Source organism: Streptomyces sp. NPDC060049, from assembly GCF_042736715.1.
Lineage (GTDB): Bacteria > Actinomycetota > Actinomycetes > Streptomycetales > Streptomycetaceae > Streptomyces.
The window spans coordinates 227866-337276 of the sequence record NZ_JBHWVV010000001.1 but is presented as its reverse complement, the minus strand read 5'-3'; the positions used below and the strand labels follow the sequence as shown (position 1 = coordinate 337276).

The window sequence follows — 109411 nt, the reverse complement described above, 5'->3', positions numbered from 1 at the left end:
TGCTGCCCCGCGCCGGCGGCGTGGACGAACCAGTCGCGGAACAGGGCCACCGGCTCGTCCGGCGCGGTGGCCGGGTCGAAGACGGGCAGCGGGCCGTCCCATACACGCAGCGAGTGCAGGGTGGCGTGGAAGTCGTCGGGCCGGCCGGCGGGGCCGGTGGGGCCGTCTTGGCTGCTGGTCATGCGGCTATGGAACACCACGGTGGGGTCGTGGGCCGGGGTGGGTGGGGGCGGGTCCGGCCCCCACCGGCCCGAGATCCCCCTCAACCCCGGCCCGAGATCCCCCTCAACCCCGGCCCAGGATCACCGTTCCCGACGAGCAGAACCAGCCGCCCGTGCCCGACGCCAGGGCCACCCGGGGGAGGGAGCCGTCGCGTTTGCGGACCTGGCCTTCGCCCGCCTCGCCGCGCAGCTGGCGTACTGCCTCGACCAGCAGGAAGAGGCCGCGCATGCCGGGGTGGCAGGCCGAGAGGCCGCCGCCGTCGGTGTTGACCGGGAGTTCGCCGTCCCGGAGGAGGCGGCCCTTCTCCACGAAGGGGCCGCCTTCGCCCTTCGCGCAGAAGCCGAGGTCCTCGAGCGTCACCAGGGTCATGTACGTGAAGGCGTCGTAGATCTCGGCCAGGTCCACGTCGGCCGGGGTCAGCCCGGCGCGGGCGAAGGCCTGGCGGCCCGATACGGCCGCCGGGGAGACCGTGAAGTCCTCCCACTCCGACATCGTGGTGTGCGACACCGAGGTGCCCGAGCCGAGGATCCAGACCGGCTCCTTCGCGGTGTCCGGTACGTAGTCCTCCGCCGCCAGCAGGACCGCGCAGCCGCCGTCCGAGCGGATGCAGCAGTTCAGCTTCGTGAAGGGGTCCGCGATCATGCCGGAGTCCAGGACGTCCTCGACGGTGATCGGGTCGCGGAACATGGCGTCGGGGTTGGTGGCGGCGTTCGCCCGCGCCTGGACGGCGACCTCGGCGAGCTGTTCCAGCGTCGTGCCGTACTCGTGCATGTGGCGGCGGGCCGCCATCGCGTACTTGGAGACCAGCGTGTGCCCGTACGGGACCTCGAACTGCAGGGGTCCGCGCGCGCCGAAGGAGAGGTTCGAGGTCCGGCGGCGGGCCTTGATGTCGGCGCGCGCGGTGGATCCGTAGACGAGGAGGACCGCGTTGGCGTGGCCCGCGGCGATGGCGTCGGCTGCGTGGGCGGCCATGACTTCCCAGGTGGAGCCGCCGACCGAGGTGGAGTCGACCCAGGTGGGCCGCAGGCCCAGGTACTCGGCCACTTCGACGGGCGCGAGGATGCCGAGGCCGGCCGAGGCGAAGCCGTCGATGACCGAGCGGTCCAGACCGGAGTCGGCCAGGGCGCGGCGGGCGGCCTGCGCGTGCAGGGCGTACGGGGTCGGGCCGTCGACCCGGCCGCAGTCCGAGAGGGCGACGCCGACGACGGCGACCCGGCGGGGCCGGGCCTGACGGCCGGCGGGGACGGAGACCGCGGGGGCGGAGGTCGCGGAGGTGATCACGGAGGAGGGAGATCCAGGCATGGGGTGACGGTACAGCTGACGATTCGTCAGATGCTAGGCCGCGAGCCGCGAGCCGCGAGCCGCGAGCCGCGAGCCGCGAGCCGCGGGCCGGAGTCCCGGGCCGGAGTCCCGGGCCGGAGTCCCGGGCCGGAGTCCCGGGCCCACCTCACCCCGACCCGGGCCCTGAGCTCCGGGTCAGAACCCCGCCCGCTTTCGGGGGCTCCGCACCCTGTGCGCCCTGAGCTCCGGGTCAGAACCCCGCCCGCTTTCGGGGGCTCCGCCCCCTGTGCATCTGGGGCCGCCCGCCCTAACATGACGGCCCGTCAGATACGGGGAGGAGCCCGACGATGGATGCCGCCTTCACCGCGGAGCAGGACGAGATGCGCCGCACCCTGCGCGAGATCCTGGGCAAGCGCTGCGGACCGGACGAGGTCAAGGCCGCCGTCCGCACCGCCGCCGGACACGACCGCGAGCTGTGGCAGCAGCTCGCCCAGCAGCTCGGACTGCCCGGCATCGCCGTGGCCGAGGAGTACGGAGGTGTCGGCTGCACCCCCGCCGACCTGGCCCTGGCCTGCGAGGAGACCGGGCGGGTACTGCTGCCCTCGCCGCTGCTCGCCACCGCCGTGCTCGTCACGCCGCTGGTCACCGCCCTGGGCACCGCGGCCCAGCGCTCCGCCCTGCTCCCGCCGCTCGCGGCCGGCGGGCGGACCGCCGCCCTCGCCGTGCCCGGCCCGGCCCTGGCCACCGCCCTCGCGCTCACCGGGGACGACGCCCGCGGCGAGTGGGCGGGCGGCGGCCGCGCCGGAGGGGTGCAGGCCCGCGCCGTGGACGGCGGCTGGCGGCTGTACGGGGAGGTCGCCCAGGTGCTCGACGGGCACAGTGCCGACCTGCTGCTCGTCGCCGCGCACGCGGGAGGCTTCGCCCGCAGTCGCACGCTGCTCTTCCTCGTACGGGAGGGCGCGCCCGGCCTCGTACGGGCACGGCAGGCCACGCTCGACGAGACCCGCCCGCAGGGTCGCATCCAACTCCGTGATGTCGAGGCGGAATTGCTCGGCGAAGGCGGGGCGGACGCCGGCGCGGACCTGCTCGCGGCCCTTGCCGCGGCCGGCCGCGGAGCCGCCGCCGTCCTGGCCGCCGAGGCGGTCGGCGCGGCCGGGCAGGCGCTCGCCCGCACCGTGGAGTACGTGAGCCGGCGCGAGCAGTTCGGCCGGGCCGTCGGCTCGTTCCAGGCGGTCAAGCACCGGCTCGCCGACCTCTACGTCCAGGTCCAGGCGGCCCGCTCCGCCGCCTACTACGCCGCCTGGGACCCACGGCAGGGCGGCCTCGCCCTCGCCCAGGCCCTGGAAGCCCTGCGGACCACCGCGGGCGAGGCGATCCAGCTGCACGGCGGCATCGGCTTCACCTGGGAGCACGACGCCCACCTCTACTTCAAGCGGGCGGCCGCCGACGAACTGCTGTTCGGTCCCGTCCATCGGCTGCGCGCCCACGCCGCGGACGCCGCCGGCCTGTTCACCCCCGCCCCCCGGAACGACATGAAGAAGGTGGCCGTCTGATGGCTGTGGCTCCCGGCGTCGGCGTCAAGCTGATGCAGAAGGTCTCCTCGACCATGCTGTTCGCCAAGATCGCGCCGCACTTCATCCCCGCCCTGGACAAGGCGGTGCACAAACTCACGCGGGGCAAGGTCATCCTCAGCGCGCAGATGCTCCCCGGCGTGATCCTCACCGCCAAGGGCGCCAAGACCGGCGAGCCGCGCACCACCCCGCTCGCGTGCATGCCGGAGGACGGGGGCGTGAGCTGGCTGCTGATCGGCTCGAACTTCGGCCGCCCAGGACACCCGGCGTGGACCGGGAACCTGCTCAAACACCCTGACGCACAGGTGAGCTGGAAGGGCCAGGACATCGCCGTACGCGCCCGCCTTCTGGCGGGCGGGGAACGTGTGGCCGCCTGGCAGGCGGTGCTGAAGTTCTGGCCGCCGTACGCGACGTACCAGGCGCGCATCGAGCGCGAGATCCGGTTGTTCCGCCTGGAGCGTCGCTGATCCTGGGCGGAAGCCGGAGCGGCCACGGCCGCGAAAGGCGCGACCACGGCCACGAGAGCGCGGCTAAGGCCGCGAAAGCGCGACCACGGCCACGAGAGCGCGGCTAAGGCCATGAAAGCGGCTGCGGCCGCCGAAGGGGCGGCGGACCCGGTGGGGGTCCGCCGCTCACCTCGTGGGCTTCTTGCCCGTGATGCCCAGGTGGACGAGGAGCGCGAGGTTCGGCTTCAGTTCGGCCTGCTTGACGCCCCAGGTCTGGAAGCCCTTCTGGTGCGAGGAGACCGCGGCCAGCATCGCGACCAGCGAACCGGCGATCGCGGCGGGGCTGACGTCCTTGTCGACCTTGCCCTTGGCCTGGAGCTCCTTCATCGACTCCGTGAGGGAGTTGGTGACGGAGTTGAGGATCTTCATGCGGATCTTGTAGAACCGCTTGTCGCCCTCGGCCGCACCGAGGTCGACGACCCGCAGGATGGCGTCGTTGCGCCGCCAGAAGTCCAGGAACCCCTCGACCAGTTCCTCGGCCGCGGCCCATCCGGCCTTGCCGACCCAGGCGCGCCCCTCGACCAACGAGGTCAGTTGCGCGCCCTCGTTGGCCATGCGCTCCGCGATCTCCAGGACGGCGCCCTCGACGTCCGGGAAGTACTGGTAGAAGGTCGCGGGGGAGGTACCGGCCTTGCGGGCGACGTCGATCACTTTGACGTCGCGGTACGGCGAGGAGCTGAGCATCTCGCTGAGGCAGTCGAGCAGCTTCTGCCTCGTCGCCTGACCGCGCCGGCCGGCAACGCGGCCATCGACGGTGCGTACTTGTCCTGTCATGCCGTCAGCTTACCGAGGGGTGGTGGGGGCGCGATTCGGCCGCCTGCAAATGGGGTGACGAGGTGCCTGGCCTGGGCGTACACGTGTCCAGGCCGGGACAAAGGGCCTCTTTCGGCCGAGGGGGCGTTCCGGGCGCGCCATCCGGCTTGCGGCCCTATCCCCCGATTAGTCTTATCAACAGGCTGTGGACAAGTTTTCGGGCACATCATGATCCGGAGGTGCATGGCTGGGCGAGTACGGCGGAGGGTACACACCTCCGCACAACGGAAGGAACCGGGCTCATGGCCGCATTCGCGGAAGGTGCTCCCTGCTGGGTCGACGCCTCCCTGCCGGACGTCGAGGCGGGCAAGCGCTTCTACGGTGAGCTCTTCGGGTGGACCTTCGCCGGGGGCGCCGGACCCGAGTACGGGCACTACACCCAGGCCTACAGCCGGGGCCGCAACGTCGCCGCCCTCGCCCCCAAACCCGACGGGCGCATGCCGACCGTCTGGGGGGTCTACCTCTACACGACCGACGCCTACGCCTGCGCCCAGCGCATCCGCGCCGCCGGCGGCCAGCTGGTGATGGACCCGATGCCCGTCGGCCCGTACGGGACCGCCGCGATGGCCGCCGACCCCGGCGGGGCCGTCTTCGGGCTGTGGCAGCCCGGCACCCACCACGGCTTCGACGCCCAGCAGGAGCCGTACACGTACTGCTGGACGGAGGTCTACACCCGCGCCCGCGACGCCGTGGACGTCTTCTACGCCAAGGTCTTCGGCTACGTCCCCCAGGACCAGGACGACTCCGGCGGAGTCGAGTACCGCGTCTGGTCCCCGCCCGGCAGCGCACCCGGCCCCGGCACCGCCGTCATGGGCCGCAGCCTCATCACCGACGCCTTCCCGGACATCATGCCCGCGCACTTCCTCGTGTACTTCGCCGTCCCGGACTGCGACCAGTCCGTCGCCATGGTGCAGCGCCTGGGCGGACGGGTGACCGCGGACCCCTTCGACACCCCTTACGGGCGGATCGCGGTCGTCGCGGACAACCAGGGGGCGGTCTTCGGGCTGCTCTCGGAACCCCGCACCAAACAGGGCCCCTGGCCGGGCGCGTAGGCCGTCCCGTTCGGACGGTGCCGGGCCCCGCGACCGGTCCGCTCGGGAACCCGGCCGCGTACCCGGGGCCGGACCAGGCCCGGGCCTGACAGAATCGGGGTTGCGCGACCGAGGGCGGCGACCCGCGGTGAGACGCCGCACGGGCCGACCGCCGCGTGCCGGCGCGCGCTGGTGGAAGCGGGCCCGAGAGGGAGCCCGTACGGGGATGGGTGTGGAGGCCAGTGGTGGAGCAGCTGACGCAGCACGACCCGAGACGGATCGGCCCCTTCGAGGTGCTGGGACGGCTCGGCGCCGGCGGCATGGGGCTGGTCTATCTCGCCCGGTCGGCGTCCGGCCGGCGGGTCGCGATCAAGACGGTGCGCACCGAGCTCGCCGAGGACCAGCTGTTCCGCGTGCGCTTCACCCGCGAGGTGGAGGCGGCCCGCGCCGTGTCCGGCTTCTACACCGCGGCCGTCGTCGACGCCGACCCGCGCGCGGCCGTGCCGTGGCTGGCCACCGCCTACGTACCGGCGCCCTCCCTCGAGGAGATCGTCAACGAGTGCGGGCCCATGCCCGCCCAGGCCGTACGGTGGCTCGCCGCCGGCATCGCCGAAGCCCTGCAGTCCATCCACGGGGCGGGCCTGGTCCACCGCGACCTGAAGCCGTCCAACGTGCTCGTCGTCGAGGACGGCCCGCGCGTGATCGACTTCGGCATCGCGAGCGGCGTCTCCAACACCCGCCTGACCATGACGAACGTCGCCGTCGGCACCCCCGCCTACATGTCGCCCGAGCAGGCCAAGGACTCGCGCAGCGTCAAGGGCGCCAGCGACGTCTTCTCACTCGGCTCGACGCTGGTCTTCGCCGCCACCGGGCACCCGCCGTACCACGGTGCGAACCCGGTGGAGACGGTCTTCATGCTGCTGCGCGAGGGCCCCAACCTGGAGGGGCTCCCCGCCGAGCTGCGCCCGCTCATCGAGTCCTGCATGCAGATGGACGCCACGCTGCGGCCCACCCCGGCCGACCTGCAGGCGCAGCTCGCCCCGCACCTCTTCGAGGGCGGCGACGAGAGCGGCACCGCCTCGGCGTGGCTGCCCACCCGGGCCGTCGCGATGATCGAGGCCCGCCGGGCCGGCCACCGCAACGCCGCGGCGGCGACCGCGGCTGCCGCTGCCGCCGCCTCGGCTGCCGCCGCCTCCGCCGCGGCCTCCGTACCGGCGCCCGGCGCCCACGCCCCCGGCCCCGGCGCCGGTCTCGGCGCCGGGCCCGCCACGCACCGCCGGGCACGCGGCGGAGCCGACCCGTGGGTCGACCCGAGGACCGGCCAGGCCGTCCCGCAGCGCCCCGAGCACCCGCCGGTGGCCCCCTCCGGCGAGCCCGTCCGCATCGGAGGCTCCCCGGTCCCCATCGGCCCCGGCCCGCAGGCCTCCGCCGCGGCACCGGCCGGCCACGCCCACGCGGCCGCCGCGGACTCGGCGACCGGCTGGATCCGCCCGCCCGGCGGCGGCTCGGTGGCGGGTCCCGCGCCCGTGCCCTCCGTACCGGCACCCGGACCGGCCCCCGACAGCGGGCGCTGGCGGCCCTGGCGCTTCCGCATGTCGAACGAGGTCTGGGGCACCCCGACCGTCGCCGGCGACCTGCTCTACGTCACCTCCTTCGAGGTCCACGCCCTGGACGTGGCCAGCGGCCGCCGCCAGTTCAAGACCCGCGACGTCGCCTGGTCCATGGCCGTCGCCGACGGCCGGATCCACGCCTCCGACGGCCCCTCCCTCTACGCCCTCGACTCCGGCGACGGCTCCGAGCGGTGGCGCTTGTCCACCGACGCCTGGGTGTACGCCCTGCGCGCCGACCGGGGCACCGTGATCACCGCCACGCGCGGTGGCGGCGTGCAGGCCTGGGAAGCGTCCAGCGGACACAAGCTGTGGGAGCTGACGGGCGCGCAGAGCGTCTTCGAGACCGTCGAGGCGGCGCCCGTCCTCGACGACGGCACCGTCTACGTGTGGAAGGACGCGCGGCTGCGCGCCCTGGACGCCCGCTCCGGCCGCGAATCCTGGTCGTACCCGGTCGGCGACGCCGCCTCCTGCGGAAACGTGCCGGTGCGCGTCACCCCGGCGCCCGACGGCAACGTCTACGTCTGCGCGGGCACCCGGGTGATCTCCATCGACCGGGCCTCCGGCCGGGTCCGCTGGCACTTCGAGGCACCCGCGGTGTTCCTGGCGCCCCCGGCCTTCGCGCCCGGCGCGGCCGTCACCGGCGGCGGCGTCTACCTCGCCGACTACCTGGGCACCGTCTACGCCCTGGACGCGGTCACCGGCAAGGACCGCTGGCGCATCGCCACCGAGCCCCGGCCGTCGGCGGACCCGGTCCTGGTCGCCGCCGGCAACGTCCACCTGGGCGCGGGCAGCGCCGTGTACACGCTCGACGCGGTCACCGGCACCCCGAAGTGGCGGTTCGCGGCGGGCGGCGAGATCACCGGCTCGCCGGCGGTCGCGGACGGCCGGGTCCACTTCGGGTCGGCCGACCACTGCCTGTACACGCTCGACGCGGCGGGCGGCCAGCTCCGCTGGAAGCTGGCCACCGGCGGGGAGATCACCGGAGCCCCGGTGGCCGAGGCGGGCGTGGTCTACGCGTGCAGCAAGGACCGCTGCGTCTACGCCCTCGACGCCGCCAAGGGCACGGGCACCCGTACGGGCGGCTGAGCGCGGCTGAGCTACGGCTGAGCTGCGGTGAAGCCGGCGCGGAGCCCGTCGCGGAGCCGGACGGGGGACGCGACCGGGCCGTACGGGGGCCGCGTCGTGGCCCCCTCCGGGTCGCGCACGGTACCGGGAGTGACAGGATGGACCCCATGAGCAACGTATTCTTCGACATCAACATCGACGGCCAGCCCGCCGGCCGCATCGTCTTCAACCTCTTCGACGAGGTCGTCCCGAAGACCGCCCAGAACTTCCGCGAGCTCGCCACCGGCCAGCACGGCTTCGGCTACGCGGGCTCCCCGTTCCACCGCGTCATCCCGCAGTTCATGCTGCAGGGCGGTGACTTCACCAACCAGAACGGCACGGGCGGCAAGAGCATCTTCGGCGAGAAGTTCGCCGACGAGAACTTCGAGCTGAAGCACACCCGCCCGTACCTGCTGTCGATGGCGAACGCCGGCCGCAACACCAACGGCTCGCAGTTCTTCATCACCACGGTCGTCACGCCGTGGCTCGACGGCAAGCACGTCGTCTTCGGCGAGGTCGTCGAGGGCACGGACATCGTCGACCGGATCGAGAAGCTCGGCACCCCCTCGGGCTCCACGCGCGGCAAGATCGAGATCGCGGCCTCCGGCGTCGTCGAGGCCTGATCCGCACCCCCGCCCGCAACGGCTGGCCGGCCCCGCCCCCTCCGGGGGGACGGGGCCGCCGTCGTGTGCGGGCGCCGACGCGGAGGATCACAAGCCCTGACTCCCCTGGTAGCGTGCCGCCGTTGCTTCGAGGGGGAGGACTGGCCATGGCGGTCATAGGACGGCGTGTCCGGTTCACGGCGGTACTGGTGGGTGTGGTGCTCGCGCTGACGGGGTTCTCGTCGACGGGCGGCAGCGGCAGCGGCAGTAGCGGCGGTAGCGGCAAGAGCAAGAGCAGTGGCGGGAGCGGCTGCTCCAGCTCCAAGAGCAAACCGAAGAAGAAGAAGAGCATCGGCAGCGGCGGGAACGGCGGCAGCCCGACGGCGTCGCCCACGCCCACCTCGACCGCGCTGCCCGCGCACGTCGAGCTGGTCGCCTGCGCCGGCCCGGGCCGTCCCACGGCCACCCTCAAGGTCATCTCGGACTCGGCCGTCGAGCGCACCGTCCGGACGACGCTCACCTTCGTATGGGATGCCGGCGACGAGCAGCACGTCGTCGAGGTGCTGCTCAAGGCGGGCGAGAGCCGGACCATGGACATCGCGATGACGAAGACGGACAAGGCCGGGGACGTCCTGCGATGCGCCCTCGGGCCGATCGAGACCGTCGCGACCGCGTCCGCGACCCCCAGCCCGACGTCGGACTCCGGGACTTCCGGTTCGAAGACGACGAAGCCGAAGCCGAAGCCCGGCTCCACCGGGAAGACCCGCTAGTGCTGTGACCGGGCGTTCCGGCCCGGCCGCCCGCTCGCCCGTCAGCGGACCCGCGGCTCCCCGCCCGACCCGCGCCGCCCCGCGAACAGCTCCCCCTGCCGCTCCGGCGACAGGTTGCCCAGCGCCACCAGCCCCGGTGCCTGCGCCAGGGCCTGCTGGAGCGCGGCCTGTTTCGCCGCCCACAGCGACCGTACGGTTCCCTGTACGGCCTCCGTCGGGAAACCGGCCAGGGTCTGCGCCGCCCGCAGCGCCGCCGGGAGCAGCTCGGCGGGCCCGGCCAGTTCGGAGACCAGCCCGATCTCGTACGCCCGCCGCGCGGAGAGGCGTTCCGCCGTGCCCATCAGGGACATCCGGGCGGCCTCGCCGAAGGGCATGCGCTGCGCCATGTAGATCGCCTCGTAGGCGCTGACCATGCCGTAGCTCGTGTGCGGGTCGAAGTACGTGGCCGACGAGGAGGAGACGATGAACTCGCTCTCGCCGAGCAGGTAGAACGCCCCGCCGCAGGCCATGCCGTTGACGGCGGCGACCACCGGCTTCCACAGGTCGTTCGCCTTCGGGCCGATGGCGACGAGCGGGTCGTCCACCGAGTAGGGCGAGGACGGCTGCGGCACCTGTGCGCCGCGGTCGATGCCCGTGCAGAAGGCCGCCTGCCCGGCGCCCGTCAGCACGACCGCACGCACGTCGTCCTCGTAGCGCAACCGCCGCCACACCGCGGCCAGTTCGGCGGCCGTCGCCAGGTCGATGGCGTTGTGCTTGTGCTCCCGGTCCAGGGTGATGACGGCGACCCCGGTCGCCTTGTCCCGCTCGACCCGCAGCCCGGGTGCCGTCATGACTTCTCCAGCACCCAGCGCGGCACGGCCATGCCGCCGGTCTCGGTGAAGACGACCTGGACGCGGGCGCCGATGCGCAGCCGCGCCGGGTCCACCGAGTTCAGCGGGGCGTCGGCGGAGGTGACCAGGTTCCCGGCGAGGCGGATGTGGGGGGCGTCGACCAGCTCCACGAGGATCACGTTGTACGGGGCCTGCGCGGCGTAGGCGGGCAGCAGCGGCGGGTGCGGCCGCACGTACGACCAGATCCGGCCCCGCCCGCTCGTCGGCCGCCACTCGGACTCGAAGGACCGGCAGTGCGGGCAGCAGGGCCGGGGCGGGAAGCGGAGCTTGCCGCAGTCGGGCTCGGCGCAGGCCTGGACGCGGAGCTCGCCCTGGGCGGCGTACTCCCAGAAGGGCGCTCCGTCCTCGTCGGGGACGGGCAGGAGGAGTTCGTCCGAAGCGGCGGTGGTCGCGGTGGTCGCGGTGGTCATGGTCTCCAGCTCCTCAGGCTCGCAGCAGGACGGCGGACGTCGGGACACCCTCGCCCGCCGTCACCAGGCAGGTCGCGGCATCCGGCACCTGGGCGGTGGAGATGCCGCGCAGCTGCTTGACGCCCTCGTTGATCAGGTTGAAGCCGTGGACGTAGGCCTCGGAGAGGCCGCCGCCACCGGTGTTGATGGGAAGCCGGCCGCCGATCTCCAGGGCCCCGCCCTCGGTGAAGGAGGCGCCCTCGCCGCGCCCGCAGAAGCCGTAGCCCTCCAGGGAGAGCGGGATGAGCGGGGTGAAGGCGTCGTAGATCTGCGCGACGTCCACGTCCTGCGGCCCGAAGTCGGCCTGCTTCCAGAGGTGTCGGGCGGCGGTCCAGGCGGGCCCGGACAGCGGGTCGTCGTTCCAGTAGTTGACCATGCCGTGGTGCTGCGCGGGCAGGCCCTGGGCCACGGAGTGGACGTACACCGGCTTCTGCCGGCAGTCGCGGGCGCGCTCGGCGCTGACGATGACGCAGGCCAGCGCCCCGTCCGTTTCGAGGCAGTTGTCGAAGAGGCAGAGGGGGTCGCTGATCATGCGGGAGGTCATGTACATCTCGCGGGTCAGCGGGCGCTCGTACATCATCGCGGCCGGGTTCTCGTTGGCCCGGTTGCGGCAGGCCATCGCGACGTTGAAGAGGTGGTCGCGGGTGGCCCCGTACTCGTGCATGTAGCGGCGGGCCAGCATGCCGATCTCGTCCGCCGGGCGCAGCAGCCCGAAGGGGCGCGTCCACTGGCCGGGGGTGGGGAGCTGGACCGCGGTGTTCTTCCACGGGCGGGGGCCGGAACCGCGTTTGCGCGAGCGCCAGGCGACGCCGACGCTCGCCTGGCCGGTGGCGACGGCGGCGGCGAGGTGGCCGACGGTGGCGCAGGAACCGCCGCCGCCGTAGCCGATCTTGGAGAAGAAGGTGACGTCGCCGGCGCCGATGGCCTTGGCGACCTCGACCTCGTCGGTCTCCTCCATCGTGTAGGAGGAGAAGGCGTCGACCTCGGAGGGGTCTATGCCGGCGTCGGCGAGTGCCGCCAAGATGGCCCGGCAGGCCAGTTCCTTCTCGGACTGCGGCAGTTGTTTGGCAAAGGCGGTCTGCCCGATGCCGACTATCGCCGTAGCGTCCTTGAGCGTTGCCGCCATCGCCACCTCCGGGGTGCGCACCAGTACTGACAGCCGCGAAGGCTACAGCTAATCTGACGGATAGTCAGCTACTGGGTATCGCAGGGAGGGGCGGACGATGGACGAGGACGAGGGCGGACGCGGGGTCGCGGCCGCGACGCAGAACGGGGACGGGCGCGGGCCCGAGGCCGAGCAGGGCCCCGCATCCGCCGCCGGGCGATCCGCCGGGACCGGATCCGCGCACGCCCCCGGGACCGGATCCGCGCACGCACCCGGGTCCGGATCCGCGCACGCACCCGGGTCCGGATCCGCGCACGTCCCCGGGGCCAGCCCCGGCCCGCGTCCCGGCGGGGGGGCCGCGCCGGCGGACCAGAGCATCGGCGCGCTCGTGCGGCGCGCCGCCGCCCGGTACGCCGGCCGCGAGGCCGTCGTCGACGGCCGCGTCCGCATCGACTACGCCCAGCTCGGCGAACGCGTCGAGCGGGCCACCGCCGCCTGCATCGCCGCCGGCGTCGAACCGGGGGACCGGGTCGCCGTCTGGGCGCCCAACACGCTCGAATGGATCGTCTCCGCACTCGGCGCCGTCTCCGCCGGAGCCGTACTCGTCCCCCTCAACACCCGTTTCAAAGGCTCCGAGGCCGCCTACGTCCTCCAGCGCAGCCGCACCCGGCTCCTCTTCGTCACGGGCACCTTCCTCGGCACCTCCTACGTCGCCTCGCTGCGCCGCGCCGCCGCCGAGGGCGCCGGCTCCGGGCCGCTGCCCGGCCTGCCCCACCTGGAGCAGGTCGTCGTCCTGGCCGAGGACGCCCCCGACTCCTTCCGCACCTGGAAGGACTTCCTGGCCGGCGGGGACTCCGTACCCGCCGACGTGGTCACCGCCCGTACCGAATCGATCGGCGCCGACTCCCCGTCCGACATCATCTTCACCTCGGGCACCACCGGCAGCCCCAAGGGCGCCGTCATCACCCACGCCCAGTCCTTGCGCTGCTACGAGGTGTGGAGCGACCTCGCCGGACTGCGCGAGGGCGACCGCTACCTGATCGTGAACCCCTTCTTCCACACCTTCGGCTACAAGGCCGGCATCATCGCCTGCCTGCTGCGCGGGGCCACGATGGTCCCCCAGCCCGTCTTCAACGTCGACACCGTCCTCGCCAACGTCGCCGCCGAGCGGATCTCCGTACTCCCCGGCCCGCCCACCCTCCACCAGTCGATCCTCGACCACCCCCAGCGCGACCAGCACGACCTCTCCGCCCTGCGCCTGGTCGTCACCGGCGCCGCGGTCGTCCCGCTCCAGCTCGTCGAGCGCCTCCGCGGCGAGCTGCGCATAGCAGTCGTCCTGACCGCCTACGGACTCTCCGAGGCCAGCGGGATCGTCACCATGTGCCGGCGCGGCGACCCGGCGCAGACCATCGCGGCCACCTCGGGGCGGGCCATCCCCGGCACGGAACTGCGCATCGCGGGCGCCGACGGGCAGGCGCTGCCCGCGGGGGAGGCCGGCGAGGTGTGGGTGCGCGGGCACAACGTCATGCAGGGCTACTTCGAGGACGCCGCCGAGACCGCCGAGGCCATCACCCCCGACGGCTGGCTGCGCACCGGCGACGTGGGGGTCCTCGACGCCGCGGGCAACCTGCGCATCACCGACCGGATCAAGGACATGTTCATCGTCGGCGGCTTCAACGCCTACCCGGCCGAGATCGAGCAACTCCTCGGCCTGCACCAGGACATCGCCGACGTCGCCGTGGTCGGCATCCCCGACCCGCGCCTGGGCGAGGTCGGCAAGGCGTACGTGGTCCGCCGCCCGGGCGCGCTCCTCACCTCCGACGACCTGATCGCGTGGTCGCGCCGTGAGATGGCCAACTACAAGGTCCCGCGCGAGGTGGAGTTCGTAGCCGAACTCCCGCGCAACGCGAGCGGCAAGATCCTCAAACGCGAACTCCGGTCCCGCTGAGCCGCGCCCTAGGGGCCGGAGCCGAGGTCGGAGGCTTGGCCGCCACGCCCGGCCGTCCGCTCCGCCGCCGGGGGGCCGCAGCCCTTGCAGGTCCCGGCCACGGGACTGCGGAAGGCGCGGTCGCACTTCGGGCAGTTCTGGAGGGGGTCCGGCGGTACGAAGGCGGGGGCGCGGGCGATCGGCGCCAGAGGCGGTGGCAGCTGGGCCGTGAGCCGGTGGGCGACGAGCCCGGCCGGGTTGTGGAGCGGCACCGGGAGCTTCGCCGTCAGGACGGCGACCAGCGCGTGCACGTCGGCCCCGCGCTCCAGCCAGGCCTCGACACCGCCCGCGAGGTACCGGATGTCGCGCTCGCCGAGCAGCAGCCGGGGGTCGCAGCGGCGGAGCTCCGCCAGGACCTCGCACGCGATGCGGTGGCGTGCGGGGTTGTCGCTGCCCCGGGGTGCGGGAAGGCCTCCCGCGGAGGGCGCGGTCGCGGGGGCGGGCGCGGGCCTGTCCTCCACCAGGGGCTCCGGACCCGGCTCCGGCTCCGCCGGGCGCGGCGGCGCGGCGGGAGGGTCCACCGGGGGAGGCGGCGGCTCGGCGGGAGGGTCCGTAGGAGGTGCGGGCGGCCCCGGCGGAGGCAGCGGCGGCTCGGGGGGCCGGGGGAGGGCGGTGGCCGCGCGCGGGTGGTTGTAGGACACCGTTCGGGTGACGATCCGCCCGCCCGGCAGGCTCTCCAGGGACCGCTCCAAGTACCCGAACGCCACCAGCTCCCGCAGGCCGTTGGTGATCGAGGTCTCCCCGAGCGGCAGCTGCTTGACCAGGTCCCTGATGCCGATGGGGGTTCCGGCGGGCAGCGACTGGATGTAGATCCCCAGGATCCGCGCCACCGCCGACATCTCGGGATGCTGGATCAGGTCGTTGCTCACGACGGTGAACCGGCCGGTGAGACGGACGTTGGCGTGCCGAACGCCGTATGTCGCGCGCGTGGGCGCGGTAAAGTGCACCGAAGCCATCAGGAAGGGACTACTTCCTCGTTGGTCAGGCCCTCGATCGGGATTCGCAGTCCCGGCGGGGGCCGTCTCATGTCTGGGTTGTCGGGGCGAGCATATGCCAGACAACCACCTCGAAATCCAGCCCAGTGGGACGATTCACCCGTGCGAGTGAGTCGCTCCGTCGCGGGAGGCTGGTGGGGTCTGGAATGAGTTCTTTCTCTTGGTACTTCGCATCAAAAGAAGCGTCGTGCGCCACCGGGTCGCGGTCCGCCGCGACCCGGTAAGGCCCCTCCTCCGCAGGTGAGTTCGCATCCGACGGCGGCTCGTCAGCCCTGCCCGTCCCCGCTCCACGCGCGGAGCTTCTCCGGGTTGCGGACCGCCCAGATGCGGGTGATGCGGCCGTCGTCGAGGCCGAACGCCGCCACGGTCACGGTGACGCCGCCGTGCTGGGCGACCAGGCCGGGCAGGCCGTTGACCGTCCGCTCCAGGAGCGTCAGCCCAGGGGCCTTGTCGGCGATGTGGATCAGGTACTGGGCGATGCGCTCGCTGCCCTCGACCGGGCGCAGGACCGTGCCGACGAGGCCGCCGCCGTCGGCGGTCATCGTGGCGTCGGGGTCGAGGAGGCCGACGAGGGCCCGGATGTCCTTGGCCTCCCACGCCACCTTGAAATCCCGTACCAGACCGGCCTGACCGGCCGTCGGAGCCGCCGGGGCCCGTTCGGCACGCGTACGTCGACGGGCCGATGACGCCAACTGCCGGCAGGCGGCGGGTGACCGGCCGAGGATCTCGGCGACTTCGGCGAAGCGGTAGCGGAAGACGTCGTGCAGGATGAACGCCACGCGTTCGGCCGGCGTCATCGACTCCAGCACGACGAGGAAGGCCATGTTCACCGACTCGTCCAGGGTGACCCGGTCGGCGGGGTCTGCCGGCTCCGCCCTCCCGCCGTCCGCCGGCCCGCCGGCCCACTCCGTACGGTCGGGCAGCGGCTCGGGTATCCACGCGCCGACGTAGCGCTCGCGCCGGACCCGCGCCGAGCCGAGCACGTCCAGGCAGATGCGGCTGGCCACAGTGGTCAGCCAGGCGCCCGGCGACTCGACGGCTTCCTGCTGCTGCCGCGACATCGCGTACCAGCGCGTGTACGTCTCCTGCACGGCGTCCTCGGCCTCGGCCAGTGAACCGAGCAGCCGGTACGCGAGGTTGATCAGGTTGCGCCGCTCGCTGACGATCGAGCCCAGGCTCGGCTCTGCCGGGTCGTGTCCCTGCTCGGACGAGACGCTCATGATCGCGATCGCTCCCCGTTTCTCCGCGGCGCCTCACATTTCGCGGGCCTGTGTCGTCGGACTACCGAGACAGTACAGATCCACCGCCGCGAGGCAGATGAGGGGACCACGTCATGGCCGTACAGGCGACGCCAGTTCAGGACAGGTTCACGTTCGCGCACGTAGCGATAGCCCTGCAGACCTTGACCCTCCTCTTCCAGGCCGTCAGCGCGGGACTGCTGCTGTCCACCACTTACGGCGAGACGCTGCACGGCGTCGGAGCGCGCGTGATGTACGGCGCGTCGATGCTGTACGTGCTCGCCGCGGTCCTCGCGTGGAAGCCGGGCGGCGGTTCGCCCCGCCCCATCCTGTACGCGTCCGGCTTCCTCGTACTCGCTTCGGTGCAGGTGCTGCTGGGCATCGCGCACAAGCCGACGCTCCACGTCCCCCTGGGCGTCCTGATGTTCGGCCTGAGCGTGCTGGACCTCGGCCGCGCGCTGTCCACCCGCTCCCCGAACCCTTTCGCCGAACGCCCCTAGCCACGGTGTGGAAGGGGTCCGGTCCCGCCGAGCGACGAATCCGGCCTGGGGTCTCGTCCCCGCTGTCGCTGTCGCTGTCGCTGTCGCTGTCGCTGAGGCGGGCCGGCCCTGGCCGGCCCGCCTCAGGGGATCGGGGCGATGCCCGGGCGCTCGATCAGAAGTGCGGGTCGAGCAGCGAGCCGAAGGTGTAAGTGCCCGCCGCCCAGTGGTACTGCTTCGGGTCGTTGAGGTATGCCGTCTGCGAGCCGGGCTTGGACAGGCTGGACGTCTGCTCGTAGTAGCCGTCATGGGGGACGATGCAGTCTGTCCACGTGTAGGTGCCCGTGGCCAGGTACATGTCGCGGCTCGGGGTGCGGTTGCCCTCGAAGACCTGCGTCCACGTGTAGGTACCGTCGGTCAGGTACATGCTCCTGGTGGTGCACGCGTTGGTGTCTTCCCACACCGGTATGCCGTCCAGCCACACGCTCCGCGTGTTGTACGCCGTGTCGGCCGCGCTCGCCGGGCTCCCCGCGAGCGTCACGAGCGCCGTCGCCGCGGCCGCCGCGGCCGCGAACTTGCCGATCTTTCCAGCCATGCGATGTCTCCCTTGAAGAATCGTTGCCCGTCGGCACTCACACCATGAGTAGCCGTCGATCACCCTGCTCGGGCCGGGCGCGATCGGCTTCTCGATTCACGCTGTGGCGCCGTCTCCAACGGAGAATGTAGGACCGGGCAGCGCGCGGTGGTGTGCGTGGCGTGCCGGGTTTCTGTTCTCTGCATGCCGTGGGGCGACCAGAGAGAGCGCACGATGTTCGGTAGGGCTGATCCCATAGGCGTCGCGAAATGCCCGGCTGAACCCGGTGGCACTGGAGAAGCCCCAGCGGGCCGCGATCGCTTGAACGGGCTGACCGCTCAGTTCCCCGCATGCGAGGTCGGTGTAAGCGCGCTCCAGCCGGCTTTGGCGGACACGCGCCGCGATGGTCAGGGGCTGGTCACCGAACAGGCGGTGGAGACCCCGCAGGGACATGTTGTGCCGATCGGCGATCACCTCGGGAGTCAGGCCCGGGTCGCCGAGATTGTTCTCGATGAAGCGGTGGATCCGCTGCAGCGTCTCCTGCGCACGAGCCTCGGCAGGTGCCTCGCCAGGGTCACCGAGCTGCCGCGCGAGGAACGCGGTGGCCAAGTCGAGGGTGATGGACCCCATCCCGCGCAGCTCGTCCGGGCGACATCGCGGGCCGCGTGTGAGCAGCGTCTTCAGGAAGTCGGCGAGGATCGCCCCTGACCCCAGGTCTGCGGCCAAGCTCTGTGCGAGGAGGCTGTCCACCCGGTCTGAGCTCAGTGCCAGGGCCTGACGGGGAATCTGTATGACGACCGCCTCGACTTGGCCGCCTGTGCATGCTCCCTCACTCGGTCGTGAGGTGTCGGTGAGCACGAGTCCCCCCGCGACCACCGATTCGTTGCCCCGCTGGGAGATCCTGAAAGTACCTCGCGTGAGGAGCGCCAGCTGCACGTGCTCAGGATCGCCACGGCGGACATGAGTCGAGGTGCGGCGCGAGAGCACCGGTGAGCAGGCTAAGCCGGTCAGCCGCACCACGCCGAGGTCCAGATCCGTGATGCTCGCCCGGAAGCCGGCCGCATGACGGGTGCTGATCGATACCGGCATCACATCGCTGGACACCGTCTCGCAGAACCAATCAAACCTGTCCCCACCCGCCCCGACGGCATTCGGCGCAATCGGCAATCCCATGCGATCCCCCACACATCGACGTGACCCTGACACTGGCGACCTGGTCTCCACCAGGCAGGCGAATCAGTTTTGCCGATCGTGCGGCGAAACGAAGCGGCGCCACTGCCGCTCTCCGGATGAGCCGCCCGCCGGCCTACGCCGCCCGCCGGCCTACGCCGCCCGGCGGGCCAGGATGAGGCGCCAGTGCGGGGTGCCGTCCTCGCGGTGGCCGAAGTGGGTCAGGGGGACCGTCTCGACCGTGAAGCCGGCCGCGCGGAGGTCCCTGCGGACGGGGCCGAAGGGGAACGTGCGGTAGTACATGACGAACGGCGGGCGCCAGACGGCGTTGCGCAGCCGCATCGCCGCGTCGAAGCCGGCCGTGGCCCACCAGGCCGGGCGGGTCGGCGGGAGCGGTGCGCCGATCGGGAAGGCGAAGACTCCGCCGGGGCGCAGGGCCGTGTGGACGCCGGAGAAGACGGCGGGCCGCTCGGCGGGGAGGAAGTGCCCGAAGGCCCCGAAGCTGACCGCGAGGTCGTAGGAGTCCGCGAGCGCGGCCGGCAGGGCCCGCGCGTCGGCGCGCAGGAGGTCCACGCGCTCGTCGGGGTGTGCGAGTGCGGCCTCGGCCAGCATTCCCACGCTCAGGTCCACCCCGGTCACCCGGCCCCGGCACAGCCGCTGCAGCATCCCGAGGCCTGCGCCCGTTCCGCAGCACACGTCGAGTCCGGTGCCGAAGGAGCCCTCGCGGGCCGCGAGGGTCTCCTCGACGGCGTCGAGCATGCGGTCGGGGGTGCGGAAAGGGGTCCGGTCGAACTTGGGCGCCAGCAGGTCGTAGCCCCGCTCGACGGAGGACAGCGCCTGTACGGCCAGTTCGCTCAGAGTCGGGCCCTGTGAGGTAAACACACGGCCAGCCTAGTGCGGTGGACCTTCCCGGCCACAGCACTAGTGACCGGGTGCCTCCGCAGGGCGTGTCCCCGTCGTCCCGAGGAGTGTCGCGACCGGTCCGTCGAGCCGGCCGCGGCCCGGAAACGGGCATACGGCGGCCGCGGTGGTCCCCCTCCTGGCCACCGCGGCCGCCGTTCCCCCGTGCACCCCGTTGGTCCCCTGTCGATCCCCCGTGACCCCCGGTCCCCCCGTGGTACTTCCGTGCCGTACGACCCGGTCCCCCGTGTCCCCCCGTGTCCCCCGACACCCGGGCCGTACGCGTTCTGGCGGACTTGCAGACCCCCGGTCTTACAGACCCGGACCCGACGCGTGGTTGTCGAGCGTCACGATGTCCTCGTCCGAGGCGTGGTTGTCGAGCGGCTTGATCTCCACGCCCGACGCGTGATTGTCCAGCGGCTTGATTTCGACGCCGGAGGCGTGGTTGTCGAGCGGCTTGATGTCACCGTCGATCGGCAGGATGTTCTCGTTCGTCGTCATCGGATCTCCTGATGGATGGGTCGGGCCCGTTCGGCGATTCCCCCGCGGACCGCCGAACGGGTGGTCCTCCAGCCGACTCGGTGCCCCCCCGACACGTCGAGTCGATGAACACCATCGTGGCGGGCGGCGATAAACGAACGATGAACGCCGCGTTCAGCCGTCGCTCAGGCTGCGATCTCGGCCGCCAACAACGCACGCACCTCGGCGAGTTCGGGCGATTTGAGCTGCGTGAACACCAACTCGGCGTCGCGCCAGCACACCCGCGCCCGGTCCCGCTGCCCCAACTGCCTCAGCGCCCGGCCCAGTACGGTCAGGACGGTGGCCCGGCGCCATTCGCCGCCGATGCCCCGCAGCGCGATGGCCTGCTCGGCGTGCGAGGCGGCGAGCGTCGGCCGGTGCGCGGCCAGGTGGACCTTGGCGAGCCGGAAGTGCGTGACGCCCTCCCACAGCGGCTGCCGGTTCTCGTGGAACAGGGTGAGCGCCTCGCTGAGCTGGGAGTGCGCCTCGGCGAGCCGCTCGGCCTGGGTGAGCGCGATGCCGAGCGCGTAGCGGCCGTTGGCCAGGCGCAGGGTGAGTCCCATGCGGTCGTAGATGGAGATGCCCTGCTGGGCGAGGTCGATGGCGCTGGTGAGCCGCCCCAGCTCCACGTGGATGCGGGAGAGGTTGCACAGGGCGCTCGCCTCGCCCACGTAGTTGGCGTCGGCCCGGAAGTTCGCGATGGCCTCCAGGAGGTACCGCTCGCCGTCCGCGTAGCGGCCCTCGTAGAGGGCGATGATGCCGCGGTCGTTGGGCGCCCAGCAGCTGGGCAGCGGGTCGCCGGCGGTGCGGGCGAGCAGGGTGGCCTGGCGGGCCTCGTCGTCGGCTTCGGCGAAGCGGCCGGCGACCAGGTGGGTGTTGGTCAGGGTGGTCCGGGCGCGCCCCTCGGCGTACGGGTCGCCGGCGGCGTGGGCGGCGTCGCGCAGTGATGTGGCGGCCGACTCGTACTGCTTGGAGTTGGCGCCCGACTCGGCGAGGTCCTTGGCCGCCCACAGCAGGTCCACGGCCCGGCGCAGCAGGTCCGCCCGACCGGTCGTGCGCACGGCGGTCTGCCGGACGCACGCGAGCAGCGGGTCGGCCTCGGCGTACAGCCAGTCCTGGGCGGAGCGCGGCTCGGTGAAGGCCAGTCCGGGGTGGCGGGTGGCCGACAGGTGGGCGACGAGGCGGTCGCCGGGCCGCTCCAGGCCGTACACGCCGGCGGCGGTGGCCAGGTAGAAGTCGAGCAGCCGGTCCAGGGCCGCGTCGCGCTCGCTGGGGGGCTGTTCGTCGCGTTCGGCGCACGCACGCGCGTAGAGCCGTACGAGATCGTGGAAGCGGTAGCGGCCGGGCGCGGCCGATTCGAGCAGGGAGCAGTCGACTAAAGCCTCGAGGAGGTCTTCGGTGGTGTGCTCCGGGTGGTCGAGCACGGCGGCTGCCGCCGAAAGGGAGATGTCGGGCCCGTCGGCGAGGCCGAGCAGCCGGAAGGCGCGCTGCTGGGCGGGTTCGAGCTGGCCGTAGCCAAGCTCGAAGGTGGCCTTGACGGCGAGGTCGCCGGCCTGCAGCTCGTCCAGGCGGCGGCGCTCGTCGGCGAGTTTCGCGGCGAGGACGGAGACGGTCCAGGTGCGGCGGGCGGCGAGCCGGGACGCGGCGATGCGGATGGCGAGCGGCAGGAACCCGCAGGCGCCGACCACGTCGAGGGCGGCTTGGCGTTCGGCGCGGACGCGTTCCTCGCCGACGATGCGGGTGAACAGTTGCAGCGCTTCCTCGGGGCTCATCACGTCGAGGTCGACGAGGTGTGCCCCGGCGAGCCCGGCCATTCGGACCCGGCTGGTGACGAGGGCGGCGCAGCCCGCGGTGCCCGGGAGCAGCGGCCGGACCTGGGCGGCGTCGCGGGCGTTGTCCAGGAGGACGAGCACGCGGCGGCCGTCGAGGGTCGAGCGGTAGAGCGCGGCCCGTTCGGCGGGGGAGTCGGGGATGGAGGCGTCGGGGGTTCCCAGCGCGCGCAGGAAGGAGCCGAGGACGGCCTCGGGCTCGGCGGGGCGGGACTCGGTGCCCTGGAGGTCGACGTAGAGCTGCCCGTCGGGGAAGTGCGGTCGGGCGGCGTGCGCGACGTGCACGGCGAGGGTCGTCTTGCCGACACCGCCGATGCCGGCGAGCGCGGAGACGGCCATGACCTGGCCCTCGGCGCCGGCGAGGATGTCGCCGAGTTCGCCGACGAAGCTGGCGCGACCGGTGAAGTCGGAGACGGTGGCGGGCAATTGGGCGGGCCTCACGTGGACGGGCGCTGCGGCCGGCACCGGGTTTTCGGCGCGGGCGAGTTCGGCGTCGGCGCGCAGGATGCGCTGCTGGAGTTCGGCGAGTTCGGGGCAGGGGTCGACGCCGAGTTCGTCGGCGAGGAGCCGGCGGGTGTCGGCGTAGACGGCGAGGGCCTCGGCCTGTCGGCCGCTGCGGTAGAGCGCGAGCATCAACAGCTCGCGCAGCCGCTCCCGCAGGGGGTGGGCGGCGGTCAGGGCGGTGAGCTCGGAGACGGCTTCGGCGTGGTGGCCGAGCTCCAGGTCCAGGTCGAGGCGGGTCTCCAGCAGCTGGAGGCGCCATTCGTCGAGACGGGTGCGCTCGGTGTCGGCGTGCGGCCCGGGTACGCCGGCCAGCGGTTCGCCGTCCCACAGGTTCAGGGCGCGGGCCAGCAGCGTACGGGCGAGCGCGCGGTCGCCCTTCTCCGTGCGCGCGGCCTCGGCGTCGGCGGCGAGCGCGCGCGCGATGCCGAGGTCGAGGGCCTCGGGCCGGGGCAGGCGGATGGCGTAGCCGCCGGACTCGCTGACGAGGAGGCCGGGGTCGAGGATCTTGCGCAGGCGGGAGGCGTACGTACGGATCGTCGCGAGGGCCTGCTGCGGCGGGTCCTCGCCCCAGATGGCGTCGATGAGCTCGGGCGCGGTGGCGGTGCGGCCGTCGCGGAGCAGGAGCGCGGCGAGCAGGGCGCGCTGCTGCGGGGTCCCGGAGGGCAGCGACTCCGGGCCCCGCCAGGCGCGGATGGGGCCGAGGACGGCGAAGCGGTTGCCGCAGGGGGCGGGGGTTGCGGGGTCTGACGGGGCGGGAGCGGGCTCAGGGGCCACGGGGGCCGCGGCGGCGCCGGGCTCCGTCCGCGTCCCGGCGCCGGACGCGTTCACGGACGCGTTCACGGACGCGTTCACGGACCCGCTTCCGGATCCGACTCTCGATCCTCCGGATCCGACTCCGGACTCGATTCCGGTCCCGGCTCCGGCACCGGCTTCCGCGGTGGCGGCTTCGAATCCGGTTCCCGCGGCAGCGTCACCGGACTCGGGGTGGTTCCGCTGGTGCGGGATGGCCGGTGTGCCGTCCATCTGGTGTCCCCCCTGCCTTCCGTAGGTGTAAGGGCCAGTCTGCCCTGTGTTGCGCGTACACGTCAGCCCGTGGCGGACCCAGTCGTACCGGATCGCGGACCCGTTCGTACCGGATCGCGGACCTGGCCCGTCCCAACTAGCTGACGGTTCGTCAGATTGACGCTACCGTGAGGACATGGAGACCTTCCCGAAGATCATCTCGGTGGACGACCACACGGTTGAGCCCCCTCACGTCTGGCGGGACCGGCTCCCGTCCAAGTACCACGACGTCGGCCCCCGCGTCGTCCGCGCCCCCCTGAAGGAAATGACCTTCCTCGGAGGCAAGTTCGCCCCCGTCATGGGGGCCAAGGGCGACGACGGCCCGATAGGCGACTGGTGGGTGTACGAGGACCTGCACCGACCCCTCACCCGCCTCGACACGGCCGTCGGCTACGACCGCGACGAGATCAAGCTCGAAGTCATCACGTACGAGCAGATGCGCCCGGGCTCCTTCTCGGTTCCCGAGCGCCTCGCCGACATGGACGTCAACCACGTCCAGTCGGCCCTCTGCTTCCCGACCTTCCCGCGCTTTTGCGGCCAGACCTTCACCGAGGCCAAGGACCGCGAGCTCGGCCTGCTCGGCGTGCGCGCGTACAACGACTGGATGGTGGAGGAGTGGTGCGGCCCCGACGCCGCCGGCCGCCTCATCCCGCTCACCCTGATCCCGCTCTGGGATGCCCGCCTCGCCGCCGCCGAAGTGCGCCGCAACGCTGCGCGCGGGGTCCGCGCGGTCGCCTTCTCGGAGATCCCGCCCCACCTCGGGCTCCCCTCCATCCACACGGACGAGTGGGACCCCTTCCTGGAGGCGTGCAACGAGACCGGCACGGTCATCGCCATGCACATCGGCTCCTCGTCGCGCATGCCGTCCACCTCGGCGGACGCACCGCCGGCCGTCGGCTCCACCATCACCTTCGCCAACTGCTGCTTCTCGATGGTGGACTGGCTGATGAGCGGCAAGTTCGAGCGCTTCCCGAACCTCAAGATCATGTATGCGGAGGGCCAGATCGGCTGGATCCCCTACATCCTGGAACGCGCGAACGTGGTGTGGGAGGAGAACCGCGGCTGGGGCGGCGTCGCCGAGAAGGTGCTGCGCCCGCCGTCCGAACTCTTCGCCGAGCACGTCTTCGGCTGCTTCTTCGACGATGCCTTCGGCCTGAAGAACCTGGACTCGATCGGCGTCGCCAACGTCCTCTACGAGACCGACTACCCCCACTCGGACTCCACTTGGCCCAAGTCCCGAGAGGTCGGCGAGGCCCAGATGGGCCACCTCGCCCCGGACGTCGTGGACCGCATCGTGCGCGGCAACGCGATCGACCTCCTGGGCCTGACCCCGCAAGGCCTCTGGCCCGGGGCGTAGGCCCAGAGGGTGCGGGCCGGGGTCCGCGCGGGGGGTGCGAGCAGGGGGTTCGAGTGAGGGGGCGCAGCCCGGATGCCACCGCCCGCCCGCCCTCCGTGCCGCACGACAGCCCCGGCCGGGGCGCGCGCTCCGGCCGGGGCACACTGCGGTCGGGGCCCTGCCGATCGGGCATCTCCGACGGGCTCCGCCGTGCGCACATCGGCGCGGATGCCCCTTGCGGTGTCCGCCGGACGCAAGGCATGCTTCGCCACAGCAAAGTGGGGGAGGAGTGTCTGTGGTGGACAAGCGGACCGTGGTGACCGCGGTGTTGTGCGCGGTGGCGGCGCTGGGTGCGTCCGCGGCCATGACGAAGGTGGTGCCGGCCGCGGACGGCGCGGCCTCCGTGCAGGCGAAGGCGACCTCCCCGACGGCCTCCTCTACCGGCCGCCCGTCACAGTCGCAATCACCGAAACAGCCTCAGCTGACCACCAGCCCGAGCCCCGGACCGTCCACCTCGCCTGCCCGGCCGGGCGGGCCCGCGGCCATCGCCGGAGCCCTGTTCGAAGGCGATGTGACCGGGGATCACTTCTGCACGGCGACCGTCGTGCACAGCCCCGGACGGAACCTGATCGTCACCGCGGGCCACTGCCTGCTCGCGGGCCGGGCCGGCGAAGGCGGGGCGGTCTTCGCACCCGCGTACGCGGACGGGCGAGCCCCGTACGGCACCTGGAAGATCGCGGAGGTGTTCGAGGACCCCCACTGGGCCGACGACACGGACGACGATTACGACCTCGCCTTCGCCCGCCTCGCCCCCGACGCCTCGGGCCGCAACATCGAGGACGTCACCGGCGCCGCCGTCCTGGACACCACGGGCCGCACGGGCGAAGAGGTCACCGTGACGGGCTACCCGGCGGACCGCAAGGTCGCGCGCACCTGCACGTCCCGCGCCGTGCGGACCAGCGCCACCGAACAGCGCTTCGACTGCGCGGACTTCCCCGGCGGTACGAGCGGCAGCGCGTGGATCGCCGCCGACGGCAAGGTCATCGGCATCCTGACGGGCGGGGACACGGACGACGTCTCGACCAGCACGATCCTGTCCGGCTACGCGGCGGCGCTCTACGCACGGGCCACGGGCGCTACGGACTCTACGGCTGCCACGGGTGCGCCCGCTGCGGCGGGAACGGTGGGCGGGACCGCCCGGTGAGCCCCCCACGGGTCCTCCGGCCACGCGGTCATCCGAGCCCTCCCGGAGGCTTCATCGCCACCGTTCTCGTACTGGCGGAGCGGACGGGCCCACACGTGTCCGACCCCTCCACCCCTCGCGGCTCCTACGCGTCCTCACGCGCGGCCGAGCTGCGCGCGGCCGCCCGGGCGATGTCCGGGGCCATGCCCCGCTGAGCGGGCGGATCAGGCGAGCAGCCCCAGGTGCACGGGCTCGGCGGGAGCTTCGTCGAGCAACTCGGCGAGCCGCGGCGGCCACAGCGGCTCCCCGAGCGTGGCGAGGTTCTGCCGCGACAGCCAGCGCCAGTGGGCCTCCGGGTACTCCGGGACGGGGTCGCGGTGGGGGCCCGCGGTGACGTAGATGTGCTCGTGCTGGCGCACGGGAATGCCCTGGTGCGTGAAGTCGTGCTCCCAGGTGCAGAGCAGCCGCTGCGGCTCCAGGTCCGTCCACCCGGTCTCTTCCCGCAGCTCCCGCCGCACACATTCCTCGGGCGTCTCGCCGGGATCGATCCCACCGCCGGGCGGCAACCAGTGGATGCCGACTTCCACGTTGTTCTCCCGGAACAGAAACACGGACCCGGCGGGGTTGAGGACGACGATTCGTGCTGCCTCTCGTGGAGTTCGCATCAGACCAGCGTACGACGGGGGGTGCGGGGGCGGCAGTGGTCGGCGGGGTCGGGGGTGGGCGGGCGACAGGCCCCCGCCGCGGCCCGGGCGCCCCGCGGCCCCGCCGACCTCACGTGCAGGACGCCCCGGGGGGCCCGGGCGCGGCGGGGTCAGCTTGCGGTCCGCGTTCCGGTTCGCCCTCCGGTTCGCCCTCCGGTCCGCCTTCCGCTTCGCCTCCGGGGCACGGGACGTCGTACGGGACCCCGCGCCGCTGACCGTCACGGGCGACCGGACGCTCCTGGCCACCGGGTGCGGCACCTGCCGTCCAATGCGGTACGTCACAACCGTGCGGGCGGCCGCCTGGAGGTGGCGACCTCCGCCGACGGGGTGCTGACGGTGTCCAACACCGGCCCGGTGATGGAGCCGCAGGACGTTCCACGGCTGCTGGAGCCGTTCCGGCGGCGGGCTGAGCGGCAGCATACGGCGGGCGAGGGGGCGGGGTTGGGGCTCTCGATCGTCGCGTCGATCGCGCGGGCGCACGGCGCGGACCTGACGGCGCGGGCCGATCCGGGGCCCGGGGGCGGGCTGACGGTCCGGGTCTGGTTCCCGGTGGAGCCACCGCAGGAAACGCCCGGGAGTTTGACCGGTCAACCATTTTGAAGATCGGCTGTGTACGGTCGGGTCAATGAGCAAGCACGCCCGAGCCGGCTCCCGAACGTCCCGTCCGCCCCGACGCTCCCGCGCCGGCGGCGCACGGCGCGCAGCCCGCGACTCCCGCAGCCCGCGCCCGCTCGCGGCGGTGGCCGCCCTCGGCCTCCTCGGCTTCGGCGCCGGCTGGGTGTACCTCGCGCACGATCCGCCGGCCAACGCCGCCGCGCAGGCGGTGGCCGACGCCCGCCCGCCGGCCTCCGACCGCGCCGCGCGCGGAGCCGAACGGGGCGGCCTCCAGGGGCTGCCGGAGATCAGCGAGCAGACGCGCGCGAAGATCCCCGCGGACTCCCGCCAGCTGATCCTCGTCACCGGCAAGGCGGCGGACTCCTCCGAGTCCACGGCGTCCCTGTACACGCGCCCGGCGGCCGGGGCGGACTGGGCGAAGAACGACAGCTGGCCCGCGCGCAACGGCGCCAAGGGCTGGTCCACCGAGCGGACGTACGGCGACCTGACCTCCCCCGAGGGCGTGTTCGCGCTGACCGACGCGGGCGGCCTGCTGCCGAAACCGCCCGGCACGAAGTTCCCGTACGACCAGGACCGCTCGTTCGTGGCCACGGGGCGCGGCGTGAACGGCGAGTCCCTGCGGGGCTCCTTCGACTATGTCGTCGCCATCGACTTCAACCGCCGGACCGGGGTGAGCCCGCTCGACCCGACGAAGCCGGAGGGCGAGCGCAAGGGCGGCAACATCTGGCTCCACGTGGACCACGACGGGCCCTCGCAGGGCTGCGTGGGGATTCCGAAAGAAGCGATGAAGAAGATCCTGGCGACCCTCGACCCGGCGGCGAAGCCGGTCATCGTGATGGGCCCCCACGGCTTCTGAGCACGGCCCGCAGGCTAGGGACTGCCGCCTACGGGCCCGCCGCCTACGGGCTCACCGGCTCCGGGACTGCCGCCTACGGGCCCGCCGCTCCGGGTCATCCGGCCGCGGGAGCCGACCCGGCGACCGTCCCTGCGCCGCCCGCCGGTCCTCCGCCGCCGAGCACGGGCCCGCCGCCCGCCGGGTCCCTGGCCAGCAGGGCGACGTACACGAGGTCGAAGACCGCGCACAGCAGGCCCAGGCCGAGGATGAACGGCGCGTCCTCGACGACCCCGAAGAGGAACGTCGGCGCGAGCGTGCCGATCCATTTGGCGACGGCGATGACGAGCGACTGCCCGTGCCGGCCGCGCCGGCTCGCGTAGAAGGCGATGAACAGTCCGGACATCAACAGGTTCTGCAGGAAGGCCGAGTACCGGCTCGCGTCGTGCGAGCCGAAGTGGGCGAGGAAGAGCCACTGCACGGCGAACGCGGTCGCGAAGACGAGCACGCTCCAGAGGGCGAACAGGGGCCGCGTCACGAAGCCGGGCAGTTCGGCCCGCCCGTAGCGCAGGTACGTGTACAGGATGACGACGTCGGCGACGGCCCAGACCACGTTGACGACGCCCTGGGCGGACACGCCGGTGCGGAAGTCGTTGACGGCGTAGGTCGATTCCCACGCGAAGTTCAGCGCGAGGGCGGCGACGGGCATCGCGTACGTCCGGTCGCGCAGCCCCACCCGGATCGCCTCGACGTACACGACGGTCCACGCCAGCCCGCTGACCAGGGTCAGAAGAAGATCCACGCGCGGCACCCTAGCGGGAGTTTCGAACGCGCACACCCCCCGGGCGCCGATCGATAGCGGCCGCACCCTTGCCTGACGGTCCGTCAGCTACGACGATGGCCCCCGACGTCGGTATGACGAATCGGCAGACGAGGACGAGGCGGGTACGGCCCATGGCGCGCGTGTTTCCGGAAGGTCGGCTGGTCTACGGGATGCAGCTCCCGATCCAGTCGCAGAGCACCATCTACGCCGAGCCCTGGGAGGCGACCGCCGGCGCGGCCGATCTCGCCGCGGTGGCGCGGGCGGCCGACCGGGCCGGATTCGGCTACGTCGCCACCTGCGACCACGTCGCCATCCCGCGCCGCATGGCCGGCCCCATGAGCACCGTCTGGTACGACCCGGTGGCCACCCTCTCCTTCCTGGCCGGGATCACCGAGAACGTGCGGCTGCTGAGCCACGTGGCGATCCTCGGCCTGCGCCACCCGCTGCTCAGCGCCAAGCAGTACGCCACCGTGGACCACCTCTCCGGAGGGCGGCTGATCCTCGGCGTCGGCGCCGGGCACGTGCAGGAGGAGTTCGAGGCCCTCGGCGTGGACTTCGCACGCCGGGGAGCCGTCCTCGACGAGACCCTCGACGCCCTGCGCGCGGCCCTCGGGCCGCAGGAGTACCCGGAGTTCGAGGGCGAGCTGTTCTCCTTCAAGGACCTCGGACAGCTGCCCCGCCCCACCCAGGCCCGGATCCCCGTCTGGGTCGGCGGCTCCTCGCCCGCCGCCGTCCGCCGGGCCGCCGTGCGCGGCGACGGCTGGCTCCCGCAGGGCGACCCGCGCGACAAGCTCCCGGCGCAGATCGCCCGGATCAAGGAGCTCCGCGAAGCGGCCGGGGTCGCCGGCCCCGTGGAGTTCGGCGCCATCACCGAGGCGCTCTACGTCGGCGAGCCCGGCTGGGACACCGGCAGGCGGACCCTCACCGGCAAGGCGGAGGCGCTCGCCGAGTCGCTGCGCGCGTACAAGGCGCTGGGCGTCGACCAGATCCAGGTCCGCTTCCGCAATCGCGACCGGGCCGAACTCATCGACCAGATCACCGCTTTCGGGTCCGAAGTGGGCCCGCTCCTCAACGACTAGCCACTTAGGGGCAACACATGGGCAAGCTGGACGGGCGCGTCGTCGTCATCACCGGTGCGGCACGCGGCCAGGGCGAGCAGGAGGCCCGCCTCTTCGCCTCCGAGGGCGCCAAGGTGCTCCTCGGTGACGTACTGGACGAGCAGGGTGCGGCGGTCGCGAAGGACATCGGGGAGGACCGGGCCCGGTACGTACGGATGGACGTGAGCCGGGAGGAGGACTGGGCGTCCGCCGTCGCGGCGGCGAAGGAGGCCTTCGGCCCGGTCGACGGGCTCGTCAACAACGCCGGCATCCTGCGCTTCAACGAGCTGACCTCGACCCCGCTGGAGGAGTTCCAGCAGGTGGTCCAGGTCAACCAGGTCGGCGCCTTCCTCGGCATCAAGACGGTGGCCCCCGAGATCGAGGCGGCAGGCGGCGGAACCATCGTCAACACCTCCTCGTACACGGGCCTGACGGGCATGGCGTACGTCGGCACGTACGCGGCGACGAAGGCGGCGATCCTCGGCCTGACCCGGGTGGCGGCCCTGGAGCTGGCGTCCAGGAACATCAGGGTCAACGCGATGTGCCCGGGCGCCGTGGACACCCCGATGGCCAACCCCGGGCTGCTGGACCCGGACAACATGACCGACGAGGCGCGCGACGCCATGGCCGAGCTGTACCAGCGCGTGGTGCCGATGGGCCGGGTGGGCCGGCCCGAGGAGATAGCGAAGCTGGCGCTGTTCCTGACCAGCGAGGACTCCTCGTACATCACCGGTCAGCCGTTCGTGATCGACGGTGGCTGGATGGCGGGCGTCAGCGTCCTGTGAACCACCCTCGGCGGTATCTGATGGAGCGTCAGCTATTGACGCTCCCGCCCCGGCGGTGGAACAGTCGTGACATCGAATCTGACGCCACGTCAGAAACAAAAGGACGGTGAATCCCCTTGGAATTCGGGCTCTTTGTGCAGGGATACGTGCCTGAGGCGCGGTCCAAGGTCGACCCCGAGGCAGAGCACAAGGCGCTGATCGAGGAGACCGAGTACGTCATCCAGGCGGACAAGTCCGGCTTCAAGTACGCCTGGGCCTCCGAGCACCACTTCCTGGAGGAGTACTCGCACCTTTCGGCGAACGAGGTGTTCCTCGGGTACCTCGCCCACGCCACCGAGCGCATCCACCTCGGCTCCGGCATCTTCAACCCCCTCGCCCCGGTCAACCACCCCGTCAAGGTGGCCGAGAAGGTCGCCATGCTCGACCACCTCTCCAAGGGGCGCTTCGAGTTCGGCACCGGCCGGGGCGCCGGCAGCCACGAGATCCTCGGCTTCCTTCCCGGCATCGAGGACATGAACGGCACCAAGGAGATCTGGGAGGAGACCATCGCCGAGTTCCCCAAGATGTTCCTCCAGGAGGAGTACGAGGGGTTCCAGGGCAAGCACTGGTCGCTCCCGCCGCGCAAGATCTTCCCCAAGCCGTACGGCAAGGCCCACCCGGCCATGTGGTACGCCGCCGGCTCCCCCTCCTCGTACGCCATGGCGGCCAAGAAGGGCCTCGGAGTCCTCGGCTTCAGCGTCCAGAAGGTCTCCGACATGGCCTGGGTGCTGGAGCAGTACAAGACCGCGATCCAGGAGGCGAAGGCCATCGGCGCCTTCGTCAACGACAACGTCATGGTCACCTCGACCGCGATCTGCGCCGAGACCCACGACAAGGCCGTCGAGATCGCCGTCAACGCCAACATGAACCGCTTCCAGTCGCTGGTCTTCCGCTACCACGACACCTTCCCGCGGCCCGAGGCGATCCCCCAGTGGCCCGAGACGCTCCCCGAGTACAACGCGGAGATCATCGAGCTGCTCATCGCCGAGGAACTGCTGATCTGCGGCGACCCGTCCGAGGTCCGCGCGCAGTGCAAGCGCTGGGAGGAGGCCGGCGCCGACCAGCTCTCCTTCGGCCTGCCGACCGGCGTCTCGCCCGAGGACACGATGACCACCATCAAGCTCATCGGCGAGCACGTCATCCCGCACATCGACACCGACCCGGTGCACCGCACCACGCGCTTCCGCGAAGGCGCGTAGCCCGCGGGGGAACGGGGGCGGCGTCTTCCCGGACCGCCGCCCCGCACCCGGCCCTGGCCGGAGTCATGCCGTGGCCGCGGCCGGCCCGGCGGGCTCCGACCAGGGCCTTCGGCAGCGGCCCGCACGGGCGGCGCCGTGTCGGGGGCCGGCCCCCGGACCCCCGCGCCTCAACCGCCGGCGGGGCTGGATCTGCCCGGCCGCAGAAGGGACGTCATGCTCGACCACCTGATCAAGGGCGCCACCGTCGTGGACGGAACGGGAGCCCCGGCCCGCGTCGCCGACGTCGGCCTGAGGGACGGCCGGATCGCCGTCATCGCCCCGCCGGGAACCGTCACCGAAGAGGCCCGCGGCAGCGAGGACGCTACCGGCCTCGTCCTCGCCCCCGGCTTCGTCGACCCCCACACGCACTACGACGCCCAGCTGTTCTGGGACCCGTACGCGACCCCCTCCATGAACCACGGAGTGACCACCGTCGCGGGCGGCAACTGCGGATTCACCCTGGCCCCCCTCAACCCGGCCCGCCCCGAGGACGCCGACTACACCCGCCGCATGATGAGCAAGGTCGAGGGCATGGCCCTCAAGGCCCTCGAAGAAGGCGTCGACTGGACCTGGTCCACCTTCGGCGAGTACCTCGACGCGCTCGACGGCCGGATCGCCGTCAACGCCGGCTTCATGGTCGGCCACTGCGCCCTGCGCCGGTACGTGATGGGCGAGGACGCCGTCGGCGGCCGGCCGACCGAAGAGCAGATGCAGGCGATGCTCGACCTGTTCCACGACGCCATGAACGCCGGCGCCTGGGGCCTGTCGACCACCCAGTCCTCCACCCACTCCGACGGCTCGGGCGCCCCCGTGGCCTCCCGGCACGCCGAGCCGGCCGAACTCCTCGCCCTCTCCAAGGCGGTCTCCGAGCACGAGGGCACCCAGCTGGAGGCCATCGTCGCGGGCTGCCTCGACCAGTTCGCCGACGAGGAGATCGACCTCTTCGTCGAGATGAGCGCGGCCGCCGGCCGGCCGCTGAACTGGAACGTGCTGACCATCGACGCCTCCGTACCCGAGCGCGTGCCGCGCCAGCTCGTCCCGAGCGAGCGCGCCCGCAAGGCGGGCGGCCGCATCGTCGCGCTGACCATGCCGATCCTGACGCCCATGAACATGTCGCTCGGCACGTTCTGCGCCCTCAACCTCATCCCCGGCTGGGGCGAGGTACTGGCCCTGCCCGTCCCGGAGCGCATCGCCAGGCTGCGCGACGCCGACGTACGGGCCGAGATGCTGCGCCGCGCCGACAGCAAGGAGGCCGGCGTCTTCCGGCGCCTGGCCAACTTCGGGCGCTACGTCATCGGCGACACCTACAGCGAGGCCAACGAAGGCCTGTCGGGCCGGGTCGTCAACGACATCGCGGCCGAACGCGGCCAGGACGCCTTCCAGTGCCTGGTGGAGATCTGCGCCAACGACGACCTGCGCACGGTCCTGTGGCCCATGCCCACCGACAACGACCCGGCGAGCTGGACGCTGCGCGCCGAGACCTGGCAGCACGAGGACGTCATGCTCGGCGGGTCCGACGCGGGCGCGCACCTGGACCGCATGTGCGGGGCCCCGTACACGACCCGCTTCCTCGGGGACTGCCTGCGCGGTCGCAAGCTGGTGCCGCTGGAGCAGGCGGTACGGATGCTCACCGACGACCCGGCCCAGCTGTTCGGGCTGCGCGAGCGCGGGCGGATCACCGAGGGCTTCCACGCGGACCTGGTGCTCTTCGACCCGGAGCGGATCGATGCCGCGCCGGCGACGCTCGTGCACGACCTGCCCGGGGACAGCCCGCGGCTGGACGCACGGGCGATCGGAATCGTGTCGGTGCGCGTCAACGGCGTGGAGACCGTCCGCGACGACGAGATCACGGGGGCGATCCCCGGGATCGTGCTCCGTTCCGGCCGGGACACGAGGACGGTGAGCACGCGATGACCGCCCGACGCGAACCGCTGGGACCGCAGAAGCTCTACATCGGCGGCGAGTGGGTCGAGCCGGCCGGCGGCCACTACGAGGTGGTCAACCCGGCGGACGAGTCCGTCGTGGGCCTGGCCCCCGAGGCCTCGCGCGGTCAGGTCGAGGACGCGGCGCGCGCCGCCGCCGCGGCCTTCGCGAGCTGGTCCCGTACGAGGCCGGAGGAGCGGGCCGCGATCCTGGACCGGGCCGCCGACATCATCCAGCGCGAGTACGAGCCCTGGTCCGCCCTCGCGCAGGCCGAGACGGGCGCCCCGACGGGGATCGCCCGCGGCATGCAGGTCGGCGTCGGGGTGACGCGCTTTCGCCGGTACGCCAGGGGCGCGCTGGAGCCGGTGGAGCGCGGGCTGCCGCCGCAGGTCACCGACGCGGGGCCGATGGGGGCGGCGAGCGTCCTCGGCGCGCTGGAGGTGCGCCAGCCGGTCGGGGTCGTCACCTGCATCACCTCGTACAACAACCCGTGGGCCAACCCGGCGGGCAAGGTGGCCCCGGCGCTGGCCATGGGCAACACGGTGGTGGTGAAGCCGGCCCCGCAGGACCCGCTGTCGGTGTTCCGCATGGCGGACGCGCTGCACGAGGCCGGGGTCCCGGCGGGCGTGGTGAACGTCGTCGGCGGCACCTCCGTGGAGGTCGGCGAGGCGGCCGTGGACTCCCCGGACGTGGACATGGTGTCCTTCACCGGATCCACGGGCGTCGGTCAGGCCATCGCAGAGGTCTGCGGACGCACGATGAAGCGGCAGCTGATGGAGCTGGGCGGCAAGGGCGCGGCGGTCGTCCTCGCGGACGCCGACCTGGACGCGGCGGTGATGGGGATCGGCACCACCTTCTCCTTCTACTCCGGGCAGATCTGCACGGCTCCGACCCGGGTGATCGTGCACCGGTCGGTGTACGAGCAGCTCGTGGAGAAGCTGACGGGCTACCTGGCCCACATGAAGGTCGGCGACCCGACGGTGCGCGGCACGGTGGTGGGCCCCGTCATCTCGGCGGCGCACCGGGACCGCGTGGAGTCGTACATCGAGCTGGGGAAGAAGGAGGGCGCGCGGATCGCTTTCGGCGGCGGGCGTCCGGTCGTCGGGGAGGGCGCCCGCGCGGGCAAGGGCTTCTACGTGGCCCCGACCCTGCTGGTCGACTGCACCAACGACATGCGCGTGGTCCGGGAGGAGATCTTCGGCCCGGTCGTCGTGGTCGTCCCGTTCGACGGAGCCGCCGGAGACGACGACGAGGCGGTGGCCCTGGCCAACGACAGCGACTTCGGGCTGCTGAGCTACGTGTGGTCCGGGGACGCGGCGCGCGCCTTCCGGCTGGCGCGGCGGCTGCGGGCGGGCGGGGTCGGCGTGAACACGATCGGGCGGAACATGGAGGCGCCGTTCGGCGGCTTCAAGCGTTCGGGTGTGGGACGGGACGTGGGCTCGTACGCCCTGCACGCCTACAGCGAGATCCAGTCGATCGTCTGGGCGGGCTGACGGGCTGACGGGCTGATGGGGCCGGGGGCCGGGGGCCGGGCCGAGGGGGTTCCCCGGCCCGGTCGGCTCAGTTGTCGTTGAAGTAGTCGGTGAGGACGCAGCCCTTCACGAGGCCCTCCGCCTTCACGTAGCCGCTGGGCGCGGTGAACTTCGGGTGGCAGTTCAGGATGAGGAGCCCGCCGGGCTTGGTCATCGAGGCGATCGCGGAATCGCTCTCGGCCAGGACGGCGAAGTCCTGGCCGAGGAGGAACCCGCCGCTGAGGCCCGTGTTCGGGCTCTCCTTCAGCTGCTTGTCGAGGTGGTTCTTGTAGGAGGCCTGGAAGGTCTTGGCGTCCTTGAACAGGAAGATGCGGGTGCCGCGGCCGCAGTAGCCGTGCTCGGTGACGGACCACGTGGCGTCGTACGCCTTGTCCTCCTTGTCGGGGGACTCGTCGTCCGTGGGCTCCGTGCCGACGGTGGGGCACTTCGTGAACCCGTTGACGTACCGGGCGGCGGCGGCCATGGTGCCCGCCTTGGGGAGCTTCTGGAAGGGCGTCCCGTCCTTGGGGGCGTTGCCGCTGACCCCGCCGTTCTTGGTGGGGTTCTCCAGGGTCCCTTCCATGTCGCCGCCGTCGCCGCTGCCGTCACCGCCGCTGACGCCGCCGATCGCACCGAGGCCCTTCGCGGCCGCGCCGTCGCCGTCCCCGTCGCCGCTGCCGCAGGCGGTGAGCACGAGCAGGGCCGTGACGGTGGTGACGGTGGTGAGCAGTGCTCTGACGCGCATGAGTCGGTGTCTCCCCTGTAAATGACCTTGAACGGCGGCGACTTTAGAGGATCGGCATGTTCACGGCAAAAATGGCGGGGAAGTGAACCGCGGGCGGGTCGGCGAAAGTCACACGGGAAAGCTTGGAAACGTACAAAACGGACATGGCTGCGGTTTCCGCATATCGGAAAGCCGTGTCCGGTTCCTGTCGAATGGGGTACGGCGAGGTGAATGCACCTTGCATTGTGAGCTCGACACGCGCGTACGGGTTGGTGATCAAAGGTCATCCGGGCCGCAGGTATGCGGACTTATGTACTCCAGATGTGGAAAACGCAGCGTCTAACGTCCTGACCCATGACACAGCTGGACGTCCGGCCCCCGGCCGGAGACACGGGAAGCGGCACCACCCGCGAGGGCGGCGCCGACGGTGACGTCCGCGGCAAGGGCCTGGGCAAGGGTTCCGTCGGCCTCGTGGGAAGCGCCGTCATCGGCATCTCCACCGTCGCCCCCGTCTACTGCCTGACCTCGACCCTCGGCTCCACCGCCGGCGAGGTCGGCGTCCAGATGCCGGCCGTCTTCCTGGCCGGCTTCCTCCCGATGCTGCTGGTCGCCTTCGCGTACCGCGAGCTCAACAAGTCCATGCCGGACTGCGGCACCTCCTTCACCTGGACCGTGAAGGCCTTCGGCCCACGGATCGGCTGGATGTGCGGCTGGGGCCTGGTGATCGCCACGATCATCGTGCTCTCCAACCTGGCCGGCGTCGCCACCTCCTACTTCTGGCTGCTGGCCGGCGAAGCCACCGGAAACCCGGCGATCTCCGCCCTGGACGACAACAAACTCGTCCACATCACCACCTGCCTCACCCTCATCGCCGTCGCGACCGCCATCAGCTACCGCGGCATGACGGCCACCAAGGGCGTCCAGTACGCGCTGGTCGGCCTCCAGCTCGCCGTCCTCGCCGTCTTCGTCGTCATGGCCTTCCAGAAGGCCTCGGCCGGCACCTTCGACACCGGCCTGGACTTCTCCTGGCAGTGGATGAACCCCTTCGCGGTCGAGTCCATGGCGGCCTTCACCGCCGGACTCTCGCTCTCGATCTTCATGTACTGGGGCTGGGACGCCTGCCTGGCCACCAACGAGGAGACCACCGGCTCCGCCAAGACCCCCGGCCGTGCGTCGCTCATCGCGATGGTCGTCCTGGTCGGCTCCTACCTGGCCACCGGCGTCGCCGCGCAGATGGCCGTCGGCTCCGGCACCGCCGGCTTCGGCCTCGGCAACCCGGAGACCTCCGGAAACGTCTTCGCCGCCCTCGCCGGCCCCGTGATGGGCCCGATGCTCGGCATCCTGCTCTTCGTCGCCGTCCTGGCCTCCGCGACCGCCTCCCTCCAGACCACCTTCATCCCGGTGGCCCGCACGGTCCTGGCCATGTCCACGTACGAGGCCCTGCCCGCCTCCTACGCCAAGGTCCACCCGCGGTTCAAGACCCCCGGCCGCGCCACCGTCACGGCGGGCATCGCGACCGGCGGCTTCTACACCGTGATGACCCTGGTCAGCGAGAACGTCCTCACCGACACGATCTTCGCGCTCGGCCTGATGATCTGCTTCTACTACTCCCTGACGGCCTTCGCCTGCGCCTGGTACTTCCGCGGCGAGCTGCGCCGCTCCGCCCGCGACCTGTTCTTCAAGGGCTTCTTCCCGGTCCTCGGCGGCCTGCTGCTCGCCGCGGTCTTCTTCAAGACCCTCTACGACGCCTGGGACCCGTCCTACGGCTCCGGCTCCACCATCCCCGGCCTCGGCGTCGGCAGCGTCTTCGTCATCGGTGTCGGCCTCCTGGCCCTCGGCCTGGTCGTCATGTTCGCCACCGAACGCCGCAGCCCGGCCTTCTTCCGCGGCGAGGTCCTGACGAAGTCCACCCCGGCCCTGGTGGTCGAGGACTGACCCGCTCCCTTCCCCGCCCCACCGTGTCGTCCCCGTGGCCCCGGCCCGCCTCCTGGCGGGTCGGGGCCACGGGCGTTGCCGTGGCCGGACGTGCGGGTTGCAGTTATTTCAGTTAGCCGAGGAGGCTTCAGGATGACGCGTACGAGCGTGCTCGCGAACGCAATCACGGTGGAGCCGGGGCGAGAGCTTCAGGACGCCCTGGCCGCTACCGGGCCCCTGGTGCCCGAGGGAGTCGACGTCATACTGCGCGCGGCAGACGGGAGCGAGCAGGTCCTGCCCGAGGCGCTGGTCCGGATCCTGACCGCGTCCGCCCACGAACTCGCGAACGGTCACGCCGTAACCGTCCTCGCCGCCGAGGTCCAACTCAGCCCGGCGGAGACGGCGAGCCTGTTGGGGCTCTCCCGGCCTTTCGTCGTCCGGCTGCTGGATTCGGGTGACATTCCGTCGGACCACCTGCCCGGCAGCCGCCACCGGCGGGTGCGCCTCGCGGACGCCCTGGCCTTCCAGGCCCGCCGCCAACGCCGCCAAGAGGGTCGCCGGAAGATCACTGAAGCCATGGACGAAACGGGACTGCCGTACTGAGCCCGAGACCGGGCTGCGGCGCGGAGGGGGAGTCGTACCTGTGCGGGTATTCGTGGACACGAACGTGCTGGTCCCGTTCTCCGTCATGGACCTCATGCCGGCGCTCACGGAGGATGCGGTCCATGAAGTGCGGGCGCGCTCGTCACGTGGAACCTCGCGGACTTTCCGGCTGGGGCCATGGCGCGGCTCGGCGTCCGCGTGCTCGATCCCGATACGTACTTGTGCGAGATCCAAGCGGAGTTTCCCAGTGAGATCAGGGCCACCGTGCGCAAGATGGCCGAGGGGAAGAGGAATCCGCCCATGACCGTCCAGGAGCTGCTGGACCGATTGCAGAAGGCGGGCGTCGGCCGGTTCGTGGAACGGGTGCGGCCGGGCGGGTGACCCGGGCGGGGGCGGGTCGTTCTGGTCGGTATGAACGCCATCAAGCGCAGCCTCGCCGCCCTCCTCGTGTCCGGGGGAGCGGCCCTCGTCCTCAGCCCCGCCGCCGCGCACGCCGCCGACGGGCCCGCCGTCCAGGGCCCCCCGATCACCCAGCGCGTCGGCGAGATCGTCGACCACCCCGGCGGCGCGGTCAAGGACGCGAAGACGGCGGTGGAGGCCACGGCCTCGGCCACCGACTCCTCGCTCGCCGGAGCGGGGTCGGCCCTCACCGCCGGACTGCCGAAGACCCCGAAGGTGGGCTGACCTCAGCCGACGCCGTGACCCCGCTCGGCAGGGGGCTGCTCGGCCCGCTGGACGCGGCCTGCGAGGGACCCGCGAGCTCTGGGACGAGCTGCTGGACGCCCAGGAGGCGGGCACGCCCGGCGCCGCGGGCACGGAGGCGCCACCGACGGCCCGCCGGTCGGCCCCAGGGGCGGGAGCAGAGGACGAGACGACCTTCCGCACCCCCGGACGGGGGTGCGGAAGGCAGGCGCGTCACAGGACGGCGGAGAGGTCGAAGGCGCCCAGCCGTTCGGGGTCGGCGATCACGTCGATGGCGGCGATCCGGCCGTCCGTCACCGTGAACGCCATCACCGAGATCAGGCGGCCCTCCACGACGCACACCACGCCCGCCGCGCCGTTGACGAGCGCGGGGCGGACGAACGGCGCGAGGCTGCGGTAGCCGGACGCCTGGGAGGCCACGGTCTCGGCGCCGGTCAGGACCACCGTGTGGCGGGCGCGCGCGACGCCGCCGTCGGAGCGCAGGACGACGTCCGGGTGGAGCAGGGCGACGAGCGCGTCGAAGTCCCCGTCGCGGGTGGCCGAGAAGAACGCGCTGACCGCCTCGCGCTGGCGCGACAGATCCGGATCCGGCACCGGCGCCCGGCCCTGCACGCGCCGGCGGGCCCGGCTCGCCAGCTGCCGCGTCGTCGCCGGGGTCTTGTCGAGCATCACGGCGATCTCGTCGAAGGGCACGGCGAACATGTCGTGCAGGACGAACGCCAGCCGCTCGGCGGGTGCGAGGGATTCCATGACCACCAGCAGCGCCAGGCCGACCGAGTCGGCCAGCAGCACCTCGTCCTCGGGGTCGACGGCCCCCTCCCGGCTGAGGACCGGATCGGGCATCCGGGTTTCCAGGGAGTCCTCGCGGCGCGTCTCCCGCGCACGCAGCCCGTTCAGGCAGAGCCGGGCCACGACCGTGGTCAGCCAGCCGCCGAGGTTCTCCACGCCGCTGACGTCACTGCGGCTCAGCCGCAGCCAGCACTCCTGCACGGCGTCCTCGGCCTCGCCGATCGAGCCGAGCATCCGGTAGGCGACGGCGCGCAGGTGCGACCGGTGCTCCTCGAACCGGACGGCCAGCAGGTCCTGTTCGCCCACTTTCACAACGCCGGTCACGCCGCCTACTTCCAGGGGTCTTCGGTGGATACGCAGCCCAGTGCGCGCAGTTGCGCATCGGTGCTCCTGAGGGATTCGATGCCGTCGGCGATCCACGTCCAGCCGTCGCCGGGCACCCCCTCCATCTCGTCGTACTCACTCGACGGCACGCCCATGTTCGATATGGCCAGCACCCTGCGCAGCCCGGAGCCGATCTGCGTGCGGGCCTTCGTCCACGTTTCGTGGGTCTTCGGGTCGGGGATCATCGCGTACCCCCGGGCGTCCTCCAGGCTGCGGGACAGGGGGCCCATGTCGATGTACATCCTGTCGGCCTCGTGACTGCCGTGGGCGATCCGCGCGGAGGCGATCAGCTTGTTGAGCCGTTCGCGGCCTCCGTCCTGGTACCACTGGATGACGCCCGCGCCGCTCTTCGCCGGATCGGACGCCGTGGTGCTGGGCACGGGCTTGAAGCTCACGTTCGTCTTGATCGGAGGGCTCTCGGGTTCCCCCGCGCAGCCGGTGAGCAGGACGGCGCCGACGGCGACCGGTACGAGGAGTAAGCGGACACGCATGGATCCCCCTGGGGCAGTCTTCGGGTCGGGCTTGGGGCCGGGCTCGGGCCTGGCTTCGAGTCAGTCCTTGCGTCCGGTCGCGGCGACGGTCACACCGAGGCCGATCATCGCGAGGCCGCCGGCCCCGCCGATCGCGGACAAGCGCCGTGGTGAGCGCGAGAACCAGCTGCGGGCGGTCGCGGCGACCATCCCCCACGCGCTGTCGCAGACCACGGCGATGAGGTTGAACACCAGGCCGAGGAGCAGCATCTGGGCCGCCACGTTCCCCTGGTCGCGGTCCACGAACTGCGGCAGGACGGCGGCGAAGAACACGATGGTCTTCGGGTTGGCCACCCCGACGGCGAACCCTTCCCACAGGGACCGCCACGCCCCGTACGAGGCGTCGTCCGCGGCGGGTTCCCCCGCCCGCAGGGAGTGGCGCTGCCGGAAGGCCTTGACGCCGAGGTAGACGAGGTAGGCCGCGCCCGCGAACTTGAGCGCGGTGAACACCAGTACCGACCGCTCCACCACGGAGCCCACGCCGAACGCCACCGCGACGACGAGCACGTAGGCACCCAGCGTGTTCCCGGCGACCGTCGTCAGCACGGCCCGCCGTCCCTGGGACAGGGCGCGCCCGATGACGAAGAGCACGCTCGGCCCGGGAACGACGATCAGCAGCAGCGACATCGCCGCGAAGGCGAGCAGTCGGTCGGTGGACACCATGCGGCTCATCGTTCCGGACGGGTGGCGGGAGGGGAACCCATTTGTGTTTCCTAGGATCTCTAGGTTAAACCTAGGGGTCCTAGGACGTGATCGCGGGGAGGATCCATGGTGCGGGCCGGGCTGACGACGGAGCGGGTGACGGTCGCGGGCGCCGAACTGGCGGACGAGGTGGGGCTCGACCAGGTGACCATGTCGCAGGTCGCGCGGCGGCTCGGCGTGAAGGACGCGAGCCTCTACACGCACGTACGCGGCCTGGAGGATCTGCGCGGACGGATCGCGCTGCTGGCAGCGGACGAGAAGACCATCCGCATCGCGGAGGCGACCTCCGGGCGGGCGGGCAAGGACGCGCTGGTCGCGTTCGCCGACGCCTGGCGGGAGTACGCCCGCAGGCATCCGGGCCGCTACACGGCGACGCAGACGCCCATCCGGATCGACCCCGAACTGGCGGCGAAGGCGCCCGGACCGCGGCGGGCGGTCGAACTGACCTACGGCATGCTGCGCGGCTACGGCCTGGCCGAGCCCGACCTGACCGACGCCGTCCGGCTGCTGCGCAGCACCTTCCACGGCTTCGTCGCCCTTGAGGCCGCGGGCGGGTTCGCACACGAGCGCTCGCCGCAGGACTCCTGGGTCCGCGCCCTCGACGCCCTCCACGTCCTCCTGGAGCACTGGCCCCCGTCCCGGGAAGGAGACTCCGCATGAGCGCCCCGACCACCGGCAGCCTGCGCGTGAACGGCGCGACCCTGCACTACGAAGTGCGCGGCCGCGGCCCGCTCCTGCTGCTCATCCCCGGAGGGGCGGGCGGCGCGGCCGCCTTCGACGGCATCGCCGACGAACTGGCCGCCGCATACACCGTCGCGACCTACGACCCGCGCGGCATGTCCGCCAGCACCCTGGACGACCCCGAGGCCGAGCAGCGAGTGGCCGAGCACGCCGACGACGCCTTCCGCGTGCTGGAACTGCTCTCGCCCGGTGAGCCGGCCCGCGTCTTCGGCTCCAGTTCGGGTGCGATCGCCGCCCTCCACCTGCTCACCGCGCACCCCGAACGCGTCGAACGCCTCGTAGCGCACGAGCCGCCGGTGGTGGAGGTCCTGCCGGACGCCCCCGCGCACCGCGCGTTCCTCGCGCGCGTGCAGGAGGTCCTCCGCACCGAGGGGCTCGTGCCGGCGATGGCCGCGTTCGCCGACGGCCTGAACAAGGACGGCAGCACCCCCGAGCCGAAGCCCGAGATCAAGCTGCCACCCCAGGCAGCGGCTCGGGCCGAGCGGACGATGGCGAACCTGCCGTACTTCGTCGGACGCATCGTTCCCGGCTTCATGTCCTACACCCCGGACATCGACCGCTTGGCGGCGCTCTCGGCCGGCCTCGTCCTTGCCTGCGGCCGGGACTCGCGCGGCGAACTGCCCTACCGCCCGGCCGCTTTCCTGGCCGAGCGCCTCGGCACGGAACTCCTGCACTTCCCCGGCGGGCACACCGGCACGACCACGCACCCCGCCGAGTTCGCCGGGCTCCTGCACAAGACCTTCCGGGCCTGATCCCGCATCGAAGGGCCGCCACGGCCGCTCGGCGCGGCTCAGGCCTCGGTGACCCCGCCCAGGAACGCGGCCCAGGAGCCGGGCGTCACGGCCAGCTCGGGGCCGGCGTCCACCTTCGAGTCCCGGACGTGGACGGAGTCGGTGCAGGCGGCGACCTCTACGCAGTTGTCGCCGTCGCCGCTGCTGTACGTCGACTTGTGCCAGGGGAGGGCGACCTCGACGCAGCTGTCGCCCTCGCTGCCGCTGTAGCTGCTCTTGAACCACCGGAGCCGGGAGCTGTTCACAGGGATCCTCGCAATCGCATCAACAGGCCCGCGCTGTCCGCGGGATTGAGGGCCTGGATGCGAAGTTTGGCATACCGCTGGTGGAGCACGCTGACGGCTTTCGGGTCGGCGATGACATGGCCTGTCTTCTGCCCCTCGCTGTACCCCAGCCACTCGTTCTCCTCGGTTTCGAGGAGTTGGAAGGGGCCATCCGCTCCAGCGTGCACCGGGCTGACCGTCGGCATGATCTGAAGGTCGACGTTCGGTAACCCCCCGCACTCCAGCAGGTGGTCGATCAGCTCGCGCGTCACCTCCGGCCCGCCCGTCTGACGCGCGATCACCGCCTGCTCGATGATGAAGCTGAACGCGATGAACGGCGTCCTGCGCAGCAAGCCCTGGCGGGCCAGTCGGAGGGTGACGCGCGCCTCCGCGTCCTCCGGGGTCGGGAGTGGCGGTACGTCCCTGATCTGCGCCCGCGCGTACGCCTCCGTCTGCAGCAGCCCCGGGACCGAGCGGCACTCGTACGTGTTGAGGGCGATCGCGCGCTCCTCCAGCTCCGCCCAGCGCCGGAACCACTTCGCGAGACCTCGTCGCCGCGTCAGCCGGTCCGCCGCGATCCGAATGACGCCGAAGGCGTCCAGCTTCTCCTCCACCCGGTCCACGAACTTCGTCGACGGGTGGCGGCGGCCCTGCTCGACCGAGCCGATGTACTGGACGGAGTAGCGGATCTGGGGGGCCAACTGCTCCTGGGTCAGGCCGGCCCGTTTGCGGAAGGCCCTGATCGTCTCTCCGAAGTTCCGCAGGTCGGCGTCCGGCTCGACCTCGCTGTCACCGCTCTCGTCCACGCTCGCCACGGCGGTCACCTCCCCGGCACATCCTCACGTTCGGTGACCGCGCCTGTCCAGAGAGTGGACTCGTACAGTTGAAAAGTAGCGGTTGCCGTGCTGGAGAACATGCCTCCCCACACGGGACGTTGCCCCCATGAGCGCATCCCCTGGATCCCCGGGATCCCCCCAGGCCCTCGTACGCGTGTTCACGCAGCGTTTCAGCTGCACCCGGCGCGGGGCCCGCCTCGCCCGGCAGCTGGCCCTCGTCGAGCTGCACGACTGGGGCATCCCCGACCGCACCGGGCTGTCCGAGGACGCCGGCCTCCTCGTCGCCGAGCTCGCCGCCAACGCCGTCGTCCACGGGCGGGTGGCCGGGCGGGACTTCGAGCTGCGGCTCAGCCTCCTGCCCGGCGCGCTGCGCGTCGAGGTCTCCGACGCGCGCCGGGACCGGCGACCGGTCGTACGGCCGCACGCGTACCAGGCGGAGGCGGGCTACGGGATGCGGATCGTGGACGCCGTCGCCGCCGACTGGGGGGTCAGGGACCGGCTGATCGGCAAGACGGTGTGGGCGGAGCTCAAGGCGTAGCCGGAGCCCCGCCTCCGCTCCGGCGGCGGGAGGCCGGTGCCGGCCTCCCGCAGCCGGGGCGACGCGACCACGTCATCGACCGGCCGACCACGGTGCTGAGCCTCGATGCCTGACCGGGAAGTGGAACTGCCGGCCGCGGCGCTGCGCCTGGACAGCGCGGATCTGAACCTCTACGTCGACGTGCTGTCGGCGAACCTGGCGGACTCGCTGCGGCCCGGAGCCGTACGGGTCAAGCGCAGGCCGTCCGTCGCGGAACGGGTGGCCGGGCGCCGGGGCCCGGTCGCGGTCGGCCGGCCTGCGCGGTCCGGCCTAGAGGTACTGCGCGAAGCCGTCCAGGACGCGCAGGACCTCCGGCTCGTCCTCCGAGGGGAGCTGCAGGACGACCTCCTCGATGCCCAGGTCCGCGTAGTGGCCCATCTTCCCCGGGGTGGGCTGGACGGCGTACGGGACCACCTGCAGGGACTTGGGGTCGCGGCCCGCGGTCTCCCAGACCTGGCGCAGTACGGGGAGGGACTCGGTCAGGCCGCCGCCGCCGATCGGGAGCCAGCCGTCGGCGTGGTCGGCGATGGCCGCGAAGAGCTTCGGGCCGGCCTGACCGCCGATCATGGTGCGGGGTCCGTACAGGGGGACGCCCGGGGCGAGCTCGCGCGGGGCCTGCGCGGGCTTGGGGTGCGCCGAGCTGGCCTGGACCGAGGAGAACTGGCCGACGTACGCCGTCGGTTCGGGCGACCACAGGGCGCGCATCAGTGCCATGCGGTCGCGGACCAGCTCGCGGCGGGTGCGCCACTCGACGCCGTGGTCGGCTGCCTCCTCGACGTTCCAGCCGTAGCCGATGCCGAGGGTGACGCGGCCGCCGGACAGGTGGTCCAGTGTCGCGACCTGCTTCGCGAGGTCGATGGGGTCGTGCTGGGCGACGAGGGTGATGCCGGTGCCGAGGTGGAGCCGCTCGGTCACGGCGGAGGCCTGACCGAGGGCCACGAAGGGGTCCAGGGTGCGCCCGTACATCTCGGGGAGCTCGCCGCCCATGGGCGCCGCGGTGTCGCGGCTGACGGGGATGTGGGTGTGCTCGGGGAGGTAGAGGCCGGAGAAGCCCCGTTCCTCCAGAGCGCGCGCGAGGCGTACGGGAGAGATGGTGCGGTCGGTGAGGAAGATGGTCGTGGCGATCCGCATGTGCGCTGGCACCTCCGTGGCGTGGGAGGGCCAAGGTAAGGCTTCGCGCGCGCGGACGGCAGGGGCGCGCGTCGGCCACGGCGCGCCCGGGTCCGCGGCGCGCTCCGGGGCGCGCCTCGTTCCGGCCCGCGGCCGGTTCGGGGCCGCCGCTCGCGCCCGGTCCCGGGGGCGGTCAGCCGCGCGGGTAGCGGGCCAGCCAGCCGGGGGAGGCGGCCGACGGGCCGTGCAGGGCGGGGCCCTGGGTCATCTCCAGGGCGAAGTCGTCGGCGAGTTCGAGGATCGTCGCGCGGCCCTCCAGGCCGGCGAGCCAGCCCGCCGGGAGGGCGGTCTCGCCGTGCTGGGCGCCGAGCAGCGCCCCGCACACCGCGGCCGTGGCGGCGGAGTCGCCGCCGTGGTTCACGGCGAGCCGCAGGCCGTGCGCCACGTTCTCGGCGACGAGGGCGCAGTACACGGCGACGGCCAGGACCTCCTCGGCGGCGCGGCCGTCGCCGGCGCCGTCCCCGTAGTCGGGGGACAGGGCCTCGATGGTCCTCGGTGAGGGGGCGCCGGCCGTGACGGCCGCGAGCGCCCGCTGCAGGGCGTCCGTGACGGGCTGGTGGCCGGGGCGGACGCCGAGCAGGCCGAGCGCGCGCTGCACGGCCGAGTCGAGGGACTCACCGCGGGTCAGTCCGTGGACGATCACGGCGAAGGCGCCGGCCGCAAGATATGCGGCGGGATGGCCGTGGCTCTGCGCGGCGCATTCGACGGAGAGCTGGAGGACGAGGGCGGGCTCCCAGCCGACGAGCAGGCCGAAGGGCGCGGAGCGGGTGGTGGCGGCCGCGTCGCGGGCGGTGGGGTTCTTCGGCTGGTCGAGGGTGCCGAGGAGTCCGTCGGCGAAACCGGTCAGGCAGGCGCGGGCGGGGCCGCGGCGGGCGTAGAGCCACTCCTCCTGGGCGAGCCAGCCGTTGTCCGCGCGGCGCTCGTCGGGGCCCCAGTCGTGCTGGGTGGCGGCCCAGCGCAGGTACGCGCGGTGCACGTCCGTCGGCGGGTGCCAGGCGCCGGTGTCCCGGCGGACGTGGGCCCGTATCAAGCCGTCCACCGTGAACAGGGTGAGCTGCGTGGCGGCGGTGACGGGGCTGCGGCCGCCGGCCCCGCCCGGCGCCGGGTCGGTCAGGCCGGCGGGGCCGTGCGCGGCGTGCACGGCGTCGAGGGAGAGGGCCGCCACGGGTGCGCCGAGGGCGTCGCCGATGGCGGAGGCGAGCAGGGCGCCTCTGACGCGGCTGCGGAAGTCCTGCTGCTCGGTGCGGCCCCAGAGGCCGGTGGTGACGGCGGCGCGGCCGCCGATGGTGTCGCCGGCGTGCGGGCCGGTGGCGGGGCCGAGGCCGGTCCCCGTGCCGGCGCCGGTGTCGGCACGGCGGGCTTCGCCGGCGGGCACGGGCACCGCGGTGGCCGGTCCGGCCGCGCCGGCCGGGCCCTGAGGCTCCCCGGACTGTTCGGTCGCCGTGTCCATTTCGATCCCCCCGACTACCCGCGCATGCTCTGGCGGGCACTGTAGTGGACAGGATCGATCGGGTCCGGAACTAGTCGGTCATGCGACCTGTATGACAAGCCGGAACGGCTGATTTCCACCGGTCCCCTGATCAAGCCCCGCCGGCGTTTGAGGCGCGGTCCGGGGCGGAGCCCCGGGGGTCCGTCGGCCGGGTGGCCCGCGAGGCCCGCCCGGCCCGCCCGGGCCGTGAGCCCCGGTCAACCGCCGGCCAGGCGCATGGCACGTTTTGCCACCCGCCTTCCCGGCAGCCAGTTCCGGCCATGCCGTGTTCACGCGGTGTTGTCCGTCGGCCCACAGGCTCGGGCCATGAAGAAGGCACTGCTCGCCGCGACCGTCGTCGCCTCCACGCTCACCCTCACCCTGGTCGCGGCCCCCGCCGCCACCGCCGCCCCCGAGTGGGACCTTCCGTGGGCCGGCCGGCACCACGCCCGCTCCGCCATCCCCTTCACCGAGGCCACCGTCACCGCCGGCGCGGACGGTTCGTACACCCTGAAGTGGAGCGCCGAGGGCACCAAGCGCGTCGAGGTCAAGGCGAACGGCAAGGTCGTCGCCAAGGGCGGCGCCCGAGGCCAGGCGGTCGTCGCGGGGCTGCCCGCCGCCGACCGGCAGTGGTTCGACTTCGCAGCCGAGCGCGGCGGGAACCTGCGGCTGGCCGACCGGCTGATCAAGCTGGAGGGCGCCGCCAACTTCCGTGACGCGGGCGGCTACCGCACCACCAGCGGCCAGTGGGTCAAGATGGGCGAGATCTACCGCTCCGACGCCCTCGACAAGCTCACCGGCGACGACCTCGCCAAGCTCCAGCGCCTGCGCGTCAAGACCGTCTTCGACCTGCGCACGGAGAGCGAGCGCACCAAGGACGCCGACAAGGTCCCGGCGGGCGCCACGTACGTCGTCGCCGACGTCTTCGCGGGTGCGCCGCCCTTCCAGTCCATGCCCACGTCGCCCGACGAGGCCGTCAAGGCCATGGTCGACGCCGAAAGGGCGATGGTCGGCGGCGAGGGCGGCAAGAAGGCGTACACGCGGGTCTTCGAGGGCATGGAGCGCGACCGCGACCGGGCCGTCCTCTTCCACTGCACCGCGGGCAAGGACCGCACGGGCTGGGCGAACGCCTCCCTGCTGACCGCCCTCGGCGTGCCGGGCGAGACCGTCATGGCCGACTACCTCGCCAGCAACGACTACCGCAAGGCCGCCAACGACGCGGTCCTCTCCCACCTGCCGGCCGCCCAGGCCGCCGTGTACAAGCCGATGCTCGACGTCCGCCCGGAGTACCTCAACGCCGGCTACGAGGAGGTCGAAGCCGCGTACGGCACCTTCGACAACTACCTCGGGAACGGCCTCGGCATCGACGCCCGCGAGCTGAAGCAGCTCAAGAAGGACCTCCTGGTGGGCTGAGCGGCCGCCGCGAGACGAGGGTGGGCCCGGCCGGTGCGCGTCCGGCCGGGCCCACCCGCATCCACCCGACGTCAGTCCAGGACCGGCAGCAGCTCCGGCAGGTGTCCGTCCGAGGCGCGCGCCGCGTCCCGGCGCTCCTGCGGCACCTCCCCGTACAAGGTCGTCCGGGCCCTCGCGGGCCGCCCGGCCGCAGCGGCGACGGCGATCAGGTCCCGGACGGACTTGTACGAGCCGTAACCCGACCCCGCCATGCGGGAAATGGTCTCCTCCATCAGGGTCCCGCCCAGGTCGTTGGCGCCCGACCGCAGCATCTCGGCCGCGCCCTCCGCACCCAGCTTCACCCAGCTGGTCTGGATGTTGGGGATGTACGGGTGGAGCAGGATCCGCGCCATCGCCGTCACCGCCCGGTTGTCGCGCACCGTCGGCCCGGGCCGGGCGATGCCCGCCAGGTACACCGGCGCGTTCGTGTGGATGAACGGCAGCGTCACGAACTCCGTGAAACCCTCGACGCCCTTGTCCAGCGCGGCCCGCTGGACGCGGGCCAGCGTACGGAAGTGGCCGAGCCAGTGCCGGGGCTGGTCCACGTGCCCGTACATCATCGTCGAGGAGGAACGGATCCCCAGCTCGTGCGCTGTGGTGACCACGTCGATCCAGTCCGCCGTGGGCAGCTTGCCCTTGGTCAGCACCCAGCGGACCTCGTCGTCCAGGATCTCCGCCGCCGTGCCCGGGATCGAGTCGAGCCCGGCCTCCTTGGCCGCCGCCAGCCAGTCGCGCACCGACATCCCGGTACGCGTCGCGCCGTTGACGACCTCCATCGGGGAGAAGGCGTGCACGTGCATCCCCGGCACCCGCTGCTTCACCGCCCGCGCGATGTCGAAGTAGGCCGTCCCGGGCAGGTCGGGGTGGATGCCGCCCTGCATGCACACCTCGACCGCGCCCACGTCCCACGCCTGCGCGGCCCGGTCGGCGACCTGGTCGAGCGAGAGCGTGTACGCGTCCGCGTCCGTACGGCGCTGCGCGAAGGCGCAGAAGCGGCAGCCGGTGTAACAGACGTTGGTGAAGTTGATGTTGCGCGTGACGATGTAGGTGACGTCGTCGCCCACCACCGACTTGCGCAGGTCGTCCGCGACCCGGCACAACGCGTCCAGCGCCGGACCGTCCGCGTGCAGCAGGGCGAGTGCCTGGCCGTCGGTGAGCTTCGTCGGATCGTCGGCGGCCTGGGCGAGGGCCGCCCGTACGTCCGTGTCGATGCGCTCCGCCACCATGCCGGGCGCCGCGGCCTCGCGCAGGGCCTCCCAGTCTCCGTAGACGTCGTCGAAGTCGTCGCGCCGGTCGCCGGTACGGCCCTGCGTGTCGATGGTGGCGTGCAGGTCGGTGCGCCCGTAGGCGGTGAAACCCTCGTCGGGCTCCTGCCACGGCCGGCCCTCGACGCGCGCGGACTCGTCCGCCAGGCCCGTCTGCGCGTCGGCCAGCGCGCGCACGTGCGGCAGCAGCCGGGGGTCCAGCCAGGGCTCGCCGCGCTGCAGGAACTCCGGGTAGACGGTGAGGCGCTCGCGCAGCTCGAAGCCGGCGGCCGCGGTCCGCTCCGCGAGCTCCTCGATGTGCGGCCAGGGGCGCTCGGGATTGACGTGGTCGGGGGTGAGCGGCGAGACCCCGCCCCAGTCGTCGATGCCCGCACCGATGAGCAGCGCGTACTCGGCGTCGACGAGGTTCGGCGGAGCCTGGATCCGGGCCGACGGGCCGAGGATGTGTCGGGCCACCGCGATGGCGGCCGCCAGCTCCTCCAGCTCGGCGTCGGGCATGGCGCGCATGGCCGTGTCCGGCTTGGCGCGGAAGTTCTGGACGATGACTTCCTGGATGCCGTGATAGCTGCGCTGGATCCGGCGCAGCTCGAAGAACGCCTCCGCGCGCTCCTCGTACGACTCGCCGATGCCGATCAGCACGCCGGTCGTGAAGGGCACGTTGGAGCGGCCCGCGTCCTCCAGGACGCGCAGCCGGACGGCCGGCTCCTTGTCGGGGGAGCCGTGGTGCGGACCGCCCGGCTCGGACCACAGGCGGGTCGCCGTGGTCTCCAGCATCATGCCCATCGACGGGGCGACGGGCTTGAGCCGCTGGAGCTCGGACCAGCTCAGGACACCGGGGTTGAGGTGGGGGAGCAGGCCCGTCTCCTCCAGGACGCGGATGGCCATGGCCCGCACGTAGGCGAGCGTGTCGTCGTAGCCGTGCGCGTCGAGCCACTCGCGGGCCTCCGGCCAGCGGTCCTCGGGCCGGTCGCCGAGCGTGAACAGGGCTTCCTTGCAGCCCATGGCCGCGCCCTCGCGGGCGATGTCGAGGACCTCGTCGGGGGACAGGTACATGCCGTGGCCGTCCCGGCGGAGCTTGCCCGGGACGGTGACGAAGGTGCAGTAGTGGCACTTGTCGCGGCACAGACGGGTGAGGGGGATGAAGACCTTGCGCGAGTACGTGATGACGCCGGGCCGGCCGGCGGCTTCGAGCCCGGAGTCCCGGACGCGGGCGGCGGACGCGGCGAGGTCCCGGAGGGCCTCGCCGCGCGCCTGCAGGAGTACGGCCGCCTCGGCCGCGTCGAGCGCGACGCCGTCGCGGGCGCGCCGGAGCGCGCGGCGCATCGAGTTGTCGGTCGGAGCGTCACTCGGAGTGGTCATGGGCCGAGCATACGATCCGCTCGCGGGCGGGCGGAGGGGCTCATCGCATCATCTCCCCGGCGTTGACCAGCAGCGACTGGCCGGTTATCGCCCGAGCCCGGTCGGAGGCGAGGAAGGCGGCGGCGTCTGCGACGTCCCCGTCGGTGGCCAGGTCGGGGAGCGCCATGCGGTCGGTGAGCCGCGCGTGGACCTCGGCTTCGGGCACGCCTTCGGTGTGCGCGGTGAAGGTGACGAAGGCCTGGACCGGCGGGCCCCACATCCAGCCGGGGAGCACGGTGTTGACGCGGATGCGGTGCGGGCCGAGCTCGCGGGCCATGGAGTACATCGCGGAGGTCAGCCCTCCCTTGGAGGCGGCGTAGGCCGCCTGCTGCACCTCGTTGGGGGCGGCGATGGCGGACTGGGTGCCGATGATGACGACGGATCCGCCGGTGCGCTTCAGGGCGGGCAGGCAGGCGCGGGTCATGCGCAGGGTGCCGAGCAGGTTCACGTCGAGGATCTGCTGCCACGTGCCGAAGTCGGCGTCCTCCAGGCCGCCGAAGTACGAGTCCCAGGCGGCGACGTGCACGACGGCGTCGACGCCGCCGAAACGCTCCTGGGCGAGGGCGGCGAGGGCTTCGCACTGGCGCTCGTCGGAGATGTCGGTCGGCAGGTACGCGGTGTGCGCGCCGGCGGGGTCGATCTCGGCGGCGGCCTTGGCGAGGTTGGCCTCGGTCCGCGCGCCGAGCACGGCGTTGCCGCCGTCGCGGACCACGGTGGCGGCGACCTGGTGCCCGAGCCCGGCCCCCACGCCGGAGACGATGACGGTCTTCCCTTGCAGCAGCGGCGACATGGCGCGGCCTCCTGACGACGGGGTCAATCTGACGGTGCGTCAGGCTACGGGGTGGGGGGTGGGGAGGGAAGGGGGGCGGGGTGGGGGCTCCGAGGGTTGGCGGGCCGGGCTCCGGGGGGTGGGGCTTCAAGGCGGGGGGCCGCCCCCGCACCCCCGCCGCCCTGCTCTCCGGCGACCCCGGCCAGCCGCCGCAGGCCCTCCGCGATCTCGGCCTCCGTGTGCGTCGTGAACGACAGGCGGAGGGCTCTGGGGTCCGGGGATCCGGCGAAGAAAGGGGCTCCGGGGACGAAGGCCACGCCCGCCCGGGTCGCCGCGCGCAGCAGGGCCGTCGCGTCGTGGCCCTCCGGGAGGCGGGCCCAGACGAACATGCCGCCCTCCGGGTGGTTCCACGTCGAGCCCGCCGGGAGCGCGGACCCCAGACCCGTCAGGAGTGCGTCGCGGCGGCTCCGGTAGGCGTCGCGGACCCGGGCCGTGTGCGCGTCCAGGTCGGCCGTCCGCAGGTACTCCGCCGCCGCGAGCTGGTCCACCGTCGAGGTGTGCAGGTCCGCCGCCTGCTTCGCGAGCACCGCTCCCCGCAGGAGCGCCGCCGGCGCGCGCAGCCACCCCAGTCTGACCCCGGGTGCCATCACCTTCGAGAAGCTGCCGAGCAGGGCCGTGCGGTCCTCCGCGCCCGGGTGCGCGGCCAGCCACGGGACGTCGCGGCCCTCGTAGCGCAGGTCCCCGTACGGGTCGTCCTCCAGCAGCCACAGCCCGAGCCGGGCGGCGAGGGCCGCGACCGCCGTCCGGCGGGCGGACGGGAGGGTGCGGCCGGTCGGGTTCTGGAAGGTGGGGACGGTGTAGAGCAGCTTGGGCCGCTCGCGCGCGACGATCTCCTCCAGGGCGTCCGGGAGGATGCCCTCGTCGTCGCACGGCACGGGGATCACCCGGGCGCCCGCGAGCGTGAACCCCTGGAGTGCGGCCAGGTAGGTGGGGTTCTCGACGAGGACCGCGTCTCCCGGCTCGATCAGCGCCGTCGTGATCAGGCCGAGCCCCTGCTGGGAGCCGGTGGTGATCAGCAGGTCGTCCCCGGTCGTGGCCAGTCCGCGCCCGTCGAGCCGCCGCGCCACCGCCGCGCGCAGCTCCGGGGCGCCCTCGGTGGTCGAGTACTGGAGCGCGCGGCGGGCCGAGCGGGCGAGGACGCCGTCGTACGCGGCCCGCAGGCCCTCGCCGTCGAAGAGCTCGGGGGCGGGCAGGCCCCCGGCGAAGGAGATCATGCCGGGCTGGGCGGTGACGGCGAGTATCTCGCGGACGGCCGAGGGCGCGGTCGTGCGGATGCGGGCGGCGAAGGGGGGCGGCGGGACGGGAGCGGCGGCGGGGGCGGAGCAGGGCTGCGGGAAAGGTGCGGAGGCGGGTGCGGCGACGGGCGCGGAAGCGGGCACGGGAGCTCCTTCGGGAGGTGGGTGCGCGCATCGTAGCGGCAGGAACGTGTAGATGACATCTATGTATCGCCAGGTGAACTCCCGCTGGAGACTCCCCATCTGACGTCACATCAGTTAAACCGTCTTCCATGACAGCAGACGAGCGGAACACCCGGGCCGACGACTACGCCGAGCTCGCCTCGGTCGGCCCCTACGGAGTCCACCCCGGCCACGCGCTGATCACCATGGTCGAACCGCACCCGGGCCACGAGTTCGCGTACAACCGCTGGTACGAGGACGACCACTACTACGCGGGAGCCATGGCCATGCCCTGGATGTTCGCGGGCCGCCGCTGGGTCGCCACCCGCGAGCTCCAAGAGCTGCGCTACCCGGAGAAGTCGGCGGTCGCCCAGCCCGTCACGGCCGGGTGCTACATCTCCACGTACTGGGTCACCGAGGGCCGCTACGACGAGCACATGAAGTGGACCGTCGGCATCAACAAGCGCCTCAATCGCGACGGGCGCGTCTACCAGGACCGCACCCACGTCTTCACCGCGTTCCAGGACCACGAGGCCACCGTCTACCGCGACGGAGCCGCCGGCCCCCGGGACTTCCACGCCCTCGACCACCCGTACGGCGGGCTGGTCGTCCAGGTCGTCGACGCCGACGGCCCCGAGCAGCGGGCCGAACTGCTGGAGTGGCTGCGCTCGCGCGCCCTGCCGAAGCGGCTGGCCGGCTCCCCGGCCGCGATGGTCACGGTCTTCCGGCCGACGCCGCTGCCCGGCGACCGGATGGCGTACGTGAAGCAGGTGGAGGGGGTCGACACCCGCCTGACCCTGCTGTGGTTCCTGGAAGCCGACCCGCGCACCTGCTGGGACCGATTTCAGGGGCTGGACGCGGAGGTCGCGGAGGCGGGGCTGGGCCGGGTGGAGCTGGTGGCGCCGTTCATCCCGACGGTGCCGGGGACCGACCGGTACGTGGACCGGCTGCGCTAAGGGCTGTCCCGTAATCCCCGGTGGATCAGCGCGCGGCGTCAGATGCGGTGCCCCGCAAGGCGGAGGAGCGTCCGCATACTGTGCGCATTCGGGCGTTCCGGCAACGCGGCGAGGTGCCGTAGCTGTCGTCGTGCGCCCGCCGGGGATTACGGGACAGTTCTTAGGGGCTCGCGGACATGGCCGAGCCCCCTCGGCCAGGACGGCGGGCCGGTCGAGAGGGCTCCAGACGGTGGTGCGGTCCTGCTGGTACTGCCGTTGATCGCGTGTCGGAGGGCTGGGATGTTCGCCTCGACGTTCAGGCGAGGCGTCCCAGCCGGCCCTCGGTCACATCGGCGACGAACGAGGTCCAGGAACCGGGCGCGAAGGTGAGGGACGGACCGTCCTGCACCTTCGAGTCGCGGACCGCGATGGCTTCCATGACGGGCGACTTGACCTCGACGCAGGCGCCGTTGGCGGAGTAGGAGGACTTGATCCAGTTTTCCGTGGAGCCCTGACGAATAGCCATGTTTCTCTCCGGTTCAGCGAGTAGTTCCGGTGGATCCCGGTGTCCTGTCGGCCATTTCTCCGACCGACGTGATCGACGCTACCCGCAGGTCCCGGCAGGTGAGAGAGACGTTCACCCGACCGAGTGGCATATTCCAGTCAGGCCTTCTGTGGCCGGGGAGTGACGGTGTACCGTACCGGCCTTTCGCGAAACCTCAGTTCTCCTTCGTGAAGTCGTCGATGATGCTGGAGATGAACTGCCTGGTCTGGTCCACGTTGTGGGCCTGTGCGCGCAAATGTTCGTACATCACGCTGTATTTCTGGACGTCGTTGGCCTTCTCCAGGTACAAGTCGCTCGTCACGCCCTCGATGTAGACGACGGTCGAGTCCGAGGCGTCCGGGAATTCCAGAATGGCGTACTGGCCGTTGACACCCGGGTGCGCGCCCATCGAGAACGGCATCACCTGGACCGTGACGTGGGGCTTCTCCGACTGCTCTATCAGGTACTCCAGCTGCCGGATCATGAGCTGGGCATCGCCCACCTGCCGCCGCAGGGCCGCCTCGTCGATGACCGCCCACAGCCGCAGCGGCCCGATCTCCGGATTGCTGTTGTCGGTCTCCCAAAGCCGCTTCTGGCGGTGCATCCGGACCTGTACGCGCTTCTCCACATCGGTCGGAGCGGTCTCCGGCCACGCGCCACGGACGAGCGCCTGGGCGTACTCCGGGGTCTGGAGCAGGCCCGGGACCACCAGGGGCTCGTAGGTGCGCAGGCTGGCGGCGTCCGTCTCCAGGCCGATGTAGACGCTGTAGGGGATGTCGCCGAAGGCGTGCCACCAGCCCTGCTGGCGGGAGTCCTTGGCCATCTGCATGAGGGAGTCGACGAGCCGCCGGTCCTCGACCTCGTAGACGTCGCACAGATCGCGCACGTCGCGCTGGCTGATGGAGCGCCGGCCGTTCTCCAGTCGGCTGATCTTGGACTGGGAGACGAGCAGGCGCTCTGCGACCTGTTCGGCCGTCATGCCCTTGTCTTCGCGGAGCTTGCGCAACTCCATGCCCAGTCGGCGGCGTCGGACGGTGGGATTGACATTGGACGCCACGTGAACGGCACCTCCGCCTTCTCTTATCGCTGTCTCTCTGCGTGTCTGATGGTGAGCAGACTGCCACCGAAGAGTGCGGCCTCGCTGGGGAACGGCCCGGAAGGGGTCGGGAACGAGCCGGGAAGCCGCCCGGGACGGGCCACAAGACGCCCGGGACGGGCCGCAAGGGGCCCGATAAGGGCCGGAGGGCCCGATAAGGCCCGGGAGGGCCCGGTGCGGGCCGCGGGGCCGGGAGCGGCGGGTAACGCGAACGCGCCGCGTGGCGGCGGGGAACGCGAACGCGCGGGGGGCGGGGCCGGGGTACCGGCCTCGCCACCCCGCGCGCCGGCGGCTCCCGGACCGGATCGTGGGGACGCCGGTCACGGCAGTGGCGTTACGTGTGCTGCGTGCTGCGTGCTGCGTGCTGCGTGCCTGCTCGTTCAGTGCGCGGCAGCGCGGGCCATCGCTCCGGTCCGGCGCGGCTGCATCGGAACGGCAGTGGCAGTGGCCGTGGCCCGGACGGGCTGGGCCGGTGCGCGGTCGCGGCGTGGCTGTGCGGCCACACCGTTCTGGACGTCCATGACGGCGTGTGCCACCAGTCCGCCCATCGGGTCGTGTCGGATCAGGTCCCGCAGTCGGGACCTGGACGAACGCCCCTCGTTGCCGGGGTACAGGTGCTTGCCGAGTCCGACCGCGTGGGCCAGGGCGGCAAGCGCCGCGGTCCGCGGGTCCGGCGGTACGCCGGTGCGGATCGCAGTGTCCAGTCGGGCACGGATCTCCCGGCTGATCGCCGTGTCGGTCGCTTGGTAGCGAGTCGTCGGCAGCACCCCGCACATCTGGCCCGCGACGGCATGGACCATGCCGCAGCGCTCCAAGTGCGCGAGGTAAATCTGACGGAGTCCCAGTCGGGGTCCGCCGATCCAGTGGACCGCCCGAACCGGGCTGCCGCGCCTGCGCAGCAGTTCCAGTGCGGAGTCCAGAGTCGGATCTCCTGTCGGCCGTGGCATCACCACGGCGATACGATCCCCGTCAGGGGCTATCCGTCCTGCCAGAGCCAGCTCCACTAGCTGTGCCCCGGCCAGGCCGAGGTCGAGCGACTGCGGCTGCGCCGTGGTACCCGTGGCCGGGTCCAAAGCGAGCAGCAGAAGCTCCTCCGGAATTGTTCTGCGGCTCCTGCCCATCCATGCCTCCCCGCGTGGATGAGTGACAGGGTGACGCCTCTCACATTCATCTGTCGAGGGCGCCTGCCTGCTTTGTGGGGGAACCATCAGCTATGTCGTTCTCGTCTAGCACGGGGGCGATGCGCCCTAGACGGGACACTGTTAGACATTCGGACAGCCGGACATGATGGCGATCGAGGAGGAACTGGTGGCGGGCGAGTCCCCCGACAAGTCGGTTGATGAAGGAGCGCCGGGGGCGGCGGAGTCCTCCGAGGAGCGCGATCCGAGGTTGTCGGTGTTCCGCCCGCGGGACCCCGAGGACAGGTCCGCGGCGGGCGATCCGCTGAGGGAAGCGGTGGCGGCGTGGGTCGCCACGGCGGAGCCCGCGTCCTCCGGTGACGAGCCGGGCGAACCGGATGGGGCCGCGCCGGGTGCGCGCACGGAGATCTTCGGGGCCCTGCCCGACGACGCGGCGCGCGCGGCGGCGGATTCCGGTGCGGGTTCCGGTGCGGGTTCGCGTTCGGCTGCCGCGGGTGCCGCTACGGCTGCCGCGGATGCCCCTGCGGGTGCCTCCACGGGTGCTGCCGCCGACGGGAAGGCGGACCCGGGGTCCGACGCCCCGTCCGCGGCCCCCGCGGAGCCCGCCCGCGCGGAGACGTCCCCCGAGGCCGAGGCCCCGGCGGAGACGGCTCCTGTGGACGCTCCGTCGGACCGCCCGGGCTCCGGGGGGTCGGCTTCGGGCTCGACTCCGGCCTCGGCGTCCGGTTCGGGTTCGCGTCCGGCTCCGGTCTCGGGCTCGCGTTCGGATACGGGAACGGCTCCGGCTTCGGGCTCGTCTCCGGCCTCCGGCTCGGGCTCGGCGGCCGAGGCGGCCGCCGGCTCCGCCGGTGCTGCGGCCGCAGATCGTAGTGCCGACTCCGACTCCGACTCCGACTCCGGTTCCGGTTCCGGGCGCGCGAGCGCCGGTTCCACGGACCGCGACGCGTCTTCGGACCGGCCGGCCGCGGCCGGCTCCACCGACAGTGACCGTACGGCCGCTTTCCGTATGCCGACGCCCCCGTCGGCCGGTTCCCGGCCCGTGGCCGGCGGCCCCGGAGTGGGTTCCGCTTCCGGGCGTGCGGGTGAAGGGGCCGCCCCTGAGGGCGGCGCCGCCGCGCGTACGGGTGAGGGCCCCAAGGGCTCTGACAAGCCTGTTCCGGCCCGGCCGGAGGCTCCTGCCGAGCCGGTCGAGAGCGAGCGTACGGCCGTGTTCCGTGCGGTGAAGCCTCCGGTCGCCGGTTCCGCTTCCGGCCGGGAGGGTGGCGGTTCCGCCGCCCCGTCGGACGCCGCGAAGGGCCCCGCCCCGCGTACGGGCCAGGGGGCGTCCGAGGCCTCCGCCAAGGACGCGCCGGCGACTCCGGCCGAGCCGGTCGACAGCGAGCGTACGGCCGTGTTCCGTGCGGTGAAGCCTCCGGTCGCCGGTTCCGCTTCCGGCCGCGAGGGTGGCGGTTCCGCCGCCCCGTCGGACGCCGCGAAGGGCCCCGCCCCGCGTACCGGCGCCGGGGCGCCCGGCCGGCCGGCCGGTGACGAGCCCGCCGACAGTGAGCGGACCGCCGTCTTCCGTGCCGTGAAGCCCGCCGCTCCGGCCGCCGCGCCCGGAGCGGACGAGCCCGCCGACAGCGAGCGCACCGCCGTGTTCCGGGCCGTGAAGCCCGGCGCCACGCGGCCGGTGCCGCCCCACGCCGTCGGCGGGGAGCGGGCGAGCACCTTCGTACCGCTGCGGACCGATGACGCCGGCCGCGACGCGCAGTCGCCCAAGACGGCTCCGCCTGCCGGGCCCGGGGTGCGCCCCGAGGCTCCGAAGCCGCCCCCGCCGCCGGGGGCGGCCGCTCCGGCGGCGCAGGCACGGGCACAGGCTCCGGGCGGGCCGGCGACGCAGTCGCCCGAGCGGACCACGCAGCAGCCGCTGCCGCCCAAGCCGCCGCTCGACATGCTGGCGGACCTCACCAACAACCCGCCCCCGCCGCCGAGCGCGGCCCGGACCGCCGTGCGCCGGGTCAAGATCTACGCCCCGATCCTCGTGCTCCTGGCGGTCGTCCTCGCCGTCGTGCAGCTCGTGCGCCCCCTGCCCGAGCCGAAGCTCCAGGTGACCGCGAAGACCTCGTACACCTTCGACGGCGGGGCCCCGTCCCTGCCGTGGCCGAAGGAGGGCCAGGCCTACGTGGCGGCGGCCGGCCTCGGTCCCGTCGGCAGCTTCGGCGAGCAGAAGCCCGTCGCGATCGGCAGTGTCGCGAAGGCCATGACGGCGTACGTCATCCTCAAGGACTTCCCCATGAAGAAGGGGGAGAAGGGCCAGATGATCCCCGTCGACAAGACGGCGGTCGACGACGGCAAGAAGGAGACCGAGGGCGAGTCCACGGTCAACACGCTGAAGGAGGGCGACAAGCTCTCGCAGTACGACGCCCTCGCCGCGATCATGATCCCGTCCGCCAACAACGTCGCGCGGCTGCTCGCGCGCTGGGACGGCGGGCAGGAGGCGTTCGTCAAGAAGATGAACGACACCGCCAAGTCGCTCGGCATGGCCAACACCACGTACACGGACCCTTCGGGTCTGGACGCGACGACGGTCAGCACCGCCGAGGACCAGGTCAAGCTCGGTCTCAAGATCGTCGAGATGCCGGAGCTGGTCGCGATCACCAAGCTGCCGAACTGGACCGACCCCTCCGGCAAGCAGTGGCGGAACTACAACGACCTGGTTCCGTTCAACGGCTCGCTCGGCATCAAGACCGGCTCCACCACCAAGGCCGGCGGCAATCTGCTCTTCGCCGCCGAGAAGAAGGTCGGCAAGACCAACCAGCTGCTCGTCGGCGCGGTCCTCGGCCAGCACGGCGTGCCGATCCTCGGTACCGCGATCGCGGCCAGCAAGGACGTCATGCTGGCCACGCAGAAGGCGCTGACGGCCGCCAACATCGTCAAGAAGGGCGAGGTCGTCGGCTACGTCGACGACGGGCTCGGCGGCCGCGTCCCGGTCGTGGCCACCGCCGACGTGGAGGCGGTCGGCTGGCCGACGCTCACCGTCGACGTCAAGCTGGGTGACGGCGCCGCGAAGATTCCGATGACCGCGAAGGCGGGCTCGGAGATCGGTGTCCTGACCGTCGGGTCGGGAGCCAGCCAGGTGAAGGTGCCGGTGGCGCTGCAGAGCGACCTCACGGCGCCGGGCATCGGCAAGAAGCTGACGCGCGTCGGCTGACGCGTCGGCCCGGCCGTGCGCCGGCCGGCGCCGGCCGGGCGCGGAGCGAGCGATCCGGCGCCCCGGGGCAACCCCGGGGCGCCGGATCGCGTCTAGGACCAGAACGGGCCGGAGCGGATCGCGCACCGGATCGAACATCGGACGAGACATCGGACGAGACATCGGACCGGACCTCGGACCGGACCTCGGACCGGGACCCCGGGTCGGGACCGGGTCGGGATCCCGGGTCGGGGACCCCGGGCCGGACATCGCACGGATGCCCGGCCGGACCATCGGATCGGAACGCCGGAGACTCATGGTGTCGTGTTGGGGAGTACGTCGGCGTGACCACCGCTGAGCGGCAGACGCAGGGCCAGGGCCAGGGCCAGGGCCAGGAGCGGGACCGGGGCCGGGACCGGGAGCCCGGGCCGCAGGCCGGTCCGGAGCAGGGCCCGGAGCCCGCGGCTTCCGGCGGCCCCCTGCGCCGCGCCTTCGGGCCGGCTCTCCGGTGGGCGCGCCGGCATCCCGTGGCCGTGGCCACCGGGCTGGCCGCGCTGCTGCACCTGGTCTGGTTCTTCGCCGTCGCCAACAGCGGCGGTGACCTCGCCGCACAGGACGCCTGGGCCGAGTTCGTGGGCCGCCATCCCGACTCGGCGTACAACCTCGCCTGGTACGGCGGCATGCACCCGGTCTCGTACAGCGTGGTCTCCCCGTACGTGATGCACGTGCTCGGTGTCCGGACCACGATGATGATCGCCGGTACGGTCTCGGCCGGGCTGCTCGCGATGATCCTGACCCGCTGCCGCGGTGCCGTGCGCGAACCGCTGTGGCCCGCGCTGGCCGGGGTGTACGGGCTGCTGTGCAACGCCCTGTCGGGCCGGGTGACCTTCGGGCTCGGCGTGATGTTCGCGCTCGGGGCCGTCGCGGCCGTCTTCTGCTGGCCCCGGAAATGGGCCGAGCGGCGCTGGGCGAAAGCCGCCGCCGCGGCTCCGCTCGCGGCGGTCGCCACCGCCTCCAGCCCGGTCGCCGGGCTGTTCCTCGGCCTGATCGCGGCCGCGCTGTTCCTGAACGGGCGGCGCCCGGGTGCGTACGCGCTGGGCCTGGCCCCGGCGGCGGTCGTCGGGCTGTCCGCGTGGCTGTTCCCCTTCTCCGGGACGCAGCCGATGAAGCTGCTCTCGGCGGCGCTGCCGTTCGGATGCGCGCTGGCCGCGCTGTTCCTCGTACCGAAGGGCTGGAAGACGGTCCGGACCGCGTCCGCGATCTACGCCCTCGGGGTCGCCCTGACCTGGGCGATCGACTCCCAGGTCGGGTCGAACGTGACCCGGCTGGCGATGCTCTTCGGCGGGGCGGTGCTGCTCGCGGCCCTCCCGTACGAGTCCTCGCGCCACGTCCGCACCGGGTCCCGCGGGCGCCGCACCCGCCGCTGGTACGGGCTGGTCCTCGCCCTCGTCGGCGTGACCGCCTGGATCACCGTCAACAGCGTCACCGACATCGTCCGCACCACCCCGCTGGCCTCCTGGAGCCGGGAGCTCGCCCCGCTGGTGGACCAGCTCCAGAAGGCGCACGCGGACCGCGGCCGGGTCGAGGTGGTCCCGGCCAGCAGCCATCGGGAGTCCTCCGCGTTCCCCGCGTACGTGAACCTCGCACGGGGCTGGAACCGGCAGGCCGACCTCGAGCGGAACCCGCTCTTCTACGACGACACCCTGACGGACGACAGCTACCGCGAGTGGCTGGACCGCTGGGCCGTGCACTACGTGGTGCTGCCCGCCGACAATCCCGACGAGGGCGGGCGGGACGAGGCCAAGCTGGTGCGCGAGGGACTCCCGTACCTCCAGCAGGTGTGGGGCGACGCGAACTGGCAGCTCTTCAAGGTGATCGACCCGACGGACCTGGTCGCGGGCCCCGCGACGGTGGTGCGGGCCAGCGCCGACCAGCTGGTCATCAACGTGGAGCAGGCCGGGCGGGTGCTGGTGCGGATCCCGCATTCGCCGTGGCTGGGGCTGGTGGACGCCGAGGGCCGGCCGGTGGCCCCGCCGCAGGCGACGGCGGAGTCGAAGGAGGGGGCGAAGGCGACCCCGTCCGCGCCGAAACAGCCGGCGGCGCCGAAGCAGGCCGTCCCCAAGACGTTCGTGAACGAGGCGGGATGCCTCTTCAAGGCGGCTCCGGACGCCACCGGCGACGTGTGGACGGAGCTGCTGGCTCCCGCGCCGGGCGAGTACCGGGTGGCGGCGAAGTACCAGCTGCCGCGGGGGACGCCGTGTCCGGAGGAACTGGTCGTCGAGGTGCTGGAGAAGGAGACGGGACGCCCCGAGCGCCGGCTCCCGCCGCGCCCCTGACCTACGGGTGACCCACCCGGCCCGGGTCGGACCGAATCCCACTCCGAGCCGCTCCGACGCCGAATCCAACCGAGATCCATACATTCTTTACGTCCGGTCCGGGTGCGTTGGTCCGCATATCTGCATACGATCCCAGTAGTCCGATTGGGTGCCCCGAGTCTTGAGGGAGTGACGACGGGATGAGCAAAGAGCAGAAGCAGGACTTCCAGGCGGCCGTAGCCAAGGTCGCGGAGGCGACCCGCCTGCCACGTGCCGCGCAGGCGCACGGCTTCGACGGTCCGGTCCGCAGCAAGGTCAAGGGCGGGGCGCACACGAAGGCGGAACTCAAGCGGGCGGGGACCCCGCAGGGTGACCGCATCGGCGAGCGCAGCAGAGGACTCAGCTGAGGTCCGGGTCGATACCCGACCCCGGCCATCGTCGTCACGGAAGCCCTTCCGGCCCGACCGGAAGGGCTTCCGTGCGCCCGCACCCGAAACAGCGGTCCCGCACACCGTGGCGTATCCCTCGGCCGCCGAGCCACGCCCGTCCGGACAAGCACAAAGGCCCCCAGCCAAGATCGGCTGGGGGCCTAAGTCCATGTGCCCTCGGCAGGATTCGAACCTGCGACACCCGCTTTAGGAGAAAACGTAAAGCGATCATGAGCCTGCGTGAGGCTGAATGAGCCTCAGTGAGGCTAGACCCAGAGGGCGCTGACCTGGATGAGTGAGCCTCAGTGAGGCTCGATGAGGCTCGGTGAGGGGGTGTTGTGGATTCGATGTGGACTCTGCACCTCACACCGCCCTCAACAATCGAACATCGGCCGGCGACTCCGGCGCCATCAGGGCGAGGACCTGGGCCGCCACGTCCTCCGGCGCGTGCTGGTAGATCCACGTCACCTTCGACCCGCGGTCGTGTCCCAGGATTGCCTGGGCGTCCTTCTCCGGGACGCCCAGGTCCTTGAGCCACGTCGCGAAGACGTGCCGCAGATCGTGCACCCGAGGCCACCACTCGTCCCGGCCCGTGTCCGGACTCTTCACCTGCCGAGCCAGGCCGGCGGCCTGAATCGCGGGGATCCACGTCCGCCGGAAGTTGTGGCGGGTCAACACGCCGCCCTGAGGGCCGCGGAACACCAGCTCGTCACTCCGTAGGTCGCGCCCGTCACCGACCACCTTCGAAACGGTCTTCTTGGGCTTCCACCGGGCCACCATCGTCTCGACCGCCGCCACGGCCGCCGGCGTCAGCGGCACCGTCCGGAACCCTGCGGCGCTCTTCGGCGCCATCTTCCGGAACAGGGTGCCCTTGTCCTCGCTGAGCACCTCCTTCACCTTGAGGTGGTTAGCGTCAAGATCCACGTTCCCCCAGCGCAGCCCGGTCGCCTCGCCCCAGCGCAGACCCGTCTGCTCGAGGAACACCAACAGGGGCTGGTAGTACATGGGCGTGTGTTCGCGGATCAGCGCGCACTGCGCGCGGGTGGGCGGCCGGAGCTCGTCCGGGCTCTTCTTCGGGGGCGCCTCGAGGTCGATCTCGGCGGCCGGGTTGAAGGGGATGCGCTTCCCGTCCTTGACGGCGGCGCGGAGCATCGCGCTGAGGAGCTCGAGCACCTTCTTCTGCGTGTGGTAGCCCTTCACGTCCTGGGTGAGCCAGGCCTGGAGCTCCATGAACTCGAGGTCGCAGAGCCGCCAGTCACCCCACTGGGGCTTCAGGTGCGCGGTCCAGTTCGACACCTTGCGGTTCGTGGTCGTGACCGCCCGCTTCGGCTGCGCCGGCCACCACTTGTCCCACCACGCAGAGAGGGTGATCTCGCCGCGCTTGGGGTCGTGGTAGGTACGCCGGCGGACGCGGGTACGGACGTCGTCGAGGAAGTCGTCGGCCTCGCCCTTCTTCTCGAAGTTCTTCGACTTCTGCTTCCCGGTGGGGTCCCGGTACCGGGCCTGCCAGGCGCCGAGGCAGTCGCGGCGCTTCTTGCGCTCGCCGTGCTGCTCGGGCGGGAACGCCTCCATGCACAGAGCACAGCCGCACGACTTGCTGCGCACCTGACGCGGGTTGTTGGTGGCTCTACGCGCCATGCCGGCCCCCCAGGGTCATGCTGAACTGCTGGGCTGCCGGACGGGTTGCGAACTGCTTCGACCGCTGCACTCCGTCGGCCCGGTAGCGGACACGCCAGCGGCCGGCACAGGGGGCCTGCGGCGGCCGGTAGCCGTATCGGTGCACGGGGAAATCGACTACGCAGTCACAGCAACCGCACAAGCGACTCGGCATCTGCTGAGGTTCAGGCGCCATGGTGGCTCACCTGCTCGCTCCTTCGCTGCTCGGGGATACAGGGCAGCAACCGGATGGCGGCCCCGCAGTGGCAGCGTGCACCAGCGACGGCCTGTGGCACGGCGAGTTTGTCAAGAACGGCCCGCACTGCTACCTCGATGACCTCCTGCGGCAGCGACGCGGGCAGCGTTATGACCTGAGTGCGCGAGTCGTATGTCCGGTAGGAGCAGGCAGGGCTGCTGGAGTAGGTGATGCGGATGCACATGCTGAGTCCCCCGTGGGCAGGATGACGGGATGTCAGCCGCGGGGGAGGACGTGGCCGTGTGACCGACCGTACCCGCTGATAGATGAATATGCGACAACTCTGCGTGCGAAAAGTACGAGGGCGATCACTGAGAGTGAGGCAACCCGTTTGTGTTAGACCTGTGGAGATCTCGGAGGGTTGTACGCCGCATCACTGCGAGTTTGACGCGATCCACGCCTTCATCTGGATCTTCGTCAACTTCTGCTGCTCCGCAGTGAGTTCACTGAACAGCTCGCGCAGCTCGGCCTCGTCGGTATCCGACAGGTCGCCGGGAATCTGGCGGCTGGCCGCGGCGAAGATCTCCTCGCGGGAGAACTTCGGGAACGCCAGGTGGAGCTTCTCCAGTAGGCCGGCGCGCGGACCCTTCACGCCGCCACGTGTCCTGTTCATCCAGGAATTGACCGTCGCCGGGGCAGCGCCGATCGCTCGCGCGATCTCGGACTGATTGACGCCGTAGACGTCCATTAGTCGCTTGATCAACTGCGCGAGATCCTCGCCTGCACCCGGTCGCCCCTCGTGCTCCACAACGCAAGGGTGCCTGTCGATCTTCTACTTTCGCAAGTGAAAGTAGCAGGATGGCGCAATTCATCGCAGCACGTGACCTCCTTGTCACGCACTGGCGTCTGGCATATGCGGCCAACTAGAACGCCCTTGCGATACCCGTTCGGGGTGCCGCAAAACCTCACTGAAACTCACCGAGACTCATTGACACGTTGACACTGACACAGTAGAAATGTGTCAACGACGGAGGGAATCGCCCCGAACGTCCACTACGGCACCCGAGGCACCCATGACACACCTGCTCCGCAAGGCCGCCGGCCAGCCAATCCGAGACGCAATGAAGCGCCGCGGGCTGTCCAGCGGGAGGCTCGCGGAGGCCACCAGGACAGTCGACAAGACCGGCCGCGGCATCAGTGGCGCCACCGTCCGCAAGATCGCGGGAAGAGGGAAGACGGCGGTCAGCGAATGCCGACTCCGCACCGCGTGGCTCATCGCTACGGCACTCGATGAACCCCTCCAAGGGCTCTTCCTCATGCCGTCAGTTTCAACTGACACAGTAGAAAGGTAAAGGCCCCATGGCGACTCTCGCCGCCCGCGCCGAGACCCTCCGGCCCGCCGGGCTTACCCCGCTGCTGACCACCGAGCAGCTCATGGCCCTCTACGGCGTCTCCAACTGGACCCTCAACGAGTGGGTCAAGCGCGGCTGCCCCGTCGAGCCCACCCCCTTCCGGGGCCGGCGGTTCGACCTGCAGCACGTACAGACCTGGATCGCTCACGAGGCCCGCATGGCCGAGACCGACCGAGAGTCGGCTCCGCCGGCGCCCAAGGCGACCTCGACGCGCAGTCAGCGCGCCACGGCTGCCTGACCCACCAAAAAAGCGGGGCCGCACAGACCGGGCCTGGTCCGTGAAGCCCCTCCGGCAGACCTCACCAACCACAGAGAGGTAGACCGTGACCCACAGTACCCAGCTGGCGCCCGTGACGGCGCTCCAGCAGCTCATCCAGGAAAACCCCGACCTGCCCCGCGCCACGTGGACCATCGACCCGCATGAGGGCGTGCTCCACGGCCACCTGCACGGCGTGGGAATGCTGGAGCTGTCCGCCTACATGGCCGTGCTCGGCGGTGCGGTGCGGTGCGCCAGGGACTTCGAGCACGGCGGCCGGACGGTGCGCCCGCACTACCTGACCTCGACGTGGCGTGACGTGTCCGTCTCCGTGGTCGTCCTCCTCCCGGCACCGGTCGAATCGGCGGTGGCCGCATGAACACCCGCAGCATCGGCGGCGCCGCGAAGGTGATTTGCTCCCGGCTGGGCAGGCCGAACGCCGTGGGCGCGACGATCGCGGTGGCGCTGGACGCGTCCGGCTGGCTGCACACCACCGAGACGGCGGCCGAACTTGTGCGGCTGCGGCTGCTCCAGGACGCCCAGCCGGCCAGCCTCACCCCGGAGCAGCTCCAGGCCCTCGACGAGGCCGGCAGCCGTGCGGCGAACGACGCCGCGCACGAGGCGCAGTGCGCGTGCTCCACGTGGCCCGCGGCCTGCTCGTCTGGCTACTACGCCACGCAGTGGGACTGCGACATCACAGCCGCCCTGCCCGCGGTGATCGGTCGGTGGGAGGCGATGCGCGCTCGGGTCGAACTGGCCGAGCTGGCCCGGCTGCGCGACCGGGTGGCCGAGCTCGAGGCCAAGGCCGCGGGCGGTACCGCGTGATGGCTTTACTCGCTCTCGCTGTCCTCTCGCTGGCCCTGCACCTGGGGCGGTACGCCGTGGACCGGTGCATGGAGCGCCGTACCCCGCCGTGCCTGGCCCCGGTGTCCCTGCCCGACCTGATGTGGCCGACCAAGGCTGGGCACGGCAGGCACCGCCGGGCCGGAGCGGCCCCGGACGCATGGGCCGCCTGTCACAGCCTCGCCTGCGCTCACCTGACCATGCCCCACACCCGTACCCCGGCCGGCCTCGTCTGCGACGGGTGCGGCCACACCATCCCCACCGGCAGCACCAACGAGGAAGCGGAGGCGGACCAATGATCACGTGGTTCCGTACAAACCGGCGGCTGAGAGCGGAAGTCACCTACCTGCAGGGCCGGGTGAAGGCGGCCAGCGAGGCCAGGCCGACGCTCGTGGTCCGGCCCGGCCCGGCACCGGCCGCAGCGCCCAACTCCGAGGACGAGGCCGACGCCGCCGAGCTCCTCCGGGGGCAGATCACCGCGCTGCAGAAGCTGAAGACGACCGCCGGTGCCATGCAGCTGGTCCGCGAGGCCCGCGTCTGGCGGGACCGGGCGGGCGCCCACGAGAAGCAACTGCTGGCCCTGCAGGCCGCCGCCGAGGCCACGGACAAGGAGCTGCAGCGCATCACGGGCGAGCTCACCGCCGCCAACGCGCGGATCGCCAAGCTCGCGTGGCAGGCCGAGCTCAAGGTGGGTCCATCTTGAGCGGGTTCGGCCTCCTGGTGTTCTTCGGCGTCCTGGCGACCGGGCTCCTGTTCTGGCTCCTCGCGCTCGGCCTGGTCCTCGTCGGCCTGGTCCGCGGAGCGGTCTGCCTCTGGCGCTCCATCCAGGCCCGGGCGGTCGTCGCCCGCCTCGGGTGACCAGGCCCGCCTCCCCCTGCGGTTCCTTGTACCAGCCTCACGGCTCGCAGCCCGCCCGCCTCTACCCGTGCGGGTGGCGCTGCGACCGGCACAGCCCCAACGCCCTGGCCGGGCGGCCGGAGACACCGCCCGGGCCCGGCTGGCCCGCAGGGTCCTACCTCACCCGATCCGCCGACTCCCCCGCCACCACACCACCAGAGGACTCATGCCCGCTCCCACCCCCCTCGACGTAGCCACCCACACGCTCCGGCTCGGAGGAGCTCTCGGCTCCTCGTTCCGCGGCCGCTTCCAGCAGGGCATCCGGATCAGCCCGATGAACCCCCACACCAGGCTGGTGGCCCTGACGTTGGCCTCGCTCGCCTCCGACAGCGGCGAGATCGACAAGGCCATGCAGCCCGGGCTCCACGGCCTCGCCGCGTCCACCGGTCTGACCGCCGGCCAGGTCGCCATACAGCTGCGGATCCTCGAGTCCCGGCGCTGGCTGGAGTCCCTCCAAGGGATCCCGTACGAGACCGCCGAGTTCCGGCTGCGCCTCCCCCAGTTCGGGAGGGCACGCCCACGCGAGTGACCCACCGACGCCCTACCCGTACGACCGCCTGACACAGAGAGGCTCCCGTGCCCGACGAGCAGCAGCCGGACTACGCCAGCGGAGGCGTACCGCACGCCTACCGCAACGTGATCTTTTGGAGGTGGACCCGCACGATGCCTCGCCCCCTGAAGGGTCCATTCCTCACTCTGCTGTACGCCCTCGGCGCGGCCGCCAGTACTCACGGGCTGCTGCAGTTCCGCGACGGCACGGTCATTCGGATTCAGGACATCGCCGCCGGGGTCGGCTCGGACGAGAAGGACACCCGCCGCTACCTGAACGCGGCGATCGCGGCCGGCGTGGTCGCAGTCGAGGGCGAGCGGGGACGCGGTAAGCGGGCGGTGTACCGGATCGTCGTGTGCCTGACCCCGGACTGGACGGCGGCCCTGGCGTCCCTCGCCGACTCGAAGCCGAAGCCGAAGAAGTCCCCGGCCCCGGCCCCCTGGCAGGACGCAGAGAAGTTCGGGGGACCAACCCCCGTAGTTACGGGCCGGAGTTCGGGGGACCGACCCCCGAACTCCGCCGGACAAAGTTCGGGGGACCATCCCCCGACCGAGTTCGGGGGACCATCCCCCGAATGGTTCGGGGGACCGACCCCCGAACAACCCAGGGGTACCCAGGTACTACCCCAGGAAATGGCTGATGTCGGTGGGGATGTGTCCCTGGGGGTCGCTCCCGAAGAACTCTGCGAGCCGCCCGACGACGTCGAGTTCGGCAGCAGCGAGCAGCCCGAGGACGACCCGTTCGACGCCGACGCGCCCGGGAGCTGGCCGCAGCCCAGCCTGACCCTCACCAGCCAGGGGCGCCGCGATGCCCGAGCCGCCGAGGTCAAGGCGAAAAGCGCCAGCAGCAGGGGTCAGATGCCGCTCCTGCTGTCGGTCCGTGACCCGGAGCACGTGGCAACGGCGGCCGCCGTGCGCGAGGCAGCCGCACAGGATCCCGACCTCGTACGGCGGGCCATCCGAGAACTCGGGGTGACGGACGCCATCCGCCTCTACGGCCACCGCCTCGTGGCCCCGCACCTCACCGACCAGACCGACACCGCCTGACCCACCCGAGAGGCCGACAGATGACCGACAGCACCGACCAGCCCGCGTACCACGCCGCGCTGGAGCTGGCCGACGAGGGCCACCACGTCCACCTCATCGCCGAGAACGACACGCAGTGCGTCAGCGACCACTGCGTCCTCATCCCCGGCGCCTGACTCCCGGAGCGGAGCCCCGATGCACAGTGACCACGACGTCGCCTCCTGCCCCAGCTGCGCCGAGGCCATCCGGTGGACCACCACGGCCACCGGCCGCCGCCAGGCAGTCAACGCCGCCCCCACCCCGCTCGGCAACGTCGCCGTGTACCGCGACGGCGTCGGCACCCTCCGGTCCCGGGGCCTGAGCACCGAGCGCCCCACCCCCGAGACCTACGAGCAGCTGTACATGCCGCACGTCGCCACCTGCTCCGCGCCCCGCCCGGCGCGCAGCGGGCGGGGTGGGCCCCGGGAGCGCTCCGGTGTGAGGCCGACGCGCTGGCAGGGGTGGACCCGATGACGCCGCGGCCCACGGTTGCCGTCGCCGAGGCGGTCGGCGCCGTGATCGCCGCGCAGCTGCAGCGGGACCTCGTGCAGTTGCTCGGGCAGCCCCTGCCCGACTCCGTCGCCTCCCTCCTCGGCCGCAACGCGGTGATGGCGCTGCGCCAGGACGGATGGCACATCGGCCACACCCCGCCCCCGCCCGCCCCGACCGACACCGCAGGGAGCCACGAATGATCATCAACTTGACCGGCGAGACCGTCCGGATCTACGGGCCGGACGCTCCCAACGTCATCGCCGCCGACGCCCTCGACACCGGATGCACGGTCATCGCCGCCGAGGTCCCGCCGGCCTACCTGGGCTTCGAATCCGTGGACCTCGACGAGCCCAAAACCACGCTCCACGGCGGCCGGCCCCTGGAAATCCACCTCGTGCGGTACCTCGTCTGGGACCTGCCCGCCTGTCAGCCGGGCGTGTACCTCGTCGTCGACCCCGCCATCGGTGTCTGCGTCCGTGGGCGTGCCGACCTCCTCGTCCCCCTCGACCAGGTCCACGACTCCACCGGCGTCCCCGTCGGCCACCGCTACCTCGTCAGCCCCTGCTGACCCCCTACCGCCCCGCACAGCACCAAGAAAGGGCCGCCATGAAGATCTCCCCGGCCGTCGTCCTGCAGATGACCAGCGACGGGTACAGCGACCAGCAGATCGCCGACCACCTGCGCACCGACCGCGCGACCGTCACCGGCGTCATCGACCTGCACAAGAGCCTGGCCGCCCGCGGGGCGCTCTCCTCCGGGCAGGCGGTGAAGGAGCGCCCCGGCATCGCCAAGTTGTTGGCCTGGGCGGAGGGCCACGAGGCCAAGTCCGTGCAGCGCAGCGCGGCCCGCGTCCACGCGCTCCTCGATGAGCTCATCGCTCGGCACCAGGCCGAGGACGAGCTGCTGACCGTCACGCTGCAGGTGGTCGAGCTGGAGCAGAAGTTGGAGGCCGCCCGGGCGCGGGCGGCGGCGCTCAAGCTCGGCGGCCGCCCGGCCCGCCCCGCGGTGCAGCGCGCGTACGACCCCGCCGTCGTAAGGGCCTGGGCCCGCCAGGCCGGCGTCGCCTGCGCGCCCGCCGGCGTCGTCCCCAAGACCGTCGTCGACGCCTGGGAGCAGCGCGATCGGCTGTCCCACCCGTGAGCGTCCCGCCGAGCACGTTGCGGATCGTGGCCGCCGCCATCGAGGACTACCGCACCGTGACGCCGCCCGACGAGGCGACGCCGGCCGCGCTTGCGGAGTACATCGCCATGTACCTCCACAGCAGCAGCCTGACCATCCGCCCCGACGCCGCCACCGCCTGAAGGAGGACCCGTGTCCCTCGCCACCGCCAGCCGCTCCCGGCCGCACGCCGACACCGACCGCGCCGACCACTGGGCGGACCGAGCACGCTGCAAGAACCGCCTGGATGAGTTCTGGGCCAGTGAGGAGGCCGCCCGCACGCTGTGCGCGGCGTGCCCGGTCCGGCTGCGCTGCCTCTCCGACGCCCTGCGGGAGGAGGGCCAGCTGTCGGCCGCCTACCGCGAGGGAATTCGCGGCGGCCTGGACCCCCGCCAGCGGGCCACCCTCACCCTCGGCGAGCGGCCGGCGCCCGCCGACACGCCGAGCAGCCGCGCCGAGGCCGAGGAGCTGCTGCGGGCCGCCGAGCTGTGCGACCGGGTGGTGTCCGAGCGCAGCGGCCTGCGGCTGCGCGCGGTCGTCGAGTTTCGCCGCGAGCTGGGTCTGCCGCCGGTCCGCGACACGGACCGCAGGCCGCTCCTGTCTCGGCAGGAGCGGTTCGACCGTCGCACTCTGCCCGGCGACGACGGACACCTGCTGTGGACCGGCCACCGCAGCGTGCAGATGGCCGACGGCCGCGCCGTCAGCAGCGTGACCCTCGCCTTCGAACTCGGCCACGGCCGGCCCCCCGAGGGGGTCGCGCGGGTCATGTGCGGGCAGGACCGGTGCGTGGCCTGGCAGCACCTCGCGGACCGCCCGATGCGCGAGGCCCTCACCGCAGCAGCCAAGCCCCCTGCCACCGCACAGCTCCCCGCGGTCGTCGAGTACCTGTACGGCGTGGAGCCCGCGCACTGGGAGGGCGACCGCGTGTGGGTGGGTGCCCGGGTCGTCCGCTTCCGGATCATCAGGAAGACCCGCGCGCGGGTCTTCTACGCCCGCACCGACCGCGGTGGCGTGTCCAGGGTCGGCAGCGTCAACCGGGTCCGTCTCGAGGCGGACGGCGATGTCTACCGCGGCGCCACCACCGGCTGGTGGGAGCCCGACAAGCGCCTCTACCTCACCGCGCCCGTCCTCGATCCCGGCGCCAGCGTCCGGCCGTCCCCCGCCGCCCTCGCCGACCTCAAGACGGCCATGACCGCCGCCCACCCCGACCACGGCGGGACCGACGAAGCGTTCATGGCCGCGCACGCCGCCTACCAGCAGGCCCGCCGTACCACCACCAGGGCGCAGCGGTGAGCGCCTCCATCACCCTGCGGTGCAACACCGTGTGGCGTGAGAGCGCATGTACCGGAGCGATCACGAGCTACGCCAGCGACTTCGCCGCGGCACGCGCCGCCGCCGGTGCGCAGGGGTGGCGGTCGCACCCCTCTGACGTCGACTACTGCCCGGCCTGCTCCGGGATCAGGAACGCCGGCCCCCGGGCGACGTTCCGGATGCTGCCGCGGCCGCCCCGCCAGTGGAGGCCCAAGCCGTGATGGTCCTCGCTCGCGTGCTCGCCATCTGGGTCGGCGCCAGCTTCCTCGCCGCCGTCTTCCTCGCCTACCTCGGCTACCGACGTAACTGCAACCGGAGCAACCGATGATCGCCCCCGCCCCTGCCCCTACCCGCGCGTGCGTTTGCCGCAGGGCGCTGGTCGCCGACGAGACGCTGTGCCAGCAGTGCAGGGCTGCAACGTACGGCCGACTGCAACGCATGCCCGCCCTGTACCGGCTCCTGGAGCCCGAGCTGCAACCCATGGCGGCCGCACCCTCGTACGGCCGGGTGCGCCTCGTCGAGGCACCGCTGCCGGTGTCCGCCGTCGTACTGACCCTGCGGGGCCCGGGCGGCATCGTGGGCGTCCTGGAGGACTGGTGGGCGGCGATGAAAGCCTCCGCCGCCGGGTCGGCCCCGGTTATCAGCGGCTCGATCGAGGAGCGCGTCGCATCGGCCGCCACCGCCCTGAGGTTCCACCTCGACTACATCGTCACCTGGGCACAGGCCGCCTCCCTCGCCACCGAGATCCGGCAGCTCGACGAGCAGGCCCTGGCGGTCATCTGCCCGCCCGACACCCGGGAACGCGGTGAGCGGCTCGGCCCCTGCCCTGCCGAGACCGGTACGGGCGCTGTGTGTGGGGCGGTTCTGCGCTACTACCGCGGGAGCTCCCCCAAGAGGGTCACCTGCCCGTGGTGCGCGGTGGTCTACCCGCCGGACTCCTGGGCCGACCTCAAGGCCTGGATCGACCACGACGAGCACGCCCAGGAGGACGAGCAACTGCTCGCCGGATAGCCCCACCAATACGGCCCCCTCCCGTGCACGAACACCGGAGGGGGCCCGCCGCCCGCCTTGCAACCACCAAGGAGACAGCCATGCCCGATCCTGCCACGCCCGGCCTGCCGCCCACCGACACCTGCCGCACCCTGCTCCTGCAGATGGCCGCCCACCTCGACCTCGCGCTCCCCAACGGCCTGATGTGGCCCGCCTCGCGAGAGCTCCTCGCCGGGCAGGTCGCCGGCCAGTACTACGGCATCCGAGCCGACCTGGTCGCCGACGCCGAGGCCGAGCTGCTCACCCACGCCCCGGCCGTCACCCCCGGCATGCGGCGCGCCCAGTACGCCGAGGAGCTGCGCGACGCCGCCCGCTCCTGACCACCCGAACCCGGCCGGCCCGCCGCCGCGTACGGCGGGCCGGCCCCGACCACGACAGGAGCACCGACTCCCCATGCCCGTCACCCTCGACGTCGCGCAGCGCCGCACTCTCGTCGCGCAGATGTCGCGCGGCGGCGTCTCGATCCGCGCCATGGCCACCCTGCTCGGCGTCACCAAGGACGTCATCCACCGCGACAGGAAGGCGCTGGCCGAGGCCGCGACGGCGACGCCCGCGACACGAGCGGAGCAGGCCCGCCAGCGTGTCGCGGACATCACCGCGACACTGCACGACCTCCGCGACACCGTAGACGCCCTGGTCAGCGCCCAACCCGCCTACCAGCTGGCCCTGGACGACGCGACAGCCGCCGTATGGCACGCCACCATCCGCGACACCGCCGCCGAACTCACAGCCCTCACCGCGACATTCGGCGACTACTACCCCGCCCTTGTCGCGCTGACCGCGACACCGCCCGCGCCCGCGGGTGACCACGTCGCAGAGGCGCGTGCTCTGTGAGGTCACGGTCCACGCCGCGCGGACCGTGCCCGGGCGACACTGGGATCATGGAGTACCGCTCGCTGCCGCCCGGGCAGCTCACCACCACGACAGCCGCCCTCGCGTGCGGAGTGCAGCCGGCCACCATCCGCGACTGGGTCCGCCGCGGCGTCCTGGCCCGGTGCGGCGGCACGCCCAAGAGGCCCATCTACCGCCTCGCCGACGTGATCGCCGCCCGCGACGCACCCAAGCCCAGCCGGCCCGGCCAGAGGGCCAGTGATCATGCCGCTTGACTATCGAACGTGCACGCGCCACGATTTGGGCGTACAGCCATGCCCGCACGCTGGCTGACCAGGACACACGGGAAGGCCCCGGCCACGACGGCCGGGGCCTTCCGCGTTCCCAAGGAGGCACGGTGGCCAGCGCGCTCTACCCCAGCTTCAAGGCCCTGCTGCTCGGCGGCGACATCGACCTCGCCGCCGACGACATCCGCGCCGTCCTCATCGACACCGCGGACTACACGTACAGCGCAGCGCACGACTTCCTGGACGACGTCGCCGCCGGCGCCCGCGTGGCCGTGTCCCCAGCGCTCGCGTCCAAGACGATCACCGCCGGTGTGTTCGACGCTGCCGACACCACCTTCACCGCGGCTACCGGCGACAGCGTCGAGGCGGTCGTCCTCTACAAGCACACCGGAGCCGACGCGACCAGCAGCCTGATCGCCTACATCGACGGCATCAGCGTCATCCCCAACGGCGGGAACATCACCGCCCAGTGGAACGCCTCGGGCATCTTCGCACTGTGAGGTAGCGCCATGGCCGTAGGGCAGCTCACCCACCTCGCCGACACCGTCACCCTCTCCACCAACTCCTCCGCGGCCGTCACGGTCCCCAACGACGGAAGCGTCCTTGCCGGCGACCTGCTGCTCGCCGCGTGCGTCATGCCCTCCGGCAGCCGTACGTTCGCGATCTCCGGCGGCGCCGGCGCCTGGACGAGCCTCGGCACCGCCATGCAGTCCGGGCACATGTCCCAACTGTGGTGGCGCATCGCCGAGGCCGGCGACCTCGGCGCGGCCATCACCGTCACCCCAAGCACCGGGTCCATCCGCCAGGTGCTGCTCCTGGGCCGCGTACGCGGCGCCCTGGCCTCCAACCCGGTCACCAGCGCCACGAACACCAGCGCCCCGGCCCTCACCAAGACGACCCCGTCTCTGGGGTCAGTCGGGGCGTCCAGCCGCGAGGTCGGCATCGTCTGGGACTCCCGGGGCGCCTCCACGCCCCAGACCTCGAACTGGACCGCCCCCGCAGGCCACACACGCCGCGGGCAGGCGTTCACGACGTCCGCGTCCGGCGCCTGCTCCGGAGCATGGGGCGACTCCGACACCACCGTCTCCGGGAACGTCGGCAGCCGCGTATGGACCGCAGACTTCTCCGCCATCGGCTCCGCATGGACCCTGGCCATCGCCCCCGCCGAACAGACCACCGACCTCGCCCGCCTCGAGCCCACCACGACGATCCCCGCGCCCACCCTGCTCCCCGGCCCGGTCACCCTCGCCCCAGCCTCCCTGGGCTCCACAACGGCCCTGCACGCGCCGGAACTCGCCCCCGGCCCCGTGGCCGTCGCACCGCAGCTCCTCGGGCCGACCACCGCCCTGCACGCCCCCGTACTCGCCCCCGACACCGTGACCGTGAGCCCGGGCCTCCTCGACTCCACCGCGACCGTGTACGCGCCCCACGTCGCAGGCTTCGACCCGGACATCACCGTGAGCGCCAGCGCCCCCTACGCCGCGTGGGCGGTCGCCGCACCGAGCAACCGATGGGACGTGAGCACACCGTGGTGATCCCCGGGAGTAGCACCGAGTATCTGAACGTCACCGTCGTGTCCCTTCCCGCGGGCTTTGACCTCACTGGCACGCCGCCGCAGTTCCAGTTCCTCCCCGACACCAACCGGTCGAACCCGACGCTCGGCGAGTGGCTCGACGGCGAGTGGGACGGCGCGACCACCGCGCGGATCCTCATCGGGTCCATGGCCCCCGCGCTCCTCTCGCGCGGCGACTGGCACGTGTGGGTGCGCATCGACCCGCCCAACGACGAGCTCGTCGTACGCCGCGCCGGCACGCTCACCATCACGTAGGTCACGAATAGGCGATACCGGCCAGTCGCCGCACCACAGCAGCGGATGATGCCCCCTTCGGCACGCAATGTCAGGGGAGCCATGCGCATCAAAATCGCCTCCATACTCGTCGCCCTCGCGGCCTCAGCTACCGCATGTAGCGGGGGCGGTAGCAAGGCTGGGCCCGCGCCCACCGTCACGATGACGGTGACGGCCACCGCCACCGCCACCATGAGCGACCAGCAAGTCCTCGACGCGGCCCAGAAGGTGATCGCCTCCATGGGCACCGACGTCTCAGCAGGCGTGGAGCCCGCGGTGACGCTGCCGGCGCCGGTGGGCCCGCTGACAACAGTCGGGCCCGGCACGTACCTGGTGGGCGAGGACATGAAGGCGGGGACGTACAAGACCGCCGGTCCATCCAGCTCCTCGATACCCAACTGCTACTGGTCCCGGAACACGAACGACTCCGGCGAGTTCAACGCGATCATCGCCAACGGGACACCCGACGGCCAGAGCCGCGTGACTGTGAAGAAGGGCGAGGTCTTCACGACAAGCGGGTGCACGGCCTGGGAGGCAACAAACTGACTGGAGGTAGCGATGGTGGCAGGTAACCCGCGCAACGGGCGCCCCTACAGGGCTCTGTGCGCCCGACAGCGGGCCCTGCGCCTGCCCTGCTGGCTCTGCGGCCACGACATCCGCTACGACATCACCGGCCCCGAGGCCGGCAAACACCCCGACGCCTTCACCCTCGACCACCTGCAACCCATCAGCCGCGGCGGCAACCTCCTCGACCAGGCCAACGCCCGCAGCGCACACCGCCGCTGCAACTCGGCACGCGGCAACCGGAACAGCGTCCGCGTCCAAGGCTCTTCGAGGAGGTGGTGATCATGAGCGACCCCTACAAGTGGCCGTTCCAGAACGACTCGGCCACGGTGCTGCGCCACTACCACCGCGCGGTGCGACGCGGCCGAGCGCCCCGCGTCCTGCGCTGGAACCCTCTGGATGACCGAGGCCCGGGTCGCTGGCTGCGCCACCTGGTCTACGAGCCGCGCGACTTCGCCTTCGCTGCGCCCCGGCGCATGGCCTGCCGATTGCTCGGCCGCCACAACATCACGTGCCACCGCCTCACCAGCTGCAGGCGACACGGCTACAGGGCAGTGCCTGCCGCCGTCACGCGCGTCACGCTGCAGCCGGGTGAATACCTCCTCCCGCGGGCCGTCGTGGCCCGCCTCGCCGCCCCCCTCCCGCCGCAAACCCACGGCTGCGGCTACGGCTGCTCCAGCGACACGTGCTGTACGTGCGGGGAGGACCCGTGCTGTACGTCGTGACCGGGCCGCCGGCCGCGGGCAAGAGCAGCTGGATTCGCGCCCACGCCAAGGCCAGCGACGTCGTGATCGACCTCGACCTCATGGCGCTCGCGATGGCCGGCCCGGGAGCCGACCATCATCAACACGACCCCACCCTTCTGCGAATCGTGCACCGTGCCCGGCAGGCAGCCATCCACGAGGCGGAACGACACCTGGCCGGTACCGACGTCTACCTGATCCACACCATGCCCCAGGCCAAGGCCCTCGTCAGGTACAAGCGACTGGGCGCACGCATCGTCACCGTCGACCCCGGCGAGGAGATAGTCCGCCGGCGGGTGCGGGACATGCGGCAGCCGGAGATGGAGCGCGTGGTCACTGCCTGGTACCGACAGCGGCACCGTGGCACCCCACGCACCGTCACCCCGCAGGCCTCCCGAGCGTGGTGAACGCGCGAAGCGAACTCTGATCAAGGCCGAGCCGACTACAGGAGGTGATGGAATGCCTGGTCAAAGGGTGGAGTGGGTCAAGAGTTCAGCGTTCCCATGGGCGACCCAAACGCCCTTCTCGCTCTGTTTTTTGCGCGAGCATCCCAGGCCGCTAATCCCCGAACGCCACGAGTCGGGTAAATAGCGACTCTCCGTAATCGTCACGCTGGGTAGCGGTCGGGGGTGATCGTGAGCAACGCCTACGACGCGGCCCGCGAGGAGATCAACGATCTTGGTGTCGAGGCTGTCGCCCCCGGCATGACAGCGATCGCCCTCGCTCTCGCCAAGGCCCTCGACTCGGCCGCCGATGCCCCGGCCTCGGCGCCCGCCATCGCTCGCGAACTGCGCGCCACACTCCTCGAGCTGCGCAAGCTGTCGCCGCCTGCGGTGAAGGGGGATGCGCTCGATGAGCTCACTGCTCGACGCGCCGAGCGGCGCGGCGCCTGACCTGCTGCCCGCACTCCGCGACGGCGTGCCCTCCGGGGTCCCCGACGCCCGCGGCCGGCAGCGGCCCCGGCTGTTCACCGCCCCCGCGTACACCTCCAGCTCGGGCCAGGAGGCCGTAGAGCTGGCCGCCGTGGCGGGGCTAGACCTCGACCCGTGGCAGCAGTTCGCCCTGCACGTCGGCCTGGGCGAGGCGGCCGACGGCAGCTGGGCCGCGTTCGAGACCTGCATCAACGTACCGAGGCAGAACGGGAAGGGCGGGATCATCGAGGCCCGCCAGCTAGCCGGCCTCTTCCTCCTGGGCGAGAAGCTCATCCTCCACAGCGCCCATGAGTTCAAGACGTCGATCGAGGCCTTCCGCCGCATCGAGTCACTGCTCGTCAACACCGATGACCTGCGCAAACGTGTCAAGCGGGTACGGCGGACGACGGGCGAGGAAGCGATCGAACTGCTCAACGGGCAGCGGCTGCGGTTCCTGGCCCGCAGCGGGGGCAGCGGCCGCGGGTTCACCGGCCACTGCAACCTGATGGACGAGGCCATGATCCTCGGCGACGAGCCGATCGGTGCGCTCATGCCGACGATGGCCGCGGTGAAGAATCCCCAGCTCTGGTACTTCGGCAGCGCCGGGATCGGCTCGGCGTCCAGGCACCTGGCCCGCCTGCGGCGCCGCGCTCTGCAGGCCATGGAGAGCGGCGTGCCGGACCCCTCCCTCGCCTACCTCGAGTGGTCCATCGACCCGCACGTCAAGGAGTGCGGCCGCGACTGCACGGACCACGACGACCCCCTGTCCGCCCTGTCCGTGGCCAAGGCCAACCCGGCCCTCGGCTACCGGCTCACGCTGCAGCACACCGAACGGGAGCGACTGTCGATGAGCGAGGCAGTGTACGACCGGGAGCGGCTCGGAGTGGGCGACTACCCCTCCGACGAGGAGGACTCCTGGTCCGTCATCGGCGAGGACGCCTGGCGGACCCTGGGCGACGGCACATCCCGCATGGACGACCCCATCGCGCTCTGCCTCGACACGACCCCCGAGCGGACCCACACCGCCATCTGCGCGGCCGGCGCGAACGGCCAGGCGACACACGTCGAGGTCATCGACCACCGGCCCGGTACGGGCTGGGCGCCGGAGCGGCTCGCCGAACTGGTCGTGAGGTGGCGGCCATGCGCCGTGGTCATCGATGAGGGCGGCCCGGCCGGCTCCCTGGTCCCCGCAGTGAAGCGAGCCCTGAAGGACGCCGACGCATTGAAGGGCGCCCAGCTGACCGACGACGAGATCGACGCGCTGCTCGTCTTCCCGAAGGTGCGCCAGGTCGCCGCGGCCGCCGGCCAGTTCTATGACGGCGTCGCCGAACAGCGCATCGTCCACCTCGACCAGGCGCCGCTCGCCACCGCGCTGGCCGGCGCGGACAAGCGCCCGATCGGCGACGGCTGGGGCTGGGCCCGGCGCGGTGTGAGCGTCGACATCAGCCCCCTCGTCGGCTGCACCCTCGCCGCCTGGGCTCACGCCGAGCGAGCCGACATCGAGCCGGAAGGAGCGCCGAACCTGTGGTGAGGATCCTGCTGGCCCTCGAGGTGCTGTGTACCGCCGCGCTGCTCCTCGGCGTGGCCCTGGTGAACGTCCCGGTCGCCCTGGTCCTGGGCGGCGCCCTCGGAGTGCTGGTGTGCGAACGCGCCTCGGCTGCTCGTCAGATGGGAGGTAAGCGGAAGTGAGGAACCTGTTCGGCCTGTTCGAACGCCGCATGCCCAGCGTGGAAAGCCCCGCCGTACCACTGACCTCGGCCAGCCTCCTGGACGTTCTCGGCGGCAGCCCAACGGATTCCGGCGTGGCGGTCACGGAGCGGTCCAGCCTGCACATGCCCGCCGTATGGCGGGCCGTGAACGTCATCGCCGGCGTGAGCTCGGCACTGCCGCTGCACACCTACACCGCCGGCACGAAGGAGCGCGTGACGTCCGGCCTGCTGGACGATCCACACCCGGAGCTGACGCCGGTGGAGCTGTGGCGCCTGGCCTACGTGCACCGGGTGCTGTGGGGCAACGCCTACCTGCAGAAGCTGCGCAGCGGAGCAGGGGAGGTCAAGGAGCTGTGGCCCATCACCCCGGACCGAGTCCGGGTCGACCGGGAGCAGCCGTCGCCGGAGTCGCCGAGCGGCAAAATCTTTTGGATCACCGACGACCGGGGCGAGCTGCACCGCAAGACCCCGCACGACATCCTCCACATCCCCGGCCTGGGCTACGACGGGATCACCGGCTGCTCCCCGGTCCGGCTGGCCGCCGCCGGCATCGGCCTGGCGCAGGCCGCCGAGAAGTCCGCGGCCCGCCTGTTCGGCTCGGGCAACATGATCGGCGGTGTCCTGCAGACCGAGCAGCGGCTCAACCCGGACCAGGCCGCCGCCCTGAAGGAGCGGTGGCGGGCCAAGATGTCCGGCGTCCAGAACAGCCACGAGGTGGCCGTCCTGGACTCCGGTGCCTCGTTCAAGCCGGTGGCCATGCCGTACAAGGACGCCCAGTTCCTCGAGAGCCGGGAGTTCCAGGTCGTCGAGGTCGCCCGCATGTTCGGCGTCCCGCTCTTCCTCCTGATGGAGACGGCCAAGTCGACGTCGTGGGGCACCGGGCTGGAGCAGCAGGCCACCGGGTTTGTGACCTTCGACCTGGGTCCGACCTGGCTCACCACGACCGAGCAGCGGATCACCAAGGAGCTGCTCGCGCCGAGCAGGCAATACGCCCGGTACGCCGTGCAGGGCCTACTCCGCGGCGACGCCCGGTCCCGCGCCACGTTCTACCGAGCGATGCGGGACATCGGCGCGATGTCCTCGAACGACATCCGCCGCCTGGAGGACTTGCCGCCGATCGGCACCGAGGGCGATATCTACCTGCAACCGACCTACATGGCGCCGCTGGGGTCCAACCCCTTTGCCGACAAGGCCCCAGCCTCGGCCACCACCGGCTCCAACGCTGCGCGCGCGGCCGCGCTGATGGCAGAGGCTCACCAACTGCTCCAGACCCCGGACGAGGAAGGCACCGCGCATGAGGACCCTGACCAGGACGACGAGTGAGGAGCGCCGCCACCTGCCGCTGTCCACGGCAGGGCTGGCCATCCGAGCCTCCGACGAGGAGGGGGGCGGCGACCGGTTCAACGGGTACGCCTCCGTCTTCAACTCCCGCACAGCCATCGGCAACCCGCTGCGCTGGGGCTTCTACGAGGAAGTCGCCGACGGCGCGTTCACCAAGACGCTCACCGAGGGTGACGCCCGGATGCTCATCGACCACGACACCTACTACGTCGTCTCGCGGGCCTCGGCCGGCAGCCTGGCCCTGGCTCAGGACGTCCGCGGCCTGGCCGTCGACTCGGCCCTCGACATGGGCCTGTCGTACGTCTCGGACCTGAAGGCCAACGTCCGCAACGGCAACATCACCGGCATGTCCTTCGGGTTCCAGGTCGTCAAGGACGACTGGGAGCTCGTGGACGTCGAGACCACCGACGGCGACACCGTGCAGGCCGAACTGCGGATCCTGCGCGAGGTCAGGCTCTTCGAGGTCTCCGCCGTCACCTTCCCCGCCTACACCGACACCGAGGCCTCGCTGCGCAACGTTGCCGCAGCCCTGGCCCACCGGGGCGACATGGACGCCATCGAGAAGCGCGCCCAGTACCGCCCCGAACTGCTGGACCTGCTGACGATCAACCGCGAGCCGGGTGAGTCCACTCGCGGCACCGAAGCCACCCCCGAGCCGGCTGCTGCCACTCGACGGGACCGCGACTCGGTAGACCGCCGTATGCGAGCGCTGGCCGCCCGCTACGGCCTGCCCGCGAACTGACCACCCACCCCGCCAGCCCGGCCCGCGAGCCGGCGTCCTGGCATGCCCTGAAGGAGGGCCCCACTCATGAGCGCACAGCTCACCCGTCTCGTCACCGAGCAGAACACCGTGTGGCAGCGGATGCAGGAGATCCAGTCCGCCGCCGAGGCGGACAGCAGGGACATGACCACCGAGGAACGGACCAACTGGGACGCCGCCGAGGCGCGCCTGACCGAGGTCTCCGGCGACATCGAGCGCCTCAACCGCATGGCCGCTCTCGGAACGGTGGACCGCAGCCAGATCATCACCGCCACCGGAAGCGGCGAAACCGGCGAGCGGGGCGCGGCAGACCGCGACGCCCGCTACCGCGACGCGTTCGAGCACTACGCCCGCCGCGGCATGGAGGGCCTGGCCCCTGAGCAGCGCCAGCTGCTCATGGGCGGCTTCACCGAGGTCCGCGCCCTGGGAACCGGGCCGGACACCGCTGGCGGGTACCTGGTGCCGGATGAGTTCCAGGCCACCATGACGGAGACGATGAAGGCGTACGGCGGGATCCTGTCCCTGGCCAACGTCATCACGACCTCCGGCGGCAACGACCTGAACTGGCCGACCAACGACGACACCGCCAACGAGGGCGCGCTCCTGTCGGAGAACACCCAGGTCGGCGAGCAGGACATCACCGTCGGCCGCCGCGCCCTGAAGGCGTACACCTACACCAGCAAGCTGGTCCGGGTCAGCCTGCAGCTGCTGACCGACTCCGCGTTCCCCGTCGAGTCGTGGCTGCCGGGCAAGCTGGGCGAGCGCATCGGCCGCGCGGCCGCCGGCCACTTCGCCACCGGCACGGGCATCGACCAGCCCGAGGGCATCACCACCTACGCGACGGTCGGCAAGCAGGGCACCACCGGCCAGACGGCGAGCATCATCTACGACGACTTCGTCGACCTCGAGCACTCCGTCGACCCGGCCTACCGGGGCAGCTCTCAGTACGTGATGGCGGACTCGATGTTGAAGGTGGTCCGCAAGCTGAAGGACTCCCAGGGTCGCCCGCTGTGGGTGCCGGTCCCGGCCCCCGGGTTCCCCAGCACCATCAACGGTTTCGCCTACACGATCGACAACAAGATGCCCGCCCCTGCCGCGAGCGCGAAGACGATCATCTTCGGCGACATCCGTGCCGGCTACGTCATCCGCCAGGTCCAGGGCGTGCAGATGCTGCGCCTGTCCGAGCGCTACGCGGACTACCTGCAGGTCGGGTTCCTCGGCTTCTCCCGCCTCGACGGCATGGTCGACGACCCGTCGGCCATCCGCGCCTACCAGCACTCCGCCAGCTGACCTCGACCCCGGGCGGCACCCCTGCCGCCCGGGGCACCCAGAAAGGGACTCACGTGCGCGACATCTACAGCAACGTGCTGGTCAAGGCCTCCCTGAAGCCTGCGGCCCGCACCGCCACCGCCAACGGAACCGGCGTCGACCGGGCCGACGGGTCGAACGCCTCGATGTATCAGGACGCTCTGGTCGTCCTGAGCTCGGGCACCGTCACCGACGGAACCCACACCATCACCATCGAGGACTCCGACGACAACAGCTCGTTCGCGACGGTGGCCGCCGCCTACCTCGAGGGCGACACACCGCCTGCCCTGATCACCTCCAACGACGAGACCGTCTACGAGACCCGGTACATCGGCGGCAAGCGGTACCTGCGGGTCGTCACGACCGTGACCGGCTCCCCGGCGACGGGCGGCCTGTACGCGGCCGACGTCGTGCTCTCCAACCCCCGGCGTGCCGCGGCGGTGCATCCGTAGTGCGCATCCGCATCCTGCAGGGCGTGGCCGGAGACGACTTCTCCTGGGCGCCCGGCGACGAGGTGGACCTCCCCGCCGAAGAGGCCGCCAAGTGGGCCGACGGGTACCGGGCCGAGTGGGCCGACCCGGCGACCGAGGCGCGGGCGGACGAGGTAGTCGAGGACGCCGGGCCGGCCGTCGCGGAGAAGGCTGCCCCCCGCTCGCGCGGGGGCGGCCGCGGCCGCCGTACCGAGACCCGCTAGGAGGTAGAGCGTGCCGTTCGATCTAGGCGACACAGTGCGGCTGGAGGCTGCCTGCCGCGATGCGGCCGGCACCCTCACCACCGCCACCACCGCGGTCGTGACGCTCACGCTGCCGGACGGGACGACTGCCACTCCGGCAGTCGGCCCGGCCGTCGGCACGGGTGAGTACCGCGTCGACTACGAGACTGCGCAGGCAGGCCGGCACGGCGTGCGCTGGAGCTTCACCGGGCCCGCCTCGGCGTACACCGACAGCTTCGACGTACGCGAGGCCGAACCCCTGCTCATCCTCAGTCTCGCCGACGGGCGCAGGCACCTGCGGTACGCGCCCGGCGACACCGCGGACGACGAGCAGATCCGCGAGTGGCTGGAGACCATCACCATCGGAGTGGAGGCGCTCGCCGGTGTCTGCTGCCGACGCACCATCACCGAGGCCCACACCCTGCCCGCGGACGGCGCCGAAGCTGTGGTGCTGCGCCGTACGCCGGTCCTGTCCCTGACCTCGCTCGTGGCGATCCGCAGCGGCGGCACGGTCTACCTGCCCGCCGAGCTGGACGTCGACGGGCCCACCGGGGTCATACGCCGCCTGGACGGCGGCCGGCTGTACGGGCCGCTGCGCGCCGTCTACGTCGCGGGCCGGGCGGTGATCCCCGCCAACCTGGCGTCGGCAGCGCGCATCATCCTTCAGCATCTGTGGCGTACCCAGTACGGGGCATCGCGGGGACTGTCCGGGATGGGCGGCGGCGAGGACTACCTCGTCACCGAGCCGATCCCCGGGTTCGGCTACGCCATCCCCAACCGGGCGTTGCAACTGCTGGAGCCGGACCGGCTCCCGCCGGGGGTGGCGTAGATGCAGACCTCCCGCGTACCCGCCGCCCTCGACGCGCTCCTGGCGCTGCTGCGGGCGGCCGAGGGTCTGCTCAAGGTGCGTGTCCTGGACGGGCCGCCCACCACCAACCTGGCCGGCGACTGGCTGGCCTTGGGCTGGCAGCCCGGCGGTGACAATGCCGTCAGCATTTCGCAGGAGTTCGCCGGCGCGGGCGCCCGCCAGCGCGACGAGGCCTTCGACATCCACGGCTACGCCGAGTCCCGCGGCGGCGGCACCGACCTGGCCGCCCGGCGGCGCCGCGTCTTCGAGATCGTCGGCGAGGTCGAGACCGTCCTGCGGGCCAGCGGTGAGCGGCCCGAGGCGCCGACGATCAGCGGCACCGTCCTGTGGTCGCAGCTGACTGCCGGCGGCCTGGTCCAGGACCAGGCCGACGGGGCCCTGGCCGGCCTCGCCTTCACCATCTCCTGCCGCGCCCGTATCTGACCCCCACCACCCGTGATGAGCCCGCGTGCGCGGGCCCTCCGCCATGCCCTGAAGGAGACGCCCATGGCCAAGGTCCGCTGGATCGGCCCCGTGCCGGTCACCGTGCCGGAGCTCGCAGACCGCACCGTGCAGCCCGACGAAGTCGTCGAGGTGCCCGATGCCCGCTACGACGGCTACGTCTGCCAGACCTCGAACTGGGAGCCCGTCGAGGAACCGACCACCGCCCCGACCAAGGCCGCGGGCAAGACTGTGAAGGGTGAGCGCTGATGGCGATCGGATCCGGCCTCGGAGGCCAGCTCGGCATCGTCGCCGAGTCCACGTACGGGACTTTCGTGGCGCCGACCAGGTTCTTGGAGTTCTCCAAGGAGTCGCTGGTCTTGAAGAAGCGCACGGAGCAGTCTGCGGGTGTCGCCGCCGGCCGCCTGCTGGCGCTGTCTGACCGACGTGTCCTGACGCAGCAGGAGGTGACAGGCAGCATCGACCTTGAGGTCACCTCCTCGGGCATGGGCCTGTTCCTCCAGGCGCTCATGGGCACCACGGTGACCCCGGTGCAGCAGGGGGCGACCGCCGCCTACCTGCAGACGCATACGCTCGCCGACTCCTTCGGCAAGAACCTCACCATTCAGAAGGGCGTGCCGCTCACCACCGGCACCGTCACCGACAAGACGTTCCTCGGATGCAAGGTCGTCGGCGCCGAGTTCTCCTGCGAGGCCGGCGGCATGCTGATGTCCTCGTGGCAGATCGACGGGCGGACCTGCGACGAGGCACAGACGCTCGCCGCCGCGACCTACCCCGTCCGGGCGCCTTTCCACTTCGCGCAGCTCGCCGTCAAGACCGGCACCTTCGCCTCGGAGACAGCGCACGACGGAGTCCGCAAGGTCAACGTCAAGATCGAGCGGCCCATGGCGACCGACCGCTACTACGCGGGCCAGGCCGGCCTGAAGAAGGAGCCCATCGCCAACGGCCTCGTCAAGATCACCGGGTCTCTCGAGATGGACTACGTCTCCACGACCCTGGACGACCTGCACACCTCCGACGGTGCGACGTCGCTGGTCCTGGAATGGGTCGGCCCGCTGATCGCCTCGACCTTCTACCAGACGTTCCGCATCACACTGCCCGCCATCAAGATCGACGAGGCGCCGCCGAACATCGAGGGCTTCGAAGTCGTCAAGCCCACCTACCAGTTCACCGCCCTGTACGACGGCACCAACCAGCCGGTCATCACCTACATCTCCGTCGACACCGCGGTGTAGGGGATGACCAGCGACATCCGCATCGTCGGCACGGGCGCACTCCTCGTGCTCTCCCGCCGACTGCGCGCCGTCAACGAGACGGCGGTGCGGTCCTCGATGCACCGGCGGATCCGACGGGCGGCCGAGCCGCTCCACCGCGACCTGCAGCGCACCGTCCGGGCTCTGCCGATCAGCAGCCCCGGCCGACCCGGGCGAGGCGGACCCTCCCCGACGACCAGGCCGCTGCGCTCCACCATCGCCGCGGCCATCCGCATCTCGGTGCGGACCACCGGCAACCCGGGCGCGCGGGTCTGGATCGACCGCGCCGCCCTGCCTCCGGACCTGCGCGGCATGCCCAAGGTCATGAACACGGGCAGGATCCGCCACCCGGTCTTCGCCAACCGGAGCCGCTGGGCGACTCAGACCACCACCCCGCTGTGGTGGGAATCCACGATCCGCCGCCACCGCCCGCGTATGGATCGCGAGGTGGAGCGGGTCCTCGACGACATCCGCCGCCGCCTCGGCTGAAAGGAAACCCCGTTGATCATCTTGTACCGGCCCGAGGGCCAGGAGCCGCCGCAGCACTTCGACGTGCGGTCGGTCCGTACGTCGGAGGCGCAGATAGTACAGCGCACCACCGACATGACGTGGGGGCAGATCAAGGACGGCGTCCGCCGCGACGACCCCACCGCCATGCGCGGCGTCGTCTGGATCCTGATGAAGCGCCGCGAGGCCACACTGCGCTGGAGCGACTTCGACCCGACGGTCGATGAGCTCACCAGCCGCTACGACGCGCGCGAGGTCGCGGCCATCGCCGCGGACATCGTCCAGCTGCCCGAGGAGAAGCAGCCGGCCACCATCGCCGAGCTACGGCAGTGGGCCCTGGACCCGGAGTCGGTCGCGGCCGCGCTGCAGGAAGCGGCCCAGCCCCCAAAAGACCAGCCGACGACGGAGACATCGACGCCCGACGTCTGAGGTACCTAGGCCTTTTCGCCTGGCTCCTGCACATCGACGCCCGCGGCATGGACCAGCTGACCGTCGAGGAGTTCGACAAGTACTGCGACTGGATCGACACCCACCAGGCAGACACGGCGAGGGAGGCTTCCAGTGGCTGAGCGCATGGCATTCGTCCTCGACGGCCGGGACAATCTCAGCACTGTTTTCCGCCGTATCGGCGAGAGCGCCGAGCACTTCCACGACCGCCTCAACACCTCGGTCGAGGAGTCCGGTGGCGAACTGCGGGCATTCACCCGCGGCGCCGGCGGGCAGCTGCAGGAACTGAGCCGCAACCTCGACGGAGCCGGCGAGGCGGCGGCCGCCCTGGGCGACGGCGCCGACTCGGCGGCAGACGGCGTCCGCTCCCTGGGCACAGCGGCAGACGACACCAACACCCAAGTCGAGCAGCTGACCCGGGACTCGGGCGGTCGGCTCCGAGGCCTGGGCGGGCGCTTCGTTTCCGCCGGTGAGGCCGCCGACCGTTTCGGGATCAGCGTGGGATCCGTGACCCCGAACGTCTCCCGGCTGGCCGGCGCATCGCGTGAGGCGGCGGTCGAGGTCGGAGGCAAGAGCGGCGGCCTGGGCGGCAGCATGAGCGTGGTCGCCGCGATCGCCGGGCTGTCCATGCTGCCCGCGCTCGGCGCCCTGGTCCCCATGCTCTTCGGCATGGGCACCGCCGCCGGCACCATGAAGCTGGGCTTCTCCGGGGTCAGCGAGGCCATGGAAGCCGCAGGTAAGGGGAAGAAGGAATACGCGGAAGCACTGAAGGCGCTCCCCGCCCCGGCCCGCGAGTTCACCAAGCAACTGGTCACCACCAAGAAAGAGTTCGCGGGACTCAGCGGCGAAATCCAGAAGGCCATGTTGCCCGGGTTCACGCAGGCCCTGAAGGAAGCCAACCCGATCATCAAAATCGTCGGCGATTCCATGACCACGATGGGCAAGGGTTTCGGAAACGCTGCCACCGGTGTCGGGCGCCTCATGAAGGACTCCGGGTTCCAGAAGGATTTCACCACCAACCTGCGCCTCGGCAACGTCTTCGTCGAGGACCTGACGCGCGGACTCGGTGGACTGACCCGAGGATTCCTGCACTTCGGCGCTGCGAGCGAGCCGACCCTGCGGTCCCTCTCCACCGGGATCAGCGGCCTGATCGGCCAGGGCCTGCCCGGGATGTTCGAAGGGATGGAGCGCGGCGTCGAGGGATCGGCAAAGTTCTTCGACGGTCTCTTCGGCATGATCAACGAGACGTTTCCCGCGCTGGGCCGGTTCTCGGGCGAGGTGGCCCGCACCTTCGGGCCCGTCTTCGGCGAGCAGTTCACCCTCACCGGTCACGTCGTCAGCCGTGCGCTCGACCTGATCGGCTACGGGATCCGCGTCGCCAAGCCCCTGTTCGACGACCTGGCGTTCGGCGTGAAGTCGGTTTGGCTCCTGGCGCAGCCATTCGCGACCGCCTTCAAGGAGGCGGGCAAGGCCATCGGCGAAGCCCTCGCCCCCGCCGGAGAGAAGGTCGAAAATCTCCGGGGCCCGCTGCAGCGCCTGCACTCCAGCATCCAGCAGAACAAGTTGGGCTTGATGGAATACGCCCGCATAGGCGGGACCATCATGATGCTCGTGGCAGAGGGTGTGATCCGATACCTGCCGGACGTCATCGGCGGTTTCCGCACGATGGCCGTTGGTGCGCTCACTGCCTTCGACGCCATCATTTCCGGCCTCGCCATGACCCTCGGCAAGATCCCCGGATTCGGCGAAAAGTTCCGTGAAGCCAACACCGAGTTCGACAAGTTCAAGGACTCTTTCCTCGGCGGCCTGCAGTCCGCGCAGGATAAGACGCAGGCGTTTTCGAACGCGGTTCTTCCCCGGCTGAGTCAGAACAAGCTGCAGATGAACATCGACGCGTGGGGAAGTCAGATCAGCGTCGCCAAGGGGCAGCTGGCGTCGGTGCCCCCGGAGAAGCGGGCGGCACTGACCGCGCACATCGACGACCTGGAGAGGAAGGTGGCGGCGGCCAGGGCCGAGCTGGCCTCCGTCCGGGACAAGAGCGTGGGCCTGTACGTCACCACGTACCGAACCGAAAAGAGCATGTTCAACCCCAACGTGGGCGGCCAGGCCAGGGCCAAGGGCGGCATCATCCACGGCCCCGGCACCAGCACGTCCGACAGCATCCCCGCATGGCTCTCGGACGGCGAGTACGTCCTGCAGGCCTCCGCCGTCGACCGCCTCGGGCAGAGCACGCTCGACGCGCTCAACGACGGTCGCGCCCTGCCGGCGGGCGGAGCGGGCAGGCAGGCATCCCCGATGCCGGCCATCCGTCCCGTGCACACCTCCGGCGGCATGACGGTGAACGTAAGCGTGCAGGGCGCCATCGACCCGGTGGCCACCGCACAGCAGCTGGAGCGGCTGCTCCTGAAGCTGCAGAGGAACTACGGCCTCAGCAAGGGGGTACTGAGAGCATGACGATCAAGCCGGTGCTGCGGGTGGCCTTCGGTACTGCACCGATGGCCACCGCGTCCAGCTGGACCGATGTAAGCCAATGGCTCGACCTCGCCGCGGGGATCCGCTGTACCCGCGGCGCGGCCGACGAGCTGGCCCAGACCCAACCCAGTACCTTGAGTTTGACCCTGGACAACCCGGCCGGCCGGTTCTCGGCCGGCCGCGCATCGTCCCCCTACTACCCGTACGTCCGCCCCAACTGCCCTGTTCAGCTGGGCCTGGTCACGCTCGCCGGGAAGAACTTCATCCGTACGCCCGGCTTCGAGGGCAACAGCATGGACGGCTGGGCCAACAGCACCACCGCGCCCGCGTTCGCCGTCACGACCAGCACCACCCGCGCCCACTCCGGGACCTACTCCCTCCTCGTCGTGTGGGCCGGCACGGGAACCGGCGGCATGGCCGAGCAGACGGTGTACGGGCTGGACGTCGGCAAGACGTACACGCTGTCCGGCTGGGTCTGGGTCCCCGCCGGGGATCCAGCCGTGCGCTGGCTGATCGACGGAGCAAGCCCGGGCACCGCCTCCGCCGTCACCGGCGCGTGGACGCAGATCACCAAGACGTTCACCGCGACAAGCACGAGCCACACCGTGCAACTCACCACCAACGTCACCTCGCCGACCGCCATCGCCGACCAGGTGTGGCTCGACGATGTACAGCTCGAAGTCGGCTCGTCGGCGACCTCGCTCGAAGCCGGCGGTGCAAAGATCCACTGGCGCTTCTACGGCCTCGTCAACGAGTGGGACGCAAGCTGGGTCGGATTGAAGAGCAAGGTGTCGCTGACGGCTACCGACCTGTTCAAGGCCCTGTCCAAGGAGCCCCAGCTCGGCGCTCTCCTCGCCGAGGAAATCAAGATGCTCGACCCGGTCTTCTACTACCCCCTGACGGAACCGTCGACGTCGGTATCCGCCGGCGACATCGCCGGTGTCGGCGCGGGCAGCCTGACCCAGACCCAGGTCGGCACCGGCGGATCCGTCGCGTTCAGCGAGACGGCCGGACCCGCCGCCACCGCGGCGACCGTCGCCCGGTTCACCCCCGCATCGGCGACCGACGGGATCCGACTCGACGCCGACCTGGGGACCTACGTCGAGGAGCGCACCACCGCGGCCGCCATCAGCCTCGAGTGCTGGTTCCAGACCAGCGTGGCCGGCAGGCACTGCCTGGCCGCCCGGTCCGCCTCCTCGCAGGACGAAATCGTGATCGGGCTGAACGGCAGCGGCTATCTGATCGTCGAGCACACCGAGACCGGCGGCACCCGAACCGTCACCACGGTGGTCGCGACGAACTTTGCCGACGGCGCGTGGCACCACGTCTTCTACGACCAGGCGAACCGCGACGTATACATCGACGGCGGATCACCCATCGACGTCTCCGTCATCCCCAACATGGACGCCCTGCGCTACCTGGCTGTGGGCGGGTACTCGCTGTGGGACGGGGCCATCGGACACGTCGCGCTGTACGCGGGCAACATCACGCCCGCCGAGATCGCCGCCCACTACGACGCCGGCGCAACTGGCTACGCCGGTGAGGACGCCGACGACCGGGTCCTGCGCCTGGCCCGATACCCGGGCGTCGCCGGCGTCGTGACGGCCGGGACCTTCTCCCCGGTCGCATCTCAGGGAGCGGGCGGGGCGAGCGCACTGGAGCTGATGCGCGTCGTCGAAGCCACCGAGGGCGGATGCCTCGCCACGGACCGCGGCGGCCCCTCACTGCTGCTTCAGAGCAGGACCGTCCGCTACGACGCACCGATCGCACTCAGCCTGCACTACGGCGAACTGGAGACCGACGACGTCAAGATCGCCGACGACGACCAGAAGATCCTCAACCAATACACGGTCGTGCGCCCGGGCGGCGCGACGCAGCGCGTCGTCTCCGCAGACAGCGTCGCCACGCACGGGCCCGCCCCCAAGGAGGCCACCATCCTGCGGATGACGGACAGCGAGGTACTGGACGCAGCGAACTGGCAGGTCTCCCGGTACGCGGTGCCGCAGCCGGAGCTGCGCGAACTACCCATCCAGGCCTACGCCCAGTCGACGGCCACCTACCGCGCGCTCCTGGACGCCGACATCTCCACCCTCCTCGAGGTGACCAACATGCCCGACGAGGCCCCGGCCGCCACCCTCACCGTGACCGTCGAGGGGTACGTCGAGAGCATCGGCCAGGAGTCCCACCACATCGCCTTCCACACTTCCCGGGCCGACGGCGTCTGGGTCCTCGACAGCACCAGATACAGCGTCCTCGGGTCCACGACCCGACTCGCCTACTAGGAGGCCAGGTGCAAGAGATCAACGTTCGGCGGGCGGCCGACTTCTACACCCCGCCACCCAGCCGACGCCCCGGCGCCTGGGACCTGGTCGCCCCGGCGGAGCGCGTATGGCACTGGTACGAACACCAGATGCAGCGGCGCCTGACCCCACCGACCGCCTTCCTCATAGGCGCCAGCATCTACGCCCGGATCAACCACGGGCGCTGGGTGGCCGACTGCGTGTGCGGCAGCGCGCAGGTCGTCACCCCAGAGGACCCGCGCCTCGCCTGCCCGGAGTGCGGCTACGGCTGGGCCCGCGTCGTCTTCCCCGAGGACACCGCCGCCGCCGAGGCCACGGTCACAGCCCTGCCACCACACGAGCGGAACTGGTGGCACCCCGACGACCAGGCCTGGGACCGGGTGGTACAGCCGGCCCGGCCCGACCCCGAGCCCGGGGAACCGGACACCCCGGCCCCGGACACCGAGCAACGTAAGGAGGTGCGCTGATGGCCGTGCCCCGCACCTGGGTGGTCGGCGAGGTCGTCACCGCAGCCCTACTCAACGCCGAGATCAGAGACCAGCTCAACGCGCTACTCACCGTGCAGACCGCCAGCATCGTCAAGTCCTCGAGCACCAGCCGCACATCGACGACCACACTGGCAGCCGACCCCCACATCGTTCTCGCTGTGGCCGCGAACACGGCTTACCTCCTCGACGGGTTCTTCGAGTACGACGGCGCTTTCGGTGCCGGTGACCTCAAGCTCGACTGGACCGTCCCCGCCAGCGCCACACTGCGCTGGGCCGCCCTCGGAACCGTGGCCGCGGACACGACCCAGAAGTTCAACTCCAGCAGCGTCGAGGCCGGCGTCACAACACTCAGCATCGGCACCTACGGCGTCGGCTCCACGCGCAACGCATGCGCCCCCCGCGGATACCTCACCACCGGCGCGACCGCCGGGAACCTCACCCTGACCTGGGCGCAGAACGCGTCCAACGCCACCGCCACCACCCTGCGCGCCGGGTCGTGGGCGCGCATCCTGCGCAGGGTCTGACCCCGCCCCACCTTTCGCGCCCCGGACCGTAGTGGCCGGGGCTTTCGCATGTCTGGAGACCCTCGTGGCTCTTTCGCGCACCGCCTATGTGAACCTCCTCCGAGCCCAGACCGGGTACCACGAGGGCCGCGATCCGGGCGGCAACTGGAACAACATGCAGAAGTTCTCACCGGCCGTCCCGGGTCTGGAGTGGTCGCAAGGCCAAGCCTGGTGCCACACCTTCGTCTCGTGGGGGGCCGACGAACTCGGAGGCCGCGACGCCATCCCGATCACCGCATCGTGCGCGGCCGGCGTGAGCTGGTGGAAGAAGCGGGGGCGCTGGAGCGAGTACCCCGTCCTCGGTGCCCCCTTCTACCTGGGCACCGCCGGCCAAGACCACGTCGGAGTCGTCTACCGCTACGACGCCGACAACATCTGGACGATCGAGGGCAACACCAACGCCGGTGGCTCCTACCAGGGAGACGGCGTGTACCAGCGCGTCCGCCCCCGCCGCGGCGCCGGCAGCCCGTACGGATACGGCGTGCCCGACTTCAGCGAAGCCACCGTCTCAGCCGACCCCCGACTCGGCGGCACGCCGTCCGCAGCTGTCGAAGCCAGACCCACCCCGACCACACCCCCGCAGGAGACCAACGTGACCCCCGCCGAGATCGAGGCCGTAGCAGCCGCAGTGTGGAACTTCCCGCTGCCCAACATCAACCCCGACGGATCCCGCGACGGCGGCACCAAGGCGGCTTTCTGGTGGCTCGTCTGGCAAGACGTCTTCCAGGCGCAGCTCCTGGCCGCCATCGACGCCGCCAAGCTCACGCCGGCCCAGGTCCAGCAAGCGGTGGTCAACGGCACCCTCAAGGTGCAGGTGTCGGTCGTGCCCGCCCTCGGCCAGCCGAGCGGCTGACCCTCCCCACTCCGGCCCCGCAGCCGCACCACCACCGACTGAAAGGCACGACCATGAAGGACACCAGCAAGCGCACCGCCCGCACCATCCTGCAGGCAGCCGTCGGCCTGGCCGTCGCCCTCCCCGCCATCGTGGCCGCCTCCGGCATACCCCAGGCACTCCCCTGGGTAGCCGGCTCCCTCGCCATCTCGGGCGGCTTCACCCGCATCATGGCCCTGCCCAGCGTCCAAACGCTGCTCCCCGGCTGGCTGCGCACCACCAGTACGGACGGCCAGGGGTGACCCCCGCCGAGTCCGGCCAGGTCGCCGTGGAACTGGAGCGCATACGCGGCACGATGGAGGCGGGATTCGCCAGGGTCGACGGGTCGCTGGCGCTCCTGGTCCAGCGCGGCGACCAGACCGACAAGACCATCGACGACCACGAGCGGCGCCTCGACGCGCTGGAAAAGACCCGGTGGCCCCTGGCCTCCCTCGCCGCTCTGGTCAGCCTGGCCGCCCTCGGCGTCACCCTGTACCAACTCGCCGCCCGATAGGACATGTCGCCCCCTCCCGCCTCGGCGGGAGGGGGCGTTTCGTGCGTCCCGCCCCATGGTTAGGCTGCGCGCATGACGATTCGCGCAGTGGTGTTCGACGTCGGCGAGTGCCTCGTAGACGAGACCCGGGAGTACGGCACCTGGGCTGATTGGCTGGGCGTACCCCGCCATACCTTCGCCGCCATGTTCGGCGCGGTCGTGGCTCAGGGCCGCGACTACCGTGAGGTCTTCCAGGAGTTCCGCCCCGGCTTTGACCTCACCGAGCAGCGTGAGGCCCGAGCGGACGCCGGCCAGCCGGAGCACTTCGACGAGTCTGACCTGTACCCGGACGTACGCCCCGCGCTCGCGCAGCTGCGCGCCGATGGCCTGTGGCTCGGGATCGCAGGGAACCAGACCGTCCGGGCCGGTGGCCTGCTCCGCGGTCTCTTCGCGGACGACGTCGACCTGATCGGGACCTCGGACGACTGGGGCGCCAGCAAGCCCGACCCCGAGTTCTTCGTCCGCGTGGCCAAGGCCGTCCCCTTCGCATCGGCCGAGATCCTCTACGTCGGCGACCGTGTCGACAATGACCTTCGCCCCGGAGCCGCCGCGGGCATGCACACCGCGCTCATCCGCCGGGGCCCGTGGGCCACGATCCAGTGGGGGACTCCCGAGGCCCGCGAGCTCCCGACGTTCCGCCTCGAGAGCCTTGCCGAGCTGTCCCCCCGGATCGCCGAGTTCAACAAGCAAGCGCGCTGACCACGGCCCCCCACCCGTAGAGCCGATCATCGAGGTCGCGGACGTACTGCTCGTGCTCCCAAGGGCCGAGCGCGCGCCGCACCTCGCGGACCCGCTCCAGCCCGGTCGCGTACCAGTGGATTTCCAGCAGCTCCAGGGCCTGGAGCGCGTACCGGGCCGCATCCTCCGGGCGTCCCGCGGCGGCCTCCGCTGCGCCGAGGTCGCCGAGGATGACAGTCCTCTGCTTATCGGCGTCTTCGGGGAGCGCGTCCAGCACTTGGAGCAGGGTTTCGCGGGCCTGCGGCAGGTGGCCGGCGGTGAGCTGGGTGTTCCCCTTGAAGGCGGCGAGGCGGACCGCGGAGAACCAGTCCATCCACTCAGGGGTGGGCTGGTCGCCGGTGTCCTCGACGACCGTCTCCCCGTGCGCGATCAGGTTGAGGGCGGCACGGGTGTCGCCGCAGCGGGTCGCGCACTCTGCCTCGACGGCGTCGAGCCACGCCACGAACGGGCCGGTCGCGTTCCCGCGTCGGGCGTAGGTCCGAGCCGCGACCATGCGCTCCGTCGCGTCGGGCCGCTTCCCGGCCCACCCCGGGATGAAGGCCATGTGAGCCAGGATCGCCGCGCCGAGGAGTGCATCGTCCGCTTCCCCGGCCGCCTGCAAGGCGCGGACCCAGGTGTCGCTGGCGCGGGCAGGTTCGCGGAGGTCGAAGAACTCGATCCGTCCAGCCAGAAGCCAGCTCTCCGCAAGGGCGGCGGCAAGAGTCCGCCGCGTGCGGCCGGTGGTTGCGTCGAGGAGTTGGCCACCGAGGGTGGCATGCGCCGCGACGGCGGGGTGCAGTATCGCCGGGGTCACAGTCCAGTAGAGCCGGCGGTGCGCGCGGGTGACGGCAAGGAAGTCGGCCCCGGCGGTGGCTGGCTGCGGGCCGCTGGTGGTGCGGAGAGGGCCGCGGTTCGCGGGCGCGATGAGGCTTGCCGTCGACTGTGGTCCGGTGCCAGGCGGGACGTTGAAACCGAGTTCGTCGAGGGAGCGGCCGAGGAGGTCGACGAGGGCCTGGCGAACGTCGGGGTGAGGGAGGGGCGGGGTCTCGGCTTCGTAGCGGCGGGCCTGGCGCAGGCCGATGTGGATCCCGCGTGCTGCGAGAGCGTCCACAAGTTCCTGCTGTGTCCGGTAGCCGGCGGCCTGGCGGGCCGCCCTGAACCGCGCGTTGCCGGTGGGGGTGGGTCGGGTCATTCCAACTCCCGTAGTGGGTAGGTGTCCTGACCTACTGTCTCAGGGCGTCCTCTTGACTGCCACGGTTCACCTCAACGGCGTCGTCAAAGCCCTATTTTAGGGCGTTGAAAGGCCGCTCAGAAGTCCTCGCAATGGGACTTCTATGGGTCCATGGTGTCTCTCACCACCCGCTGACGACGGTAGGGAGCCCGCCGTGACCAGCCCGATCGCGCGCCACCAGCTGAGCCTTGACACCCCGGACCGTCCGCAGCCGGACACCGCCATGGTCTACCTGCCCAGCGCCGACCTCCTCGACCGGGCCGAGGCCGGCTTCGAGCGGTTCGCCGCGTTGCTGGGTGAGGGCACGTCTGATGGCTGAGCCCTGCCCCGAGTGGCGCGGCCGGGTCTGCTGCCGGTGCGGCAAGCCGGTCAAGGGCACGCCGATGGCGGTGCCGTCGGCCCCCTCCACCGAGGACCCTCAGTTCGCGCACTGGCCGGGCGATCTGGAGTGCACGCCGCTCCGGTCGAGCAGCCAGTGACCGAGCACGCACGGCAGGCCCTGTCCGTGCTGATCGTCCTCGGCACCTTCGCTTTCATCGTCGTCGGCACCGCTCGCTGATCCGCACCTTCCTGCACCACGACCAAGGGAGAAGCATGTCCAGTCCGACCCCGACACCCCCTCCACCGTGCAGTGCCGGCAAGGGCGGCACCCCGACGCCCGCAGCCGCTGGCGGCGTGCTGACCCTGCCGCGCGGGTCCCGCGACGCCCGCGACCTTCTGCCTGCCGATGACCTCATGACCGCTACCGCCACGCTCGCGCAGCGCCAGCCGAACATGGGCTGGGTGGAGGCCGAGCGCGTCATCGTCGAAGCCCTCAAGTTCGTCGCCACGGCAGCACAGGGCGCGGACGGCCTCGTACCGTCCCCCATCGTCGACGCGGGGTGGCACGCGCTCATCGAGAACACCGAGATCTACCAAGGCCTCGGGGTGCGCCTCGGGCACTTCCTCCACCACTACCCGGCCGTCGCCGGGGCCGAGCTGCCTGCCCCTGGCTGGCAGGCCCGCACGGTGGCCGCCATTGAGGCCGCGGGTTTCACCGTCGACCGGGAGCTGTGGCAGTGATCACCACCGAGTTCGAGGTGACTCCGACCGACGTCACCACCTGCGAAGCCTGCTGGCTCAAGCCTGTCGAGACCGCCCGTCCGGCCCGGCACACCCACGGTCGCGACCTGCTGTGCATCCCCTGCGCCGAGGCCGGCTATCCGGCCCGCGTCGCACTGTTCCCCCCGCTCGGTATCTACGGGCTCACCGGAAGGAAACTGAAGATGGACATGGGTAAGCACGGCACCCCCGGCGGCCCGCAACTCCCGCCGGACCCCGGTCCGCCGTTGCCGTCGCCGCCGCCCACCCCGACCCCCGGCCGCCCGCCGGTGTAGGGGCGGCTGTCCCGAGAACGGCCCCGGCTGGCACCCCCGGCCGGCCGGGGCTACCCCGTGAGTCAAGCTGCACTCGAGGTGCTCTCAAGGCTCGATGTCATACAGATCGGCTAGGTCCATGCGGCTTGGTCTCACCTACGGTGTTGCCCATGCCACGTGAGGTCTTACGTTCCGCTTAGCAGCCCTACTCGCGGACCAGGTGCGCGAGGGGGACGCCGATCGCGTCGGCGATCTGAATGAGCGTGTCGAGGAGCGGCGAGGCCTGGCCCTGCTCGATGCGGACGTACGTCGCACGGTCCATGTCGGCGCGGAGCGCCACGGCCTCTTGGGTGAGGTTCCGCTCCAGCCGAGCTGCCCGGATCTGGTCGCCGATGCGCTGCCGACGGACACGGACGTGATCGGGCGGGGGTACTGAGCGGGGCACCTGTCCACGCTCGGCGCATCATGATCGAATAGCTGTAGGGCGAAACCTACATTGTGCGATCTTGCTCTATGTAGGGAAGCCGCGAAACCCAGCCACTCAGCTCCCCCAAGCTCGCCCCCCGCGCCTCGCGCGATCAGGGGTGAGCAGGACGGCCCGGCCGGCGTTCGTACATCCGCCGGCTCCGTCCGTCCTGGCCCCGATGTAGATCGGGGCGGCCGCCCGACCCCCATCGTGGGGTCGGGCGGTTTACCGTATGCACGAGAGGGCCCCCAGCGACATAAGCGCCGGGGGCCCTCCGCCCATGTGCCGGGCCTCCCCGCCGCAGCACACAGGACTCGAGCGGCGTACATCTGGCGCGCGTGGGGAGTCGCACCGGCCCCGCTCAAGCAGCACCATAACCCGATGATGCGCCTGTCGGATGCCCCTAAATGGGTGACGGGATGGTCAAGATCCATGGGGATGTGGACTCTTTGCGGACTTCGATCATGAGCAAGGCCTCCCGTTCGAATGAACGGGAGGCCTTGGTGGTGCCCTGACCTGCTATCTAGTCAGTGCCCTCGGCAGGATTCGAACCTGCGACACCCGCTTTAGGAGAGCGGTGCTCTATCCCCTGAGCTACGAAGGCGGGGACTTGCGTGGAGCATGGCCGAACACTCTGGGTGAGTCTCCAGCCGGTCTTGAACTGCGCCCGGACTGCCCCCCGAGGGCAGCCCAGGGACAGCGTAGCGGATCAGGGCGGAGCTCCGCGGCTCACTTCTCGCCCGTCCGTTGCCGCCTTGTCGGGCGGGTGCTGTCCAGGCCTTGCAGTGTGCGCAGACGCCGAGGCCCCGCCCCTCCAGGTGCCGAGGGGGACGGCCCCTCGTTCAGCGGACGGGACGGGCGGGGGCTCCCCGGGTGGCGAGGCCTTCGGGGGACCGGTCCCGGGAGAGGCGCGGGGTGGCCCCGGCAGGGGGTCAGTTGGTCAGGAACCGGGTGCGGAGGCGGGACTTCGTGGAGGGGGTGATGCCTACGGCGTCCGTGAGGTAGGCGTCGACCGAGCCGTGGCGGGTCGTGAGGTCCGCGAGGGTCAGGCGGAGGACTTCGGCGGGGGCGCGGCCGTAGGACGGCCAGCGCATGGTGCGGCCCGGGTTGGCGGTGTGCCAGTCGGCCGTCAGGCGGGCCGTGGCCAGCTCGGTCAGGGCGAAGTCCGCGAGGATCTGCTCCTCGTCGACGCCGAGGAGGGTCAGGACGAGCGCGGCGATCAGGCCGGTGCGGTCCTTGCCCGAAGTGCAGTGGAAGACGGCCGGGCCGGGGCCTTCGGCGAGCAGTTCGATGGCCTGGCGGATCTCCTCGACGCCGTCCTCGGCGACCTCCGCGAAGCGGTCCGCGAGGAAGCGCCACGGGTCGAGGTCCGGGTCGATCTCGGCTTGGTCGTAAGGCCGGTGCTCGATGCTGAGGTTGGCGTACGTGAACCGCTCGGGCTCGGGGATCCGGCCCTTGGCCTCGATCTCCCACGGGTAGCGCAGGTCGATGACCGTGCGGACGCCGAGCTCCAGGAAGCGGTCCCAGTCGGCGCCGCTCAGCTTGCCGAGCGAGTCCGCGCGGTAGAGGGCGCCCCACGCGACGGTGGCGCCGTCGGCCGTGCGGTAGCCGCCGAGGTCACGGAAGTTGTGCAGCCGGTCGAACTCGATGTGGCGGGTGGTGGTCGTGGTCATGGCTCCCCCTGCTGACGAAGTGATGGAGTTTTGCAGCTCTGGAGCGTTGCAGCTCCTGAGTTCTCCAGATGCGAACGTCCGGCGCGGTGGTGATCTTCCCGCAGGGCCCCTAGCCCCGGCAGTCCGGGAAGCCCGCCTCCGGCGGCAGCAGCAGCTCACCCGGCCCCATGCCCCCGCCCCGTCGTGCGCCGCCACCCGTCCGAGCTGTTCGGCTTCCCACAGAACCACAGGTCAGGACTTTACGTTGGGGTCATTCCACGGAAATCGGTTTGAGTCCGATCACCACGGTTCATGGGATCGGTGAAGGTCGAACACCCCGCCCGAGGGCTCTACTTGCCCCCACCGCACGACGAATGAGAGCTCCCACATGGACTTCCTTCGCCCCGCCAGCTGGGAGGAGGCGCTCGCCGCCAAGGCCGAGTACCCCGCGGCTGTTCCGATCGCGGGCGGCACCGACGTGATGGTCGAGATCAACTTCGACCACCGACGGCCCGAGTACCTCCTCGACCTCAACCGGATCGCACCGCTGCGGGAGTGGGAGGTGGGGGAGGACGTGGTCCGGCTGGGTGCCTCCGTCCCCTATACGCAGATCATGGAGAACCTCCGTACCGAGCTGCCCGGGCTCGCGCTCGCCTCGCACACCGTCGCCTCTCCGCAGATCCGCAACCGGGGCAGCGTCGGCGGCAACCTCGGCTGCGCCTCACCCGCCGGTGACTCCCACCCCGCCCTCCTCGCGGCCGGCGCGCAGGTGGAAGCCGAGTCCGTACGGGGCTCCCGGCTGATCCCGATCGACGCCTTCTACACGGGCGTCAAGCGCAACGCGCTCGCCCCGGACGAGCTGATCCGGGCCGTCCACATCCAGAAGGCGGACGGCCCCCAGCAGTACTCCAAGGTCGGCACCCGCAACGCGATGGTCATCGCCGTCTGCGCTTTCGGCCTCGCCCTGCACCCCGGGACCCGCACGGTCCGTACCGGCATCGGTTCGGCCGCCCCCACGCCCATCCGCGCGAAGGCGGCCGAGGAGTTCTTGAACGCCGCCCTCGAAGAGGGCGGTTTCTGGGAGTCCGGCAAGGTCGTCACCCCGTCGATCGCCAAGCAGTTCGGTGACCTCGCCTCCGGTGCGGCCAATCCGATCGACGACGTCCGCGGCACGGCGAAGTACCGCCGTCACGCGGTCGGCATCATGGCTCGCCGCCAGCTGGTCTGGACGTGGGAGCAGTACCGCGGTTCGAACAACGGCCGCTCGCTCGAAGGGGCTGCGTAATCATGCGCGTCAATTTCACTGTCAACGGCCGTCAGCAGGAAGCCGACGATGTCTGGGAGGGCGAGTCCCTCCTCTACGTCCTGCGCGAGCGCTTGGGTCTGCCGGGTTCGAAGAACGCCTGTGAGCAGGGTGAGTGCGGTTCTTGCACCGTCCGCCTGGACGGCGTGCCGGTCTGTTCGTGTCTGGTCGCGGCCGGTCAGGTCGAGGGTCGCGACGTCGTGACCGTCGAGGGCCTGGCGGAATTCGCCAAGCAGCGCGAGCAGCGCGGGCAGCACGGACACGGCGGCCCCTGCGGCACCGGCACCGGCCCCGCCTGCGCCGGCAAGGGCGGCGTCTCCTTGGACGCGGCCAAGCAGTGGCAGGCGCACGGGCCCGACGGTGAGCTCCGCTCACGGGCCGGCGACTCGCAGACCGGTGAGGGAACCGAACTCTCCACGATCCAGCAGGCGTTCATCGACGCCGGCGCGGTCCAGTGCGGTTTCTGCACCCCGGGTCTGCTGGTCCAGGCCGACGCGCTGCTGGAGGAGAACCCCTCCCCGTCCGACCAGGACATCCGTGAGGCCCTGTCCGGCAACCTCTGCCGCTGCACGGGCTACGAGAAGATCCTCGACGCGGTCCGTCTCGCGGCCGCCCGCCAGGAAGGGGCCCGCTAGCCATGACCGGCGCATCCCGCGTCCCCACCGGCCTGACGCAGCGCTCGCAGACGAGCGGCGGCATCGGCGAGTCCACGCTCCGCCCCGACGGCACCCTCAAGGTCACCGGCGAGTTCGCGTACGCCTCCGACCTCTGGCACGAGGACATGCTCTGGGGCCAGGCGCTGCGCGCCCCGCACGCCCACGCGCTCATCACCCGCATCGACGTCTCCGAGGCGCTCGAAGTCCCCGGCGTGTACGCGGTCATGACGTACGAGGACCTCCCCGCTGCCAGGAAGTACGGCCTGGAATGCGTCGACCAGCCCGTCCTGTGCGACGGCCGCGTCCGGTTCCACGGCGAGCCGGTCGCCCTCGTCGCCGCCGACCACCCGGAGACCGCCCGGCGCGCCGCCGCCAAGATCGTCGTCGGCTACGAGGTCCTGGCTCCCGTCACGGACGAGGCGAGCGCCACCGCCCCCGGCGCGCCGCTCCTGCACCCGGACCGCGACGACCACCACGCGCCCCACACCCCGCACCCCAACATCGTCCACCGCCAGCCGGTCGTCCGCGGCGACGTGGCCGCGGCCCGCGAGCGCGCCGACGTCGTCGTGCGCGAGGAGTACGAGGTCGGCATGCAGGACCAGGCCTTCCTCGGCCCCGAGTCGGGCCTCGCCGTGCCCGCCGAGGACGGCGGCATGGACCTCTACGTCTCCACCCAGTGGCTGCACGTGGACCAGAAGCAGATCGCCCCCGTCCTGGGGCTGCCCGAGGAGAAGGTGCGGCTCACGCTCTCCGGCGTCGGCGGGGCCTTCGGCGGTCGCGAGGACCTGTCGATGCAGGCACACGCCTGCCTGCTCGCCCAGCGCACCGGAAGGCCGGTGAAGATCGTCTACAACCGGTACGAGTCGTTCTTCGGGCACGTCCACCGTCACCCCGCCAAGCTGACCTACGAGCACGGTGCGACCCTCGACGGGAAGCTCACCCACGTCACGGCCCGCATCGTGCTGGACGGCGGCGCCTACGCCTCCTCCACACCGGCCGTCGTCGGCAACGCGGCCTCCCTCGGCCTCGGTCCGTACGACGTGGAGAACGTCGAGATCGAGGCGGTCGGCCTCTACACGAACAACCCGCCGTGCGGGGCTATGCGCGGCTTCGGCGCCGTCCAGGCCTGCTTCGCCTACGAGTCCCAGATGGACCGGGTCGCGGCCGAAATCGGCATGGACCCCGTGGAGTTCCGACAGCTCAACGCCATGGAGCAGGGCACCCGGATGCCCACCGGCCAACTGGTCGACTCACCGGCCCCGGTGGCCGAGCTGCTGCGCCGGGTCAAAGCCATGCCGCTACCGCCGGAGCTCCAGTGGGAGACCGCCGGCGAGGCCGCGGACGTACGCCACCTGCCCGGCGGCCTGTCCAACACCACCCACGGCGAGGGCGTCGTCCGGGGCGTCGGCTACGCGGTCGGCATCAAGAACGTCGGTTTCTCCGAGGGCTACGACGACTACTCCACCGCCCGGGTCCGGCTGGAGGCCGTGAACGGCGAGGCCGTCGCCACCGTGCACACGGCCATGGCCGAGGTCGGCCAGGGCGGTGTCACCGTGCACGCGCAGATCGCCCGTACGGAGCTGGGTGTCACCCAGGTGACCATCCGGCCGGCGGACACCCGGGTCGGCAACGCCGGTTCCACCTCCGCCTCCCGCCAGACGTACGTGACCGGCGGCGCGGTGAAGAACGCCTGCGAGGCGGTCCGGGAAGAGGCCCTGGCGATCGGCCGCCGCAAATTCGGCTCCTACCACCCGGCCTGGGCCACCGCGGAACTCCTCCTGGAAGGCGGCAAGGTCGTCACCGACGGCGGAGAGGTCCTCACGGACCTGGCCGAGCTGCTGGCGGGCGAAGACGCGATCGACGTCGAACTCCCGTGGCGCCACCGCCCCACCCGCCCCTTCGACCGGGAGACCGGCCAGGGCGACGGGCACGTCCAGTACTCCTTCGCCGCGCACCGGGCGGTGGTCGAGGTCGACACCGAGCTGGGCCTGGTCAAGGTGATCGAGCTGGCGGTGGCCCAGGACGTCGGCAAGGCGCTGAACCCGCTCTCCGTCATCGGACAGATCCAGGGCGGCACCACCCAGGGCCTCGGACTGGCGGTGATGGAGGAGATCATCGTCGACCCGGTGACCGCGAAGGTGCGGAACCCCTCCTTCACGGACTACCTGATCCCGACCATCCTGGACACCCCGAGCATCCCGGTCGACGTACTGGAACTGGCCGACACGCACGCCCCGTACGGGCTGCGCGGCGTCGGCGAGGCTCCGACGCTGTCCCCGACCCCGGCGATCGTGTCGGCGATCCGAGCCGCCACCGGCCTGGCCCTGCGCCGGGTCCCGGTCCGGCCCGAACACATCACGGGGTGCTGACCGCCGCGGAGGCGGCGCGGACGGCCGGGCACCGCGGGCCGGCACGGTCTGAAGTGGGGCGGCTCAGACGCCCATCGGAGCGTGCAGCTCCACGGTGAGCTCGACCTCGACGGGGGCGTCCAGCGGCAGCACGGACACGCCGACCGCGCTGCGGGCATGGATGCCCGCGTCGCCGAAGGCGGTGCCCAGCAGCTCGCTGGCGCCGTTGACCACGCCCGGCTGGCCGGTGAAGTGCGGGTCGCTGGCGACGAACCCGACCACCTTGACCACGCGCTTGACGGCGGACAGGTCCCCGGCGACGGAGGCGACGGCGGCCAGCGCATTGAGCGCGCACTGCCGTGCCAGGTCCTTGGCCTGCTCCGGGGTGACCTCCGCGCCGACTTTGCCCGTCAGCTGGAGGGCGCCGTCGACCATGGGGAGCTGGCCGGAGGTGTAGACGTAGTGGCCGCTCTGGACGGCGGGTACGTACACGGCGACGGGCGAGGGGGTCGGCGGCATCTTCAGGCCGGCGGCGGCGAGGCGCTCTTCAGGGGTGCTGGGCATGGCGGGTCCCTCCACGGAGCGGGGCTCCGGTCGGCGGATCGGGTTGCGGATCGGGTGCAAGGGGTCTGCGTACGGTGTGACACGGCTGGTCACCTCCACCACCGCCGCCCGGATCCGGTCCGGCAGGGGGCCGAAGGACGCGAACCGGCGGGCGGGGCGACCCGGCCCGACGCGGCTCCGGTCGGGCCCGGGTGCCGTCCGGCGGGGCACGAGGGCCTGCCCGGTCCGGGGCCGCCGGCCGGTCCGTATCCTCCGGCCGGTCCGGGCCGGCCGGCCGATCCGTACTCTCGCGCCGATCCGGTCGGCCGGAGCGGTCGCCGGAGCGGTCGTCGCCCGGTCACGGCCGGATGATCCGTATCTGGTAGCTGCCGTTGCGCAGCTCGCCCACGACCGACACGCTGATGCCCACCCTCTCGTCGGTGAAGGTCTCGCCCGGTTTGAACGGCGCGTCCGAGAGCTCCGCGTGCACGTTGGGCCGCCGGGTGCAGCCGCCGCTCGCGTTGGAGCTGTCGGAGACGGTGACGGGCCCGCGACCGGTGTCCACCTCGGAGTCCACCTTGTAGATGAGGACCCCGGGCTTGCAGACGGCCTCGTCGTTCCCGGCCCGGGTGCGTACTTCCACGGCGTATCCGGCGCTCTCCGACACCGGGATGAAGGCGAGCTTGGTGCCGCCCCGGACGGCGAGCGGGGTCAGGACGTGGTCGCTGGTCCCGGACTTTCCGGCGCAACTGATCTGGGAGCCGTCGAGCCAGCCCAGCTTCCACTTGTGCCAGCCCAGGAGGTCGTTGTTGGCGCCCCAGTCCTCGCTCATGATGTCCCAGTGCCCGACCGTGCCGCCGCCGTCGGCGGTGTAGAGGTCGGGCAGGCCGAAGACGTGCCCGTTCTCGTGGGGGAGCACGCGGTAGCCGGTGTCCCGGTAGGAGCCGGAGCCGTCGTCCTGCCGGCTGTAGATGAAGGACGTGTTGGCGAGCGGGACGCCGTCGGCCGTCGGGGCCTCGTTGTTGCCGGAGAAGGTGACGGACAGGACGGTGTCGAGGGCGGAGGGTCCGGCGTTCGGCGTGACCAGGACGTTGATCAGGTCGTACCGGGAGAAATCGACCTCGGCGTCGACGGCTTTGACGATGTGCTCCACGAGCTGGCGGTAGCCGGGCTCGTAGGGCGAGCCCCGCTCGATCCCGTAGGCCGCGAAGGGCATCGGCATCCGCACCCAGGTGCGTATGGGCGACTCGGCCCGGTAGGTGAGCCGTCCGTAGGAGCTGGTGCGGAACCAGTCGGAGGTCTGCGGGAAGAATTCCGACAGCCGGTCGGTCGCCGAGCCCTCGCCCTTGGCGTCGGGGAAGTCGATCATCAGGTTCAGTGCCCGGACCTCGCCGGTCGAGCGCGAGTACCCGGGCGCGGTCGGCAGTCCCTCCGACATCTGCACGCCCATCGCCCCGGAGATCCGGCAGGGTGCGAGCAGTGCCTCGGCGGTGGTCGCGGCCACGGGGCCGGCCGCCGAACTGCCGCGGTCGGATATCTCGGCGCTCGCGGTCGCGGTGACGCCGAGGGCCAGCGCGGTGATGCCGATGTAGGCGCTGGTGCGGCGTGACGTGCGTATCCGCCGGCGCGTCTGTGGCATGGAGACCGCCTTCGGGTCCGCGGCAGCCGGCCGGGCCCGGACTGCGCTCTGTGCGATCACCCTCCGACGGCCCGGACGTCCCCGCGCGCCGGGAGAGGCCAAACGGGACCCAGGGGCCGCGGTCGTGTGACCCGGCTCACACGGGAGGGTGAAATAACCGGGGACGCTCTCCCCGTTTGAAGGAGAGTCCTCGCAGAACCGGGGGCCCGCTCCCCGTTTCGAGCGGACGTACGTGTCACCGCGCCAGGGAGGCCCCGGAATGAAGCGCCCCACCGCCACGGCCGTGGCGGCCCCGCCCGCCCTCGGCGCGGAGGCCGCCCTCGACCTCGCGGCGCCGGCCGTGGTTCCGCAGCCGCGCGCCGACGCCGTGCGTCGCCCGCGCCCGCGGGCCGACGCCGTCCGCAACCGGGAGCGCATCCTGACGGCGGCGCGGGACGTCCTCGTGGAGTTCGGCCCCGCCGCCCCCCTCGACGAGATCGCCCGCCGGGCGGGCGTCGGCAACGCCACGCTCTACCGGCACTTCCCCGACCGGCCCGCGCTCGTCCACCACGTCGTGCTCTTCGTGATGGACCGGGTGACGGCGCTCGCCGAGGACGGGCTGTCCCAGGAGCCGGACGCCTTCGCCGCCCTGTGCCGCTTCACGCACGGCGCGGCGGACGAGCGGATCGGCGCGCTGTGCCCCATGCTCTCCGGCGACTTCGACCGCGACCACCCCGAACTGCTCGCCGCCCGGACCGCCTTGGAGGAGGCCGTCGAGACCCTGCTGGGCGTCGGCCAGGCCTGCGGGCTGCTGCGCGCGGACATCGGGGTCGGCGACCTGCTGATCGCCCTGTCCCAGCTGAGCCGCCCCCTTCCGGGCAGCGCCTGCTTCGACACGGACCTCTTCGTCCACCGCCACCTCCAGCTCTTCCTCGACGGCTTGAGGGCTCCGGCCCGCTCCGAACTGCCGGGCACGCCGACCACGTTGGAGGAGCTGAGGCGGAAAACAATGTGACGCCCCGGGTCGCGCCCGTTGGCGTCACGAATCGCCGATAAGCCTCTTCTGTCTCATTCAGTCATTTTTCAGTCACCACGCACCGCGAAGTGGGTATCCCCATGTCAAAAACAGCCGCGAATCCGCCGCTGGCTGCCACCGCCGACCCCAGTCGCTGGAAGGCACTCGTCTTCATAGCCCTGGCGCAGCTGATGGTCGTCCTCGATGCCACCATCGTGAACATCGCCCTGCCGTCCGCCCAGACCGACCTCGGCATCTCGGACGGCAACCGCCAGTGGGTCATCACCGCGTACGCGCTGGCCTTCGGCGGACTGCTCCTCTTCGGCGGCCGCATCGCCGACAAGTGGGGCCGCAAGAACGCCTTCATCGTCGGCCTCGCCGGTTTCGCC

Annotated in this window: 120 protein-coding genes and 2 tRNA genes (2 of these 122 running past the window's edge); 84 read left to right on the top strand and 38 right to left on the bottom strand. The window is 71.8% G+C overall.

The genetic code is table 11. From position 1 onward, the window contains the following. Both ACFWBY_RS01555 and ACFWBY_RS01550 read right to left on the bottom strand, forming a co-directional pair. On the bottom strand, positions 1-182 hold the beginning of the coding sequence (locus ACFWBY_RS01555) for a pyridoxal 5'-phosphate synthase (protein ID WP_385330834.1). 520 nt of this gene lie to the left of the window's left edge; the window shows 182 of its 702 coding nt (coding positions 1-182); its start codon is at positions 180-182; its stop codon lies beyond the left edge, outside the window. 103 nt (positions 183-285) lie between these two features. Further along, positions 286-1524 (bottom strand): acetyl-CoA acetyltransferase, encoded by a 1239-nt coding sequence (locus ACFWBY_RS01550; protein ID WP_385330836.1) that lies wholly within the window; start codon positions 1522-1524, stop codon positions 286-288. 326 nt (positions 1525-1850) lie between these two features. Between ACFWBY_RS01550 and ACFWBY_RS01545 the strand changes: the two genes are divergently transcribed. Next, the gene (locus ACFWBY_RS01545) at positions 1851-3056 is read left to right on the top strand and encodes an acyl-CoA dehydrogenase family protein (RefSeq protein ID WP_385330838.1); all 1206 of its coding nucleotides are present in this window, start codon (positions 1851-1853) and stop codon (positions 3054-3056) included. Then, positions 3056-3541, top strand: coding sequence for a nitroreductase family deazaflavin-dependent oxidoreductase (locus ACFWBY_RS01540; RefSeq protein WP_385330841.1), 486 nt, complete (start codon positions 3056-3058; stop codon positions 3539-3541). The genes ACFWBY_RS01545 and ACFWBY_RS01540 overlap by 1 nt, the downstream gene beginning before the upstream one ends. A gap of 165 nt (positions 3542-3706) precedes the next feature. Here ACFWBY_RS01540 and ACFWBY_RS01535 read toward each other — a convergent pair whose 3' ends face one another. Further along, on the bottom strand, positions 3707-4354 hold the full coding sequence (locus ACFWBY_RS01535; protein WP_385330843.1) for a TetR family transcriptional regulator: 648 nt from the start codon (positions 4352-4354) through the stop codon (positions 3707-3709). Positions 4355-4635: 281 nt separating this feature from the next. Between ACFWBY_RS01535 and ACFWBY_RS01530 the strand changes: the two genes are divergently transcribed. From ACFWBY_RS01530 to ACFWBY_RS01515, 4 genes are all read left to right on the top strand, one after another. Then, on the top strand, positions 4636-5445 hold the full coding sequence (locus tag ACFWBY_RS01530) for a VOC family protein (RefSeq protein WP_385330845.1): 810 nt from the start codon (positions 4636-4638) through the stop codon (positions 5443-5445). Between the two features lie 224 nt (positions 5446-5669). After that, positions 5670-8120, top strand: coding sequence for a serine/threonine-protein kinase (locus ACFWBY_RS01525; protein ID WP_385409613.1), 2451 nt, complete (start codon positions 5670-5672; stop codon positions 8118-8120). A 146-nt stretch (positions 8121-8266) separates the two neighbouring features. After that, positions 8267-8761 carry a peptidylprolyl isomerase gene (locus ACFWBY_RS01520; protein ID WP_385342175.1) on the top strand — a complete coding sequence of 165 codons (495 nt, stop codon included), beginning with the start codon at positions 8267-8269 and terminating at the stop codon, positions 8759-8761. 146 nt (positions 8762-8907) lie between these two features. Next, positions 8908-9510, top strand: a complete 603-nt coding sequence (locus ACFWBY_RS01515; RefSeq protein WP_385342177.1) for a hypothetical protein — start codon at positions 8908-8910, stop codon at positions 9508-9510. Positions 9511-9551: 41 nt separating this feature from the next. On the opposite strand, the gene ACFWBY_RS01510 is transcribed toward ACFWBY_RS01515, so the two are convergent. Genes ACFWBY_RS01510 through ACFWBY_RS01500 form a run of 3 tightly spaced genes read right to left on the bottom strand, consistent with a single transcriptional unit; the run spans position 9552 to position 11975 of the window. Beyond that, a complete protein-coding gene (locus ACFWBY_RS01510) occupies positions 9552-10340 on the bottom strand; it encodes an enoyl-CoA hydratase/isomerase family protein (protein ID WP_385342179.1) in 789 nt (262 codons plus the stop codon). Beyond that, positions 10337-10810, bottom strand: coding sequence for a Zn-ribbon domain-containing OB-fold protein (locus ACFWBY_RS01505; protein ID WP_385342181.1), 474 nt, complete (start codon positions 10808-10810; stop codon positions 10337-10339). Before ACFWBY_RS01505 ends, ACFWBY_RS01510 begins: the two co-directional genes overlap by 4 nt. A gap of 13 nt (positions 10811-10823) precedes the next feature. After that, positions 10824-11975, bottom strand: coding sequence for a lipid-transfer protein (locus tag ACFWBY_RS01500; RefSeq protein ID WP_385342183.1), 1152 nt, complete (start codon positions 11973-11975; stop codon positions 10824-10826). A 97-nt stretch (positions 11976-12072) separates the two neighbouring features. On the opposite strand from ACFWBY_RS01500, the gene ACFWBY_RS01495 reads away from it, so the two are divergent. Further along, positions 12073-13902 carry a FadD3 family acyl-CoA ligase gene (locus tag ACFWBY_RS01495; RefSeq protein WP_385342185.1) on the top strand — a complete coding sequence of 610 codons (1830 nt, stop codon included), beginning with the start codon at positions 12073-12075 and terminating at the stop codon, positions 13900-13902. Between the two features lie 8 nt (positions 13903-13910). Here the strand turns inward: ACFWBY_RS01495 and ACFWBY_RS01490 are convergent, their stop codons facing one another. Both ACFWBY_RS01490 and sigJ read right to left on the bottom strand, forming a co-directional pair. Then, positions 13911-14810: a helix-turn-helix domain-containing protein gene (locus ACFWBY_RS01490; RefSeq protein ID WP_385342187.1), complete on the bottom strand. Its 900-nt coding sequence runs from the start codon at positions 14808-14810 to the stop codon at positions 13911-13913. Positions 14811-15202: 392 nt separating this feature from the next. Continuing rightward, positions 15203-16156: an RNA polymerase sigma factor SigJ gene (gene sigJ, locus ACFWBY_RS01485; protein WP_385342189.1), complete on the bottom strand. Its 954-nt coding sequence runs from the start codon at positions 16154-16156 to the stop codon at positions 15203-15205. Between the two features lie 113 nt (positions 16157-16269). Here sigJ and ACFWBY_RS01480 point away from each other — a divergent pair, with 113 nt between their 5' ends. Then, on the top strand, positions 16270-16674 hold the full coding sequence (locus tag ACFWBY_RS01480; RefSeq protein WP_385342191.1) for a hypothetical protein: 405 nt from the start codon (positions 16270-16272) through the stop codon (positions 16672-16674). Positions 16675-16828: 154 nt separating this feature from the next. Here the strand turns inward: ACFWBY_RS01480 and ACFWBY_RS01475 are convergent, their stop codons facing one another. The 5 genes from ACFWBY_RS01475 to ACFWBY_RS01455 all read right to left on the bottom strand — a co-directional run bounded on the left by ACFWBY_RS01475 (position 16829) and on the right by ACFWBY_RS01455 (position 23172). Next, positions 16829-17248 (bottom strand): hypothetical protein, encoded by a 420-nt coding sequence (locus ACFWBY_RS01475; protein WP_385342193.1) that lies wholly within the window; start codon positions 17246-17248, stop codon positions 16829-16831. A gap of 96 nt (positions 17249-17344) precedes the next feature. After that, complete coding sequence (locus tag ACFWBY_RS01470; protein ID WP_385342195.1) at positions 17345-18400, bottom strand: helix-turn-helix domain-containing protein; 1056 nt, start codon at positions 18398-18400, stop codon at positions 17345-17347. Positions 18401-18550: 150 nt separating this feature from the next. Beyond that, positions 18551-19279, bottom strand: a complete 729-nt coding sequence (locus ACFWBY_RS01465) for a class I SAM-dependent methyltransferase (protein WP_385342197.1) — start codon at positions 19277-19279, stop codon at positions 18551-18553. Positions 19280-19609: 330 nt separating this feature from the next. Further along, entirely contained in the window at positions 19610-19798 is a 189-nt protein-coding gene (locus ACFWBY_RS01460; RefSeq protein ID WP_214947738.1) for a hypothetical protein, read from the bottom strand. Between the two features lie 164 nt (positions 19799-19962). Continuing rightward, a complete protein-coding gene (locus ACFWBY_RS01455) occupies positions 19963-23172 on the bottom strand; it encodes a BTAD domain-containing putative transcriptional regulator (protein ID WP_385342199.1) in 3210 nt (1069 codons plus the stop codon). A 175-nt stretch (positions 23173-23347) separates the two neighbouring features. On the opposite strand from ACFWBY_RS01455, the gene ACFWBY_RS01450 reads away from it, so the two are divergent. Together ACFWBY_RS01450 and ACFWBY_RS01445 are read left to right on the top strand one after the other, a co-directional pair. Then, positions 23348-24568: an amidohydrolase family protein gene (locus ACFWBY_RS01450; RefSeq protein WP_385342201.1), complete on the top strand. Its 1221-nt coding sequence runs from the start codon at positions 23348-23350 to the stop codon at positions 24566-24568. Positions 24569-24845: 277 nt separating this feature from the next. Then, on the top strand, positions 24846-25751 hold the full coding sequence (locus ACFWBY_RS01445; protein WP_385342203.1) for a trypsin-like serine peptidase: 906 nt from the start codon (positions 24846-24848) through the stop codon (positions 25749-25751). 203 nt (positions 25752-25954) lie between these two features. Here ACFWBY_RS01445 and ACFWBY_RS01440 read toward each other — a convergent pair whose 3' ends face one another. After that, positions 25955-26395, bottom strand: coding sequence for an NUDIX hydrolase (locus ACFWBY_RS01440; RefSeq protein ID WP_385342205.1), 441 nt, complete (start codon positions 26393-26395; stop codon positions 25955-25957). A 288-nt stretch (positions 26396-26683) separates the two neighbouring features. Here ACFWBY_RS01440 and ACFWBY_RS01435 point away from each other — a divergent pair, with 288 nt between their 5' ends. Together ACFWBY_RS01435 and ACFWBY_RS01430 are read left to right on the top strand one after the other, a co-directional pair. Next, a complete protein-coding gene (locus ACFWBY_RS01435) occupies positions 26684-27034 on the top strand; it encodes a sensor histidine kinase (protein WP_385342207.1) in 351 nt (116 codons plus the stop codon). Between the two features lie 25 nt (positions 27035-27059). Next, positions 27060-27905: a hypothetical protein gene (locus ACFWBY_RS01430; RefSeq protein ID WP_385342209.1), complete on the top strand. Its 846-nt coding sequence runs from the start codon at positions 27060-27062 to the stop codon at positions 27903-27905. 94 nt (positions 27906-27999) lie between these two features. On the opposite strand, the gene ACFWBY_RS01425 is transcribed toward ACFWBY_RS01430, so the two are convergent. Next, complete coding sequence (locus tag ACFWBY_RS01425) at positions 28000-28683, bottom strand: hypothetical protein (RefSeq protein WP_385342211.1); 684 nt, start codon at positions 28681-28683, stop codon at positions 28000-28002. A 152-nt stretch (positions 28684-28835) separates the two neighbouring features. Here ACFWBY_RS01425 and ACFWBY_RS01420 point away from each other — a divergent pair, with 152 nt between their 5' ends. The 5 genes from ACFWBY_RS01420 (at position 28836) to ACFWBY_RS01400 (ending at position 35279) form a co-directional block, all read left to right on the top strand. Beyond that, entirely contained in the window at positions 28836-29783 is a 948-nt protein-coding gene (locus tag ACFWBY_RS01420) for an LLM class F420-dependent oxidoreductase (RefSeq protein WP_385342213.1), read from the top strand. A gap of 17 nt (positions 29784-29800) precedes the next feature. Continuing rightward, positions 29801-30586, top strand: a complete 786-nt coding sequence (locus ACFWBY_RS01415; protein ID WP_385342214.1) for an SDR family NAD(P)-dependent oxidoreductase — start codon at positions 29801-29803, stop codon at positions 30584-30586. A gap of 116 nt (positions 30587-30702) precedes the next feature. Next, on the top strand, positions 30703-31824 hold the full coding sequence (locus ACFWBY_RS01410; RefSeq protein ID WP_385342216.1) for an LLM class flavin-dependent oxidoreductase: 1122 nt from the start codon (positions 30703-30705) through the stop codon (positions 31822-31824). Positions 31825-32037: 213 nt separating this feature from the next. After that, positions 32038-33777, top strand: coding sequence for an amidohydrolase family protein (locus ACFWBY_RS01405; RefSeq protein WP_385342218.1), 1740 nt, complete (start codon positions 32038-32040; stop codon positions 33775-33777). Next, positions 33774-35279, top strand: a complete 1506-nt coding sequence (locus tag ACFWBY_RS01400; protein ID WP_385342219.1) for an aldehyde dehydrogenase family protein — start codon at positions 33774-33776, stop codon at positions 35277-35279. Before ACFWBY_RS01405 ends, ACFWBY_RS01400 begins: the two co-directional genes overlap by 4 nt. A 67-nt stretch (positions 35280-35346) precedes the next feature. Here ACFWBY_RS01400 and ACFWBY_RS01395 read toward each other — a convergent pair whose 3' ends face one another. After that, the gene (locus ACFWBY_RS01395; RefSeq protein WP_385342220.1) at positions 35347-36042 is read right to left on the bottom strand and encodes a hypothetical protein; all 696 of its coding nucleotides are present in this window, start codon (positions 36040-36042) and stop codon (positions 35347-35349) included. Positions 36043-36375: 333 nt separating this feature from the next. Here ACFWBY_RS01395 and ACFWBY_RS01390 point away from each other — a divergent pair, with 333 nt between their 5' ends. From ACFWBY_RS01390 to ACFWBY_RS01380, 3 genes are all read left to right on the top strand, one after another. Beyond that, positions 36376-37956 (top strand): APC family permease, encoded by a 1581-nt coding sequence (locus ACFWBY_RS01390; protein ID WP_385342221.1) that lies wholly within the window; start codon positions 36376-36378, stop codon positions 37954-37956. A 132-nt stretch (positions 37957-38088) separates the two neighbouring features. Beyond that, entirely contained in the window at positions 38089-38538 is a 450-nt protein-coding gene (locus ACFWBY_RS01385) for a helix-turn-helix domain-containing protein (RefSeq protein ID WP_385343497.1), read from the top strand. A 411-nt stretch (positions 38539-38949) separates the two neighbouring features. Next, positions 38950-39222, top strand: coding sequence for a hypothetical protein (locus ACFWBY_RS01380; RefSeq protein ID WP_385343495.1), 273 nt, complete (start codon positions 38950-38952; stop codon positions 39220-39222). Positions 39223-39453: 231 nt separating this feature from the next. Here ACFWBY_RS01380 and ACFWBY_RS01375 read toward each other — a convergent pair whose 3' ends face one another. Genes ACFWBY_RS01375 through ACFWBY_RS01365 form a run of 3 tightly spaced genes read right to left on the bottom strand, consistent with a single transcriptional unit; the run spans position 39454 to position 41606 of the window. Next, positions 39454-40335 carry a sigma-70 family RNA polymerase sigma factor gene (locus ACFWBY_RS01375; RefSeq protein ID WP_385343502.1) on the bottom strand — a complete coding sequence of 294 codons (882 nt, stop codon included), beginning with the start codon at positions 40333-40335 and terminating at the stop codon, positions 39454-39456. 23 nt (positions 40336-40358) lie between these two features. Beyond that, complete coding sequence (locus ACFWBY_RS01370; protein WP_385343492.1) at positions 40359-40904, bottom strand: hypothetical protein; 546 nt, start codon at positions 40902-40904, stop codon at positions 40359-40361. Positions 40905-40964: 60 nt separating this feature from the next. Continuing rightward, on the bottom strand, positions 40965-41606 hold the full coding sequence (locus tag ACFWBY_RS01365) for a LysE family translocator (protein WP_385343489.1): 642 nt from the start codon (positions 41604-41606) through the stop codon (positions 40965-40967). Positions 41607-41711: 105 nt separating this feature from the next. On the opposite strand from ACFWBY_RS01365, the gene ACFWBY_RS01360 reads away from it, so the two are divergent. Both ACFWBY_RS01360 and ACFWBY_RS01355 read left to right on the top strand, forming a co-directional pair. Then, entirely contained in the window at positions 41712-42305 is a 594-nt protein-coding gene (locus ACFWBY_RS01360) for a TetR/AcrR family transcriptional regulator (RefSeq protein ID WP_385343486.1), read from the top strand. Continuing rightward, the gene (locus tag ACFWBY_RS01355; RefSeq protein WP_385343484.1) at positions 42302-43138 is read left to right on the top strand and encodes an alpha/beta fold hydrolase; all 837 of its coding nucleotides are present in this window, start codon (positions 42302-42304) and stop codon (positions 43136-43138) included. Before ACFWBY_RS01360 ends, ACFWBY_RS01355 begins: the two co-directional genes overlap by 4 nt. A gap of 38 nt (positions 43139-43176) precedes the next feature. Here the strand turns inward: ACFWBY_RS01355 and ACFWBY_RS01350 are convergent, their stop codons facing one another. Both ACFWBY_RS01350 and ACFWBY_RS01345 read right to left on the bottom strand, forming a co-directional pair. Further along, the gene (locus tag ACFWBY_RS01350; RefSeq protein ID WP_385343481.1) at positions 43177-43422 is read right to left on the bottom strand and encodes a DUF397 domain-containing protein; all 246 of its coding nucleotides are present in this window, start codon (positions 43420-43422) and stop codon (positions 43177-43179) included. Beyond that, positions 43419-44264, bottom strand: a complete 846-nt coding sequence (locus ACFWBY_RS01345; protein WP_385343478.1) for a Scr1 family TA system antitoxin-like transcriptional regulator — start codon at positions 44262-44264, stop codon at positions 43419-43421. The genes ACFWBY_RS01350 and ACFWBY_RS01345 overlap by 4 nt, the downstream gene beginning before the upstream one ends. Before the next feature lie 118 nt (positions 44265-44382). Here ACFWBY_RS01345 and ACFWBY_RS01340 point away from each other — a divergent pair, with 118 nt between their 5' ends. Beyond that, positions 44383-44814, top strand: a complete 432-nt coding sequence (locus ACFWBY_RS01340) for an ATP-binding protein (protein ID WP_385343475.1) — start codon at positions 44383-44385, stop codon at positions 44812-44814. A 309-nt stretch (positions 44815-45123) separates the two neighbouring features. Here ACFWBY_RS01340 and ACFWBY_RS01335 read toward each other — a convergent pair whose 3' ends face one another. Next, complete coding sequence (locus ACFWBY_RS01335) at positions 45124-45984, bottom strand: LLM class F420-dependent oxidoreductase (protein WP_385343472.1); 861 nt, start codon at positions 45982-45984, stop codon at positions 45124-45126. Positions 45985-46156: 172 nt separating this feature from the next. Beyond that, on the bottom strand, positions 46157-47473 hold the full coding sequence (locus ACFWBY_RS01330) for an ADP-ribosylglycohydrolase family protein (protein ID WP_385343469.1): 1317 nt from the start codon (positions 47471-47473) through the stop codon (positions 46157-46159). Between the two features lie 345 nt (positions 47474-47818). On the opposite strand from ACFWBY_RS01330, the gene ACFWBY_RS01325 reads away from it, so the two are divergent. Beyond that, positions 47819-48904, top strand: coding sequence for a tyrosine-protein phosphatase (locus tag ACFWBY_RS01325; protein WP_385343466.1), 1086 nt, complete (start codon positions 47819-47821; stop codon positions 48902-48904). 71 nt (positions 48905-48975) lie between these two features. On the opposite strand, the gene ACFWBY_RS01320 is transcribed toward ACFWBY_RS01325, so the two are convergent. The 3 genes from ACFWBY_RS01320 to ACFWBY_RS01310 are packed head-to-tail and all read right to left on the bottom strand — an operon-like array spanning position 48976 to position 53709. Further along, complete coding sequence (locus ACFWBY_RS01320) at positions 48976-51567, bottom strand: bifunctional FO biosynthesis protein CofGH (protein ID WP_385343463.1); 2592 nt, start codon at positions 51565-51567, stop codon at positions 48976-48978. 40 nt (positions 51568-51607) lie between these two features. Beyond that, positions 51608-52396: an SDR family oxidoreductase gene (locus tag ACFWBY_RS01315; RefSeq protein WP_385343460.1), complete on the bottom strand. Its 789-nt coding sequence runs from the start codon at positions 52394-52396 to the stop codon at positions 51608-51610. A gap of 44 nt (positions 52397-52440) precedes the next feature. Continuing rightward, positions 52441-53709, bottom strand: coding sequence for a PLP-dependent aminotransferase family protein (locus ACFWBY_RS01310; protein ID WP_385343499.1), 1269 nt, complete (start codon positions 53707-53709; stop codon positions 52441-52443). Between the two features lie 233 nt (positions 53710-53942). Between ACFWBY_RS01310 and ACFWBY_RS01305 the strand changes: the two genes are divergently transcribed. Beyond that, positions 53943-54788 carry a hypothetical protein gene (locus tag ACFWBY_RS01305; RefSeq protein WP_385343458.1) on the top strand — a complete coding sequence of 282 codons (846 nt, stop codon included), beginning with the start codon at positions 53943-53945 and terminating at the stop codon, positions 54786-54788. 295 nt (positions 54789-55083) lie between these two features. On the opposite strand, the gene ACFWBY_RS01300 is transcribed toward ACFWBY_RS01305, so the two are convergent. From ACFWBY_RS01300 to ACFWBY_RS01290, 3 genes are all read right to left on the bottom strand, one after another. Continuing rightward, positions 55084-55293 carry a DUF397 domain-containing protein gene (locus ACFWBY_RS01300; protein ID WP_385343455.1) on the bottom strand — a complete coding sequence of 70 codons (210 nt, stop codon included), beginning with the start codon at positions 55291-55293 and terminating at the stop codon, positions 55084-55086. 193 nt (positions 55294-55486) lie between these two features. After that, on the bottom strand, positions 55487-56368 hold the full coding sequence (locus tag ACFWBY_RS01295) for a helix-turn-helix domain-containing protein (RefSeq protein WP_385343452.1): 882 nt from the start codon (positions 56366-56368) through the stop codon (positions 55487-55489). Positions 56369-56787: 419 nt separating this feature from the next. Further along, positions 56788-57528, bottom strand: coding sequence for a GPP34 family phosphoprotein (locus ACFWBY_RS01290; RefSeq protein ID WP_385343449.1), 741 nt, complete (start codon positions 57526-57528; stop codon positions 56788-56790). A 1225-nt stretch (positions 57529-58753) separates the two neighbouring features. Between ACFWBY_RS01290 and ACFWBY_RS01285 the strand changes: the two genes are divergently transcribed. The 3 genes from ACFWBY_RS01285 to ACFWBY_RS01275 all read left to right on the top strand — a co-directional run bounded on the left by ACFWBY_RS01285 (position 58754) and on the right by ACFWBY_RS01275 (position 63437). Continuing rightward, positions 58754-60736, top strand: coding sequence for a serine hydrolase (locus ACFWBY_RS01285; RefSeq protein WP_385343446.1), 1983 nt, complete (start codon positions 58754-58756; stop codon positions 60734-60736). A gap of 323 nt (positions 60737-61059) precedes the next feature. Further along, positions 61060-63051, top strand: coding sequence for an MFS transporter (locus ACFWBY_RS01280; protein WP_385340985.1), 1992 nt, complete (start codon positions 61060-61062; stop codon positions 63049-63051). Between the two features lie 179 nt (positions 63052-63230). Beyond that, the gene (locus ACFWBY_RS01275; RefSeq protein WP_385340987.1) at positions 63231-63437 is read left to right on the top strand and encodes a hypothetical protein; all 207 of its coding nucleotides are present in this window, start codon (positions 63231-63233) and stop codon (positions 63435-63437) included. Between the two features lie 193 nt (positions 63438-63630). Here the strand turns inward: ACFWBY_RS01275 and ACFWBY_RS01270 are convergent. From ACFWBY_RS01270 to ACFWBY_RS01260, 3 genes are all read right to left on the bottom strand, one after another. After that, positions 63631-63739, bottom strand: a tRNA-OTHER gene (locus ACFWBY_RS01270). 82 nt (positions 63740-63821) lie between these two features. Next, positions 63822-65096 carry a tyrosine-type recombinase/integrase gene (locus ACFWBY_RS01265; protein ID WP_385340989.1) on the bottom strand — a complete coding sequence of 425 codons (1275 nt, stop codon included), beginning with the start codon at positions 65094-65096 and terminating at the stop codon, positions 63822-63824. A 647-nt stretch (positions 65097-65743) separates the two neighbouring features. After that, positions 65744-66118: a helix-turn-helix domain-containing protein gene (locus tag ACFWBY_RS01260; protein WP_385340990.1), complete on the bottom strand. Its 375-nt coding sequence runs from the start codon at positions 66116-66118 to the stop codon at positions 65744-65746. Positions 66119-66669: 551 nt separating this feature from the next. Between ACFWBY_RS01260 and ACFWBY_RS01255 the strand changes: the two genes are divergently transcribed. From ACFWBY_RS01255 to ACFWBY_RS01020, 48 genes are all read left to right on the top strand, one after another. Further along, positions 66670-66960, top strand: coding sequence for a hypothetical protein (locus ACFWBY_RS01255; protein WP_385340992.1), 291 nt, complete (start codon positions 66670-66672; stop codon positions 66958-66960). 85 nt (positions 66961-67045) lie between these two features. Further along, the gene (locus ACFWBY_RS01250) at positions 67046-67357 is read left to right on the top strand and encodes a hypothetical protein (protein ID WP_385340993.1); all 312 of its coding nucleotides are present in this window, start codon (positions 67046-67048) and stop codon (positions 67355-67357) included. Further along, positions 67354-67803, top strand: coding sequence for a hypothetical protein (locus ACFWBY_RS01245; protein ID WP_385340995.1), 450 nt, complete (start codon positions 67354-67356; stop codon positions 67801-67803). The genes ACFWBY_RS01250 and ACFWBY_RS01245 overlap by 4 nt, the downstream gene beginning before the upstream one ends. Continuing rightward, positions 67803-68120 (top strand): hypothetical protein, encoded by a 318-nt coding sequence (locus ACFWBY_RS01240; protein ID WP_385340997.1) that lies wholly within the window; start codon positions 67803-67805, stop codon positions 68118-68120. The genes ACFWBY_RS01245 and ACFWBY_RS01240 overlap by 1 nt, the downstream gene beginning before the upstream one ends. After that, complete coding sequence (locus ACFWBY_RS01235; RefSeq protein WP_385340999.1) at positions 68117-68524, top strand: hypothetical protein; 408 nt, start codon at positions 68117-68119, stop codon at positions 68522-68524. The genes ACFWBY_RS01240 and ACFWBY_RS01235 overlap by 4 nt, the downstream gene beginning before the upstream one ends. Then, positions 68521-68679: a hypothetical protein gene (locus ACFWBY_RS01230; RefSeq protein WP_385341000.1), complete on the top strand. Its 159-nt coding sequence runs from the start codon at positions 68521-68523 to the stop codon at positions 68677-68679. The genes ACFWBY_RS01235 and ACFWBY_RS01230 overlap by 4 nt, the downstream gene beginning before the upstream one ends. A 205-nt stretch (positions 68680-68884) precedes the next feature. Next, complete coding sequence (locus ACFWBY_RS01225) at positions 68885-69247, top strand: hypothetical protein (RefSeq protein ID WP_385341002.1); 363 nt, start codon at positions 68885-68887, stop codon at positions 69245-69247. Positions 69248-69294: 47 nt separating this feature from the next. After that, the gene (locus tag ACFWBY_RS01220; protein WP_385341004.1) at positions 69295-70314 is read left to right on the top strand and encodes a hypothetical protein; all 1020 of its coding nucleotides are present in this window, start codon (positions 69295-69297) and stop codon (positions 70312-70314) included. Positions 70315-70334: 20 nt separating this feature from the next. Then, on the top strand, positions 70335-70469 hold the full coding sequence (locus ACFWBY_RS01215) for a hypothetical protein (RefSeq protein ID WP_385341006.1): 135 nt from the start codon (positions 70335-70337) through the stop codon (positions 70467-70469). 19 nt (positions 70470-70488) lie between these two features. Beyond that, positions 70489-70806, top strand: a complete 318-nt coding sequence (locus tag ACFWBY_RS01210) for a hypothetical protein (protein ID WP_385341008.1) — start codon at positions 70489-70491, stop codon at positions 70804-70806. Further along, complete coding sequence (locus tag ACFWBY_RS01205; protein ID WP_385341009.1) at positions 70803-71024, top strand: hypothetical protein; 222 nt, start codon at positions 70803-70805, stop codon at positions 71022-71024. The genes ACFWBY_RS01210 and ACFWBY_RS01205 overlap by 4 nt, the downstream gene beginning before the upstream one ends. Beyond that, a complete protein-coding gene (locus tag ACFWBY_RS01200) occupies positions 71021-71392 on the top strand; it encodes a hypothetical protein (protein WP_385341011.1) in 372 nt (123 codons plus the stop codon). The genes ACFWBY_RS01205 and ACFWBY_RS01200 overlap by 4 nt, the downstream gene beginning before the upstream one ends. A 38-nt stretch (positions 71393-71430) precedes the next feature. Next, complete coding sequence (locus tag ACFWBY_RS01195; RefSeq protein WP_385341013.1) at positions 71431-71964, top strand: hypothetical protein; 534 nt, start codon at positions 71431-71433, stop codon at positions 71962-71964. Then, complete coding sequence (locus ACFWBY_RS01190) at positions 71961-72125, top strand: hypothetical protein (RefSeq protein ID WP_385341015.1); 165 nt, start codon at positions 71961-71963, stop codon at positions 72123-72125. The genes ACFWBY_RS01195 and ACFWBY_RS01190 overlap by 4 nt, the downstream gene beginning before the upstream one ends. 10 nt (positions 72126-72135) lie before the next feature. Beyond that, a complete protein-coding gene (locus ACFWBY_RS01185) occupies positions 72136-73275 on the top strand; it encodes a WhiB family transcriptional regulator (RefSeq protein ID WP_385341017.1) in 1140 nt (379 codons plus the stop codon). A 456-nt stretch (positions 73276-73731) separates the two neighbouring features. Next, positions 73732-74304, top strand: coding sequence for a hypothetical protein (locus ACFWBY_RS01180; RefSeq protein ID WP_385341018.1), 573 nt, complete (start codon positions 73732-73734; stop codon positions 74302-74304). 80 nt (positions 74305-74384) lie between these two features. Then, positions 74385-74663, top strand: a complete 279-nt coding sequence (locus ACFWBY_RS01175; RefSeq protein WP_385341020.1) for a hypothetical protein — start codon at positions 74385-74387, stop codon at positions 74661-74663. A 73-nt stretch (positions 74664-74736) separates the two neighbouring features. Then, positions 74737-75177, top strand: coding sequence for a hypothetical protein (locus tag ACFWBY_RS01170; RefSeq protein ID WP_385341022.1), 441 nt, complete (start codon positions 74737-74739; stop codon positions 75175-75177). 47 nt (positions 75178-75224) lie between these two features. Next, complete coding sequence (locus ACFWBY_RS01165; RefSeq protein ID WP_385341024.1) at positions 75225-75449, top strand: MerR family transcriptional regulator; 225 nt, start codon at positions 75225-75227, stop codon at positions 75447-75449. A gap of 122 nt (positions 75450-75571) precedes the next feature. Further along, the gene (locus ACFWBY_RS01160) at positions 75572-75961 is read left to right on the top strand and encodes a hypothetical protein (RefSeq protein WP_385341026.1); all 390 of its coding nucleotides are present in this window, start codon (positions 75572-75574) and stop codon (positions 75959-75961) included. 9 nt (positions 75962-75970) lie between these two features. Then, positions 75971-76996, top strand: a complete 1026-nt coding sequence (locus ACFWBY_RS01155; protein ID WP_385341027.1) for a hypothetical protein — start codon at positions 75971-75973, stop codon at positions 76994-76996. Beyond that, the gene (locus tag ACFWBY_RS01150) at positions 76972-77289 is read left to right on the top strand and encodes a hypothetical protein (protein ID WP_385341029.1); all 318 of its coding nucleotides are present in this window, start codon (positions 76972-76974) and stop codon (positions 77287-77289) included. Before ACFWBY_RS01155 ends, ACFWBY_RS01150 begins: the two co-directional genes overlap by 25 nt. 186 nt (positions 77290-77475) lie before the next feature. Continuing rightward, the gene (locus ACFWBY_RS01145; protein WP_385409612.1) at positions 77476-77853 is read left to right on the top strand and encodes a hypothetical protein; all 378 of its coding nucleotides are present in this window, start codon (positions 77476-77478) and stop codon (positions 77851-77853) included. Positions 77854-77865: 12 nt separating this feature from the next. Then, on the top strand, positions 77866-78153 hold the full coding sequence (locus ACFWBY_RS01140) for an HNH endonuclease (protein ID WP_385341032.1): 288 nt from the start codon (positions 77866-77868) through the stop codon (positions 78151-78153). 2 nt (positions 78154-78155) lie between these two features. Next, a complete protein-coding gene (locus ACFWBY_RS01135; RefSeq protein ID WP_385341034.1) occupies positions 78156-78596 on the top strand; it encodes a hypothetical protein in 441 nt (146 codons plus the stop codon). After that, positions 78581-79021: an AAA family ATPase gene (locus tag ACFWBY_RS01130; protein ID WP_385341036.1), complete on the top strand. Its 441-nt coding sequence runs from the start codon at positions 78581-78583 to the stop codon at positions 79019-79021. Before ACFWBY_RS01135 ends, ACFWBY_RS01130 begins: the two co-directional genes overlap by 16 nt. 228 nt (positions 79022-79249) lie before the next feature. Then, positions 79250-79507, top strand: a complete 258-nt coding sequence (locus ACFWBY_RS01125) for a hypothetical protein (RefSeq protein WP_385341038.1) — start codon at positions 79250-79252, stop codon at positions 79505-79507. Further along, positions 79467-81056, top strand: a complete 1590-nt coding sequence (locus tag ACFWBY_RS01120; RefSeq protein WP_385341040.1) for a terminase — start codon at positions 79467-79469, stop codon at positions 81054-81056. The genes ACFWBY_RS01125 and ACFWBY_RS01120 overlap by 41 nt, the downstream gene beginning before the upstream one ends. Further along, positions 81053-81214: a hypothetical protein gene (locus tag ACFWBY_RS01115; RefSeq protein WP_385409611.1), complete on the top strand. Its 162-nt coding sequence runs from the start codon at positions 81053-81055 to the stop codon at positions 81212-81214. Before ACFWBY_RS01120 ends, ACFWBY_RS01115 begins: the two co-directional genes overlap by 4 nt. Beyond that, the gene (locus ACFWBY_RS01110) at positions 81211-82557 is read left to right on the top strand and encodes a phage portal protein (RefSeq protein ID WP_385341043.1); all 1347 of its coding nucleotides are present in this window, start codon (positions 81211-81213) and stop codon (positions 82555-82557) included. The genes ACFWBY_RS01115 and ACFWBY_RS01110 overlap by 4 nt, the downstream gene beginning before the upstream one ends. Further along, positions 82529-83317: an HK97 family phage prohead protease gene (locus ACFWBY_RS01105; RefSeq protein WP_385341045.1), complete on the top strand. Its 789-nt coding sequence runs from the start codon at positions 82529-82531 to the stop codon at positions 83315-83317. Before ACFWBY_RS01110 ends, ACFWBY_RS01105 begins: the two co-directional genes overlap by 29 nt. Positions 83318-83383: 66 nt before the next feature. Further along, positions 83384-84625, top strand: coding sequence for a phage major capsid protein (locus tag ACFWBY_RS01100; protein ID WP_385341047.1), 1242 nt, complete (start codon positions 83384-83386; stop codon positions 84623-84625). A gap of 53 nt (positions 84626-84678) precedes the next feature. Then, positions 84679-85095, top strand: coding sequence for a hypothetical protein (locus ACFWBY_RS01095; protein WP_385341048.1), 417 nt, complete (start codon positions 84679-84681; stop codon positions 85093-85095). Continuing rightward, on the top strand, positions 85095-85337 hold the full coding sequence (locus ACFWBY_RS01090; protein WP_385341050.1) for a hypothetical protein: 243 nt from the start codon (positions 85095-85097) through the stop codon (positions 85335-85337). Before ACFWBY_RS01095 ends, ACFWBY_RS01090 begins: the two co-directional genes overlap by 1 nt. 10 nt (positions 85338-85347) lie before the next feature. Next, positions 85348-86184, top strand: coding sequence for a hypothetical protein (locus tag ACFWBY_RS01085; protein ID WP_385341052.1), 837 nt, complete (start codon positions 85348-85350; stop codon positions 86182-86184). Beyond that, on the top strand, positions 86185-86646 hold the full coding sequence (locus ACFWBY_RS01080) for a hypothetical protein (protein ID WP_385341053.1): 462 nt from the start codon (positions 86185-86187) through the stop codon (positions 86644-86646). A 63-nt stretch (positions 86647-86709) separates the two neighbouring features. Then, on the top strand, positions 86710-86913 hold the full coding sequence (locus tag ACFWBY_RS01075) for a hypothetical protein (RefSeq protein ID WP_385341055.1): 204 nt from the start codon (positions 86710-86712) through the stop codon (positions 86911-86913). Next, positions 86913-87899, top strand: coding sequence for a phage tail tube protein (locus tag ACFWBY_RS01070; protein ID WP_385341057.1), 987 nt, complete (start codon positions 86913-86915; stop codon positions 87897-87899). Before ACFWBY_RS01075 ends, ACFWBY_RS01070 begins: the two co-directional genes overlap by 1 nt. A gap of 3 nt (positions 87900-87902) precedes the next feature. Next, positions 87903-88406 (top strand): hypothetical protein, encoded by a 504-nt coding sequence (locus tag ACFWBY_RS01065; RefSeq protein ID WP_385341058.1) that lies wholly within the window; start codon positions 87903-87905, stop codon positions 88404-88406. 12 nt (positions 88407-88418) lie between these two features. Next, complete coding sequence (locus tag ACFWBY_RS01060) at positions 88419-88853, top strand: hypothetical protein (RefSeq protein ID WP_385341060.1); 435 nt, start codon at positions 88419-88421, stop codon at positions 88851-88853. A 132-nt stretch (positions 88854-88985) separates the two neighbouring features. After that, complete coding sequence (locus ACFWBY_RS01055; protein WP_385341062.1) at positions 88986-91325, top strand: hypothetical protein; 2340 nt, start codon at positions 88986-88988, stop codon at positions 91323-91325. Continuing rightward, positions 91322-93625, top strand: coding sequence for a carbohydrate binding domain-containing protein (locus tag ACFWBY_RS01050; RefSeq protein WP_385341064.1), 2304 nt, complete (start codon positions 91322-91324; stop codon positions 93623-93625). The genes ACFWBY_RS01055 and ACFWBY_RS01050 overlap by 4 nt, the downstream gene beginning before the upstream one ends. A gap of 8 nt (positions 93626-93633) precedes the next feature. Next, positions 93634-94110: a hypothetical protein gene (locus tag ACFWBY_RS01045; RefSeq protein ID WP_385341066.1), complete on the top strand. Its 477-nt coding sequence runs from the start codon at positions 93634-93636 to the stop codon at positions 94108-94110. Continuing rightward, positions 94110-94655, top strand: coding sequence for a hypothetical protein (locus ACFWBY_RS01040; RefSeq protein WP_385341068.1), 546 nt, complete (start codon positions 94110-94112; stop codon positions 94653-94655). The genes ACFWBY_RS01045 and ACFWBY_RS01040 overlap by 1 nt, the downstream gene beginning before the upstream one ends. A gap of 64 nt (positions 94656-94719) precedes the next feature. Next, complete coding sequence (locus ACFWBY_RS01035) at positions 94720-95547, top strand: hypothetical protein (RefSeq protein WP_385341070.1); 828 nt, start codon at positions 94720-94722, stop codon at positions 95545-95547. Between the two features lie 53 nt (positions 95548-95600). Continuing rightward, a complete protein-coding gene (locus tag ACFWBY_RS01030; protein ID WP_385341071.1) occupies positions 95601-95828 on the top strand; it encodes a hypothetical protein in 228 nt (75 codons plus the stop codon). 53 nt (positions 95829-95881) lie between these two features. Then, positions 95882-96079 carry a hypothetical protein gene (locus ACFWBY_RS01025; RefSeq protein ID WP_385341087.1) on the top strand — a complete coding sequence of 66 codons (198 nt, stop codon included), beginning with the start codon at positions 95882-95884 and terminating at the stop codon, positions 96077-96079. Positions 96080-96151: 72 nt separating this feature from the next. Continuing rightward, positions 96152-96817 carry an HAD family hydrolase gene (locus ACFWBY_RS01020; RefSeq protein ID WP_385341073.1) on the top strand — a complete coding sequence of 222 codons (666 nt, stop codon included), beginning with the start codon at positions 96152-96154 and terminating at the stop codon, positions 96815-96817. On the opposite strand, the gene ACFWBY_RS01015 is transcribed toward ACFWBY_RS01020, so the two are convergent. Next, positions 96798-98027, bottom strand: a complete 1230-nt coding sequence (locus tag ACFWBY_RS01015) for a transcriptional regulator (protein WP_385341075.1) — start codon at positions 98025-98027, stop codon at positions 96798-96800. The two genes, ACFWBY_RS01020 and ACFWBY_RS01015, sit on opposite strands and share 20 nt — an antisense overlap. Positions 98028-98220: 193 nt before the next feature. Between ACFWBY_RS01015 and ACFWBY_RS01010 the strand changes: the two genes are divergently transcribed. The 3 genes from ACFWBY_RS01010 to ACFWBY_RS01000 all read left to right on the top strand — a co-directional run bounded on the left by ACFWBY_RS01010 (position 98221) and on the right by ACFWBY_RS01000 (position 99442). Beyond that, positions 98221-98385, top strand: a complete 165-nt coding sequence (locus ACFWBY_RS01010; protein ID WP_385341077.1) for a hypothetical protein — start codon at positions 98221-98223, stop codon at positions 98383-98385. Positions 98386-98801: 416 nt separating this feature from the next. Further along, positions 98802-99128, top strand: coding sequence for a hypothetical protein (locus tag ACFWBY_RS01005; RefSeq protein ID WP_385341079.1), 327 nt, complete (start codon positions 98802-98804; stop codon positions 99126-99128). Then, on the top strand, positions 99125-99442 hold the full coding sequence (locus tag ACFWBY_RS01000) for a hypothetical protein (protein ID WP_385341081.1): 318 nt from the start codon (positions 99125-99127) through the stop codon (positions 99440-99442). Before ACFWBY_RS01005 ends, ACFWBY_RS01000 begins: the two co-directional genes overlap by 4 nt. Positions 99443-99626: 184 nt before the next feature. Here ACFWBY_RS01000 and ACFWBY_RS00995 read toward each other — a convergent pair whose 3' ends face one another. The 3 genes from ACFWBY_RS00995 to ACFWBY_RS00985 all read right to left on the bottom strand — a co-directional run bounded on the left by ACFWBY_RS00995 (position 99627) and on the right by ACFWBY_RS00985 (position 101560). Beyond that, positions 99627-99866: a helix-turn-helix domain-containing protein gene (locus ACFWBY_RS00995; RefSeq protein ID WP_385341083.1), complete on the bottom strand. Its 240-nt coding sequence runs from the start codon at positions 99864-99866 to the stop codon at positions 99627-99629. A 552-nt stretch (positions 99867-100418) separates the two neighbouring features. Beyond that, a tRNA-Arg gene (locus ACFWBY_RS00990) sits at positions 100419-100491 on the bottom strand. Positions 100492-100819: 328 nt separating this feature from the next. Then, the gene (locus ACFWBY_RS00985; RefSeq protein ID WP_385341085.1) at positions 100820-101560 is read right to left on the bottom strand and encodes a tyrosine-protein phosphatase; all 741 of its coding nucleotides are present in this window, start codon (positions 101558-101560) and stop codon (positions 100820-100822) included. A gap of 367 nt (positions 101561-101927) precedes the next feature. On the opposite strand from ACFWBY_RS00985, the gene ACFWBY_RS00980 reads away from it, so the two are divergent. Genes ACFWBY_RS00980 through pucD form a run of 3 tightly spaced genes read left to right on the top strand, consistent with a single transcriptional unit; the run spans position 101928 to position 105867 of the window. After that, a complete protein-coding gene (locus ACFWBY_RS00980; RefSeq protein ID WP_385409610.1) occupies positions 101928-102824 on the top strand; it encodes an FAD binding domain-containing protein in 897 nt (298 codons plus the stop codon). A gap of 2 nt (positions 102825-102826) precedes the next feature. Beyond that, on the top strand, positions 102827-103477 hold the full coding sequence (locus tag ACFWBY_RS00975; protein ID WP_385409609.1) for a (2Fe-2S)-binding protein: 651 nt from the start codon (positions 102827-102829) through the stop codon (positions 103475-103477). Between the two features lie 2 nt (positions 103478-103479). Further along, positions 103480-105867 carry a xanthine dehydrogenase subunit D gene (pucD, locus tag ACFWBY_RS00970; protein WP_385342844.1) on the top strand — a complete coding sequence of 796 codons (2388 nt, stop codon included), beginning with the start codon at positions 103480-103482 and terminating at the stop codon, positions 105865-105867. A 63-nt stretch (positions 105868-105930) separates the two neighbouring features. Here the strand turns inward: pucD and ACFWBY_RS00965 are convergent, their stop codons facing one another. Both ACFWBY_RS00965 and ACFWBY_RS00960 read right to left on the bottom strand, forming a co-directional pair. Further along, positions 105931-106410, bottom strand: a complete 480-nt coding sequence (locus ACFWBY_RS00965; protein ID WP_385342846.1) for a RidA family protein — start codon at positions 106408-106410, stop codon at positions 105931-105933. Positions 106411-106747: 337 nt separating this feature from the next. After that, the gene (locus tag ACFWBY_RS00960) at positions 106748-108028 is read right to left on the bottom strand and encodes a M6 family metalloprotease domain-containing protein (RefSeq protein WP_385342848.1); all 1281 of its coding nucleotides are present in this window, start codon (positions 108026-108028) and stop codon (positions 106748-106750) included. 259 nt (positions 108029-108287) lie between these two features. Here ACFWBY_RS00960 and ACFWBY_RS00955 point away from each other — a divergent pair, with 259 nt between their 5' ends. Both ACFWBY_RS00955 and ACFWBY_RS00950 read left to right on the top strand, forming a co-directional pair. Continuing rightward, on the top strand, positions 108288-109022 hold the full coding sequence (locus tag ACFWBY_RS00955; RefSeq protein WP_385342849.1) for a TetR/AcrR family transcriptional regulator: 735 nt from the start codon (positions 108288-108290) through the stop codon (positions 109020-109022). 101 nt (positions 109023-109123) lie between these two features. Further along, positions 109124-109411: the start of an MFS transporter gene (locus ACFWBY_RS00950; protein WP_385342851.1), read on the top strand. The gene runs 1251 nt beyond the window's last position; the window shows 288 of its 1539 coding nt (coding positions 1-288); the start codon lies at positions 109124-109126; its stop codon lies off the right edge, out of view.

Coding starts and splice junctions, on each gene's coding strand:
- sigJ (WP_385342189.1), bottom strand. CDS start 16,156: ATGAGCGTCTCGTCCGAGCAGGGACACGACCCGGCAGAGCCGAGCCTG.
- ACFWBY_RS01330 (WP_385343469.1), bottom strand. CDS start 47,473: ATGGACACGGCGACCGAACAGTCCGGGGAGCCTCAGGGCCCGGCCGGC.
- ACFWBY_RS01175 (WP_385341020.1), top strand. CDS start 74,385: ATGCCCGATCCTGCCACGCCCGGCCTGCCGCCCACCGACACCTGCCGC.
- ACFWBY_RS01380 (WP_385343495.1), top strand. CDS start 38,950: ATGAACGCCATCAAGCGCAGCCTCGCCGCCCTCCTCGTGTCCGGGGGA.
- ACFWBY_RS00965 (WP_385342846.1), bottom strand. CDS start 106,410: ATGCCCAGCACCCCTGAAGAGCGCCTCGCCGCCGCCGGCCTGAAGATG.
- ACFWBY_RS01315 (WP_385343460.1), bottom strand. CDS start 52,396: ATGTCGCCGCTGCTGCAAGGGAAGACCGTCATCGTCTCCGGCGTGGGG.
- ACFWBY_RS01340 (WP_385343475.1), top strand. CDS start 44,383: ATGAGCGCATCCCCTGGATCCCCGGGATCCCCCCAGGCCCTCGTACGC.
- ACFWBY_RS01150 (WP_385341029.1), top strand. CDS start 76,972: ATGGGACGTGAGCACACCGTGGTGATCCCCGGGAGTAGCACCGAGTAT.
- ACFWBY_RS01475 (WP_385342193.1), bottom strand. CDS start 17,248: ATGGCTGGAAAGATCGGCAAGTTCGCGGCCGCGGCGGCCGCGGCGACG.
- ACFWBY_RS01105 (WP_385341045.1), top strand. CDS start 82,529: ATGAGGACCCTGACCAGGACGACGAGTGAGGAGCGCCGCCACCTGCCG.
- ACFWBY_RS01535 (WP_385330843.1), bottom strand. CDS start 4,354: ATGACAGGACAAGTACGCACCGTCGATGGCCGCGTTGCCGGCCGGCGC.
- ACFWBY_RS01355 (WP_385343484.1), top strand. CDS start 42,302: ATGAGCGCCCCGACCACCGGCAGCCTGCGCGTGAACGGCGCGACCCTG.
- ACFWBY_RS01520 (WP_385342175.1), top strand. CDS start 8,267: ATGAGCAACGTATTCTTCGACATCAACATCGACGGCCAGCCCGCCGGC.
- ACFWBY_RS01070 (WP_385341057.1), top strand. CDS start 86,913: ATGGCGATCGGATCCGGCCTCGGAGGCCAGCTCGGCATCGTCGCCGAG.
- ACFWBY_RS01335 (WP_385343472.1), bottom strand. CDS start 45,984: ATGCGGATCGCCACGACCATCTTCCTCACCGACCGCACCATCTCTCCC.
- ACFWBY_RS01155 (WP_385341027.1), top strand. CDS start 75,971: ATGGCCGTAGGGCAGCTCACCCACCTCGCCGACACCGTCACCCTCTCC.
- ACFWBY_RS01515 (WP_385342177.1), top strand. CDS start 8,908: ATGGCGGTCATAGGACGGCGTGTCCGGTTCACGGCGGTACTGGTGGGT.
- ACFWBY_RS01480 (WP_385342191.1), top strand. CDS start 16,270: ATGGCCGTACAGGCGACGCCAGTTCAGGACAGGTTCACGTTCGCGCAC.
- ACFWBY_RS01195 (WP_385341013.1), top strand. CDS start 71,431: ATGAAGATCTCCCCGGCCGTCGTCCTGCAGATGACCAGCGACGGGTAC.
- ACFWBY_RS01455 (WP_385342199.1), bottom strand. CDS start 23,172: ATGGACGGCACACCGGCCATCCCGCACCAGCGGAACCACCCCGAGTCC.
- ACFWBY_RS01170 (WP_385341022.1), top strand. CDS start 74,737: ATGCCCGTCACCCTCGACGTCGCGCAGCGCCGCACTCTCGTCGCGCAG.
- ACFWBY_RS01300 (WP_385343455.1), bottom strand. CDS start 55,293: ATGGCTATTCGTCAGGGCTCCACGGAAAACTGGATCAAGTCCTCCTAC.
- ACFWBY_RS01040 (WP_385341068.1), top strand. CDS start 94,110: ATGGCCGTGCCCCGCACCTGGGTGGTCGGCGAGGTCGTCACCGCAGCC.
- ACFWBY_RS01065 (WP_385341058.1), top strand. CDS start 87,903: ATGACCAGCGACATCCGCATCGTCGGCACGGGCGCACTCCTCGTGCTC.
- ACFWBY_RS01235 (WP_385340999.1), top strand. CDS start 68,117: ATGATCACGTGGTTCCGTACAAACCGGCGGCTGAGAGCGGAAGTCACC.
- ACFWBY_RS01020 (WP_385341073.1), top strand. CDS start 96,152: ATGACGATTCGCGCAGTGGTGTTCGACGTCGGCGAGTGCCTCGTAGAC.
- ACFWBY_RS00975 (WP_385409609.1), top strand. CDS start 102,827: ATGCGCGTCAATTTCACTGTCAACGGCCGTCAGCAGGAAGCCGACGAT.
- ACFWBY_RS01200 (WP_385341011.1), top strand. CDS start 71,021: ATGATCATCAACTTGACCGGCGAGACCGTCCGGATCTACGGGCCGGAC.
- ACFWBY_RS01440 (WP_385342205.1), bottom strand. CDS start 26,395: ATGCGAACTCCACGAGAGGCAGCACGAATCGTCGTCCTCAACCCCGCC.
- ACFWBY_RS01400 (WP_385342219.1), top strand. CDS start 33,774: ATGACCGCCCGACGCGAACCGCTGGGACCGCAGAAGCTCTACATCGGC.
- ACFWBY_RS01495 (WP_385342185.1), top strand. CDS start 12,073: ATGGACGAGGACGAGGGCGGACGCGGGGTCGCGGCCGCGACGCAGAAC.
- ACFWBY_RS01215 (WP_385341006.1), top strand. CDS start 70,335: ATGACCGACAGCACCGACCAGCCCGCGTACCACGCCGCGCTGGAGCTG.
- ACFWBY_RS01275 (WP_385340987.1), top strand. CDS start 63,231: ATGAGCAAAGAGCAGAAGCAGGACTTCCAGGCGGCCGTAGCCAAGGTC.
- ACFWBY_RS01450 (WP_385342201.1), top strand. CDS start 23,348: ATGGAGACCTTCCCGAAGATCATCTCGGTGGACGACCACACGGTTGAG.
- ACFWBY_RS01180 (WP_385341018.1), top strand. CDS start 73,732: ATGCCCGCCCTGTACCGGCTCCTGGAGCCCGAGCTGCAACCCATGGCG.
- ACFWBY_RS01420 (WP_385342213.1), top strand. CDS start 28,836: ATGGCGCGCGTGTTTCCGGAAGGTCGGCTGGTCTACGGGATGCAGCTC.
- ACFWBY_RS01005 (WP_385341079.1), top strand. CDS start 98,802: ATGACCGCTACCGCCACGCTCGCGCAGCGCCAGCCGAACATGGGCTGG.
- ACFWBY_RS01015 (WP_385341075.1), bottom strand. CDS start 98,027: ATGACCCGACCCACCCCCACCGGCAACGCGCGGTTCAGGGCGGCCCGC.
- ACFWBY_RS01550 (WP_385330836.1), bottom strand. CDS start 1,524: ATGCCTGGATCTCCCTCCTCCGTGATCACCTCCGCGACCTCCGCCCCC.
- ACFWBY_RS01540 (WP_385330841.1), top strand. CDS start 3,056: ATGGCTGTGGCTCCCGGCGTCGGCGTCAAGCTGATGCAGAAGGTCTCC.
- ACFWBY_RS00960 (WP_385342848.1), bottom strand. CDS start 108,028: ATGCCACAGACGCGCCGGCGGATACGCACGTCACGCCGCACCAGCGCC.
- ACFWBY_RS00985 (WP_385341085.1), bottom strand. CDS start 101,560: ATGACCACGACCACCACCCGCCACATCGAGTTCGACCGGCTGCACAAC.
- ACFWBY_RS01545 (WP_385330838.1), top strand. CDS start 1,851: ATGGATGCCGCCTTCACCGCGGAGCAGGACGAGATGCGCCGCACCCTG.
- ACFWBY_RS01210 (WP_385341008.1), top strand. CDS start 70,489: ATGCACAGTGACCACGACGTCGCCTCCTGCCCCAGCTGCGCCGAGGCC.
- ACFWBY_RS01100 (WP_385341047.1), top strand. CDS start 83,384: ATGAGCGCACAGCTCACCCGTCTCGTCACCGAGCAGAACACCGTGTGG.
- ACFWBY_RS01080 (WP_385341053.1), top strand. CDS start 86,185: ATGCAGACCTCCCGCGTACCCGCCGCCCTCGACGCGCTCCTGGCGCTG.
- ACFWBY_RS01290 (WP_385343449.1), bottom strand. CDS start 57,528: ATGGGCAGGAGCCGCAGAACAATTCCGGAGGAGCTTCTGCTGCTCGCT.
- ACFWBY_RS01500 (WP_385342183.1), bottom strand. CDS start 11,975: ATGGCGGCAACGCTCAAGGACGCTACGGCGATAGTCGGCATCGGGCAG.
- ACFWBY_RS01510 (WP_385342179.1), bottom strand. CDS start 10,340: ATGACGGCACCCGGGCTGCGGGTCGAGCGGGACAAGGCGACCGGGGTC.
- ACFWBY_RS01360 (WP_385343486.1), top strand. CDS start 41,712: ATGGTGCGGGCCGGGCTGACGACGGAGCGGGTGACGGTCGCGGGCGCC.
- ACFWBY_RS01470 (WP_385342195.1), bottom strand. CDS start 18,400: ATGGGATTGCCGATTGCGCCGAATGCCGTCGGGGCGGGTGGGGACAGG.
- ACFWBY_RS01505 (WP_385342181.1), bottom strand. CDS start 10,810: ATGACCACCGCGACCACCGCGACCACCGCCGCTTCGGACGAACTCCTC.
- ACFWBY_RS01120 (WP_385341040.1), top strand. CDS start 79,467: ATGAGCTCACTGCTCGACGCGCCGAGCGGCGCGGCGCCTGACCTGCTG.
- ACFWBY_RS01460 (WP_214947738.1), bottom strand. CDS start 19,798: ATGACGACGAACGAGAACATCCTGCCGATCGACGGTGACATCAAGCCG.
- ACFWBY_RS01395 (WP_385342220.1), bottom strand. CDS start 36,042: ATGCGCGTCAGAGCACTGCTCACCACCGTCACCACCGTCACGGCCCTG.
- ACFWBY_RS01205 (WP_385341009.1), top strand. CDS start 70,803: ATGACGCCGCGGCCCACGGTTGCCGTCGCCGAGGCGGTCGGCGCCGTG.
- ACFWBY_RS01530 (WP_385330845.1), top strand. CDS start 4,636: ATGGCCGCATTCGCGGAAGGTGCTCCCTGCTGGGTCGACGCCTCCCTG.
- ACFWBY_RS01320 (WP_385343463.1), bottom strand. CDS start 51,567: ATGACCACTCCGAGTGACGCTCCGACCGACAACTCGATGCGCCGCGCG.
- ACFWBY_RS01325 (WP_385343466.1), top strand. CDS start 47,819: ATGAAGAAGGCACTGCTCGCCGCGACCGTCGTCGCCTCCACGCTCACC.
- ACFWBY_RS01305 (WP_385343458.1), top strand. CDS start 53,943: ATGACAGCAGACGAGCGGAACACCCGGGCCGACGACTACGCCGAGCTC.
- ACFWBY_RS01405 (WP_385342218.1), top strand. CDS start 32,038: ATGCTCGACCACCTGATCAAGGGCGCCACCGTCGTGGACGGAACGGGA.
- ACFWBY_RS01365 (WP_385343489.1), bottom strand. CDS start 41,606: ATGGTGTCCACCGACCGACTGCTCGCCTTCGCGGCGATGTCGCTGCTG.
- ACFWBY_RS01050 (WP_385341064.1), top strand. CDS start 91,322: ATGACGATCAAGCCGGTGCTGCGGGTGGCCTTCGGTACTGCACCGATG.
- ACFWBY_RS01030 (WP_385341071.1), top strand. CDS start 95,601: ATGAAGGACACCAGCAAGCGCACCGCCCGCACCATCCTGCAGGCAGCC.
- ACFWBY_RS01075 (WP_385341055.1), top strand. CDS start 86,710: ATGGCCAAGGTCCGCTGGATCGGCCCCGTGCCGGTCACCGTGCCGGAG.
- pucD (WP_385342844.1), top strand. CDS start 103,480: ATGACCGGCGCATCCCGCGTCCCCACCGGCCTGACGCAGCGCTCGCAG.
- ACFWBY_RS01255 (WP_385340992.1), top strand. CDS start 66,670: ATGGCGACTCTCGCCGCCCGCGCCGAGACCCTCCGGCCCGCCGGGCTT.
- ACFWBY_RS01245 (WP_385340995.1), top strand. CDS start 67,354: ATGAACACCCGCAGCATCGGCGGCGCCGCGAAGGTGATTTGCTCCCGG.
- ACFWBY_RS01240 (WP_385340997.1), top strand. CDS start 67,803: ATGGCTTTACTCGCTCTCGCTGTCCTCTCGCTGGCCCTGCACCTGGGG.
- ACFWBY_RS01225 (WP_385341002.1), top strand. CDS start 68,885: ATGCCCGCTCCCACCCCCCTCGACGTAGCCACCCACACGCTCCGGCTC.
- ACFWBY_RS01135 (WP_385341034.1), top strand. CDS start 78,156: ATGAGCGACCCCTACAAGTGGCCGTTCCAGAACGACTCGGCCACGGTG.
- ACFWBY_RS01390 (WP_385342221.1), top strand. CDS start 36,376: ATGACACAGCTGGACGTCCGGCCCCCGGCCGGAGACACGGGAAGCGGC.
- ACFWBY_RS01025 (WP_385341087.1), top strand. CDS start 95,882: ATGGAGGCGGGATTCGCCAGGGTCGACGGGTCGCTGGCGCTCCTGGTC.
- ACFWBY_RS01265 (WP_385340989.1), bottom strand. CDS start 65,096: ATGGCGCGTAGAGCCACCAACAACCCGCGTCAGGTGCGCAGCAAGTCG.
- ACFWBY_RS00955 (WP_385342849.1), top strand. CDS start 108,288: ATGAAGCGCCCCACCGCCACGGCCGTGGCGGCCCCGCCCGCCCTCGGC.
- ACFWBY_RS01385 (WP_385343497.1), top strand. CDS start 38,089: ATGACGCGTACGAGCGTGCTCGCGAACGCAATCACGGTGGAGCCGGGG.
- ACFWBY_RS00980 (WP_385409610.1), top strand. CDS start 101,928: ATGGACTTCCTTCGCCCCGCCAGCTGGGAGGAGGCGCTCGCCGCCAAG.
- ACFWBY_RS01140 (WP_385341032.1), top strand. CDS start 77,866: ATGGTGGCAGGTAACCCGCGCAACGGGCGCCCCTACAGGGCTCTGTGC.
- ACFWBY_RS01415 (WP_385342214.1), top strand. CDS start 29,801: ATGGGCAAGCTGGACGGGCGCGTCGTCGTCATCACCGGTGCGGCACGC.
- ACFWBY_RS01165 (WP_385341024.1), top strand. CDS start 75,225: ATGGAGTACCGCTCGCTGCCGCCCGGGCAGCTCACCACCACGACAGCC.
- ACFWBY_RS01370 (WP_385343492.1), bottom strand. CDS start 40,904: ATGCGTGTCCGCTTACTCCTCGTACCGGTCGCCGTCGGCGCCGTCCTG.
- ACFWBY_RS01430 (WP_385342209.1), top strand. CDS start 27,060: ATGAGCAAGCACGCCCGAGCCGGCTCCCGAACGTCCCGTCCGCCCCGA.